116 protein-coding genes and 1 riboswitch (2 of these 117 running past the window's edge) are annotated in these 108,417 nt (G+C 63.8%); of the genes, 64 read left to right on the forward strand and 52 right to left on the reverse strand.

The annotated features are described in order from the left end of the window. Positions 1–498: the 3' end of a FecR domain-containing protein gene (locus tag YUU_RS0110785; RefSeq protein ID WP_027522373.1), read on the forward strand. It extends 903 nt beyond the left edge of the window; only the last 498 of its 1,401 coding nucleotides appear in the window; its start codon lies beyond the left edge, outside the window; the stop codon is at positions 496–498. A 45-nt stretch (positions 499–543) separates the two neighbouring features. Here the strand turns inward: YUU_RS0110785 and YUU_RS0110790 are convergent, their stop codons facing one another. Continuing rightward, entirely contained in the window at positions 544–1,107 is a 564-nt protein-coding gene (locus YUU_RS0110790) for an NUDIX hydrolase (protein WP_027522374.1), read from the reverse strand. A 72-nt stretch (positions 1,108–1,179) separates the two neighbouring features. Then, complete coding sequence (asd, locus tag YUU_RS0110795; RefSeq protein ID WP_027522375.1) at positions 1,180–2,043, reverse strand: archaetidylserine decarboxylase; 864 nt, start codon at positions 2,041–2,043, stop codon at positions 1,180–1,182. A 35-nt stretch (positions 2,044–2,078) separates the two neighbouring features. On the opposite strand from asd, the gene YUU_RS0110800 reads away from it, so the two are divergent. Then, positions 2,079–3,743, forward strand: coding sequence for an aminotransferase class III-fold pyridoxal phosphate-dependent enzyme (locus tag YUU_RS0110800; protein WP_027522376.1), 1,665 nt, complete (start codon positions 2,079–2,081; stop codon positions 3,741–3,743). A 221-nt stretch (positions 3,744–3,964) separates the two neighbouring features. On the opposite strand, the gene YUU_RS0110805 is transcribed toward YUU_RS0110800, so the two are convergent. From YUU_RS0110805 to YUU_RS0110815, 3 genes are all read right to left on the reverse strand, one after another. Next, complete coding sequence (locus YUU_RS0110805; RefSeq protein ID WP_027522377.1) at positions 3,965–4,624, reverse strand: hypothetical protein; 660 nt, start codon at positions 4,622–4,624, stop codon at positions 3,965–3,967. Between the two features lie 125 nt (positions 4,625–4,749). Continuing rightward, positions 4,750–5,439, reverse strand: a complete 690-nt coding sequence (locus YUU_RS0110810; protein ID WP_027522378.1) for a methyltransferase domain-containing protein — start codon at positions 5,437–5,439, stop codon at positions 4,750–4,752. Positions 5,440–5,472: 33 nt separating this feature from the next. Continuing rightward, on the reverse strand, positions 5,473–6,525 hold the full coding sequence (locus tag YUU_RS0110815; RefSeq protein ID WP_027522379.1) for a glycosyltransferase family 1 protein: 1,053 nt from the start codon (positions 6,523–6,525) through the stop codon (positions 5,473–5,475). Positions 6,526–6,799: 274 nt separating this feature from the next. On the opposite strand from YUU_RS0110815, the gene YUU_RS0110820 reads away from it, so the two are divergent. Continuing rightward, positions 6,800–7,519, forward strand: coding sequence for a L,D-transpeptidase (locus YUU_RS0110820; protein WP_027522380.1), 720 nt, complete (start codon positions 6,800–6,802; stop codon positions 7,517–7,519). A gap of 166 nt (positions 7,520–7,685) precedes the next feature. Here the strand turns inward: YUU_RS0110820 and pcaB are convergent, their stop codons facing one another. Beyond that, positions 7,686–9,026, reverse strand: coding sequence for a 3-carboxy-cis,cis-muconate cycloisomerase (pcaB, locus tag YUU_RS0110825; RefSeq protein ID WP_027522381.1), 1,341 nt, complete (start codon positions 9,024–9,026; stop codon positions 7,686–7,688). A gap of 129 nt (positions 9,027–9,155) precedes the next feature. Between pcaB and YUU_RS0110830 the strand changes: the two genes are divergently transcribed. The 3 genes from YUU_RS0110830 to YUU_RS0110840 are packed head-to-tail and all read left to right on the forward strand — an operon-like array spanning position 9,156 to position 11,276. Beyond that, positions 9,156–9,884, forward strand: a complete 729-nt coding sequence (locus tag YUU_RS0110830; protein WP_035661964.1) for a dienelactone hydrolase family protein — start codon at positions 9,156–9,158, stop codon at positions 9,882–9,884. 1 nt (position 9,885) lies between these two features. After that, the gene (locus YUU_RS0110835) at positions 9,886–10,428 is read left to right on the forward strand and encodes a GNAT family N-acetyltransferase (RefSeq protein WP_245287990.1); all 543 of its coding nucleotides are present in this window, start codon (positions 9,886–9,888) and stop codon (positions 10,426–10,428) included. Continuing rightward, on the forward strand, positions 10,425–11,276 hold the full coding sequence (locus tag YUU_RS0110840; RefSeq protein ID WP_035661967.1) for an SMP-30/gluconolactonase/LRE family protein: 852 nt from the start codon (positions 10,425–10,427) through the stop codon (positions 11,274–11,276). Before YUU_RS0110835 ends, YUU_RS0110840 begins: the two co-directional genes overlap by 4 nt. Before the next feature lie 78 nt (positions 11,277–11,354). On the opposite strand, the gene YUU_RS0110845 is transcribed toward YUU_RS0110840, so the two are convergent. Further along, positions 11,355–11,750, reverse strand: a complete 396-nt coding sequence (locus YUU_RS0110845) for an MAPEG family protein (protein WP_027522385.1) — start codon at positions 11,748–11,750, stop codon at positions 11,355–11,357. Between the two features lie 233 nt (positions 11,751–11,983). Between YUU_RS0110845 and YUU_RS0110850 the strand changes: the two genes are divergently transcribed. Together YUU_RS0110850 and YUU_RS0110855 are read left to right on the forward strand one after the other, a co-directional pair. Further along, positions 11,984–13,552, forward strand: coding sequence for a DUF4403 family protein (locus YUU_RS0110850; RefSeq protein WP_027522386.1), 1,569 nt, complete (start codon positions 11,984–11,986; stop codon positions 13,550–13,552). A gap of 284 nt (positions 13,553–13,836) precedes the next feature. Beyond that, positions 13,837–15,048: an ABC transporter substrate-binding protein gene (locus YUU_RS0110855; RefSeq protein WP_027522387.1), complete on the forward strand. Its 1,212-nt coding sequence runs from the start codon at positions 13,837–13,839 to the stop codon at positions 15,046–15,048. A 221-nt stretch (positions 15,049–15,269) separates the two neighbouring features. Here the strand turns inward: YUU_RS0110855 and YUU_RS0110860 are convergent, their stop codons facing one another. Both YUU_RS0110860 and YUU_RS0110865 read right to left on the reverse strand, forming a co-directional pair. Next, complete coding sequence (locus YUU_RS0110860) at positions 15,270–15,812, reverse strand: PRC-barrel domain-containing protein (RefSeq protein WP_027522388.1); 543 nt, start codon at positions 15,810–15,812, stop codon at positions 15,270–15,272. Positions 15,813–16,046: 234 nt separating this feature from the next. Continuing rightward, positions 16,047–16,640: a hypothetical protein gene (locus tag YUU_RS0110865; RefSeq protein ID WP_027522389.1), complete on the reverse strand. Its 594-nt coding sequence runs from the start codon at positions 16,638–16,640 to the stop codon at positions 16,047–16,049. A gap of 181 nt (positions 16,641–16,821) precedes the next feature. Here YUU_RS0110865 and YUU_RS0110870 point away from each other — a divergent pair, with 181 nt between their 5' ends. Both YUU_RS0110870 and YUU_RS0110875 read left to right on the forward strand, forming a co-directional pair. Further along, positions 16,822–17,562: a response regulator gene (locus tag YUU_RS0110870; protein ID WP_027522390.1), complete on the forward strand. Its 741-nt coding sequence runs from the start codon at positions 16,822–16,824 to the stop codon at positions 17,560–17,562. Positions 17,563–17,578: 16 nt separating this feature from the next. Then, the gene (locus YUU_RS0110875) at positions 17,579–18,907 is read left to right on the forward strand and encodes an ATP-binding protein (RefSeq protein ID WP_027522391.1); all 1,329 of its coding nucleotides are present in this window, start codon (positions 17,579–17,581) and stop codon (positions 18,905–18,907) included. A gap of 55 nt (positions 18,908–18,962) precedes the next feature. Here the strand turns inward: YUU_RS0110875 and YUU_RS0110880 are convergent, their stop codons facing one another. Continuing rightward, a complete protein-coding gene (locus YUU_RS0110880) occupies positions 18,963–19,181 on the reverse strand; it encodes a hypothetical protein (protein ID WP_156944220.1) in 219 nt (72 codons plus the stop codon). A gap of 240 nt (positions 19,182–19,421) precedes the next feature. Here YUU_RS0110880 and YUU_RS0110885 point away from each other — a divergent pair, with 240 nt between their 5' ends. From YUU_RS0110885 to thiC, 6 genes are all read left to right on the forward strand, one after another. Then, positions 19,422–19,952: a transglycosylase SLT domain-containing protein gene (locus tag YUU_RS0110885; protein ID WP_027522393.1), complete on the forward strand. Its 531-nt coding sequence runs from the start codon at positions 19,422–19,424 to the stop codon at positions 19,950–19,952. A gap of 134 nt (positions 19,953–20,086) precedes the next feature. Continuing rightward, positions 20,087–20,215, forward strand: a riboswitch (TPP riboswitch). Next, positions 20,203–21,213, forward strand: a complete 1,011-nt coding sequence (locus YUU_RS0110890) for an FAD-dependent oxidoreductase (protein WP_027522394.1) — start codon at positions 20,203–20,205, stop codon at positions 21,211–21,213. Its footprint overlaps the riboswitch before it by 13 nt. Next, a complete protein-coding gene (gene thiS / locus YUU_RS0110895; protein ID WP_027522395.1) occupies positions 21,204–21,401 on the forward strand; it encodes a sulfur carrier protein ThiS in 198 nt (65 codons plus the stop codon). Before YUU_RS0110890 ends, thiS begins: the two co-directional genes overlap by 10 nt. Positions 21,402–21,542: 141 nt before the next feature. Next, positions 21,543–22,325 (forward strand): thiazole synthase, encoded by a 783-nt coding sequence (locus YUU_RS0110900; RefSeq protein WP_027522396.1) that lies wholly within the window; start codon positions 21,543–21,545, stop codon positions 22,323–22,325. Continuing rightward, entirely contained in the window at positions 22,312–22,923 is a 612-nt protein-coding gene (locus YUU_RS0110905; RefSeq protein ID WP_027522397.1) for a thiamine phosphate synthase, read from the forward strand. The genes YUU_RS0110900 and YUU_RS0110905 overlap by 14 nt, the downstream gene beginning before the upstream one ends. 134 nt (positions 22,924–23,057) lie before the next feature. Beyond that, positions 23,058–24,956 (forward strand): phosphomethylpyrimidine synthase ThiC, encoded by a 1,899-nt coding sequence (gene thiC, locus YUU_RS0110910; RefSeq protein WP_027522398.1) that lies wholly within the window; start codon positions 23,058–23,060, stop codon positions 24,954–24,956. Positions 24,957–25,192: 236 nt separating this feature from the next. Here the strand turns inward: thiC and YUU_RS0110915 are convergent, their stop codons facing one another. Continuing rightward, positions 25,193–25,738, reverse strand: a complete 546-nt coding sequence (locus YUU_RS0110915) for a phosphohydrolase (protein WP_027522399.1) — start codon at positions 25,736–25,738, stop codon at positions 25,193–25,195. Positions 25,739–25,837: 99 nt separating this feature from the next. Here YUU_RS0110915 and YUU_RS50620 point away from each other — a divergent pair, with 99 nt between their 5' ends. Next, complete coding sequence (locus tag YUU_RS50620) at positions 25,838–26,380, forward strand: mismatch-specific DNA-glycosylase (protein ID WP_035661970.1); 543 nt, start codon at positions 25,838–25,840, stop codon at positions 26,378–26,380. Positions 26,381–26,545: 165 nt separating this feature from the next. On the opposite strand, the gene YUU_RS0110925 is transcribed toward YUU_RS50620, so the two are convergent. Next, a complete protein-coding gene (locus YUU_RS0110925; RefSeq protein ID WP_027522400.1) occupies positions 26,546–26,983 on the reverse strand; it encodes a VOC family protein in 438 nt (145 codons plus the stop codon). A 152-nt stretch (positions 26,984–27,135) separates the two neighbouring features. Between YUU_RS0110925 and YUU_RS0110930 the strand changes: the two genes are divergently transcribed. Then, the gene (locus YUU_RS0110930) at positions 27,136–27,828 is read left to right on the forward strand and encodes a glutathione S-transferase family protein (RefSeq protein WP_027522401.1); all 693 of its coding nucleotides are present in this window, start codon (positions 27,136–27,138) and stop codon (positions 27,826–27,828) included. 140 nt (positions 27,829–27,968) lie between these two features. On the opposite strand, the gene YUU_RS0110935 is transcribed toward YUU_RS0110930, so the two are convergent. Next, positions 27,969–28,403: a hypothetical protein gene (locus tag YUU_RS0110935; protein WP_027522402.1), complete on the reverse strand. Its 435-nt coding sequence runs from the start codon at positions 28,401–28,403 to the stop codon at positions 27,969–27,971. Positions 28,404–28,792: 389 nt separating this feature from the next. Between YUU_RS0110935 and YUU_RS0110940 the strand changes: the two genes are divergently transcribed. From YUU_RS0110940 to YUU_RS0110960, 4 genes are all read left to right on the forward strand, one after another. After that, positions 28,793–29,176: a RidA family protein gene (locus YUU_RS0110940; protein WP_027522403.1), complete on the forward strand. Its 384-nt coding sequence runs from the start codon at positions 28,793–28,795 to the stop codon at positions 29,174–29,176. A 291-nt stretch (positions 29,177–29,467) separates the two neighbouring features. Further along, positions 29,468–29,725, forward strand: coding sequence for a hypothetical protein (locus YUU_RS0110950; protein WP_027522404.1), 258 nt, complete (start codon positions 29,468–29,470; stop codon positions 29,723–29,725). Positions 29,726–29,974: 249 nt separating this feature from the next. Next, a complete protein-coding gene (locus YUU_RS0110955) occupies positions 29,975–30,229 on the forward strand; it encodes a hypothetical protein (RefSeq protein WP_027522405.1) in 255 nt (84 codons plus the stop codon). Positions 30,230–30,320: 91 nt separating this feature from the next. Next, positions 30,321–30,962, forward strand: coding sequence for a hypothetical protein (locus YUU_RS0110960; RefSeq protein WP_027522406.1), 642 nt, complete (start codon positions 30,321–30,323; stop codon positions 30,960–30,962). Between the two features lie 4 nt (positions 30,963–30,966). On the opposite strand, the gene YUU_RS0110965 is transcribed toward YUU_RS0110960, so the two are convergent. Then, entirely contained in the window at positions 30,967–31,455 is a 489-nt protein-coding gene (locus YUU_RS0110965) for a J domain-containing protein (RefSeq protein WP_027522407.1), read from the reverse strand. Between the two features lie 297 nt (positions 31,456–31,752). Between YUU_RS0110965 and YUU_RS0110970 the strand changes: the two genes are divergently transcribed. From YUU_RS0110970 to YUU_RS0110980, 3 genes are all read left to right on the forward strand, one after another. Then, positions 31,753–32,520 (forward strand): SDR family NAD(P)-dependent oxidoreductase, encoded by a 768-nt coding sequence (locus YUU_RS0110970; protein WP_027522408.1) that lies wholly within the window; start codon positions 31,753–31,755, stop codon positions 32,518–32,520. A gap of 183 nt (positions 32,521–32,703) precedes the next feature. Continuing rightward, the gene (locus YUU_RS0110975) at positions 32,704–32,952 is read left to right on the forward strand and encodes a helix-turn-helix domain-containing protein (protein WP_027522409.1); all 249 of its coding nucleotides are present in this window, start codon (positions 32,704–32,706) and stop codon (positions 32,950–32,952) included. A gap of 121 nt (positions 32,953–33,073) precedes the next feature. Then, complete coding sequence (locus YUU_RS0110980; protein WP_027522410.1) at positions 33,074–33,598, forward strand: collagen-like protein; 525 nt, start codon at positions 33,074–33,076, stop codon at positions 33,596–33,598. Positions 33,599–33,611: 13 nt separating this feature from the next. Here the strand turns inward: YUU_RS0110980 and YUU_RS0110985 are convergent, their stop codons facing one another. From YUU_RS0110985 to YUU_RS0110995, 3 genes are all read right to left on the reverse strand, one after another. Next, on the reverse strand, positions 33,612–33,842 hold the full coding sequence (locus tag YUU_RS0110985; RefSeq protein WP_245287991.1) for a hypothetical protein: 231 nt from the start codon (positions 33,840–33,842) through the stop codon (positions 33,612–33,614). Positions 33,843–33,917: 75 nt separating this feature from the next. Beyond that, a complete protein-coding gene (locus YUU_RS0110990; RefSeq protein ID WP_027522412.1) occupies positions 33,918–34,184 on the reverse strand; it encodes a DUF2277 domain-containing protein in 267 nt (88 codons plus the stop codon). Between the two features lie 94 nt (positions 34,185–34,278). Continuing rightward, on the reverse strand, positions 34,279–34,971 hold the full coding sequence (locus YUU_RS0110995) for a helix-turn-helix transcriptional regulator (RefSeq protein WP_084801403.1): 693 nt from the start codon (positions 34,969–34,971) through the stop codon (positions 34,279–34,281). Between the two features lie 143 nt (positions 34,972–35,114). Between YUU_RS0110995 and YUU_RS50625 the strand changes: the two genes are divergently transcribed. From YUU_RS50625 to YUU_RS0111010, 3 genes are all read left to right on the forward strand, one after another. After that, positions 35,115–35,447, forward strand: a complete 333-nt coding sequence (locus YUU_RS50625; protein WP_156944222.1) for a nuclear transport factor 2 family protein — start codon at positions 35,115–35,117, stop codon at positions 35,445–35,447. 237 nt (positions 35,448–35,684) lie between these two features. Beyond that, positions 35,685–36,746 (forward strand): alpha/beta fold hydrolase, encoded by a 1,062-nt coding sequence (locus YUU_RS0111005; RefSeq protein ID WP_027522414.1) that lies wholly within the window; start codon positions 35,685–35,687, stop codon positions 36,744–36,746. Between the two features lie 235 nt (positions 36,747–36,981). Beyond that, positions 36,982–37,587: a pyridoxamine 5'-phosphate oxidase family protein gene (locus YUU_RS0111010; RefSeq protein WP_027522415.1), complete on the forward strand. Its 606-nt coding sequence runs from the start codon at positions 36,982–36,984 to the stop codon at positions 37,585–37,587. Positions 37,588–37,826: 239 nt separating this feature from the next. Here the strand turns inward: YUU_RS0111010 and bfr are convergent, their stop codons facing one another. The 3 genes from bfr to YUU_RS50630 form a co-directional block, all read right to left on the reverse strand. Beyond that, entirely contained in the window at positions 37,827–38,315 is a 489-nt protein-coding gene (bfr, locus tag YUU_RS0111015; RefSeq protein WP_027522416.1) for a bacterioferritin, read from the reverse strand. 133 nt (positions 38,316–38,448) lie between these two features. Next, positions 38,449–38,721, reverse strand: a complete 273-nt coding sequence (locus YUU_RS0111020) for a bacterioferritin-associated ferredoxin (protein ID WP_027522417.1) — start codon at positions 38,719–38,721, stop codon at positions 38,449–38,451. A 170-nt stretch (positions 38,722–38,891) separates the two neighbouring features. After that, positions 38,892–39,221, reverse strand: coding sequence for a hypothetical protein (locus tag YUU_RS50630; protein WP_035661974.1), 330 nt, complete (start codon positions 39,219–39,221; stop codon positions 38,892–38,894). A gap of 150 nt (positions 39,222–39,371) precedes the next feature. Between YUU_RS50630 and YUU_RS0111025 the strand changes: the two genes are divergently transcribed. Then, positions 39,372–39,704: a hypothetical protein gene (locus YUU_RS0111025; RefSeq protein ID WP_027522418.1), complete on the forward strand. Its 333-nt coding sequence runs from the start codon at positions 39,372–39,374 to the stop codon at positions 39,702–39,704. 211 nt (positions 39,705–39,915) lie between these two features. Beyond that, the gene (locus YUU_RS0111030) at positions 39,916–40,197 is read left to right on the forward strand and encodes a hypothetical protein (RefSeq protein WP_027522419.1); all 282 of its coding nucleotides are present in this window, start codon (positions 39,916–39,918) and stop codon (positions 40,195–40,197) included. 78 nt (positions 40,198–40,275) lie between these two features. Here YUU_RS0111030 and YUU_RS0111035 read toward each other — a convergent pair whose 3' ends face one another. After that, positions 40,276–41,502: a lytic murein transglycosylase gene (locus tag YUU_RS0111035; protein WP_027522420.1), complete on the reverse strand. Its 1,227-nt coding sequence runs from the start codon at positions 41,500–41,502 to the stop codon at positions 40,276–40,278. Positions 41,503–41,509: 7 nt separating this feature from the next. Then, positions 41,510–43,159, reverse strand: a complete 1,650-nt coding sequence (gene ettA, locus YUU_RS0111040; RefSeq protein WP_027522421.1) for an energy-dependent translational throttle protein EttA — start codon at positions 43,157–43,159, stop codon at positions 41,510–41,512. 237 nt (positions 43,160–43,396) lie between these two features. Between ettA and YUU_RS0111045 the strand changes: the two genes are divergently transcribed. Further along, positions 43,397–43,609: a hypothetical protein gene (locus YUU_RS0111045; RefSeq protein WP_027522422.1), complete on the forward strand. Its 213-nt coding sequence runs from the start codon at positions 43,397–43,399 to the stop codon at positions 43,607–43,609. Positions 43,610–43,747: 138 nt separating this feature from the next. Further along, positions 43,748–44,710, forward strand: a complete 963-nt coding sequence (locus YUU_RS0111050) for a D-2-hydroxyacid dehydrogenase family protein (RefSeq protein ID WP_027522423.1) — start codon at positions 43,748–43,750, stop codon at positions 44,708–44,710. A 93-nt stretch (positions 44,711–44,803) separates the two neighbouring features. On the opposite strand, the gene YUU_RS0111055 is transcribed toward YUU_RS0111050, so the two are convergent. The 3 genes from YUU_RS0111055 to YUU_RS0111065 form a co-directional block, all read right to left on the reverse strand. Next, positions 44,804–45,133, reverse strand: coding sequence for a hypothetical protein (locus YUU_RS0111055; protein WP_156944223.1), 330 nt, complete (start codon positions 45,131–45,133; stop codon positions 44,804–44,806). 43 nt (positions 45,134–45,176) lie between these two features. Further along, on the reverse strand, positions 45,177–45,518 hold the full coding sequence (locus tag YUU_RS50635; protein ID WP_035661978.1) for a hypothetical protein: 342 nt from the start codon (positions 45,516–45,518) through the stop codon (positions 45,177–45,179). A gap of 163 nt (positions 45,519–45,681) precedes the next feature. Continuing rightward, positions 45,682–46,908: a L,D-transpeptidase gene (locus YUU_RS0111065; protein ID WP_027522425.1), complete on the reverse strand. Its 1,227-nt coding sequence runs from the start codon at positions 46,906–46,908 to the stop codon at positions 45,682–45,684. A gap of 362 nt (positions 46,909–47,270) precedes the next feature. Between YUU_RS0111065 and YUU_RS50640 the strand changes: the two genes are divergently transcribed. Beyond that, a complete protein-coding gene (locus tag YUU_RS50640; protein WP_063621694.1) occupies positions 47,271–48,038 on the forward strand; it encodes a hypothetical protein in 768 nt (255 codons plus the stop codon). Between the two features lie 7 nt (positions 48,039–48,045). On the opposite strand, the gene sseA is transcribed toward YUU_RS50640, so the two are convergent. The 3 genes from sseA to YUU_RS0111085 all read right to left on the reverse strand — a co-directional run bounded on the left by sseA (position 48,046) and on the right by YUU_RS0111085 (position 50,832). Continuing rightward, positions 48,046–48,900 (reverse strand): 3-mercaptopyruvate sulfurtransferase, encoded by an 855-nt coding sequence (gene sseA, locus YUU_RS0111075; protein ID WP_027522426.1) that lies wholly within the window; start codon positions 48,898–48,900, stop codon positions 48,046–48,048. Between the two features lie 206 nt (positions 48,901–49,106). Further along, positions 49,107–49,517 (reverse strand): rhodanese-like domain-containing protein, encoded by a 411-nt coding sequence (locus YUU_RS0111080; protein ID WP_027522427.1) that lies wholly within the window; start codon positions 49,515–49,517, stop codon positions 49,107–49,109. 139 nt (positions 49,518–49,656) lie between these two features. Next, entirely contained in the window at positions 49,657–50,832 is a 1,176-nt protein-coding gene (locus YUU_RS0111085) for a VWA domain-containing protein (protein ID WP_027522428.1), read from the reverse strand. A 123-nt stretch (positions 50,833–50,955) separates the two neighbouring features. Between YUU_RS0111085 and YUU_RS0111090 the strand changes: the two genes are divergently transcribed. Together YUU_RS0111090 and YUU_RS0111095 are read left to right on the forward strand one after the other, a co-directional pair. Next, positions 50,956–51,201, forward strand: coding sequence for a GlsB/YeaQ/YmgE family stress response membrane protein (locus tag YUU_RS0111090; protein WP_027522429.1), 246 nt, complete (start codon positions 50,956–50,958; stop codon positions 51,199–51,201). A gap of 93 nt (positions 51,202–51,294) precedes the next feature. Continuing rightward, positions 51,295–52,137: a MoxR family ATPase gene (locus tag YUU_RS0111095; protein ID WP_027522430.1), complete on the forward strand. Its 843-nt coding sequence runs from the start codon at positions 51,295–51,297 to the stop codon at positions 52,135–52,137. A gap of 275 nt (positions 52,138–52,412) precedes the next feature. Here YUU_RS0111095 and YUU_RS58555 read toward each other — a convergent pair whose 3' ends face one another. The 7 genes from YUU_RS58555 to YUU_RS0111130 form a co-directional block, all read right to left on the reverse strand. Next, positions 52,413–52,802, reverse strand: coding sequence for a hypothetical protein (locus YUU_RS58555; RefSeq protein WP_156944225.1), 390 nt, complete (start codon positions 52,800–52,802; stop codon positions 52,413–52,415). A gap of 230 nt (positions 52,803–53,032) precedes the next feature. Continuing rightward, on the reverse strand, positions 53,033–53,806 hold the full coding sequence (locus tag YUU_RS0111105) for an outer membrane protein (protein WP_027522432.1): 774 nt from the start codon (positions 53,804–53,806) through the stop codon (positions 53,033–53,035). A gap of 276 nt (positions 53,807–54,082) precedes the next feature. Next, positions 54,083–55,729, reverse strand: coding sequence for a GMC family oxidoreductase (locus YUU_RS0111110; RefSeq protein WP_027522433.1), 1,647 nt, complete (start codon positions 55,727–55,729; stop codon positions 54,083–54,085). Between the two features lie 16 nt (positions 55,730–55,745). Next, entirely contained in the window at positions 55,746–56,339 is a 594-nt protein-coding gene (locus YUU_RS0111115; protein WP_027522434.1) for a GNAT family N-acetyltransferase, read from the reverse strand. Between the two features lie 109 nt (positions 56,340–56,448). Next, positions 56,449–57,375 carry an SMP-30/gluconolactonase/LRE family protein gene (locus tag YUU_RS0111120; RefSeq protein ID WP_027522435.1) on the reverse strand — a complete coding sequence of 309 codons (927 nt, stop codon included), beginning with the start codon at positions 57,373–57,375 and terminating at the stop codon, positions 56,449–56,451. 215 nt (positions 57,376–57,590) lie between these two features. After that, complete coding sequence (locus YUU_RS0111125) at positions 57,591–58,424, reverse strand: AraC family transcriptional regulator (RefSeq protein ID WP_027522436.1); 834 nt, start codon at positions 58,422–58,424, stop codon at positions 57,591–57,593. A gap of 214 nt (positions 58,425–58,638) precedes the next feature. Continuing rightward, entirely contained in the window at positions 58,639–58,959 is a 321-nt protein-coding gene (locus YUU_RS0111130) for a hypothetical protein (RefSeq protein WP_245287992.1), read from the reverse strand. Positions 58,960–59,201: 242 nt separating this feature from the next. On the opposite strand from YUU_RS0111130, the gene YUU_RS0111135 reads away from it, so the two are divergent. Beyond that, complete coding sequence (locus YUU_RS0111135; RefSeq protein WP_027522438.1) at positions 59,202–59,426, forward strand: hypothetical protein; 225 nt, start codon at positions 59,202–59,204, stop codon at positions 59,424–59,426. A gap of 244 nt (positions 59,427–59,670) precedes the next feature. On the opposite strand, the gene YUU_RS0111140 is transcribed toward YUU_RS0111135, so the two are convergent. Then, positions 59,671–60,327 (reverse strand): glutathione S-transferase family protein, encoded by a 657-nt coding sequence (locus tag YUU_RS0111140; RefSeq protein ID WP_027522439.1) that lies wholly within the window; start codon positions 60,325–60,327, stop codon positions 59,671–59,673. A gap of 181 nt (positions 60,328–60,508) precedes the next feature. Here YUU_RS0111140 and YUU_RS0111145 point away from each other — a divergent pair, with 181 nt between their 5' ends. The 3 genes from YUU_RS0111145 (at position 60,509) to YUU_RS58560 (ending at position 64,040) form a co-directional block, all read left to right on the forward strand. Next, entirely contained in the window at positions 60,509–61,732 is a 1,224-nt protein-coding gene (locus YUU_RS0111145) for a polyhydroxyalkanoate depolymerase (protein ID WP_027522440.1), read from the forward strand. Positions 61,733–62,001: 269 nt separating this feature from the next. Then, on the forward strand, positions 62,002–63,876 hold the full coding sequence (locus YUU_RS0111150; RefSeq protein ID WP_027522441.1) for a PAS domain-containing sensor histidine kinase: 1,875 nt from the start codon (positions 62,002–62,004) through the stop codon (positions 63,874–63,876). Between the two features lie 2 nt (positions 63,877–63,878). Next, positions 63,879–64,040, forward strand: a complete 162-nt coding sequence (locus YUU_RS58560) for a hypothetical protein (protein ID WP_156944226.1) — start codon at positions 63,879–63,881, stop codon at positions 64,038–64,040. Between the two features lie 24 nt (positions 64,041–64,064). Here the strand turns inward: YUU_RS58560 and YUU_RS0111160 are convergent, their stop codons facing one another. Next, positions 64,065–65,576 (reverse strand): ATP-binding protein, encoded by a 1,512-nt coding sequence (locus YUU_RS0111160; protein ID WP_027522442.1) that lies wholly within the window; start codon positions 65,574–65,576, stop codon positions 64,065–64,067. A gap of 246 nt (positions 65,577–65,822) precedes the next feature. Between YUU_RS0111160 and YUU_RS0111165 the strand changes: the two genes are divergently transcribed. Beyond that, complete coding sequence (locus YUU_RS0111165) at positions 65,823–66,500, forward strand: GNAT family N-acetyltransferase (RefSeq protein WP_035661985.1); 678 nt, start codon at positions 65,823–65,825, stop codon at positions 66,498–66,500. 17 nt (positions 66,501–66,517) lie between these two features. Here the strand turns inward: YUU_RS0111165 and YUU_RS0111170 are convergent, their stop codons facing one another. Beyond that, entirely contained in the window at positions 66,518–67,117 is a 600-nt protein-coding gene (locus YUU_RS0111170) for a TetR/AcrR family transcriptional regulator (protein WP_027522444.1), read from the reverse strand. A 124-nt stretch (positions 67,118–67,241) separates the two neighbouring features. On the opposite strand from YUU_RS0111170, the gene YUU_RS0111175 reads away from it, so the two are divergent. Beyond that, the gene (locus YUU_RS0111175) at positions 67,242–67,622 is read left to right on the forward strand and encodes a tautomerase family protein (protein ID WP_027522445.1); all 381 of its coding nucleotides are present in this window, start codon (positions 67,242–67,244) and stop codon (positions 67,620–67,622) included. A 17-nt stretch (positions 67,623–67,639) separates the two neighbouring features. Here YUU_RS0111175 and YUU_RS0111180 read toward each other — a convergent pair whose 3' ends face one another. Beyond that, positions 67,640–68,665 carry an AraC family transcriptional regulator gene (locus tag YUU_RS0111180; RefSeq protein WP_027522446.1) on the reverse strand — a complete coding sequence of 342 codons (1,026 nt, stop codon included), beginning with the start codon at positions 68,663–68,665 and terminating at the stop codon, positions 67,640–67,642. Positions 68,666–68,839: 174 nt separating this feature from the next. Between YUU_RS0111180 and YUU_RS0111185 the strand changes: the two genes are divergently transcribed. Next, positions 68,840–69,289, forward strand: a complete 450-nt coding sequence (locus YUU_RS0111185) for a cupin domain-containing protein (RefSeq protein ID WP_027522447.1) — start codon at positions 68,840–68,842, stop codon at positions 69,287–69,289. 108 nt (positions 69,290–69,397) lie between these two features. Continuing rightward, positions 69,398–70,894 (forward strand): NAD(P)/FAD-dependent oxidoreductase, encoded by a 1,497-nt coding sequence (locus YUU_RS0111190; RefSeq protein WP_027522448.1) that lies wholly within the window; start codon positions 69,398–69,400, stop codon positions 70,892–70,894. A 25-nt stretch (positions 70,895–70,919) separates the two neighbouring features. Here YUU_RS0111190 and YUU_RS0111195 read toward each other — a convergent pair whose 3' ends face one another. Both YUU_RS0111195 and YUU_RS0111200 read right to left on the reverse strand, forming a co-directional pair. Next, positions 70,920–71,426: a GNAT family N-acetyltransferase gene (locus tag YUU_RS0111195; RefSeq protein WP_035661990.1), complete on the reverse strand. Its 507-nt coding sequence runs from the start codon at positions 71,424–71,426 to the stop codon at positions 70,920–70,922. Positions 71,427–71,446: 20 nt separating this feature from the next. Next, the gene (locus YUU_RS0111200) at positions 71,447–72,145 is read right to left on the reverse strand and encodes a GntR family transcriptional regulator (protein WP_027522450.1); all 699 of its coding nucleotides are present in this window, start codon (positions 72,143–72,145) and stop codon (positions 71,447–71,449) included. 174 nt (positions 72,146–72,319) lie between these two features. Between YUU_RS0111200 and YUU_RS0111205 the strand changes: the two genes are divergently transcribed. The 5 genes from YUU_RS0111205 (at position 72,320) to YUU_RS61125 (ending at position 77,553) form a co-directional block, all read left to right on the forward strand. Then, positions 72,320–73,222 carry a VOC family protein gene (locus YUU_RS0111205; RefSeq protein ID WP_027522451.1) on the forward strand — a complete coding sequence of 301 codons (903 nt, stop codon included), beginning with the start codon at positions 72,320–72,322 and terminating at the stop codon, positions 73,220–73,222. Further along, positions 73,219–74,823, forward strand: a complete 1,605-nt coding sequence (locus YUU_RS0111210; protein WP_027522452.1) for a bifunctional 3-(3-hydroxy-phenyl)propionate/3-hydroxycinnamic acid hydroxylase — start codon at positions 73,219–73,221, stop codon at positions 74,821–74,823. Before YUU_RS0111205 ends, YUU_RS0111210 begins: the two co-directional genes overlap by 4 nt. Continuing rightward, a complete protein-coding gene (locus YUU_RS0111215) occupies positions 74,820–75,668 on the forward strand; it encodes a fumarylacetoacetate hydrolase family protein (RefSeq protein ID WP_027522453.1) in 849 nt (282 codons plus the stop codon). The genes YUU_RS0111210 and YUU_RS0111215 overlap by 4 nt, the downstream gene beginning before the upstream one ends. Before the next feature lie 115 nt (positions 75,669–75,783). Further along, positions 75,784–77,109 carry an MFS transporter gene (locus YUU_RS0111220; protein ID WP_027522454.1) on the forward strand — a complete coding sequence of 442 codons (1,326 nt, stop codon included), beginning with the start codon at positions 75,784–75,786 and terminating at the stop codon, positions 77,107–77,109. 114 nt (positions 77,110–77,223) lie between these two features. After that, on the forward strand, positions 77,224–77,553 hold the full coding sequence (locus YUU_RS61125) for a hypothetical protein (protein WP_245287993.1): 330 nt from the start codon (positions 77,224–77,226) through the stop codon (positions 77,551–77,553). On the opposite strand, the gene YUU_RS0111230 is transcribed toward YUU_RS61125, so the two are convergent. After that, positions 77,508–78,299, reverse strand: coding sequence for a transporter substrate-binding domain-containing protein (locus tag YUU_RS0111230; protein WP_027522456.1), 792 nt, complete (start codon positions 78,297–78,299; stop codon positions 77,508–77,510). The genes YUU_RS61125 and YUU_RS0111230 overlap by 46 nt on opposite strands. A gap of 238 nt (positions 78,300–78,537) precedes the next feature. Here YUU_RS0111230 and YUU_RS0111235 point away from each other — a divergent pair, with 238 nt between their 5' ends. Continuing rightward, positions 78,538–79,731 (forward strand): efflux RND transporter periplasmic adaptor subunit, encoded by a 1,194-nt coding sequence (locus tag YUU_RS0111235; protein WP_027522457.1) that lies wholly within the window; start codon positions 78,538–78,540, stop codon positions 79,729–79,731. Positions 79,732–79,743: 12 nt separating this feature from the next. Beyond that, positions 79,744–82,905, forward strand: a complete 3,162-nt coding sequence (locus YUU_RS0111240) for an efflux RND transporter permease subunit (RefSeq protein ID WP_027522458.1) — start codon at positions 79,744–79,746, stop codon at positions 82,903–82,905. A gap of 337 nt (positions 82,906–83,242) precedes the next feature. Here the strand turns inward: YUU_RS0111240 and YUU_RS0111245 are convergent, their stop codons facing one another. From YUU_RS0111245 to YUU_RS0111265, 3 genes are all read right to left on the reverse strand, one after another. Next, positions 83,243–84,193, reverse strand: a complete 951-nt coding sequence (locus YUU_RS0111245; protein ID WP_051389693.1) for a c-type cytochrome — start codon at positions 84,191–84,193, stop codon at positions 83,243–83,245. A 651-nt stretch (positions 84,194–84,844) separates the two neighbouring features. After that, positions 84,845–85,102 (reverse strand): ABC transporter substrate binding protein, encoded by a 258-nt coding sequence (locus tag YUU_RS0111250; protein ID WP_027522460.1) that lies wholly within the window; start codon positions 85,100–85,102, stop codon positions 84,845–84,847. Between the two features lie 673 nt (positions 85,103–85,775). After that, a complete protein-coding gene (locus YUU_RS0111265) occupies positions 85,776–86,570 on the reverse strand; it encodes a lipopolysaccharide assembly protein LapB (protein ID WP_156944227.1) in 795 nt (264 codons plus the stop codon). 280 nt (positions 86,571–86,850) lie between these two features. Here YUU_RS0111265 and YUU_RS50645 point away from each other — a divergent pair, with 280 nt between their 5' ends. Both YUU_RS50645 and YUU_RS0111275 read left to right on the forward strand, forming a co-directional pair. Continuing rightward, positions 86,851–87,330 (forward strand): GNAT family N-acetyltransferase, encoded by a 480-nt coding sequence (locus YUU_RS50645; protein ID WP_051389692.1) that lies wholly within the window; start codon positions 86,851–86,853, stop codon positions 87,328–87,330. 240 nt (positions 87,331–87,570) lie between these two features. Then, positions 87,571–89,346, forward strand: a complete 1,776-nt coding sequence (locus tag YUU_RS0111275; RefSeq protein WP_245287994.1) for an adenylate/guanylate cyclase domain-containing protein — start codon at positions 87,571–87,573, stop codon at positions 89,344–89,346. A gap of 142 nt (positions 89,347–89,488) precedes the next feature. Here YUU_RS0111275 and YUU_RS0111280 read toward each other — a convergent pair whose 3' ends face one another. After that, positions 89,489–90,667 (reverse strand): MFS transporter, encoded by a 1,179-nt coding sequence (locus YUU_RS0111280; protein WP_027522463.1) that lies wholly within the window; start codon positions 90,665–90,667, stop codon positions 89,489–89,491. Between the two features lie 64 nt (positions 90,668–90,731). On the opposite strand from YUU_RS0111280, the gene YUU_RS0111285 reads away from it, so the two are divergent. Further along, the gene (locus YUU_RS0111285) at positions 90,732–91,529 is read left to right on the forward strand and encodes a helix-turn-helix transcriptional regulator (RefSeq protein ID WP_035661996.1); all 798 of its coding nucleotides are present in this window, start codon (positions 90,732–90,734) and stop codon (positions 91,527–91,529) included. A 237-nt stretch (positions 91,530–91,766) separates the two neighbouring features. Next, positions 91,767–93,116 (forward strand): malonyl-CoA decarboxylase, encoded by a 1,350-nt coding sequence (locus YUU_RS0111290; protein ID WP_027522465.1) that lies wholly within the window; start codon positions 91,767–91,769, stop codon positions 93,114–93,116. A 128-nt stretch (positions 93,117–93,244) separates the two neighbouring features. Here YUU_RS0111290 and tarD read toward each other — a convergent pair whose 3' ends face one another. From tarD to YUU_RS0111315, 5 genes are all read right to left on the reverse strand, one after another. After that, on the reverse strand, positions 93,245–94,411 hold the full coding sequence (gene tarD / locus YUU_RS0111295; protein ID WP_035661998.1) for a D(-)-tartrate dehydratase: 1,167 nt from the start codon (positions 94,409–94,411) through the stop codon (positions 93,245–93,247). A gap of 139 nt (positions 94,412–94,550) precedes the next feature. Continuing rightward, on the reverse strand, positions 94,551–94,793 hold the full coding sequence (locus tag YUU_RS0111300) for a DUF3297 family protein (RefSeq protein WP_029674077.1): 243 nt from the start codon (positions 94,791–94,793) through the stop codon (positions 94,551–94,553). Positions 94,794–94,804: 11 nt separating this feature from the next. Further along, complete coding sequence (locus tag YUU_RS0111305; RefSeq protein WP_027522467.1) at positions 94,805–95,281, reverse strand: glutathione peroxidase; 477 nt, start codon at positions 95,279–95,281, stop codon at positions 94,805–94,807. A gap of 9 nt (positions 95,282–95,290) precedes the next feature. Next, a complete protein-coding gene (locus YUU_RS0111310) occupies positions 95,291–96,691 on the reverse strand; it encodes an amidase family protein (RefSeq protein ID WP_027522468.1) in 1,401 nt (466 codons plus the stop codon). Positions 96,692–96,773: 82 nt separating this feature from the next. Beyond that, positions 96,774–97,031 carry a hypothetical protein gene (locus YUU_RS0111315; RefSeq protein WP_027522469.1) on the reverse strand — a complete coding sequence of 86 codons (258 nt, stop codon included), beginning with the start codon at positions 97,029–97,031 and terminating at the stop codon, positions 96,774–96,776. A gap of 299 nt (positions 97,032–97,330) precedes the next feature. On the opposite strand from YUU_RS0111315, the gene pqqA reads away from it, so the two are divergent. The 10 genes from pqqA to YUU_RS0111365 all read left to right on the forward strand — a co-directional run bounded on the left by pqqA (position 97,331) and on the right by YUU_RS0111365 (position 107,480). Next, positions 97,331–97,411: a pyrroloquinoline quinone precursor peptide PqqA gene (gene pqqA / locus YUU_RS50650; RefSeq protein ID WP_007595659.1), complete on the forward strand. Its 81-nt coding sequence runs from the start codon at positions 97,331–97,333 to the stop codon at positions 97,409–97,411. Between the two features lie 116 nt (positions 97,412–97,527). Beyond that, complete coding sequence (gene pqqB / locus YUU_RS0111325) at positions 97,528–98,457, forward strand: pyrroloquinoline quinone biosynthesis protein PqqB (protein ID WP_027522470.1); 930 nt, start codon at positions 97,528–97,530, stop codon at positions 98,455–98,457. A 20-nt stretch (positions 98,458–98,477) separates the two neighbouring features. Further along, a complete protein-coding gene (gene pqqC / locus YUU_RS0111330; RefSeq protein WP_371260481.1) occupies positions 98,478–99,233 on the forward strand; it encodes a pyrroloquinoline-quinone synthase PqqC in 756 nt (251 codons plus the stop codon). Positions 99,234–99,245: 12 nt separating this feature from the next. After that, on the forward strand, positions 99,246–99,557 hold the full coding sequence (gene pqqD / locus YUU_RS0111335) for a pyrroloquinoline quinone biosynthesis peptide chaperone PqqD (RefSeq protein ID WP_027522472.1): 312 nt from the start codon (positions 99,246–99,248) through the stop codon (positions 99,555–99,557). After that, positions 99,554–100,756 (forward strand): pyrroloquinoline quinone biosynthesis protein PqqE, encoded by a 1,203-nt coding sequence (pqqE, locus tag YUU_RS0111340; RefSeq protein WP_027522473.1) that lies wholly within the window; start codon positions 99,554–99,556, stop codon positions 100,754–100,756. The genes pqqD and pqqE overlap by 4 nt, the downstream gene beginning before the upstream one ends. After that, positions 100,746–101,732, forward strand: coding sequence for a prolyl aminopeptidase (pip, locus tag YUU_RS0111345; protein ID WP_027522474.1), 987 nt, complete (start codon positions 100,746–100,748; stop codon positions 101,730–101,732). The genes pqqE and pip overlap by 11 nt, the downstream gene beginning before the upstream one ends. Before the next feature lie 139 nt (positions 101,733–101,871). After that, the gene (locus YUU_RS0111350; protein WP_027522475.1) at positions 101,872–102,573 is read left to right on the forward strand and encodes a DUF4286 family protein; all 702 of its coding nucleotides are present in this window, start codon (positions 101,872–101,874) and stop codon (positions 102,571–102,573) included. A 238-nt stretch (positions 102,574–102,811) separates the two neighbouring features. Beyond that, positions 102,812–104,611, forward strand: coding sequence for an FAD-dependent oxidoreductase (locus YUU_RS0111355; RefSeq protein ID WP_027522476.1), 1,800 nt, complete (start codon positions 102,812–102,814; stop codon positions 104,609–104,611). Further along, entirely contained in the window at positions 104,581–106,428 is a 1,848-nt protein-coding gene (locus YUU_RS0111360; protein ID WP_027522477.1) for a 2-oxoacid:acceptor oxidoreductase subunit alpha, read from the forward strand. Before YUU_RS0111355 ends, YUU_RS0111360 begins: the two co-directional genes overlap by 31 nt. Beyond that, positions 106,425–107,480 (forward strand): 2-oxoacid:ferredoxin oxidoreductase subunit beta, encoded by a 1,056-nt coding sequence (locus tag YUU_RS0111365; RefSeq protein WP_027522478.1) that lies wholly within the window; start codon positions 106,425–106,427, stop codon positions 107,478–107,480. Before YUU_RS0111360 ends, YUU_RS0111365 begins: the two co-directional genes overlap by 4 nt. Before the next feature lie 93 nt (positions 107,481–107,573). Here the strand turns inward: YUU_RS0111365 and YUU_RS0111370 are convergent, their stop codons facing one another. Next, a protein-coding gene (locus YUU_RS0111370) for an ABC transporter substrate-binding protein (RefSeq protein ID WP_027522479.1) crosses the window boundary here: on the reverse strand, positions 107,574–108,417 show its 3' portion. Its footprint extends 191 nt past the window's final position; the window shows 844 of its 1,035 coding nt (coding positions 192–1,035); its start codon lies off the right edge, out of view; it ends in the stop codon at positions 107,574–107,576.

Here is a 108,417-nt window from a genome sequence, read left to right on the forward strand (position 1 = left end):
GCGGCGCCGCAGCAGCAACAGCCGCGGCCGAATGGTCAGCCGGGCCAACAGCCGCAGCGGCCCAATGGCCAGCCCGGACAGAACAACCGTCCGGGTCAGCAGCAGCAACCGGGTGCGCCGAACCGTCAGGGCACGCAGCAGCCGCAGCGGCAAGGACAAGGCGGCGCGGGTCAGCCGGGCACGCCGCGCACCGGGCAAGGCCAGCAGCAGGGCGCACCGCGCGCCGGACAGGCGCCGGGCGGTGTGACCAATCCACAAGCGCCGCGCAGCGGACAGGCTCCGTTGTCGCAGCCGGGCACGACGCCACAGCAAGGCGCAACGCCCGCGCCGCAGTCACCACGCAGCGGCCAGCAGGGTCAGCCCGTGCCCAACGCCGTCCAGCCGCAGCAAGGCGGCATGCAGCGGCAAGGCGGATTGCAGCAGCGCCTGCCGGGCCTGCAACGCCCGGCACCGCGCAAGCCCGCGCCGCCGCCGAAGGAGAATAAAGAGCGGAGGTAGGTCGGAGTGTTTCCGCAAGCGGCGGTGCACTCCCTCTCCCCGTTCTTACGCCTCGCCGCGGAGCCAGGCCTTCACCTTCTGCAGCAAGCCATGGCGCAGCTCCTCGACTGACGCCGCCTCCGCGGGCGTCAGCGTCTGCATCGCGGCATCGACGTCGTCCATGGCAAGTGGCGGCGTAGTTTCAGCATCGGCCGGCGCGAGACCGGCGGCGGCGAGCGCGATCGGGCCGACATGAATGAGGAACGCGCGCTCATATTCGCGCGACAGCCGCGCGACCGCATCCTCGAGCGGCAACCAGTCGACCGCCTTGATGTCGTTCATCAGCTTGCGGACCGGGCCGCCGTCCGCTTCCATGCGCCAGAAATGCACGATCTTGGAACGGCCGCCGGATGGATAGGCGAGCGTGCCCAGAAATTCGTGGATGGCGACCTCGTGGCCGGTCTCTTCCAGCACCTCGCGGTGCGCGGCTTCTTTCGGCGTCTCCTCATCGTCGAGCTTGCCCTTGGGCAAAACCCATTCGTTGCGTTTGCGCTGGCGCACCACCGCGATCAGCGGCGCGTCACGCCGCAGCACAATTCCTCCTGCCGCCAGAACCGGCGCCCGCGCCATCCCTCAATACCCGTCGTGTCGATCGAATCGTCCCCGCGGACGACATAGGTCGCCGACACGGCGGATTGAAGGCTACTTCCGGCGCAATAGCCCCTGCCCCGCACGGATGCGCGTGCCCTCGGCAATCCCGTCGCAGAACGTGAAATCGCCGGGAGCAAGGATGATGATGGTCGAGCCGTGCTCGAACCAGCCGAGCTCCTCGCCTTTCTTCACCTTGACGTCGCACGGGAAATTGACCGGGCCGCGGCTCTGCGCATTGAGCACCATGTCGAGGAAGTGCAGCCGGATGCTCGCGACGAGAATAGCCGCCACCGGCACCAGCGTCACCGCCTCGCCGCTCGACAAATGCGTGCGGATCACCGCGCGCTCGTTCTTGCAGAACAGACGCTCGACCCGCTTCAGCGCGATCGGGTTGACGTTCCAGACATCGCCATGGATCAGCGTGACGCGCTCGATATGCGCGTCGTAAGGCGCATGGAAGCGGTGGTACATGCTCGAGGTCAGCCGCAGCGTGACGAACGAGCCGTTGCGATGCTGCTCGACCAAAGCGGGATCGCCGAGGAGGTCGAGCAGCGAATAGGGCGCGCCCTTGACCTGGAACAGCTCGGTATCGGCAATCCTGCCGTGGGCGCCGACGATACCGTCGGAGGGACTGGCGACGATCGCGGGGTCCGGTTCGTAAGGCCGCAGCCCCGGCTTCAGCTCCCGCGTGAAGCAGTCGTGCAGACTCTTGAATTGGGTCTTGCGCGCTTCCGACAGATCGAGGTCGGAGAACAGCTTCCACAGCGCGATCGAGCCGTCCCGCACCAGGGGATTCTCGATCTTGGAGAACCAGCCCATGAAACGGGTCAGCGCGGCGCGCGGAATGCGGTTGGTCAGCAGGAAATTGAGGTCTTCCTGCTGGGTGAAAGAGGCGATGAGGGCTTTGACTGTCATGAATCTGTCAGCAGGTAGGGTTAGCGCTTGTTGTCATGGAAACGACACTCCCGATTCTCTCATTGTCCGTGGCCGCCGCAGCGTCCGCTGCCGCCGCCTTCCCGAAGATCAAGGCGCGCATCGAACTCTCCCGCGCCAAGCACCGCTCGCTCTCCGGGCATTCCAAGATGTCGCGCCGAGTGGCGCGGCTGATCCCGTTCTACGAGTTCGAGGGCGACGACTATTTCGCCTGTGACGGCGCGCCGGCGAATGTCGCAGCGCAGCGCCACGACGGCTTCTTTCGCCTCGCCGGTCTCTACGCCGCGCGCTATGCCAAGGGCCGTGCGCTGACGAAGGAGGCGGCGGAACGAATCTCCGACCTGCAATTCACCGAAAGCTACCGCGTGCCGTTCCAGTTCTCCCGCCTCGTGCGTGAGAACCTGGGTACATCGAGCTTCATGCAGTCGTCCGACGGCGTCACCGTCACCGATCTCGACGGCAACGTCTCCTACGACCTCACCGGCTCCTACGGAGTCAACATCTTCGGCAACGACTTCTACAAGGAATGCATCGGGGAAGGCGAGAAGCGCGCCCATGCGCTCGGGCCCGTGCTCGGCCCCTACCATCCCGTGATCGCCGAGAACGTGACGCGGCTCTGCCAGATCTCGGGCCTCGACGAAGTCTCGTTCCACATGTCCGGCACCGAAGCCGTCATGCAGGCCGTGCGCCTTGCGCGCTACCACACCAAGCGCACGCACCTCGTGCGCTTCGCCGGCGCCTATCACGGCTGGTGGGGCGACGTGCAGCCCGGCGTCGGCAACCCCATTGCCGCGCACGAGACCTACACGCTCGCCGAAATGTCGGAGAAAACGCTGCACGTGCTGCGCACGCGGCGCGACATCGCCTGCGTCTTGGTCAATCCGCTCCAGGCGCTGCATCCGAATGCGAGCGCGCCCGGCGATTCCTCGCTGGTCGACAGCTCGCGCGGCGGCAACTTCGACCGTGACGCCTATGGCGCCTGGTTGAAGAAGCTGCGTGAGGTCTGCACCGAACGCGGCATCGTGCTGATCTTCGACGAGGTCTTCGTCGGCTTCCGTCTCGCTCCCGGTGGCGCCCAGGAATATTTTGGCGTGCGCGCCGACATGGTGACCTACGGCAAGAGCCTCGCCGGCGGCCTGCCGGTCGGCGTGGTCTGCGGTCGCAAGGACCTGATGCGCCGCTTCCGCGACGATCGTCCCGCCGACGTCTGCTTTGCCCGCGGCACCTTCAACTCGCATCCCTACGTGATGACGGCGATGGACGAGTTCTTGAGCCGGCTCGCCAGCCCGAACTTCCGCGCGATCTATGACGGGCTGGATGCGACCTGGAACGGCCGCGCGCAAAAGCTCAACCAGATGCTGACCGACGCGGACCTGCCCGTGCGCGTCGCCAACCTGTCCTCGATCTGGACGGTGAAATACACCGAACCGTCCCGCTACAACTGGATGCTGCAGTACTATCTGCGCGCCGAGGGCCTCGCCTTGAGCTGGGTCGGCACGGGACGCCTGATTTTCAGCCTCAATTACACCGACGCCGACTTCACCGAGGTCGCCGAACGCTTCGTCCGCGCCGCGGAGAAGATGAAAGCGGACGGCTTCTGGTGGCACGATGCTGGCCTCACTAACAAGCGCATCAAGCGGCAGATCCTGAAAGAGATGCTGGCCAAGCGCTTCCGGCGCTGAGGCTTTCGCTTCCACACCAATCACCATCATTCCGGGGCGGTCCGCAGGACCGAACCCGGAATCTCGAGATTCTCTGGTGCGCAACGGCGCACCAGAGTTCGGCTCTTCGAGCCGCCCCGAAATGACGGTACTCGAGGCAGCCCCCAAGACGTGGATGCCCGGGACGAGCCCGGGCATGACGCAACCTTTGGACATCGGAGTGGTTGGTGAGAGCCGCGCGCTCAGGCGTGCTGCTCGCTGAGCTCAGGCTCGGCGATGAAGCCCAGCGTGTGCTCGGGGACGAGATGCAGGCCCGGGTCCATCAGCTCGCCGCGCATGAGCGCGAGCGGCGCCTTGCGGTAGAGCATGAGGTCGTGGAACGGGTCGGTCAGGATCTTGGTCATCCAGACGAGGCCGGTCTCGACGTCGCGGATGAAGAACAGATGCACGGTGCGGAACAAGAGACCGCCGCCACCGACCACGAGCCAGATCTTGGCGACCTGCCGCACAAAGTCGCTCGCGCTGGCCCAGGGCGTGAACAGGCCGAACAGCGTCGGATCGGCGAACAGCACCAGCGGCGACAGGGCCCAAATCGCCATCAGCACCACCTTGCGCTGAAGGTTGTAGCCGACCTTGATCTCTTCCTTGTACTCGTGCGTCGCCTGGTTGATGTGGTCGTAATCGTGCGGCTCGAAGAAGAAGTGACCGGCCTGGCGCGAGGTCATCGAGACCAGCCAGCCGACCAGCGCCGAGATCATGGGATCGACGAACAGCCAGACATAAGCAAAGAGGAAGCTCAGCGCACTGACGAAGTGCAGGCTCTGATTGATGCGGCTGTGGTGATAGTAGCGGTGATCGTCCCAGCGCTGGATGCGCAGCTGCTCAAGGAATTCTTTGATCATTCTTTCCCCCAAAAGGCTTCGGGTCAGGAAATACAGGGATTCGATGTAGGGCGTGTGACATCATCATTTTGTCATGTGACGATGTGCGCGACGCGGTGACGCATGAACGCGTGGAGCCGTTTGGCTCAGGCCGCTTTGGCGACCTGAACTTTACGGAAGCGGACCAGCGAGAAATGGCCGAGCGGTGGAATCAGGCGGCGCTCGGCGAGCTCCATGCCATGCGCACTCGCGAGCCACTTCGCGTAGCGCGACCAGGCGAACTCGGCGGTGCGGAAGCCGAGGTGACGCACCACCGGCTGGAGTTTCTGCTCGATGAAGCGGCGCATGCCGGCGTCAGCGCTGACGCGGGTCAGGATGATCAATTCGCCGCCGGGACGCAGCACGCGGGCGAACTCGTCCAGCGCGACTTCCGGATTGGGCACGGCGGTGACGACATATTGCGCCATCACGACGTCGAAAGAATTGTCGGGAAATTCGAGCTTTTCGGCGTCCATCACCGCGAGGCCCTCGACGTTTTTCAGCTTCAGCTCCGAGACGCGGCGGCGCGCCTTGTCGAGCATGGCCTCCGAGATATCGGTGCCGAAGATGCGGACGTTCGGCGCATACAGCGGCAGCGAGATGCCGGTGCCGACGCCGACCTCGAGCACGCGGCCGCCGAGCTTGTTGGTCGCCGATATCGCGGCCTGCCGGCCCTTGGCGAACACCCCGCCGAACACGAGGTCGTAGACCGGCGCCCACCGGTCATAAGCCTGCTCGACCGTGCCGCGGTCGAGGTCGAGCTGCTGCGACTCTTCAAACTTCATGATCTTGGCCATTAGCAAAGTCCCGTTTGGTTCAGATGTTCATGGTCAGCCGCGTACCGGCCGCCGCGCCATGACGGGCGTCGGACGCAGCGAGCGGCTGGGCTGGAGTGAGGTGAGATTGCCGACGAACTGACGCGCACTGTTTTCCCAGGAGCGCGCCAGCGCGAAGTTGCGACAGGTCTCGCGCGACATGGTGAGCGCGCGCAGGCACGCGGCGCGCAGGTCATCGTCGATCGCGCCAATCGGATGATCGGCGATGACGTCCTTCGGACCGGTCACCGGAAACGCCGCAACCGGCGTGCCGCAGGCGAGCGCCTCGAGCTGCACCACGCCGAAGGTGTCGGTGAGGCTCGGGAATACGAAGACGTCGGCGGCTGCGAGATGCGCGGTGAGATCGGCGCCCTTCTTCTCGCCGAGGAAGACAGCGCCGGGATACTTCTTCTCGAGCTGCGCCTTCTGCGGGCCATCGCCGACGACGACCTTGGTGCCGGGCAGATCGAGCGAGAGGAACGCGTCGAGATTCTTCTCCACTGCGACCCGCCCCATCGCCATGAAGATCGGTCGCGGCAGGTCGATCGTGGCCGGACTATCGGGATGAAACAGCGTGGTGTCGACGCCGCGGGTCCAGAAGCCGAGCCGCTTGAAGCCGCGCTCGGAGAGCTCCTGCCGTAGCGACGGCGTCGCCACCATGGTCATGGCAGCGGCATCATGGAAGTGCCGCAGCACGGCGTAGCCGACGCTCACCGGAATGCCTGATCGCACCGAGACATATTCCGGGAAGCGCGTGGTGTAGGAGGTGGTGAAGGCAAGCCCGCGGCGGCGACAATAGGCGCGCGCCGCCCAGCCGATCGGGCCTTCGGTTGCGATGTGCAGCGCTTCCGGAGCCGTCGCCTCGATCCGCCGCGCGATCTCGCGGCCGCTCGGCAGCGCGATGCGCAGGCCCGGATAGGTCGGCAGCGGCAGCGACGGGAAGCCGTCCGGCGTCAGGAACTCGATCTCGACGTCGAGCGCCTTGGCGGCGGCGGCCAGCGAGGTCAGCGTCCGCACCACACCGTTAACCTGCGGATGCCAGGCGTCGGTCGCGATTAATACCCGCATGGGAAAATCCCGAGAGTTTGATGATTCTCGGCTTAGGACCATCAACGAAGGATATTTCAGGCGTGTGACGTCACAGAAGTGTCGGCCCACTGTTTTGTTCGTTAACGGGTCCGCATGGCCACGAAACTGTCATGAAACAATCCTTTCCGCGACGAAACCGTTTTCGGTTTTCCGCGCAAACGTCCCGAAACTTTTCGCCGCTACGAGTTTAGGCAACGGAGCACCGGTAGCGGTGCCGCGGTGGTCAAAAACACCGACCAAACAGGGGCGATCAATGTTCAATCTGGACACGTTCAAGACGTATTCGCGCGCCGTTGCCTTCGGTGCAGTTGCGATCTCCGCGATCGCGTTTGCCGGCCCGGCGCATGCCGCGCCCGTGCAGCTCTTCCCCTTCTTCGCGCCGCCGCCCGGCTTCGCCACGCCGCAGCCGCTGCAACCCTATCAGCCCTATCAGCCGGCGCCGTCCTATCAGACTGCACCGTCGGAAGATCAGGACAGCGTCGAGACGCCCGCCCGCTTTCGGCGCCAGGTCGTGAGCTATGCGACGCGCGAGGCGCCCGGCACCATCATCATCGATACGCCGAACACGTATCTCTACTACGTGCTCGGCAACGGCCAGGCCATGCGCTACGGCATCGGCGTCGGCCGTGACGGTTTCACCTGGTCCGGCGTCCAGTCGGTGACCAAGAAGGCCGAGTGGCCGGACTGGACCCCGCCGCCGGAAATGATTGCCCGCCAGCCTTATTTGCCGCGCCACATGGCCGGCGGTCCCGGCAACCCGCTGGGAGCCCGCGCCATGTATCTCGGCGGCACGGTCTACCGCATCCACGGCACCAACGCCCCCGAGACGATCGGCAAGCACGTCTCCTCCGGCTGCATCCGCCTGACCAATCAAGACGTCACCGACCTCTACTCCCGCGTCAACGTCGGCACCAAGGTCGTCGTGCTTCCGATGACCGACCGTCGCGCGGACCTCGGCAGCGCAACGCGCTAAGCGGCGAGACAAAAACGGCAATGCAAGCGGCTCCGGCAACCTCGGGGCCGCTTTCGTTTGCGCCGAAGATCGCGGCTTCCAAGCGTGCGCCGTCGTAGCCCGCATCGGCGGAGCGATATGCGGAGAGGCTCCCCGGGGTGTCGCTCCGCTCACCCGGGCGACAAGGTCAGCCGCCGAGCACGCGGTCGACCATCTGGCCGGAAAGGCCGAGATAGTTCGCGGGATCGCAGTGGCGGCGGATGGCATCGGCGCCGCCGAGCGCGGCCACGATCTCGGGAACGCCGGACAGGATGTCGGCGAGATCACCGCCGCCTTCGATCGCCTTGCGGCAGGCATCGTAGACGACGTCATGCGCATGCTGCCGGCCGAGCTTCGGCGCTGCGGCCATCATCACGGCTTCGGCGACGATGAGGCCGTGCGTCAGGCCGAGATTGGCGCGCATGCGATCCTCATGCACGACGAGGCCGGCCAGCATGAACTTCGCATTGGCAAGCGAGGACGCCGTGAGCAAAAAGCTCTCCGGCAGCGAGACCCATTCGAGATGCCAGGGACCGGTCGCGCGCTCGAAATCGTGGATCATGCCGTCGAGCATGGTCGCGACGTGCTGGCGCACGGCCTTGGCGGCGGCGAGCATCAGCTCGCTGGAGATCGGGTTGCGCTTCTGTGGCATGGTGGAAGACGCGCCGCGCCCATGCACGAAAGGCTCGGAGAGCTCGCCGAATTCGGTCGCGCACATCAGCATGACGTCGGTGGCGATCTTGCCGAGTGTGCCGGTGATGAGGCCGAGCAGCGTCACCGCTTCCGCAATGCCATCGCGCGCCACGTGCCAGGTGATCGGCGGCTGGTTGAGGCCGAGCTCCTCGCAGAACAGGCGTTGCATCTCGAGGCCGCCATCGCCAACCGAGGCGAGCGTGCCGGCCGCGCCGGAGAACTCACCAAGCAGGATGCGCGGCCGCGCCTGGTCGACACGCTCGATATGGCGGTCGATCGAGGACAGCCAGATCGCAACCTTGTAGCCGAACGTCACCGGCAGAGCCTGCTGCAGGTGCGTGCGACCGGCCATCGGCGTGTCGCGATGCCTGCGCGCGAGGTTGGCGAGAATCGCGCGCAGTTCCCTCAGGTCGCGCGCGACGATGTCGAGCGCGGCGCGGATCTGGAGCACGTTGGCGGTGTCCATGATGTCCTGGGTGGTCGCGCCCCAATGGACGTAACGGCCGGCCTCGCCGGCGGCCTCGGAGAGCTGATGCACCAGCGGCAGGATTGGATAGCCGACGATCTCGGTCTCGTGGCGGAGCTTGTCGAAGTCGAGCTTGATGCTGCGGGAGGCAGCATCGATCGCGGCCGCGGCATCCTTCGGCACGACGCCGGCACGGGCCTGGGCACGGGCGAGCGCAGCCTCGGCTTCCAGATAGCGGCCGACCAGCGCTTCATCCGAAAACACCGCGCGCATCTCGGCGGTGCCAAACATGTCGCGGAACAGCGTGGAATCGAAGACGGTGCTCGCCATGGGTTTCCTTCATTATGTTCGTGCATGAACGTATGCATCAACATAGTGGCATCAAGCGAAACGAGCGACAATCAGAGGTTGCCTAGATGCAATCCGTATGGTCAGGTTTGTTCTACGAGGAGCATCAGGATGAAAAAGACCGTTCTTGGCTATCGCGATCGCGCATCCGAGCTTCAGGGCATTCTCGTTACCGATGAGTCCGCCGCCAGCCGTCGTCCTGGCGTGGTACTGTTCCCCGACGCGCGCGGCATCGGCACGCATGCGATCGCGCGCGCCGAGCAACTGACCGCGCTTGGCTTTGTCGTGCTGGTGGGCGATCTCTATGGTGGCGGCAGGACGGCGCCGGACGTGCCGCAGGCGATCGAGCTGATGAACGGCCTGCGCGCCGATACCGCGCGCTGGCGCGAGCGGGCAGAGGCGGCACGGCTGGCGCTCGCCGGGCACAACACTGTCGACGCCACAAGGCTCGCGGCGATCGGTTATTGCTTCGGCGGCGGCACAGCACTGGAGCTGGCGCGGACCGGCGCCGATCTTGCGGCCGTCGTCAGCTTTCATGGCGGTTTCCCCAGCGAGCGGCCGGAGGATGCCGCGAACATCAAGGCGAGAGTCCTGGTGTGTCACGGGGCCGCGGACGCGCTGGTCTCGCTGACGCAGCTTGCGAATTTTGCGCGCGAAATGCGCACGACCAACGTCGACTGGCAGGCTCATGTCTATGGCGGCGCGGCCCATGGCTTCACCAATCCCGAGCTCATTGGTGAAAGCGTGCCGAACCACGCCTATCATGCCGACGCGGATCGCCGCTCCTGGGCCGCGATGCTCGACCTGTTCGAAGACGCCTTTGCAACGGCGATGCGTTGAATTGGAGGCGAAGCAGGACATGCCTTCAGCTGACCACAACACTGCCGCCGTCAGACTGCTCACGCCGGCGGACGCGGCGAGTTATCGACAGATCAGGCTGGAGGCGCTCGAAGCGCATCCAGGGGCCTACTCCAGCGTGTTTGTGCGCGAGAGAGACATGGCGCTTTCCTGGTTCGAGGAGCGCCTCGAAGCCTCTGACGTTTTTGGCGCCTTCATCGAACAGGAGTTGTGCGGCGTCGCCGGCTTTCGCCGGCAAGACGGGACGAAGACCGTGCACAAGGCGATGCTCTGGGGCATGTATGTGCGGCCAGCGGCGCGCCGCTTCGGTGTGGGACGTCGCCTCGTCGACGCCGTCGTGGCGCATGCGGCGCAACGGGTCGAACAGCTTCAATTGTCCGTCGTCAGCGACAACGAACCCGCCTTGCGTCTTTATGCCAGTGCCGGGTTCGTCGAATACGGCCGCGAACCGAAGGCGCTCAAGCAGGACGGCCGATATTTCGATGAGATCTTGATGAAGCTGTTTCTGGACGGGAGCAGCGGATGAATGAACCGCAACCAAGAACCCTGCTCGACGGCGGCAAGTATTTCGAGGCCCCGCGCTGGCATGCGGGGCGGCTCTGGTTCGTCGACTGCATGGCGCGCACCTTGCTCAGCATCGGCCCATCGGGCGACCGCACGGAACATGCCACCTTCGCCGACGACGTGCCTTGCGGCACGGGAGTTCTGCCTGATGGCAGGCTGGTGGTGCTGACCATGTTCCGCAAGCGCCTCCTGACATATGCAGACGGCGAGCTTTCGCTCTATGCCGATCTATCAGGCATCGCCACCGGCACGATCGACGACATGATCGTCGACGGACTCGGACGCGCCTATGTCGGTGATCTCGGCTTCAATCTTCCGCCGCCGCCCGGCCGCGGCGCCGATGGGCGCATCATCTTGGTGACGCCGGATGGCCAGGGGCGCGTCGTCGCCGAAGGGTTGCGCTTTCCCAACGGCATCGCGATCTCGGCCGGTCATGACAGGCTCGTCGTCGCCGAGATGGACGGCGAATGTCTCGCCGACTACGAGATCGCACGCGATGGCAGCCTGCTTCTCCGCCGCCACCTGGCTTGCGGGAAGGAACCGGACGGCATCTGCCTCGATCGCGACGGCGCCGTCTGGGTCGCGTCTTATGGCGAAGACGCCTTCATCCGGATCGATCGCGATGGACGCGAGCGGCAGCGCATCAACGTCCCCGGACGCCGCGGCATTGCATGCGCGCTCGGCGGCGCCGATCGCAGAACGCTGTTCTGCATCAGTGCGGAGACATCGCCGGAGGAGCTGAGGCAAGGGAAGTCGTCCGCGCGGATCGACGCTGTCGAGGTAGAGACACCCGGCTCGGGTTATCCCTGAGCCGCCACATTCATCGGCGCCGCCAACAGGCCGCGTCCAAGCCACACTCGAGCTCCATGCCCAGCTGCACCAAACAGGCTACCTGATCACCTCCCAGAAGATCACGACCTCCGCCACGAAGGCGAGCGTGAACAGGATGGTTCGCACATAGGGAACGCCGGCCAAGTAGACGACGGCGTGGGCAAGCCGCAGATAGAAGAAGCTTGCGGCGCAGAACGCGGTCGTCGCATTGGCCTGGCCCGCAAGTTGCGCGACGATGACCAATGCTGCAAACGGCGCGAACACCTCGATCGCGTTCAGGTGGGCGCGGTTGGCGCGCTGGCCCCATGCGGGCACCGGCCGCGGCAGAGCGGGATCGGCATAGTTCTTCGGCTCGAGCGGGCCGTTGGTCCTGACCTGGCAGACGATATAGGGAATCCACAAAGCGGCGGTCAGCATCGCCGTCACGGCCAGATATTTGAGGTCGGTCGTCATCTGCGCCTCCCGGAATGGATGCCTCCGGTCGCTGGATGCGGCCGGTCGGCCCTATCCAGACGTACGGGGCGGCGCCGGATCGACACCGCGGGCGGCTTTTCTTGATCACTGGATCGTGCGCAAAGGTGAGGTCGATCCGGCCGCCACGGTGCATCTCCGCCCGGTTTCGGCCACTCTGGCGCCGCGTTCCCCCGCCCTGTAGACTCGCAAGCCGGGGCCGGTTCGGGGGATTAATGCGTCTGACGTTGAACTTGAAGACTATTCTGATCGCGATCGCGGTGATCGCGGTGTCGTTTTTCGTGAGCCTGAAGGCCATGGACTGGTTGTCGCCGCGCGGCGCAGGGACAGCGCCCGCCGTCACTCCATTGCCGCCACTGCCGCCGGTCTCGAAAAGCTCGATCGTGGTGGCGCCCGTTGCAATCGCGCTGTCGGCGATCCGCGAAGCCGCCGACAAGAGCGCGGCCCGTAATTTCACTGGCAAGGCCGACAATCCGATCTCGCAGATCCTGCAGAACGCCGATATCGGCTGGACCGCCTCGCGGGGGCCGATTGCCGCGAGCGGCGACAAGGACGCGCTGACGCTGTCGACGCCCCTGACCGGAAAGCTCAACGTCACGGGATCGCTGTCCTCGAAAGCGACCGGCGCGCTCGGCGAGGCGCTCGGCAGCGTGCTCGGCAACAACGCCGCCAAGCAGATCGGCGCTGTCAACATCAAGAACCTGAATGCCAGTGCCGAGATCAAGGGCAACGTGGTCATCACCTCACGCCCGAAACTCGCTGCCAACTGGCACCTCGAGCCAAATCTCGGCGCGCAGGTCAATCTCGGCGACACCAACCTCTCGGTCGCCGGCGCGAAGGTCAACGTGCCGGCGCAGATCAAGCCGCTGATCGACAAGACCGTCAACGATCAGCTCAACGTGGTCGCTGAACGCATCCGCAACGATTCGAGCCTGCGCGACAATGCGAAAGCGCAATGGATCAAGGCCTGCCGCTCGATGCCGCTGCAAGGCTCGGGATCCTCAGCCGCATTGCCGCCGCTCTGGCTGGAGATGAAGCCGATCCGCGCGATCGCAGCGCAGCCGCGCGTCGATGCGCAGGCCGTGACGCTGCTGCTCGGCATCGAAGCCGAAACCCGCGTCACCACGAGCCAGACCAAGCCCGAGTGCCCGTTCCCCGAAAAGATCTCGATTGTGCCGCCGACCGGCACCGGCGTGAACATCGGCGTGCCGATCGATGTGCCCTTCACCGAGATCAACAAGCTCATCGCAGCTCAGATGGTCGGCCATATCTATCCGGAAGACGGATCGGGTCCGGCCGACGTTACCGTGAAGAGCGTCAACGTTATCCCCTCGGGCGACCGGCTCCTGATTTCGCTTCTGGTGCGCGCCAAGGAGAAGAAGAGCTGGTTCGGGCTGGGCGCCGAGGCAACCGTGCACATCTGGGGGCGACCGATGCTCGACCAGGCGCAGCAGACGCTGCGGCTCGCCGACATCCAGCTCGCGGTGGAGTCCGAGGCTGCATTCGGGCTTCTTGGTGCCGCGGCGCGCGCCGTGGTGCCGCATTTGCAGCAGGCGCTGGTGCAGAAGGCGACGCTCGACCTGAAGCCGATCGCCGCCAATGCGCGCGACAAGATAGCGGCCGCGATCGCCGACTACCAGAAGACCGAGGACGGCCTGCGCGTCGAGGCCAATATCGACAGCCTGACGCTCGCCGACATCGCCTTCGATTCCAAGACACTCCGCATCATCGCGGAGGCCGGCGGCTCGCTGAACGTGTACGTGACGAAGCTGCAGGGAATGTAGGTCTCTCCTACTCCCTCTCCCCGTTCTTACGGGGAGAGGGTTGGGGTGAGGGGCCGCTTCCACGCAAACGGAGGCAGATGGACTCGCGGAGAGTCCCCCTCACCCGCATCGCATCTTCGATGCGATGCGGCCTCGCCCCGCAAGCGGGGAGAGGCGAAGGAACAGCGCCAGCCCCTTCCCTTTTTGCATTCCGCTATGACGGGGAGCGCTTAGCTGCGGCCGCTGATTGCCGCTAGAACGGCTCCTGTAACCAAACCCAAAGAAACAACACAGGGAGAACAACCATGCACAAACTGTTTGCCGCCGTCGCGGCGTCCTTCGCCCTTGCGGCCAGCGGCGGCGCAGCGCAGGCGCAGATTTCCGACGACGTCATCAAGATCGGCGTGCTCACGGACATGTCGAGCCTCTATGCGGATGCCACCGGCAAGGGCTCGCTCGCCGCGGTGCAGATGGCGGTCGCCGATTATGGCGGCAAGGTCGCCGGCAAGCCGGTCGAGGTCGTCGCCGCCGACCACCAGAACAAGCCCGACGTCGGCGTCAACATCGCGCGCAACTGGTACGACAACGAGAAGGTCGACGCGATCTTCGACGTACCCACCTCCTCGGTGGCGCTGCCGATCTCGGCGCTGACGCGCGAGAAGAACAAGATCAACATCAATTCCGGCGGCGGCTCCTCCGACATCACCGGCGCCCAATGCTCGCCCAACACCGTGCACTGGACCTACGACACCTATGCGCTGTCGAACGTCGCGGGCAAGGCGATGGTGAAGCGCGGCGAGGACACCTGGTTCTTCGTCACCGCCGACTACGCCTTCGGCCAGGCGCTGGAGCGCGACGCCGCCAACGTCGTCAAGGAAAGCGGCGGCAAGGTGCTCGGCGACGTCCGCCATCCGCTCAACTCCTCCGACTTCTCCTCCTTCCTGCTCCAGGCCCAGGCCTCCAAGGCCAAGGTTGTGGCGCTGGCCAATGCCGGCGGCGACACCACCAATGCGCTGAAGCAGGCCTCCGAGTTCGGCCTCACGCAAGGCGGGCAGAAGATGATCGCGCTGTTGCAGGAGATCACCGACACGCGCTCGCTCGGCATCAAGGCCACGCAGGGCCTGATCGTCACCGATGCTTTCTATTGGGACATGAACGATGAGACACGCGCCTTCTCAAAACGCTTCAACGACAAGGTCGGGCACATGCCGACCATGATCCAGGCCGGGCTCTATTCGGCGACCATGCACTATCTGAAGGCGATCGAGGCCATCAAGACCGACGAGGCACCGAAGGTGATGGAGCAGATGCGCGCCACCCCGGTCAACGACTTCTTCGCCAAGGGCGGCAAGATCCGCATCGACGGCCGCATGGTGCACGACATGTATCTGTTCGAGGTCAAGAAGCCCGAGGAGTCCAAGGGCGAGTGGGACCTCTACAAGCTGATCGCCACCGTGCCGGGCGACGAAGCATTCCGTCCGCTCGAGAAGGGCGGCTGCCCGCTCGTGGGGCATTGAGTTGCCTTCTCCCTCTCCCCGTTCTTACGGGGAGAGGGCTGGGGTGAGGGGCTCTATCCACGAGCACGGTGAGGGCTGGACTCCTGGGGAATCCCCCTCACCCGGATCGCATCTTGCGATGCGATCCGACCTCTCCCCGCAAGCGGGGCGAGGTAAAGAAAAACACGACAACGCGCCCGGACAAACCGGGCGCGTTGCGTTTGAAAGTCAGCTGAGCCGCATTACTCGGAGTACTTGAACTCCGGCATCTTCTTCAGCTCGTCCTTGGTCGCGTTGAACATGGCGTGGTCCGGGTACCACTTCGACCCCAATGACGTCGGGGCAGCTGGCGCGGTGCTTGGCGCAGCGCCTGTGGTCGTGGTCGAACCGGGGCGTCCGGCCGGGTTTGCGCCAGGCGGGCTCGTGTTGCTTGCGGTGCCATAGGACACCGGCTCGGTCGAGAACTTCACCTTGTCGAACGGCACCGCGACGAGGTGCTCGCCCATGCCGAGAAAGCCGCCGACGCCGAGCACGACGAGCTTGATGTTGCCGCTCTTGTCCATCAACAGATCGCTGATCGAGCCGACGCTCTCATTGGCGTCGTTGTAGACCTTCAAGCCCACCACTTTCGACGCGCGCCAGTCACCCGAGGCCGACGTCGTTGCCGTCGACGTGGCGGCCGCGTTCGGTGCCTTGTCGGTCGTGGTCGTCGGATTCTGAGCGAACGCGACAGTTACAAGCAACGCGGAACCGGCAAGGCCGGCCGCGATCGATTTCATCAACATGATGTCCTCTCCTTCATCGAAAACTTGTGTGGAGAAAACCGCGCACGTCGTCCGACAGTTCCAAACCTGCGGCAATTTCGTCGCGCGTTTCGCGCGCGTTGCATCGCGAAGCGAGTTCCGCAGCGAAGAGATTTTGAATCGAACGCGAAGGCCACGCACAGTTCCCCGCCGACTCGTCACGCGCCCTGGGAGACGCGTGAGAGACGACGGGGACTGCGCCGACCTGCGTCGCGGTCAGGTCTTGTAGTCGATGAGCAGCGCGGAGATCTGCGAGCTGCTCGACGAACTGTTTGCATTTCCGGAAGCGCCGTAGGACGACGTCGACGACGACATCGATTGCTGGAGCGCCTGCAGGAATTGCTGGAGGATCTCTGCAGTGGTCGTGCTGTCGCTCGAGGTGCTGCTGGTCGAATCCGTCGAGGAGCTGGACGAGGTGGAGGAGCTGTCGTCCGGCGGCGGCGGGCCGGGCGGCGGTCCGCCCGCGCCTCCCGGACCACCAGCGCCGCCCGGGCCGTTGGCGAAGGCGGACTGGAACACGCCCTTCAGCTCGGTGGCCTGGTCGGAGGTCAGCGTGCCGTTCGAGACTTCATTGGCTATGAGGTCGTCGATCTTCGACTTCATGTCCTCTGGCGAGGATGAGGTGCCGCTGGACGCATCGCTCGAGCGGCTCTGCTGGATCGCCGAATCGATATCGGTGAGCGCGGTCGAGAGCGCGGATTGATCCGACGAGGAGATCGTGCCGGCCGAGACCTCCGACTGCAATTCCTGCTGCAAGCGCTGCAGCGGCGACTGATAGGTGCCGGCGGAGGCCGCCGAGATCGAAGTCATGATGGCTCCGTGGGTTTTGCGGGGTTCCTTAACTGACGGCGTCACGGTATGGTTAACGGACTTAACGAGACCTTGCCGTCACCCCTTCAGGACGTTACCGGACGTTGCGGAAAGCGCCTTCAGAAACATCCGGAAACAAAAAACTTCGCCCTTCAAACCGAATCTCCGACAAACAGAGCACATGGCCATTCCTTCGCCCAACATCCTGGTCGTCGAGGACGACCGCGAAACCCGGACGTTGATTGCGAAATACCTGCGCAACAACGCCTGCAACGTCACTGCCGTCAGCGACGGCCGCGAGATGACGCGCGCGATGGCCGACCATCGCGTCGACCTGATCATCCTCGACGTCATGCTGCCCGGCGAGGACGGCTTAAGCCTCTGCCGCAAGGTGCGCTCGGAGGCGCAGACGCCGATCATCATGCTGACCGCGCGCGGCGAGGACGTCGACCGCATCGTCGGGCTCGAGATGGGCGCGGACGACTACCTGCCGAAACCGTTCAATCCGCGCGAGCTCCTGGCGCGCATCAACGCGGTGCTGCGCCGGCAGGCCGCGGCGCAGGCCGCCAGCTCCATCGAAGGGGCGAGCACGCTGGCCTTCGAGGGCTGGCGCATCGACCTGCGGCTGCGCGAGCTGCGCAACCCCGACGGCGCGCGCGTCGCGATGACGAGCGCGGAGTTCGACCTGCTGCGCACCTTCTGCGAGCGGCCCGGCCGCGTGCTGTCGCGCGACAGCCTGCTGGACCTCACGCAGGGCCGCGCCACCGGCTCGTTCGAGCGCTCCATCGACGTGCTGGTCAGCCGCATCCGCCGCAAGATCGAACCCAACCCGCAGGATCCCACCATCATCAAGACGGTGCGCTCGGGCGGCTATCTGTTCACGCCGAGGACGGAAGCGGTTGCGGCGCCCCTGAACAGCTGAGCTAAAGCGGCCCGCCATGAGTTTGTTCGGGTTCTTCCATCTCAGGAGCATCGGCGGACAGATCGCCGCCCTCGTCGTTGCGTCGATCATCGCGCTTCATCTGATCCTCACCGGCAGTTTCCTGATCAGCCGGCCGGACCGCGCCGAGATGCCGCCGGACAGCTCGCATCAACTGGCCAATGCCGCCCTGCTGCTCGGCAGCGCAGGCGCGAGCGAGCGGCCGCGGCTGATCGCCGATATCGCCCGCGCGTTTCCCACGCTCGACATCGTCGAGCTCGCGCCAGGAGCGGCCGCTGCAATCGAGGACACCGAAGGCCAGCACCTGCACGGGATGCGCCGGCATCTCGGTCACGGCTACAAGGTGATGGCGCTATCGCCCGAGGGCGGCGAGCACCGGGTCGGCGTCCAGTTGCCCGACGGCACGATGATTGCCGGTCGTGTCGAGCCGGGGCCGCGGCCGCCGCGCTTCTGGGGCGGGCCGTGGATGATAACGCTGCTGTTCGTGCTGATCAGCGTCACCATGCTGGGCTTGTGGGCCGCGCATGCGCTCGCTCGCCCGCTGTCATCCTTTGCGCGCGCCGCCGAAGGTTTCAGCCTCGACGGCACCGCCGAGCCGCTGCCCGAGCGCGGGCCCGAGGAGATCCGTTCCGTCGCGCGCGCGCTCAATCGCATGCAGGAGCGGATCGCGGGACTGATGGCCGACCGCACAAAAATGCTGGCGGCGATCAGCCACGATCTGCGCACGCCGATCACGCGGCTGCGCCTGCGCGCTGAATTCATCGAGGACGAAGGCAACCGCAAGCGCATGCTGATCGATCTCGACCAGATGCGCACGATGCTGGAATCGGTGCTGTCGCTGCTGCGCAACGACCGCAGGCTCGAGGCGGTGACGCTGGTCGACATCGCAAGCACGCTGCAGCTGATCGCCGATCAGTTCGCCGACATGGGCCACACCGTGCATTACGACGGCCCCGCCTCGGCGACCGCCGCGGCGCGGCCCGATGACCTGCATCGCGGCGTCACCAACCTCGTCGAGAACGCGGTGCGCTACGGCGCCGAGGTCACGATCCGCCTCGACGTCGCCGGCACCAAGCTGACCATCGACGTCGAGGACGACGGTCCCGGCATTTCCGACGAGCGCAAGCAGGCGATGCTGGAGCCGTTCGTGCGCGGCGACGACGCGCGCAACATGGACGACACCACCGGCTTCGGGCTCGGCCTCTCCATCGCACGTGCGATCGCGATCGCCCATGGCGGCGAGCTGTCGCTGCATGACCGCCAGCCGAATGGCCTGATCGTGCGCATGCAGCTGCCGGTCTGGCAGCCGAACTGCCTGGCAGCGTAGGCGCCTGCTTCACCTCTCCCCATGGGAGAGGTGTAAGGAGATTATGCGCGCCGCTTCAGGCGGCGAGCGCATGCTCGTGCGCCGGCTCGTCGTAGATCGCGATCGCCTCGAAGCGATAGCCGCAGGCGCGGCATTTCCAGAGATAGGAGACCCGGCCATTGCCCGGCTCGATCCAGTCGGGGTGCGCGATCGGTGTGCCGCATTGCGCACAGGGATTCTGCCTCGGGATGTCGCCGATGTCCGCTTGAATCAGGTCAGAGTGCGTCAGGGTCATGGCACGTCTCCCGATACGTGTGTTTCTTATCTGTTGTTGGGCAGGTGCGCGAATGGACAGGCCCGCTGTCGCGTGCGGCCTCAGCCTGCTGCACCTCACCTGCGGAAAACTTAACGCATGTTTAAGTCGTAAAGACGACGTCGCGACCGAAATATTTTACGGCGACGTTTCGCCACATCATCGCCGTGTTCCACAGGCCTAACGCGCACAGTGCAGGTCACTTAGACCGAGAGATATTCGATGAAAACTTTAATCGTTGCCGCCGCAATTGCGGCCGGACTGTCATTGCCGCACGCGGCAGTCGCGGGCGAAGCAGAGTACGCCGAGATGGTTGCGGCGCATGCGCGCGCGAATGGCGTGCCGGAAGCGCTGGTGCATCGCGTCATCATGCGTGAAAGCCGCTATCAGCCGCATCTGATCGGCCATGGCGGCACGATCGGGCTGATGCAGATCAAGCTCGCGACCGCCCGCGGGGTTGGCTACACCGGCGACGCCGCCGGCCTGCGCGATCCCGAGACCAATCTCACCTATGCCGTGAAATATCTCGCCGGCGCCTATCGCGCCGCCAATGGCGATTACGGCCGAGCCATTCATTATTATGCAGGCGGCTATTACTACGCCGCAAAGCAGCAGCGGCTTCAGGTGGCGCAGCAGGCGGACGCGTTCGGCAACGCCTGGCTCGAGCCGAACGGCAATCCGCAGCCGATGTTCGCCCCGCGCAAGCGGATTGCGCGAAACGTCGCCAGCGCCCGTGCGCAGGTTCCCCACTAGTCACCGTCATTCCGGGGCGGTCCGCAGGACCGAGCCCGGAATCTCGAGATTCCGGGTCTGGCGCTTGCGCGCCATCCCGGAATGACGGTGATTTGACGACCACGTTGACACACAGCGTCGCTGGCATACATTAGCGCCGTTCCGAGGGGAGCTCCGAGGAGGAGCTGAGATACCGCTAAATGGGTGGGAACGCCCAGGACCGCGGTGACCCTTTGAACCTGATCCGGGTCATGCCGGCGAAGGGACAGGGATGTACCAGACGACCAAACGACCGGATTCACCGGTTTCCATCATCGGCGCAGGCATCGCAGGAGCCTGGCAGGCCCTGTTGTTCGCGCAGGCCGGCCATTCCGTCACTCTGCACGAGCGCAGTGACGCGGCCATGACGGACGCCACCAGCCACTGGGCCGGCGGCATGCTCGCGCCCTATTGCGAGGCCGAGGTCGCCGAGCCCATCATCAGCCGGCTGGGCCTGCGCTCCCTCGACATCTGGCGGCGCGAATTGCCGGATACGCCGTTCAACGGCTCGCTGGTCGTGGCGCTCCCGCGCGAGCGCAACGACTTCGAGCGCTTTGCGAGGATGACGGAGGGCCATCAGCGGCTCGATGCCGCCGGCCTTGCCGCGCTCGAGCCGTCGCTCGAAGGGCGCTTCCGCGAGGCGCTGTTCTTCCCGACCGAGGGCCATGTCGAGCCGCGCCGCGTGCTGCCGAAGCTGCACGAGCGCATCCGCGCCGCCGGCGGCACCATCAAGTTTTCCAGCGACGTCAGCGCCAAGGATCTCGACGGCATCGTGATCGACTGCCGCGGCCTCGTAGCCCGCGACGAGGCGCCCGAGCTTCGCGGCGTCAAGGGCGAGATGATCCTGATCGAGACCGACGAGGTCCAGCTTGCCCGTCCGGTGCGGCTGATCCATCCGCGCTGGCCGCTCTACGTGATCCCGCGCGAGGCGGGCCTGTTCATGCTGGGCGCGACCTCCATCGAGGCGGAGGACACCGGCGTCAGCGTCCGCTCGGCGCTGGAGCTTCTGGGCGCGGCCTATGCGGTGCATCCGGCCTTTGGCGAAGCCCGCATCGTCGAATTCGGCTCGGGTCTTCGCCCCGCCTTCCCCGACAATCTGCCGCGCATCGGCGTTCGCGGCGACAGGATCGCGGTCAACGGGCTCTTTCGCCACGGCTTCCTGATCGCGCCGGCGCTCGCCGAGCTGACGCTCGCCTACGTCGAGCGCGGCCAGATCGACAATGAGGTGATGCAATGCGCGTGATCATCAACGGCGAGCAACGCGAGGTGATTTCGGCAAGCGTCGGCGCGCTGCTCACCGAGCTCGACTACGAAGGCACGCATTTCGCCATCGCGCTCAACTACGACGTGGTGCCGAAAAGCCGCTGGGCCGAGACGAGCCTCAAGGCCGGCGACGAGATCGAGATCATCACGCCGCGGCAGGGAGGGTAAGGATGCAGGTGCACTCTTTCCATCCGTTTGGCCCGTCATTCCGGGGCACGCGAAGCGTGAACCCGGAATCTCGCGCAACAACTTCGAGATTCCGGATCGGTCCGCGTTCCGCGGACCGTCCGGAATGACGGGAGAGCCCACATGGTGACCTTCTACGGCAAGTCCTTCGCCTCCCGCCTCCTGATCGGCAGCGCGCTCTATCCCTCGCCTGCGATCATGCAAGGAGCGATCCGCGCCTCGGGCTCGAACATCGTCACCGTGTCGCTGCGGCGCGAGGCCGCCGGCGGCAAGACCGGGGACGCCTTCTGGAACCTGATCCGCGAGCTCGACGTCACGGTGCTGCCGAACACCGCCGGCTGCCGCAGCGTGCGCGAAGCCGTGACCACCGCAAAGCTCGCGCGCGAATTGTTCGGAACGTCCTGGATCAAGCTCGAAGTGATCGCCGACAACGACACGCTCCAGCCCGACGTCGTCGGCCTGGTTGAAGCCGCCGCCATCCTGATCAAGGACGGCTTCGAGGTCTTCCCCTACTGCACCGAGGATCTCTCCGTCGCGAACCGCCTGGTCGACGCCGGGTGCAAGGTGGTGATGCCGTGGGCCGCGCCGATCGGCAGCGCCAAGGGCATCACCAATCGCGACGCGCTGAAACTGCTGCGCGAGCGGCTGCCGGACATCACGCTGGTTGTCGACGCCGGCATCGGCGCACCGAGCCACGCGGCGCACGCGCTCGAGCTCGGCTATGACGCCGTGCTGCTCAACACCGCGATCGCGAAAGCCGCCGATCCCGTCGCGATGGCGAACGCCTTCCGCCTCGGCGTCGAGGCTGGTCGCACCGCTTATGAAGCCGGGCTGATGGACGCCCGCGACTTCGCCTCCCCGTCAACCCCCGTCGTTGGGACCCCGTTCTGGCATGCCGTATCCTGATCCCTTCTACGCGGTCGTCGACAGCCTCGCCTGGGTCGAGCGCCTGGCCAAGCTCGGCGTCGGCACGATCCAGCTCCGCGCGAAAAATCTGAACGACGCGGAGGCGCTCCAGATCGTCACCGACGCGCTCGCGCTGACTGAGGGCACGCCAGCCAAGCTCGTCGTGAACGACTATTGGCGCGCGGCGATCGTCGCCGGCGCAAAACATCTGCATCTCGGCCAGGAGGATCTGGTCGACGCCGACCTCAAGGCCATCCGCGATGCCGGCCTGACGCTTGGCATCTCCACTCATGACGACGCGGAGCTCGCGACCGCGCTCGCGGCCGAGCCCGACTATGTCGCGCTGGGACCGATCTTCTTCACCACGCTGAAATCGATGCGCTTCGAACCGCAGGGCATTCCAAAAATCACCGAATGGAAGAAGCGCATCGGCAGCATCCCACTGGTCGCGATCGGCGGCATCAAGTTCGAGCACGCCGCGGAGATTTTTGCGGCAGGCGCGGATTCCATCGCCGTCGTCAGCGACGTTACGCAAAACGCCGACCCCGATGCGCGGGTGCGGCAATGGCTCGGGCTTAGTAGCAAGGAGGCTGCGTGAAGAATTTTCCACCAGCGTCATTCCGGGGCACGCGAAGCGTGAACCCGGAATCTCGCGCCACAACGTCGAGATTCCGGATCGGACCGCGTATCGCGGTCCGTCCGGAATGACATCAAAGGAATAAGGAGGATCCCATGAACATCCGCTCCAACCCCGACAAGACCGTTCCAGCCGTCACCACCGGCCCGCTGCCCTCCTCGCGAAAAATCTTTGCTTCGCCCGAAGCGGCGCCCGATCTGCGCGTGCCGCTGCGCGAGATCATCCTCTCGGAAGGCGCAGGCGAGCCGAACCTGCCGGTCTATGACACGTCCGGCCCCTACACCGATCCCTCCGTCACGATCGACGTCAACGCGGGCCTGTCCCGCAACCGCAAGGCCTGGGTGCTCGAGCGCGGCGGCGTCGAGGAATATGAAGGCCGCACGATCAAGCCGGAGGACAATGGCGGCGTCTCCACCGAGAAGGCGGCGCGCGCGTTCAGCGCTTACCACAAGCCGCTGCGCGGCCTCGACGGCCACAAGATCACGCAGCTCGAATTCGCCCGCGCCGGCATCGTCACCAAGGAGATGATCTACGTCGCCGCGCGTGAAAACCTCGGCCGCAAGCAGCAGCTCGAGCGCGCGGAGCAGGCGCTGGCCGACGGCGAGAGCTTCGGCGCCGCGGTGCCGGCCTTCATCACGCCGGAGTTCGTTCGCTCCGAGATCGCGCGCGGCCGCGCCATCATTCCGAGCAACATCAACCACAGCGAGCTCGAGCCGATGATCATCGGCCGCAACTTCCTCACCAAGATCAACGCCAATATCGGCAACTCGGCGGTCACCTCGTCGGTCGAGGAAGAGGTCGAGAAGATGGTGTGGGCGATCCGCTGGGGCGCCGACACCGTGATGGACCTCTCGACGGGCCGCAACATTCACACCACGCGCGAGTGGATCCTGCGCAACTCGCCGGTGCCGATCGGCACCGTGCCGATCTACCAGGCCCTCGAAAAGTGCAACGGCGATCCGGTCAAGCTCACCTGGGAGCTCTACAAGGACACGCTGATCGAGCAGTGCGAGCAGGGCGTCGACTATTTTACGATCCACGCCGGCGTGCGCCTGCAATACATCCATCTCACCGCCAACCGCGTCACCGGCATCGTGTCGCGCGGCGGCTCGATCATGGCGAAGTGGTGCCTGGCGCATCACAAGGAGAGCTTCCTCTACACGCATTTCGACGAGATCTGCGATCTCATGCGCAAGTACGACGTCTCGTTCTCGCTCGGCGACGGCCTGCGTCCGGGCTCGATCGCCGATGCCAACGACCGCGCGCAGTTCGCCGAACTCGAGACGCTTGGCGAGCTCACCAAGATCGCGTGGGACAAGGGCTGCCAGGTCATGATCGAGGGCCCCGGCCATGTGCCGATGCACAAGATCAAGATCAACATGGACAAGCAGCTCAAGGAGTGCGGCGAGGCACCGTTCTACACCCTGGGGCCGCTGACGACAGACATCGCGCCGGGCTATGACCACATCACGTCAGGCATTGGCGCTGCCATGATCGGCTGGTTCGGCTGCGCCATGCTCTGCTACGTCACGCCGAAGGAGCATCTCGGCCTGCCTGATCGCAACGACGTCAAGACCGGCGTCATCACCTACAAGATCGCCGCCCACGCCTCCGATCTCGCCAAGGGCCACCCGGCCGCCCAGCTCCGCGACGACGCGCTCTCCCGCGCCCGTTTCGAATTCCGCTGGACCGACCAGTTCAACCTCGGCCTCGATCCGGACACCGCAAAGAGCTTCCACGACGAGACCCTGCCGAAGGAAGCCCACAAGGTCGCCCACTTCTGCTCGATGTGCGGCCCGAAGTTCTGCTCGATGAAGATCACGCAGGACGTGCGCGACTATGCGGCCACGCTGAACGATCCGAACAATGTCGGCATGTCGATGGCCGGCACCATCGAGGACGGCATGGCCAAGATGAGCGAGAAGTTCAAGGAGATGGGCTCAAGCGTGTATCTGGATGCAGAGAAGGTGAAGGAGAGCAACAGGGCGTTGTGAGGCTCTCCGCTCGTCGTGTCCGAGCTTGACCCGAACATCCATCGAAAGTGAAGAAGCCGGGCGAAAGCCCGGCTTTCTGTTTAACGCCTGCGGAGAAGCCAGCTCGTAGGGTGGGTTAGCGTAGCGTAACCCACCACTTTGGCATCCGAAATCTCACCAGAAGTGGCGGGTTACGCCTTGTGCCGTCGCGTGTTGAAAGACCGCGCTTGTGAGCGGCTAACCCACCCTACGCAGCCTCAGCTCAACGACGCCAATTCACGCGCGAGATTGTCGCGGGCGCGCCGATCATAGATCGCGGCGAAGCCGGCATCGGGATAGATCACCGGGCGGACGGCGAACTGGCGAAGCACCCTGGCGCGGCCGGCGCGATAGTCGGCATCGCTGACATGGATGAACTCCTGACGGATGTCGGCGGCATAGGCATCGTAGCGCGCTGGCTCTGCGCCGAGAATGCTGAGGTCGATCGAGATCAGGATCGCCCCAAGTCGATCATCCGCCTTAACTTCGTGCGTTTTCGTCAGACGGATCAAGCGGCCGACTTCGTAGCTGATATCGGCGCCGACGTGCCGTTCGGCCAGTTGGGCGCTGAGCTCTTCATTGTCCGATCGGGTTGGATCGTAGACAACGTCGTGCCACCAGATCGCTTCCGACAAGACCTCGCGCTCGCGCACTGAGAGCCCTTCCACCTGCGCCAGCGCAGCAAGACAGTCCTCGATATGCGCGAGGTTGTGATAGTGGCGGCCAGGTGCCGCATAGGCGGCAGCCAATTCTTCGCGATTCATCACCAAGGTATAGGACGCGAAGGGTAGAAATGGTAGCCGTCGGTCCGAGCCGCCGGACGAACGTTTCGCCCATCGCATGCAAGTTCATTGGCTCCTTCGATGTCCGACAGCGAACTGCACCGCCTCCCCGACCAGCTTCGCCCCAACCTCCGCCTCGTCTTCGTCGGCACCGCGGCCAGCACGCGCTCGGCCGCCCTCGGCCACTACTACGCCCATCCCGGCAACCGCTTCTGGCGTGCGCCCCATGAGGTCGGCATCACGCCGCGCCGCTATCAGCCGAGCGAGTTTGCCGCGTTGCTCGAGCTCGGGATCGGCTTCACCGATCTCTCCAAGTCGGGCGCCGGGATGGACCACCAGATTCCGGCGCAGTCGATCGATGTGGCGAGGTTTCGGATCAAGATGGAGAGGTTTCGTCCGAAGACGATTGCGTTCACGAGCAAGAAGGCTGCGAGCCTGTTCTACGGCAAGCCGTCCGCGATAATCCCGCTGGGCAGGCAGCAGAGCGACTGGCACTTTCCCAACGTGTTCGTGCTCGCCTCGCCGTCCGGCGCTGCGTCCGGCCATTGGACGTTGCAGCCCTGGCGTGAGCTTGCGGCGTGGATCGCTTCGTTGGACGTTCAACGGGCACAGACCTCATCCTGAGGAGACCGCCACCGGGTCCGCGCAAAGCGCGGCCCGATGACAGGCTCCGCGGTCGTCTCGAAGGATGGCCGCGGGCGATGTGCGAGCCTTCATGGTTCGAGACGGCGCTTCGCGCCTCCTCACCATGAGGGTTTGGCTTCCTCAGTGCCGCCACGCGCTCACCCCTCATCCCGCATACGCGCGGTCCAGATCCGCGATCACGATCTTCTTCATCTGCATCATGGCCTGCATGACGCGACCCGCCTTGGTGCGATCGGGGTCGCCGAGGTAGCGGCCGAGCGCGGTCGGGATTACCTGCCAGGACAGGCCGAACTTGTCCTTGAGCCAGCCGCAATTGGATTCCGCGCCGCCGTCGGCGGTGAGCTTCGCCCAGAAATAGTCCACCTGCTCCTGGGTCTCGACGCTGATGAAGAACGACACCGCCTCGTTGAAGCGGTATTGCGGCCCGCCATTGAGGGCGTTGAAGCGCTGCCCTTCGAGCTCGAACACCGCCATGAAATCGCTGACGGTCTCGACCTTAGCGTTGGGAAACACCGATTTGTAGAAGGCAACGGCTTCGGGGACGTTGTTGTCGAACCAGAGAAACGGCGTGATGGAGGTCATGTTTCGGGCATCCTTGATGCTGGGATGGGACGTGCAGGCGCGGGCCTGCCCCGAGGACGAACGGGAGGTCCGACATCCGACGGGCACGGGATCATTTTTTTCGGCCATCCTGTATGATGGGCCCGGAGTTGTCCGTCGAGGAGCCGCCACCCATGCTGACCCTCTATTCCTACCCCCAACTTTTCGGCGTCGCCGACAACAACGGCTACGGCCTCAAGGTCTACGCCTTCCTAAAACTCGCCGGCGTGCCGTTCGTGCATGAGCACGTGTTCGATGCCTCCGCCGCGCCGCGGGGGCAGCTGCCTTATGTCATCGACGACGGTAAGACGATCGGCGACAGCGAGACCATCATCGCGCACGCAATCGCGAAATATCGCCTGACGATCGATGCCGCCCTTTCGCAGGCCGCGCGCCGGACCAACCTCCTCGTCACGCGCATGTTAGATGATCTCTACTGGGTGATGTCCTATTCGCGCTGGAAGGACGAGCGCTACGTCCAGGCGTTTTGCGACGCGTTCATGGCGCAGCATCCGAAAGTGGATGCGGCGGGGCTGGAGAAAGCAAAGGCCTATAACGCGCAGCGCTATTATTTCCAGGGCATCGGCCGCTACACGCCCGAGCAGGCCTATGCGCGTGGGCTCGCCGATCTCGAGGTGCTGGCCGAGATCGTGCCTGCGGGGAGCTTCGTCCATGGGCCGGCGCCGACCAGCGTCGATGCCGGCATCTACGGCTTCCTCGCCAACATCCACTTCTTTCCGATCCCGACGCCGCTGAAGGCTTTCGTCGATGCGCACGAAAATCTCGTCGCGCATTGCGAAAGGATTCATGCGGCGGTCGGTTCGTAGTTCGTAGAGTGGGCAATGCGACTTGTCCGCCGTAGCTCGAAGAGCGAAGGCGGAAGCGTGCCCACCACTTCTGTCTCAGTCAAGGAAAGATGGTGGGCACGGCGCTGACGCGCCTTTGCCACCCTACAACCCAGCCTCGCTTACCGCATCGTGATCGCGAGACCGCTGAGGTCCGCGTTCGCCATCAGGCCCACCTGCGTCCCGGAGAGCTCCAGCACGGCGCCCTTCTGGTTGGTGAGCACGATGGCGCGGGCACCGGCACCCACTGCGAGACCGGCACCGGCGGCGCCGTAGACGCCGGCGACGTCCGAGGGGCGATTGATGTTGCTGACACGGCCGCGCAGCACGGTCTTGGAGCCGCCGAACACGAGGCCGTAGTCGAGGCCGCCGGTCGAGAGCGAATAGGCGCGGCCGCGGAAGTTGAGCACGCCCGAGCCACCCGAGCCGCCGATGATCCAGCCCGCCTTGTAGATCGTGAGCGTCACGAAGCCGCTGTCGGCCTGCGCGGCCGTGGAGAGGCCGGCGAAAGCGGCGATGGCGACAAGCGCGGCGCGAAAGCTGGATGCGAACTTCATGAGGTGGCTCCGGAAATGTTTGGCGGGGGAAAGCGAATCAGGACGCGCGAATCTACCCGATGGATCGCGGCGGCAAAATGTTCGGATGCGACAGCAGTACGCACAATGCGTCCCCTCTCCCCGTTCTTGCGGGAGAGGCGAAGGAAAGAGTGCCAGGATAGAATTCTGCCGGTGATTTGCCCGACGTGTCAACCGCCTTTTCGGTCTTCCCGAATGTCACCTTTCCGCCCATTTCTACTTTGCATGGGGTTGTTTTCGTCATTTTCGTCGGAGCGGGGCCGCGGCGGTCTTTCCGGCCGTGGAGAGGCGCCAGAAGCGCGGATGTCGTTGCAAGTCCCTCACATGCAGCTAGGCTACCGCAATCCGCAATTCGGGCTCGGAGGCCTCCCATGCCGATCCAGCATTTCCCGCCCCCGCCGCACGTCAAGGCGCCGCCGCTCTCCTTTGCCACCCGCGTCGCTGACCTCCTGTTCATCTCGGGCATCCCCGGCTTCGACGCCCATGGCGCGCTGCCGGAAGGCTTCGAGGCCCAGTTCGCCAATGTCGTCATCAACATCAAGCGGGTGCTGACGGAAGCTGGCGTGACGGTGCATGATCTCGCCAAGGTCAACGTGCTGCTGACGCGCGCCTCCGACGTCGCGGCGATGAATGCGCTCTATGCCGGTGCGTTCGGCCCGCCGCCCTATCCAGCGCGAACCACCTGCGTGGTCCACGCGCTGCCGGACCCGAGGATGCTGATCGAGATCGAGGCGGTGGCGTCGCTGGCGAAGTGACGAGCCGATGCCGGCGCAAGCAGCAGCGCACCAGCGCCTCCCCATGGTCATTGCGAGGAGCTCTTGCGACGAAGCGATCCAGGCTGTCGCCGCGGAGAGATTCTGGATTGCTTCGCTGCGCTCGCAATGACGAGATTGTTGCAGCGATATGTTTCCACGTCACGACCTGAAGGCTCTGCGCATCCGGTCCCCTGACATATGCGTGAATGACAGCGGCATCGGCTTGCATCGCACCGGCTTTTGCCGCACGAGTTTTGCGGACTTCACGCGTCAACAAGGGGATATATTTCAATGCGTCGCGTTCTTGCTGTTTGTGCCGTTGCCGGCATCGCCTCGTCGGTCTTTGCCGTGCCGGCGTCCGCCAAGGTCGGCTATTACGTGATCCGCTGGGACAACACCGGCATCTGCCAGATCTGGAACGAGGACCTGCGCTACAAGCCGACGGAGTGGCCCTCGACCTACAAGGTGGTCAGCAAGTCGTTCCCGACCTTCACGGCCGCCAATGACGTGCAGCTCAAGCTGCGGGGCGAGCGCCGCTGCACGCTGTAAGCGGAAAGCGATAGATCATCGATTTTGCGAGGCGGATGCGCTGATAGCGTCATCCGCCTTTTCGTTGGCGGTCTCGTTAACCCTCATTTTCAGCCAAATTCCTGCAATTTCCAGCCGACCGGCTTTGAACCTGTTGCGCCCAGGGAACTACTCACCTGTTGTCCGGGCCGCACCCTCTAAACGGCCCGCGCCACGCCTCCCCAGACATTGTCGGGAGGAGCATCACATCGTTCATTTGAGGAGCTATCCATGCGTCGTTTTTCCATGCTGTGTGCCGCTGTCGGCGTTGCTGCTGCTGCCTTCGTCGCCACCAGCCCTGCTGAAGCCGCCGGCTATCACCTGATCCGCTGGCAGAACACCGGCATCTGCCAGATCTGGGACGAGAGCATTCCGACCACGCCGTGGCCGTCCGACTTTCATCGCGTCAGCCACTCCGTGCCGACCTTCGTCGACGCGCTCGCTTTGAAGGAGCATGCGCTGAAGAAGGGTCACTGCACCCTCTAAGCTTTCGTTGATCGGCGGATCTTTGAGAAGCGGGCAAGGGCGCGAGCCGCGTCCTTGCCCGTTCGCATGTTTGACAAAGGGGGACGGCTTGATGCGCACCGCAATGACGAAGGCCGCAGTTTTCGGACTGTCGCTTCTGGGGCTGGCGATGCCGGCGCGAGCACAGGCCCCGCAATCCTTCCGCGTGATCTCGCCGATCTTCAGCCAGCTCGTCAGCTTCGCGATGCCGTCGAATTTTGCCGCGGTGTTCGAGAACACCAAGGGCGGCCACTATATCCGCGAGGCCGTGCTGAAGGGCGAGAGCGCGCAGGCCTGGACGCAGATGATCACGGTGACCGGCGAGAAAGGCGTCTCCGGTAATCCCGGTCTTATCCCGGAAAGGTTCGCCGGCAGTATCGCGGACGGCTTCAAGTCCGCTTGCCCCGAGAGTTTTGGCGCGAGGGGACTTGGCAAAACGAAATTCGGCGGCTTCGATGCATTCATCGCCCTGATCGGCTGCGGCAGTGTCGACACCGGCCCGGCCCGGCACAGCGAAACTGCGCTCTTGATCACCATGAAGGGCGACGCCGACTACTACACCATCCAATGGGCCGAGCGGGGACCCGCCGCCGACAAGCCGCCGCTCGATGACGAGAAATGGTCGGCGCGCCTGCGCGAGCTGCGCCCGATCGACCTCTGCCCGATCGTCGCAGGCGAGAAGGCGCCCTATCCGAGCTGCGTGAACAGAAGCTGACGCCTCACGCGTCCTTGTGCGCGCCGGGATGAATCAAAATATCCCGCGCGGCGGCGAGGTCGAGGAAGGCCTGCTCGCTGCCGCCGCGGTCGGGATGCATGGTCTTGGCGAGACGGCGATAGGCCTGGTGGATGTCATCGCAGGTAAGCTGCACCGCGAGCGGCAGGCCGAGCGTGCGGCGCGCGCGTTCTTCGTTGGTGAGCTTTTTCGGCAGCGCGTTGCGGCGGCCGAAGCGCGGGGCGGTCAGGCCGTGGATCACCTCGAGCACGACACCGAGGCGGCGCTGCGCCGCGACCGTGACGTCGTGGGCTTGCCCGTCATGGGCGGCCTGGCGCAGGATCGGAATCGCCTGCTCGGCCGCCTGGCGCAGCGTCGTGTCGGTGCTCGCACGGGCGATCTCGGCCGCAAGCCGGCCCGCCTCGTCCCAATCGACGGTGTGGGCGGTCCGCAGGCGTTCGAGGGCCAGCTTCCAGGATTCAATCCGATCCATCATGCGCGCAACACTTAGCAACGAAAGCCAGTATGCCAAGCGCGGCGTTTCCGACGTCTTAATTTCGGGTTAGCCTTTCGCGAAACTTCGACATGAATCCGGCACGAATTTCCGCGCATCCTGCCGGCACCGGTTCCTCAATGAGGCCTGATCGGCGTGTGGCGGCCGCGCGCTTCGTCCAAATCACGCGGCATCCAAAACGGGATGACAGCAACGCGCAAAGGTGGCTTGGCGTTTCGATTGGTTCGGTTTTGAATCAGCTTGTCGGCAACACCAGAAAAAAACCGTCGAGGAAGCGCCATGTCCCTGCTCGCCAACCACATCGCAGTCATCACCGGCGCAGGCTCCGGCATAGGCCGCGCGATCGCATCAGGCTATGCGCGCGAAGGGGCGCGCGTGGTGCTGTTCGACATCAACGCGGGCGCGGCAGCGGAGACTGCGGACGCGATCCGCAGTGCCGGCGGAACTGCCGACAGTTTTGCCCTCGACGTCACCAGCCGCGAGGCCTGCTTTGCGCTGGCAAAGGAGGTTGCGGAAAAGATCGGGCAGGTCTCGATCCTCGTCAACAATGCCGGCATCACACGCCGCAACGCATTCACGGCGGACGCCGAGACGGTTGCGAAGGACTGGCAGGACATCATCTCGCTCAATCTCAACGGTGTCTTCAACATGACGCAGGCCTATCTCGCGCCGCTACGGGCAACGAAGGGCCGCATCGTCAATATCGGATCGATCCAGTCCTTCGTGCATCTGCGCACGCCGAGCTCGGCCGCCTACACCACCTCCAAGCACGGCGTGCTCGGCTTCACCAAGGCGCTCGCCGCCGAGCTCGGCAAGGAAGGCGTCCGCGTGAACGCGATCGGACCGGGCTTCATCGAAACGCCGCTGAATGCCCAGGTGCGCGCCACCAATGCGGCGCTCGTGCAGGCTTTCGTCGATCACACGCCGCTCGGCCGCACCGGCAAGCCAGAGGATATCGTCGGACCTGCGATTTTCCTGGCATCGGATCTGTCGGCCTTCGTCACCGGCTCGATCGTCATGGTGGATGGCGGCTACAGGACGGTGTGATCGGGCTACGCAGCTTGTGCCAATGGCGGCGGCTTTGCGGTTATCCCAAGGTGAATTCAAGCATTTCGCCGTTGTTAACCATCCGTTAACCAAACCCGCCCACCGTAGAACTACGGCTTGGGGGTCGTTTGTTCTCGATCCGCTTCCATCGATGGAAGCGGGCGTTGGTCGGGAGGTGTGTTAATGACCATTGTTCACTCGGCTGCGTCTTCGTCGGCTGCGCAGTCTCTTGCCCCCAATGAAATCGTACCGCTCCTGATTGGATCGACCGTCGGCGAGATCGAGCGCGAGCTCGTGCTCCAGACGCTCGCGCGCTGCGACGGCAACCGCACGCGCGCCGCGCGCGTGCTCGGCCTCTCCGTGCGCACGCTGCGCAACAAGATCCGGATCTACGCAGCCGAAGGCATCGACGTCCCCGCCTATCACGATTAGAGCGTGAGGCCACCGCTCCATCCGCCTTTGATGTTGACCGAGGCCACCGGAGCGACCCCGCGCAATTGCTGCTGTCGTGAAACGCCGCTAATTAACGGGCTTCTAAATCAGGAGCAGTGGCGTGGCAGACGATCAGGGGCGACAGGGTCCGCGTGGGCGGCAGGGCGAGCCGGGGCGGCCGGGCCCGCAGGGACATCCCGGGCGGCGTGGCCCGGACGGTACCCGCGGCAAGCCGGGGCCGCAGGGCAAGCCGGGCCCGGTCGGAAAGGCCGGACCGCAGGGCAAGCCGGGCGCGCAAGGCAAGCCGGGAGAGGCCGGTCCGCGTGGCCCCATCGGAGCGCAGGGGCCTGCCGGACCGCAGGGACCCGTTGGCCCGCAAGGCCCGCGCGGCGAGGCTGGTCCGCCCGGTCAGTTGCCCCAAATCGAGCAGGTGCTGCCATGGCTGGAGCAGCTTTTTGATGCCTGGGACGAGCGGCGCCGGCAGCGCGAACGCGAAGCCGCCGAGCGCGAGGCGCTGGAAGCCGCCGTCCAGGACGATGGCGAGACCGACGTCTTCGCCGATGACGACGGCGACGCGCCGGATGGCGACGACGATCACGGGAAAAAGAAGAAAAAAAAGAAGAAGCACGGCAACAAGGACAAATAGGCGCTGACCGCGCCTACTGCGCGGACCGATCATCCTTTTGCGGCAGCATGCCCATGCGCTCGAACTGCCAGCGCATGGCGCGGTACCAGACATAGCCGACCGCCGCGCCGCAGGCCGCCAGGATGACGAGATTGGCGCTGCTGTAGGAACCGCTCCACCACATCATCCACGCGGTCCACAGCGCCATGAAGATGACGGCACCGGCTTTCAGAGAGATCAGGGGGCGGCTCATGGTGATGCTCACGGTTTGCTCAAAAACTTCGGCGAACATCCTCGCGCGTCGCGAGGTCCTCGACCGTGAGAGAGGTCACGTAGGCCGCTAGCTGAAGCGCAGCCGCGAGCGCTCCTTCGCCTTCTCGGCCTCCACTGCGCGATCCCGCGCCGGCGCGTGGGTGTGCAGTGAGGTCAGAAGCCGCCGCGCCGCCTCCGACACCTCCGTCACCGCACGATCGAATGCCGCCTCATTGGCCTGCGATGGCTTGTTGAAGCCGGACAGCTTGCGCACGAATTGCAGCGCGCTGGCGTAAATCTCGTCCTCCGTCGCCGGCGGCTCGAAGTTGAACAGCGTCTTGATGTTGCGGCACATAAGTTCCTCCTGAAAGGCGCTTCGGTTCGAGGACGATCGGCGTCAGCCCAATGCTACATGCCGGGTCCGCCGATGTCATCGGCACCACGGTGGGTCAGAACGGAACGGGGACGCGAAGCCGCTCGAAGAAGGCGCGCCCCTTCGGCGTGAGACGAAGAGCACGTGGAATGCAATGCGGCACGAGCGCGTGCGTCTCGACCAGCCGCTTCAGGAGCGCATTGGCAAACGGGCCCGCTAGATGCGGAACACGCTCGGTCCAATCGTTGCAGAGGCGCATGTGAGGATCACGGCCCGGCTTGAAGTCGATCTCCTCGGTGCAACACCAGGCCAGGCCCTGCTCGGTGAGGGAGCCCTCTGTGCCACGCATCGCAATCAGTTCGCGGCACATCAGACCGTCCCGCAGCGCGACGCCGAGCTGACCCGCGAGATGGCAATAGCAGGCCCGCGACTGCCGGAGTGGCGTCGGCACGCTTCGCATGCGTTCGGCATGATCGGCCCTGATGGCGACATTGACGAGGTTCTCGATCAGGCCCGCGACCTCGTCGTCGGCAATCCGATAATACCGGAACCGACCTTGCCGCCACACCGAAAGCAGCCGCGACTCCGTCAGCTTCTGGAGATGCGCGCTGGCGCTTTGCGGCGACACGCCGCCTAGCGATGCGAGTTCCCCCGCGGGCAGCGCCTTGCCGCCGAACAGCGCACTCACCATGGCTTCGCGCGCGGGATCGCTCAAAGCCTCTGTGAGCCGCGAAAACCCTGATTGAACCGATCGTCGTGCGACCATCATCAGATACTCCCGACCCTGATCTGGGCCCCCCGCCGCGTCATCGCAATCATACCAAAGGCGGTCATTTCAGGATTCGGTGAAACTTTGGCGGCGCGTCCTCTGCGATCCTTGGGACATGTCCCTCGAATCCAGAGGATTACACCATGATCAACGAAGCCCACCAAAGGGATGCAGAACGCATATGCAAGCTGTGGGACGAAGCCCTCGGCGCCAAGGATCTTGAGGCATCGCTTGCGCTCTATGCCGATGACGCATCCATCGAAAGCCCGCTGGTCCGACATCTCATGAAGACCCCGATCGGCATCGTCAAAGGCAAGGACAATTTGCGCAGCTTCATTGCGCGCGTTTTCCAGACCAATCCGCCTCAGCGAAAGCGCTTCAAGCAAGGCTTTTGCCGTATCGTCACCTGGGAATATCCACGCGTCTCTCCCGACGGCGACCAGATGGAGCTGGTCGAGATCATGGAGATCGACTAGGGCCTGATACAGCGCCACAGGGTTTATTGGGGCTGGTACGCGCTCGGTTTTCTCAAGCACGAATGAGTCGGCGGGCTCGTTCGCCGGCTGCCTAAATATTTCCGTTTTGGCGATGCATCGCTGCGAAAAACGTTTTGACGGCCGGCCTTGTATCCGCTCTCGACCCTCGGGGCGATGCTGTTAGGATCGCCCTCGAAGCGGCCCGAATGAAGCGAGCTGCACAGGAGAGAGAGAACCATGAAAGCTTCGTGCGCGGCGCTGTCGGCCGGCCTGCTGTCCATTTCGATGTCGGCGATGGCCGCCGACTATCCAGCCCCGAAGCAGGGCGACTGGGTCGCCAGGGATTTCAAGTTCCACACCGGCGAGACCATGGCGGAGCTGAAGCTGCACTACACCACGATCGGCGAGCCGACCGGGCAGCCCGTGCTGGTGCTGCACGGCACCGGCCAATCGGCCGCGGGCATGCTGACGCCGGCCTTCGCGGGCGAATTGTTCGGCGCCGGGCAGCCGCTCGATGCGTCGAAATATTACATCATCATTCCCGATGCGGTCGGCCATGGTAAATCGTCAAAACCGTCGGACGGGATGAAGACGAGCTTTCCAAAATATGATTACGACGACATGGTCGCGGCGCAGTACCGCCTCGTGACGGAAGGACTCGGCATCAAGCACTTGCGCCTCGTGATCGGCAATTCCATGGGCGGCATGCAGACCTGGCTATGGGGCGAGAAATATCCGCAAAGCATGGATGCATTGGTGCCGATGGCCTCGCAGCCGACCGAGATGGCATCGCGCAACTGGATGATGCGGCGGATCATGCTCGACACCATCCGCAGCGATCCCGACTACAACGGCGGCAAGTACACGAGCCAGCCGCGGATGATGAAATACGCCATCGTCGCCTATGGCATCGCCAGCATCGGCGGGACGCTCGCCTATCAGGCCCAGGCGCCGACGGCGGCGAAGGCCGACAAGATGGTCGACGAACGGCTCGCTGCACCAATCACCGCGGATGCCAATGATTTCGTCTGGCAGTGGGAATCCTCGCACGACTACAATGCCTCGGAGCCGCTGGAGCGGATCGAGGCGCCGCTGCTGCTGATCAACGCTGCTGACGACGAGCGCAATCCGCCGGAGACGGGCGTCACTGAAGCGGCGATGAAGCGGGTCAAGAACGGCCGCCTGTACCTAATCCCTGCGAGCACGGAGACGCGCGGCCACGGCACCACCGGCAACGCAAAGTTCTACGCCGAGCAACTCCGGCAATTGCTCCAGACCGCCCCGCAGCGGGCGATGTGAAAGCGGTGCGCGGCCGCTGATTTCGCATCGCATCAACGCCGCGCATGCGCGCCGCCGCGATCGTGGCCATCCCGTCGGTCAGGCCGTGGTGTGGTACGTACACCATCGGGCCGCATCATCATCAGCTGCTTTGTGCCGGCAGATGCTGTCTAGCGCATCATGACATGCCGGATTTCGTTAGCTGAGAGCAACCCGATCAGGTAGTTTGAGGCGCAGCTCAAACGGAGGCACGCCGTTGACCGATCTTTGCGCCGAAGACCTCGCCACCAACTATCCGAAACCGAGCCCGCGCGTGATCGCGAAAGCGCGGCCCGCGATCGACGTGCATGCCAGGAAGTTCATCGAGATGTCGCCGTTCTGCGTGCTGGCGACGTCAGGCGCTGATGGCAGCGTCGATGCCTCGCCGCGCGGCGGCGGTCCCGGCTTCGTCCATGTCGCGGGCCCCAACCAGTTGCTGATGCCCGATCGTTCCGGCAACAACCGGATCGACAGTCTCAGGAATGTCGTCGAAGGCTCGAGCTTCGTGCACCTGCTGTTCTTCGTGCCAGGCATCGACGAGACGCTGCGCGTCGGCGGACGCGGCACGCTGTCCGCCGATCCGGAGCTGCTCGGCTCGATGGTCGAGTTCGGCAAACCGCCGCGCGCGGTGCTCAGCGTCACGGTGAGCGAGGTCTACTTCCACTGTGGCAAAGCCTTGATGCGCTCAAAGCTGTGGTCGCCGGAGGTGAAGGTGCAGCGCGCGGTGATGCCGAGCATCGTCGAGGTCATTCACGACCAGACGGGCTTGGGCGAGCCGGAGAGCCAGGACATAGTGGAAGCGCGCTACAAGACGCAGCTGTAGCTGCCGTAACGATTACGGTGTCGTCCCGGACAAGCGAGCTCCTGGAAAACGCGGAGCGTTTGTCCAGAGCGAGCGCAGATCCGGGCCCCCCGCGCGAGCGCTTGCGCTCGTCGCGATAAGCACAAGCAGCACTTTGATGAAGACTGGCAAAATTGCCAGTTCGCGCAACAACACCGGCCTGCGGTTATGGGTCCCCGCCTTCGCGGGGACGACATTGGCGCATGTTGCGAGCGCGGACCTTAATGCCCTTCGCCCTCGAGTCCGCCGACGTGCTTCTGGGTGTAGAGCTCGAGGCCGATGCGGCCGATCAGGTCGAGCTGGGTCTCGAGGAAGTCGATGTGGTGCTCCTCGTCGCTCATCAGCTTCTCGAACAGGTCGCGCGTGACGTAGTCCTTCACGCTGTGGCAGTAGGTGGCCGCTTCCTGGTAGAGAGCGCGCGCGCTGATTTCGGCGGCGAGATCGCAATCGATGATCTCCTTGACGTTCTGGCCGATGCGCAGGGGATCGAGCACCTGCATGTTCGGGAAGCCGTCGAAGAACAGGATGCGCTCGGTGAGCTTGTCGGCGTGCTCCATCTCCTCGATGGATTCCTTGCGCCAGACCTTGGCCATGTCGCGCAGGCCCCAATTGTCGAGGAAGCGGTAGTGCAGCCAGTATTGATTGATCGCGGTGAGCTCGTGACGCAGTGCCTTGTTGAGATATTCGATTACTTTCGCGTCGCCCTGCATGATTCACTCCAGCTCTTGCGGCCTCATCGGTAATAAACCGAATTTAGAACGCTTCTAAAACAAGTTTGGAACGAGAGCAACCCATCGCAGGGTCGCACCCGGGGATAAGCTCAGCCGATTGAAGAAAAAGAAGTCAGCAGGCAGCGAGTGCGAAGTCGGCGGGCTCGACGATTTCGTCGTTGGCGGCGACCTGGTGGCTATGCGGGCAGCCGGCACAGCAGGACTTGGCGCACGGGCCGAGAGCTTCATCGATGATGGTCTTGATGGTGCGCGCGCAGCGTCCGCATTCGGCGCTACAACCGAGGCAGCCATAGACCTGCTTGGCATGACGCACAGCGTCGTCGGAATCGGCGACGGCGGCGCGGATGTCGTCATCGCTCAACACGTTACAGGAACAGACGATCATGGAAAGCGGCAGGCCCTTCGGTGATGCGCCAACATCGATATTTAAGGGCTCGGCCGGATGCAAAAGGAAAAACCGGTATTTGAAGCTATTCCAAACTGAGCCGCGATTCAGCCTAGAACGGGTCTAAAAAGACAACTTGCTCTGGATCAAGGTTGCAACCGAAAGCAGGCCTAATCGCCGCCTCCGCCACCACCGCTGTCCCCGCCTCCGCCGCAATCGCCACCACTGCCGCCGCTGTCACTACTGCCGCTGTCACTGCTGACGCTACAGGAGCCGCTGTCGCTCGGACTACCGGAACTATCGACCGACGAAGTATCGCTGGAGAACCAGCTCCCCAGCGCAAAGCCGTCAGTGCTTCCAGAATAGCTGTCGCCGCTATCGGCTCCGGCACCCGCGCGCGAGCGCCACCGGCTGCGGTTCTGCACATGGGTCATCAAGACGAAGCAGATGACCGAGGTGGCCCCGACGGCGATCAGGGCGCTCATCATCAGACTGTTCATGGCTTGTTGCTCGGATTTCGTGCCTCGCGGGAGCCGCCTCCCGCACGCATTCGTCGTCTTCCGCACGCATTCCGTTCATTGATCATTCAAGCAGGATATGGAACCTTGGGTGCGGAACCACGTCCGCGTCCGCTGTGAAAGGTGAAATCCATGAAGAAATCGCTCCTGGCACTCGCTGCCGCCGCCACCCTGGCCGCATCGGCGCTTGCGCCTGCGCCAGCCCATGCGCAGCGCGGTGTCGCCGCGGGCGTGGCCGCCGGCATCGTCGGCGGTGCCATCGTCGGGGGCGCGCTGGCATCCCCGTATTACTACGGACCCGGCCCCGGTTACTATTATGGTCCCGGCTATCCGCCCCCGCCCCGCTACTACGGCCCGGGCCCGGGCTATGCCGCCGACGACTATTATGGCGGCTGCGTCTGGCAGCGGCAGCGCTTCTGGGACGGTTATGCCTGGCGTGTGCGCCGCGTCCGGGTCTGTGGCTAAGACGCAAAAAGCCGGTTCATTACGGACACCCCGTTCATCTCGGGGCCCGAAAAAGACCGCTTTTTCTCGTCACAGCTCCGCGTGCGTTTACCGTGGATTGACCATTTGCGCGCTTCCTAGCCCAGAGGCCAATTTCATCAGAGTGTGCGTGAACCTTTGAACCCCTGACGTTCCTAACAAGGAGCGTCCATCTCCCAGGAGAGCCAAGAGCATGAAGAAGACTTTTGTTGCCGCCCTCACGGTTGCGACGATCGCCGGTTCGCTGGTGACCGCCACTCCGCCCGCCAAAGCCAATGACGGCGTCGGCGCCGGCATCGCAGCCGGCCTGATCGGCGGCGCCATCGTCGGCGGCGCCATCGCGTCGAGCCGTCCGGCCTATGGCGGACCGGTCTACGTGGCCGAGCCCCCGCCGCCTGCGCCCTGCTACTGGCAGCGCCAGCGTTACTGGGACGGTTACGGCTGGGTCGTCCGCCCGGTTCGCGTCTGCTACTGATCTGATCGCACGGCGCAAACGCGTCACGATCGAAGCCCGGCCGAGACCATCGGCCGGGCTTTTTTCTTTTCGGTCGCCTTATCGCGCCGCCTGGATCGAGCGCAGCACCTCTTCGCTCGGCCAGCAATCGACCTTCAACCCCGCCGACTTCTGATAGGCGCCAAGCGCCGCGCGCGTCAGCATGCCCGCCTTGCCATCGAGCTTGTCCTTGTAGAGCCCGATGCGCGTCAACCCGCGCTGCATCGCTTCGACATCCTTCGTTCGCAGTTGCTTCGAGGCCGACCAGGGCGTCGCAAACGGCAGCGCGCTCGTCATGCGATCGCTGAGATGGCCGACGAACAGCACGTAGAGATCGGAGAAATTGTATTCCTTGATGACGAAGTAGTTTTTCGTGGTCAGGAACGAGGGGCCGTAGATGCCTTCGGGCTGGAGCAGCGACGCCGGCTGCGCCAGTTCAGCCGCACTCAGCTTTTGCCCGCGCACCGGCACAAAGCCCTCGCGCAGCCACTGGCCGATCGGTTTCGTCACCTCCGGCACGCCGCTGGTGCAATCGACCTTCGCCGGCGCCTGCACCTCATAGGCCCAGCGCACACCGCTCTGCCAGCCCTTGTTGACGAGCTGCTGCGCGGCAGAGGCCAGCGCGTCCGGCACCGAATGCCAGATGTCGATGCGGCCATCGCCGTCGAAATCGACGCCGTGCTTGTAGTATTCGGAGGGCAGGAACTGCGTGAGGCCGGTGGCGCCGGCCCAGGACGCGCGCATGTCCTTACGCGTCACCACGCCCTCGCCAAGGATTTTCAGCGCCAGGATGAACTCGTTGCGGTACGTATCCTTGCGCCGGCCGACATAGGCCTGGGTCGCAAGCACGCGCACGAGATCATAAGGCAGCGTGTAGCGGCCATAGTCGGTCTCACGACCCCAGATCGCGAGCATGACGGTGGCAGGCACGCCAGAGCTCTTCTCGATTTGGGTGAGCGCGTCGCGATATTTTTGCAGCAGCCGCTGTCCCTCGCCGGCCAGCCGCGCGATCGAGGCTTCCTTGATGTAATCCGCCGGCACCTGCACGAACTCGGCCTGCGACGGCGCGCCGGTCGCGGGTCGTCCCGGCAGGATCAGATCGGGCAGCTTGTAATCAGGCTCGAGCCCGCGCGTCTGCTCATCGAACGTCGCACGCGACACGCCCTCAGCCTGCGCCTCCGGCCACAGCGATGCGATGAACTGGGTGAAGGCGGCGTCGGCGGCGTGGGCGGACGACCAGCCGCAGGTGACCACGATCACTGCAGCAATGAGCGCCCGCCGCATCATGCTGAAATCACCGCGTCAGCTTCTTGTACTTCACGCGATGCGGAATGATGCTGTCCTGGCCGAGGCGACGCATCTTGTCTTTCTCGTAGTCCTGGAAGTTGCCCTCGAACCATTCGACATGGCTGTCGCCTTCGAAGGCCAGGATGTGGGTCGCGATGCGGTCGAGGAACCAGCGATCGTGGCTGATGATGACGGCGCAGCCGGCAAAATCCTCCAGCGCCTCTTCGAGCGCGCGCAGCGTATCGACGTCGAGGTCGTTGGTCGGTTCGTCGAGCAGCAGGACGTTGGCGCCGGACTTGAGCATCTTGGCAAGATGCACGCGGTTGCGTTCACCGCCCGACAGCGCGCCAACCTTCTTCTGCTGGTCGGCTCCCTTGAAGTTGAACGACGAGCAGTAGCCGCGCGAATTCACTTCCTTCTTGCCGAGCAGGATCAGCTCGTTGCCGCCGGAGATTTCCTCCCACACGGTCTTCTTGCCGTCGAGCGCATCGCGCGACTGGTCGACATAGCCGAGATGCACGGTCTCGCCGACCGTGATGGTGCCGTTGTCCGGGGTTTCCTGCTTGGTGATCATCTTGAACAGCGTGGTTTTGCCGGCGCCGTTCGCGCCGATCACGCCGACGATGCCGCCGGGCGGCAGCTTGAAGGTGAGATCGTCGATCAAGAGGCGGTCACCATAGCCTTTGCTGAGGCCTTCGAAGTCGACGACATTGGCGCCGAGCCGCTCGGCGACGGGAATGATGATCTGTGCGGTCTGGCTCTGCTTCTCGCTCGCCTGCTTCAACAGCTCTTCATAACGCTGATAGCGCGCCTTGGATTTTGCCTGACGCGCCTTCGGCGAGGACGCGACCCACTCCTGCTCGCGGGCCAGCGTCTTCTGGTGCGCGGCTTCCTCACGGCCTTCCTGCTCGAGCCGCTTCTGCTTCTGCACCAGCCAGGACGAGTAGTTGCCCTCGTAGGGAATGCCACGGCCGCGATCGAGCTCGAGGATCCAGCCCGTGACGTTGTCGAGGAAGTAGCGGTCGTGGGTGACGATCAGGATCGCGCCGGGATAGTTGCGCAAGTGCCCTTCAAGCCACGACACGGATTCCGCGTCGAGATGGTTGGTCGGTTCGTCCAGCAACAGCAGCTCGGGCTGGTCGAGCAGCAGCCGGCACAGCGCGACGCGGCGGCGCTCACCGCCGGACAGTTTCGTGACGTCGGCATCGTCGGGCGGGCAGCGCAGCGCGTCCATGGCCTGGTCGACCTTGCTGTCGAGATCCCAGAGGCCCTGGGCCTCGATCTCATCCTGGAGCTTGGTCATTTCGTCGGCAGTCTCGTCCGAGTAGTTGACGGCGAGCTCGTTGTAGCGGTCGAGGATCGCCTTCTGCTTGGCGACGCCCTGCATGACGTTCTCGCGCACCGAAAGCTTCGGATCGAGCTGCGGCTCCTGCTCGAGATAGCCGACGCGGGCGCCGTCGGCGACCCACGCCTCGCCGGTATACTCCTTGTCGAGGCCCGCCATGATCTTGAGGAGGGTCGACTTACCGGAGCCGTTGACGCCGAGCACGCCGATCTTGGCGTCCGGGTAGAAGCTCAGGCGGATGTTGTCGAGCACCTTGCGGGTCGGGTAGCTCTTGGTCAGACCTTCCATGAAATAGACGAACTGGCGCGCCATCGGTCCCGTAAAACCTTCGATTTGAGGAAATTTGCTTGCCGCCGATGTAGCGATCCCGCCCCCAAAGGGCAACGTTTTCCCTCTGTTCACCACGGTTGAATACGGGATGGACACCATCCGGACGGCCGATCCGGACAATTGAAACCATTTTTTAATAAAGCAGGCCAAAGCTGGTCGTGGCGCCAGAAAAAGCGCCACCCGCGGCAGAAGCGGCGGGGAGAACAGCGAGGCCGTATCATGGCAATGATCGAGACAACCTCTCATCCCGTCCCGGCAGGAGCCGGAGGCTCTAACCTCTTTGCCGAGTTCCGCGCGTTCTGGGTCCGGTTCTTCGCCACGGCTTTCAATCCCTACCGCCCGGAACTGCACTACATGCGCGGCCCCGGCCCCGCCTGGCGCGCCAAGCACGGCATGGATGCGCCGTTCCGCCTGAAGCCGCGCGACCTCTGACGCCTCGCCTGCTGCCGGATTTTTGAAGCTTCCCGCCGCTTGCGCCGGCTGCCGATTGCGCGCAAGCATGGCGAGGTTCGATCGATGGCGTCTCCTGCCCGCGCTATCGCCCCTCGCCATGGATGGACGGTTTCCCCGATGACACGGCTGCGCTGTGCAATTCTCGACGACTATTTCAACATCGCCCAAGACGTCGCCGACTGGTCGAAGATCTCCGACCGTGTCGACGTCACGGTGTTCAACCATCCCTTCGCCTCCGAGCAGGCTGCGGCCGGCGCGCTCGGAGATTTCGAGATCATCTGCGCGATGCGCGAGCGCACGGCGTTTCCCAAGAGCCTGTTCGAGGCGCTCCCCAAGCTGAAGCTGCTGCTGACCTCCGGCATGCGCAACGCCGCGATCGACATGGCGGCGGCGAAGGCGCGCGACGTCGTGGTCTGCGGCACGCAATATTCCCGCGATCCGACCGCCGGGCTGACCATGGGCCTGATCCTGGAATTGACCCGCGGCATCGGCCGCGAGAACGCGCGCATGCATGCGGGCGAGCCCTGGCAGACTTTTGCCGGCATCGAAATCGAGGGCCGGACGCTTGGCGTTGTCGGGCTCGGCAAGCTCGGCAGCAAGGTCGCGGGCATCGCGAAGTCGTTCGGCATGAACGTCATCGCATGGAGCCCCAACCTGACGGCCGAGAAATGCGGAGAACTCGGCGTCGGCTACGCCAGCAAGGAAGAGCTGTTTGCGAAGGCCGATATCATCACCATCCACGTGGTGCTGAGCGAGCGCTCGCGGGGACTGGTCGGCGCCGCCGATCTCGCGCGGATGAAGCCGACCGCCTATCTCGTCAACACCGCGCGTGGGCCGATCGTCGACGAGGCGGCGCTGCTCGAGGCGCTGCAACAGAAGAAGATCGCGGGTGCCGGCATCGACGTGTTCTCGATCGAGCCGCTGCCGACCGATCATCCAATCCGCAAGCTCGACAATGTCGTGCTGACGCCGCACCTCGGCTACGCCACCGCGGACGGGCTACGCATCCATTACGGCCAGATGGTCGAGGCGATCGACGCCTGGACGAAGGGCAGCGAGCCACAGCGAAGGCTCACCTGATCAAAACTCCGCAACCGTCATTGCGAGCGTCTGGTGACACCGAGCCGCGCGGAGATGGGGAGGTGCTCGTCTCATCACAGGCGCCCTTCGCGTTCAACCGCCCGATCCGTCAAACAGCTGCAGATAATCCTTGAGATAGAAATGTATCGCCTGGTCGGCCAAGAACAGTAACAAAACACTCGACAGCAGGATCGCCCCCATCCTGACGATGTCTCTCCGGCTATTTATGCGATACGCGCGGTAAATGAGATAGGCGGCTACAGCGCCCCATGCCCACATCAAGATCTCGTCCGGAAAGTCACGCGCCGCACCATATGCGGTCTCGCTTGGGTATCCGTGTGAGCGGACCGCGAGAGAAAGGACCGACATTGCGGGCATCAGCGAGAACGAAATCGCCAACATAGAGCGATATGCCCACGTCATGAGCAAGCACCTGCGGGTTCACGGAGCCAGATATTCTATTCCGTCATCCGCCCTGCCCGAAATCGAGTTGCAGATAGTCCTTGAGATAGAAATCGACAGCGTGTTTGGCAGACAAGAACAACAAAACGTACGACAGCAGAATCACCCCGAGATGGACAACGCCTCTCCGATTATTTACGCGGAATGCGCGGTAGATGAGATAGAGCGCTAACGCGAAGCTTACCCAGATCAAAACCTGTCGAGGAAGTTCAACCGCCCTATCATACTCGGTAATATGGCTATCGGGAAAACCTGCAAACATCAAAGAGAATACAAGATCCTGGGCAAAGGCTAACGGCGTCAGCGAAAACAAAACTGCCAATAGCGCGCGAGATGTCCGTTTCATGCACCGAACCACGCGATCATTTCAGCCCGCCAATATTCTCGCGGCGTGGTTCGAAGGTGAGCCGTCCAGGTTGTCTTGACCTTGCGGCGTGGCGCGTGATCCCATTTGCAGCCGCCCAGGTCTTGCCCTATCGGAGCAGGTCAGGACACTCCAGACAGGAGACCTAGCGCACCGTGACGGGCGCCGGCAGCGGCGGCACCACGGTCGGCTGCGCGCCCGGGGCCGGGCCGGCTTGAGCGGCCATCGGGGCAGGCGCAGCAATGCCGGGCGCCGGCGCAGCAGATGCGGTCGCTGTACCCGGCGGCGGGCCGCCCGGCATCACGACGACGCGGGTGCCAACCTTGACGCGATCGAACAGGTCGGAGACGTCCTCGTTCAGCATGCCGATGCAGCCCGAGGAGACGAACTTGCCGATCGTCGAGGGCTGGTTGGTGCCGTGGATGCGGTAGACGGTCGAGCCGAGATACATTGCGCGCGCGCCGAGCGGATTGCCGGGACCGCCGGCCATGAAGCGCGGCAGATAGGGCTGGCGTTCGATCATTTCCGTCGGCGGATGCCAATCCGGCCACTCAGCCTTGCGGGTGATCTTTTGCACGCCGGTCCAGGTGAAACCGTCGCGACCGACGCGCACGCCGTAGCGGATCGCACGGCCACTGCCGAGCACATAGTAAAGGTAGGTGTTCGGGGTATCGACGACGAGCGTGCCGGCCGGCTCCTTGGTCTGGAACGCGACTTCCTGGCGGCGCAGGTTCGGCGACAACTGCGTGGGCGCAGCGTCAGGCTGCTCCTCGGGGGGAAGCGCCGCAACCGTCATCGGTTGGCCATTCGGACCGGCAGGCCGGACGGCGCCGGTCGCGGCGGGTCCACCGACGCCTTCCGGCGGACGCAGACCGTCATCGGCGCCCTGCGGCGCGGCCGGACGGTCGGCATAGATCACTGCGGGCGGGCCCGCGGGGCGGCCATAGCGGGGATCATCCGGCGACATCACCGGGCCCTGCGGCGCATTGTTGGAATAGACCGGCGCACCGGCCGGACGGCCGTAACGCGGATCGTCCGGCGACATCACCGGGCCCTGGGGCGCGTTGTTGGAGTAGACCGGGGCACCCGCGGGGCGGCCATAGCGCGGATCATCCGGCGACATCACCGGACCGGACGGGCCGGGCGGCGGCAGCGCGGCAGAATTCCGCGGCTGCTGCGGCGGCATCGCGTCGTCGTCATCATCGAGCGCGTCGAAATTCGGCACGCGGTCGCCGGGACGATATTCGGACGGGTAGCCCTGCTGGTAGACCGGGGCCTGCTGGACCGGATAGCTCTGCTGAGCCTGCGCGAGCGAGGTTCCCGCCGCAGCGGCTGTCGCGGCAGCGCAAATCGTCAGAAAATGTTTGATCATCATCGCCCTAGTTTAGACCCCCGGCCCAACCGGACCGTTAACGGCACATGGACGAAGATCGCGGCACATTCAAGACAAAACAGGCCGATTTGGGCCTGATTTGGTGATTTGTGATCGGCAGCGCGACCGTTGCTTCGGTGCATCACGGACCGGAAATCGCGCGGGCGCGCAGGTCGCCGGACTCTCCGCCCCCGATTTTTGCGGAACGGCTCAGGAGTGTTCGGGTATTCTCGAATCAGCCTGATTCGCCCTCCGCTTTGACCAGCTTCCCGCGCGGCGAACGCGGCAACTCAGTACCGTAACCGCGTTCAGATGGCTCAAGGGCCTTGGCACCAACCTGCCAAGGCGGAAATTGCGCTTCGATGCTTCCCGGCTTTCGCTTCCTGTTTGCCGCGATCCTGTTGTCTACCTCCATCCTGGTGTTCGGCTTAGGGGCCGCCGCGCTGCTGCGGGCGACGCATGAGCAGTTCGTCAGCAATCCGTCCTGGCGAAACGGCCCGCAGGAGCAGGTGTTTGCGCAAGCGACCGAGCCGGTGCTCGCGGCGCTCCGCGCCGAGCCGCTGCCGCCCTCGACGTCGGTGCGAGACGAGGTCCCGACCGTCGGCCTTCCCGAAAGCGGACCTGAACAGGTTGCCGCACTGACACCGGAGATGGGCAGCGAGCCGGTGGCATCGGCTGCCGGCGAACCGGCCGCTGCTGAAGCGCCCCCTCCGCCGGCCGAGATACCGGCGCCGCAATCCGCATCGGCCGAAACCACAGCTTCGACCAGCGAGACCATGCCCGCTACCGGCGAGGCGGTGCCGACGCCGGTCGCCTCACCCGAGCCGCAACAGGCTGACGCCGCCAGCCCCGCGCCATCGGAAACAATTACAGAGGTCGCAGCGCTCGCTGCTGCCACGACGGTCGTCGCGCAGGATCCGCCGGCGAAAGCGAAGGCCGCGAGCGACACGGCCGACAAGCAGGCCACCAAGCAGCGCGCGCATAAGAAACGCCACCCGATCGTGCGGCGCCCGCCACCACCGCCAATGCCAGGGCAGCAGATCTTCAATCCCTTCGCCACGCAGCCGCTACAGCAGTATCAGCAGCAATATCAGCAGCCGGCCTACGCGGCGACCACCCGCACACGCTGAGCGGACCTCACGCCGGCCCCGTCGCAATGGCCGGGCCGCCTTCCTGGCCCCATTCCGACCATGATCCGTCATAAAGCGCGGTGTTGGTGACGCCTAACCGATAGAGCGCGAGCGTCAGCACGCCGGCGGAAACGCCGGAGCCGCAGCTCGTCACGATCGGTGCGTCGAGCTTGACCCCCGCGCCGGTAAACGCCTTCCGCAGATCATCGAGCGGCTTCATTTCGCCGGTCGCGGCATCGAACAATTGGGCGTAGGGCACGTTGCGGGCGCCCGGGATGTGGCCGGAGCGGATGCCCGGCCGCGGCTCCGCGGCGCGGCCCTCGAAGCGCTCTGCCGGACGCGCATCGATCACCTGCTCGGCACGGCTTTCGACGTTGGCGATCAACTGCTGCATGCTGCGCACGCGCTTCGGATCGTAGCTTGCCTTGAACGTCGCGGGCTTCGGCTTCACCTCGCCGCCCTCCACGGGACGCCCCTCTGCGCGCCACTTCTTCAGCCCGCCATTGAGGATGCGCACGTTGCTGTGGCCGTAGGACAAAAACATCCACCACGCCCGCGGTGCGGCGACCCAGCCGCCGGCATCGTAGATTACGACGGTATCGGCATTGCCGATGCCGAGAATGCCAACGTCACGGCCGAATTGCTCGGCGCTCGGGAACATGTGCGGCAACGGGTTGGAATGGTCGGACACCGCGTCGACATCGAAGAACACCGCTCCCGGCAGATGCGCGGCGAGATAGTCGTCCTTCGGCAGCGGCAGCACGCCCGGCAGCTTGAAGGTGGCGTCGAGCACCTTCACGTTGGCATCGTTGATGTGGGCGGCGAGCCATTCGGTGGAGACGAGGGGATCGGTGGTGGTCATTGCATGCATTTCCTTGTCGTCATTCCGGGGCGCGCGTGAGCGAGGTTGAAGCAGTGCGCGTCAAAACGCCGCTGTCATCGCCCGGCTTGAACCGGGCGATCCAGTATTCCAGAGGCGGTCGCGATTGAGCCGAGAGGCCGCGGCGTACTGGATTCCCCGCTTTCGCGGGGAATGACGCCGGAGCTGGGAGTGACAGCGAAGCACCCTCACCCCTTCTTCGGCTCCCACTTTTCCACCGGCCCGCCGGCATCGCGCCAGGCGGCATAACCGCCGGCGATGTGGGCGACGGGTTTGAGACCCATGTCCTGCGCGGTCTTGGCGGCGAGCGCGGAGCGCAGGCCGCCGGCGCAATGGAAGACGAACTTCTTGTCCTCCTGGAAGATCGGCTTCGCATAGGGGCTCTGCGGATCGATCCAGAATTCGAGCATGCCGCGGGTACAGGCAAACGCGCCGGGAATGCGGCCGTCGCGCTCGATCTCGCGGGGGTCGCGGATGTCGACGATCACGACGTCGCCGCTCTTGGAGATTTCGATGGCGTCCTTGGCGGTGAGCGTTTCGATCTCGGCATTGGCCTCGTCGACCAGCGCCTTGATGCCGCGGGTGATGTTTTGGGGCATGTGCTTCTCCCTCGTTTCTCTCTCGTCATTCCGGGGCGCGCGCAGTGCGAGCCCGGAATCCATTCTTCCACTGACACCGCGGCCCGATGGGATTCCGGGCTCGATGCTTCGCATCGCCCCGGAATGACAGCGTGTGTGGTCAGTGCGTCAGCTCCTTCATCGCGCCCTCGAGCCCCTCGATGGTGATCGGGAACATGCGGTTGGCGAAGATGCGGCGGATGATGGTGGTCGATTCCGAATAGTCCCAGTGCTTCTGCTGCACCGGGTTCAGCCACACCGCATGCGGATAGGTGCGGATGATGCGATCGAGCCAGACCGAGCCCGGCTCCTCGTTGACGTGCTCGACCGAGCCGCCCGGCACCATGATCTCGTAAGGCGACATCGAGGCGTCGCCGACGAACACGACCTTGTAGTCGTGCGGATATTTGTGCAGCACGTCCCAGGTCGGCGTGCGGTCGGTGAAACGCCGCTTGTTCTGCTTCCACACGCCCTCATAGAGGCAGTTGTGGAAGTAGAAATACTCCATGTGCTTGAACTCGCTCTTCGCCGCCGAGAACAGCTCCTCGACCTGCTCGATATGCGAATCCATCGAGCCGCCGATGTCGAAGAACACCAGCAGCTTGACCGCGTTGCGCCGCTCGGGGCGCATGACGACGTCGAGATAGCCGTGGTTGGCGGTTTGCTTGATCGTATTGTCGAGATCGAGTTCGTCCGGCGCACCGGTGCGGGCGAATTTGCGCAGGCGGCGCAGCGCGACCTTGATGTTGCGGATGCCAAGCTCGACATTGCCGTCGAGATCCTTGAACTCGCGCTTGTCCCACACTTTCACGGCACGGTTGTTGCGGTTCTTCTCCTGCCCGATGCGCACGCCCTCGGGATTGTAGCCATAGGCGCCGAACGGCGAGGTGCCGGCGGTGCCGATCCATTTGCTGCCGCCCTGATGGCGGCCCTTCTGCTCCTCGAGCCGCTTCTTCAGAGTCTCCATGAGCTTGTCCCAGCCCATGGCCTCGATCTGCTTCTTCTCTTCTTCCGTGAGGTACTTTTCGGCGAGCTTCTTCAGCCACTCCTCGGGGATCTCCGCCTTGTCCATGGCGTCGAGCAGGCTTTCCAGCCCCTTGAACACGGTGCCGAAGACGCGGTCGAACTTGTCGAGGTTGCGCTCGTCCTTCACCAGCGAGGCGCGCGACAGATAGTAGAAATTCTCGACCTTGTAGTCCGCGAGGTCGGCGTCGAGCGCCTCCATCAGCGTGAGGTATTCGCGCAGCGTCACAGGGACCTGCGCGTCGCGCAATGAGGTGAAGAATTGCAGGAACATGGGTGACAGATTGCCCGTCGGATGGCTCCCGTCAAGAGGCGCGGCTTTCGGCCGAGGTCTGGACCGGGAGGCTTTTTGCTCTAGAATTGCCGCGCTTCAGGCTTGGTTTTGGGGATCTTTGCCATGGGAATTATCGCAGCGCTGATCATTGGCGCGATTGCTGGCTGGCTCGCCGGGAAAATAGTCCACGGGGCGGGATTTGGCCTCATCGGCAACATCGTGGTCGGCATCATCGGCGCGCTGGTCGCGGGCTGGATCCTGCCGCAGCTCGGCGTCGGACTCGCCACCGGCACGTTCGGCTCGATCCTGGACGCCACGATCGGCGCGGTGATTGTGCTCGTCATCCTTTCGCTGATAAAACGGGCTTGAAAAGCTTGACCTAACCCGGAACGGCCGCTCGGAGCGGCCGTTCCCATGTTGTGGCGGAGGTGCACCTCGCCCGATGACCAACAAGGACGCGCGATGAAGTTTACCGGCACCAAGGACTATGTTGCGACCGACGATCTCAAGGTCGCCGTCAACGCCTCGATCGTGCTGGAGCGCCCGCTGCTGGTGAAGGGCGAGCCCGGCACCGGCAAGACGGTGCTGGCCGAGGAAGTTGCGAAAGCGCTGAATGCGCCACTCCTCACCTGGCACATCAAGTCCACCACCAAGGCGCAGCAGGGCCTCTACGAATACGACGCGGTCTCGCGCCTGCGCGATAGCCAGCTTGGCGATGCCCGCGTGTCCGACATCAAGAACTACATCAAGCGCGGCAAGCTGTGGGACGCCTTCACCGCCGAGCAGCGCCCGGTGCTGCTGATCGACGAGATCGACAAGGCCGACATCGAGTTTCCGAACGACCTACTGCTCGAGCTCGACCGCATGGAATTCCATGTCTACGAGACCGGTGAGACGATCAAGGCGAAGCAGCGCCCGATCATGATGATCACCTCCAACAACGAGAAGGAGCTGCCGGACGCCTTCCTGCGCCGCTGCTTCTTCCACTACATCAAATTCCCCGACGCCGAGACCATGGGCCGCATCGTCGACGTCCACTTCCCCGGCATCAAGAAGCGCCTGGTCGAAGAAGCCTTACGCATCTTCTTCGAGGTGCGCGAGGTGCCCGGCCTGAAGAAGAAGCCCTCGACCTCCGAGCTGCTCGACTGGCTCAAGCTGCTCCTCAACGAGGAGATGACGCCGGAACAGCTCCGCGAACGCGACCCGCGCAAACTGATCCCACCGCTGCACGGCGCGCTGCTGAAGAACGAACAGGACGTGCACCTATTCGAGCGGCTGGCGTTCTTGAGCCGGCGGGAAGTGTAAGCCCTCCCTCTGTCGCAACGGCGCGGCGCCGTTGCTCCAACCACCGCTGTCATTCCCCGCGAAAGCGGGGAATCCAGTACGCCGCGGCCTCTCCGTATACTTGCACTTTTTCTGGAATAAGGATCGCCTGCCCCAGTGCGCAATTGCGCACAAGGCGGGCGATGACAGCGAGAGCGCAGGCAGAGCAGACTCCAACCTCGTCATTTCGAGCGCGGCGAAGCAATCCAGAATCCCTTCGCCGGCAAGATTGCTTCGCGGAGCCTGCTATCGGTGCACTATGGGCTGTCGACTTCAAAAACAGACAAAATTTCAGGACGAGGCAGTAGCGGCGGCGCATCGCCCGTCAAGCCATAGACCTCAATGCCCCTTAGCAAACCACAGCTCGAATAGATAAACACTCCGCTTTTGTGGTCGCTTTCATTCACCAGGAATTCACCGAGAATGTGGGCACCGGGCGGCGCTTCAGCATGTCCCTTGATTTGGAAGTTGATGCTGGCACACCCACATCGACATCGCCAAGGCGTGACTTCGGCCAACTCAAGCTGATCCATATACTGCTTTGCTTCTTCCGTGCCGTGCTGAAGCATCCAGCGAGCAAGATCGCGCTCGGCATCTGTGAGAGGACGATTTTGCTCTGTGCTCAAAATAACGTCTTCGGCTGACATTGACCCACGCTACCGTAGCCCGCAGGATGGGACAACGCCAGCGAGAGTGTAGGGTGGGTTCGCGTCAGCGTAACCCACCACTTCTTCAACAAGCGGACTGCAAAGAGGTGGGTGCAGCTAACCCACCCTTGTAAGATGCCCTCTCGCCACCGTTGTTTCCGGGACGTTCGCCGCTTCCAGCGACTGCTTGCGGCGGATCAGATCCGAGGCGCGGTCGGTTCGCGCGAGGATCAGTACTTCGCGACGAGCGGACCACCCCAGCGGTAGTTCACGCGAACCAGGCCGATGTCGATGTCCTGGCCGATACGGGCGGTTCCTGCAAAAGCGCCCGGCGGAAGACCAAAGACTCCGGTGAAGTAGAAGTTCACGTCGCGATGACCCATGAACAGGTGATCGTATTCAACACCGACCGACCAGTTCGGAGCGAAGCCAAATTCGAGGCCAGCCCCCACCGTTCCACCCCAGCGGGTCTCGCTCGCAGTGTCGATCGCCAGCCCGGTCGGAATATCGGAAGCGCGATATTTGTCACGGACGACCGCGGCACCACCCTTCACATAGAGCAGCACGTTGTTCCAGGCATAGCCGACCTGGCCTGTGAACAGGCCGAACGCATCGATCCTTGATTCATCCTCGACGGTCGCGAAGACGAGGTTGGCATTGGCCCCCTTGAAATCAGCCCAGTTGCCCTGTGCTTCCACGCCGAACACCCAGCTCGCCGTCTGCCAGCGGTAGCCGATCTGACCGCCGACCGTGCCTCCCGTGGCATTGTGGCACCCCATGGAAGCGGGCGGAACGACGACCACTCCACCCATATTGATCAGGTCCCAGCACTTATGGGCAGAGCCTCCACCGCCATTGATGCCGATGTAGAAGCCGCTCCAGTCATAGATCGGAGCAACCACTGGAGGGGGCGCTTTGGTGTACGGCCGAGCCGCCAGATCAGCGGCCGAGGCAGGAGCGGCAAGTGCGACGAGGGCAAACGCGCCCAGCAAGATCTTCTTCATGGTGTCGACCCCGAAATCGAATCTACTGCGGAGCCCCCACGCACAACCTATCATTGTCCTCCAAAATTCACGTCACCCGAACGCCACACCGCAGAGAAAGGTGAGAGTTCCTCAACCGGACGTTGATACCGCAGCCATCGCGGGTTACGCGCAGCTCAAAGCGTAGATGGTAGATCGATCGGGTGGGTTAGCCGAAGGCGTAACCCGCCTCTTTGTCTACGCGTCGCCAGACGTGGTGGATTACGCTTCGCTAACCCGCCCTACGAAGTGGCGCCTTCACGCCACCGCCGTCTCGGGCACGTTAGCCGCTTCCATCGGCTGCTTGCCGCGGATCAGGTCCGACGCGCGGTCGGCGATCATCATCGTTGAGGCGTTGAGGTTCGCCGAGATCATGCGCGGCATCACCGAGGCGTCGACGACGCGCAGGCCCTGCAGGCCGTGGACGCGGAGCTGGTCGTCGACCACGGCCCAGGTGGACTCGGCCGGGCCCATGCGGCAGCTGCAGCCGGGGTGGAAGGTGGTGGTGCCGCGCTCGGCGGCGGCGTGCAAGAATTCGTCGTCGGTGTTGACGTTGGGTCCGGGGAAATCCTCGTAGGCGTAATAGCGCGACAGCGGCGCCGACTTCAAAAGCCTCCGCGCGAGCTTCATGCCGCCGACGATGACGCGGCGATCGAGCTCGGCGTCGAGATAGTTGGTCTGGATGATCGGTGGTGCAAACGGATCATTGGAGCGGATGCGCACATAGCCGCGGCTTTCGGGACGCTGCTGCCACGAGGCGACCGTCATGCCGGGCTCGTCCTCGAGCTGGCCCTGCACGCCCTCCTTGTAGCTGGCCGGCGTGAAGGTGAGCTGGAGGTCCGAGCGATCCGGGCTCTCGCCCGAATACCAGAAGCAATAGACCATGGTCGGCGACAGCGACAGCAGGCCGCGTCGCGCAGTCGCCCATTTCAGCGCCTCGACCCAGAGATGCCAGCCGCGGCGAAGCTCGTTGATGGTCTTGATGTCCTTGACCCGCGCCACCGTGCGCGGCGCGTAATGGTCCTGCAAGCCTTCGCCGACAGGGAGCGCGTGGCGCACCGCGATGCCGTGCGATTGCAACAGATCGGGCGAGCCGACGCCGGAGAGCTGGAGCAGCTGAGGCGAATTATAGGCGCCGCCGGCGAGGATCACTTCCTTGTTGGCGCGCACCTCGACCGGCGAGCCGCCGCGGCCGCCCTTCATGTAGCGCACACCGACCGCGCGCTTGCCCTCGAAGACGATCTCGGTGGCGTGCGCATGGGTATGCACATGCAAGTTTGGCCGTTTCATCGCGGGCCTGAGGAAAGCGGTCGAGCCGGAGACGCGCAGGCCGTTGTCGATGGTGCGCTGGCAATATGACACACCCTCCTGGGTCTTGCCGTTGTAGTCCGGGTTGCGCGGAATGCCGAGCGAGACTGCGCCTTCCATGAAGGCCTCGCAAAGCGGATCGCGCCACTCCATCGTGGTGACGGTGAGGCTGCCATCGCGCCCGCGATAGAGCGCCTCGCCCTCGCCGACCCGCTTCTCCAGCCGCTTGAAATACGGCAGCACGTCGGCATAGCTCCAGCCGCGATTGCCCATCTGCGCCCAGGTGTCGAAGTCGAGGTTCTGGCCGCGGTTATAGATGTGGCCGTTGATCGAGGACGAGCCGCCAAGCGTCTTGCCGCGCGGCGCGTAGATGCTGCGCCCGCCGGTCCAGGGCCCTACCTCCTGCTGGTACGCCCAGTTGATGCTCTTCATGTGGAAGGTCTTGATGAAGCCCGCCGGCAGATGGATGTAGGGATGCCAGTCGCTCGGGCCCGCCTCGAGCACGCACACGGTCGTGCTCGGATCCTCGCTGAGCCGGTTGGCGAGCACGCAGCCCGCGGAGCCTGCGCCCACGATCACATAATCAAATCTATCCATCTTGCCTCGAACCGCCTCAGCGCGGCCTGTCGTTGAGTTGATATGTCAAATGCGCCTTCACTGTCGGCCATTCGGCGGCGGTGATGCTGTAGACCACGGTATCGCGCAGCGTGCCGTTCGGCGCCACCTGGTGGCTGCGCAAGATGCCGTCCTGCTTGGCGCCGAGCCGCTCGATGGCACGCCGGCTCTGGTGATTGAAGAAATGGGTGCGGAATTCCACCGCAATGCAGTTCAGCTGCTCGAAGGCATGGGTCAGGAGCAGCAGCTTGCACTGCGTGTTGAGAGGGCCGCGCTGCGCGCTCTTGGCGTACCAGGTCGAACCGATCTCGACTCGGCGGTTGGTCGCATCGATGTTCATGTAAGTGGTCTGGCCAACGATCCTGCCATCGGCATCGAATACCGTGAACGGCACCATGGAGCCAGCGGCCTGCAAGCCGAGGCGGCGGTCGATCTCCTTGGCCATGTTCTCGGGCGCGGGGATCGCGGTGTACCAGAGCTTGTCGAGCTGGCCGTCCTTGACGGCCTCCACCAGGGCGTCGCGATGCTGATGCGACAGCGGCTCCAGCCGCGCATGCTCGCCACGGAGGGTGATGGGATCAGGCCAGGGCATTGATAATTTCTCCTTCGTCATTGCGAGGAGCGAAGCGACGAAGCAATCCAGACTGTCTCCGCGGATGGATTTCTGGATTGCTTCGCTTCGCTCGCAATGACGACTTGTCTCACTTATTCAAAAAATTCAACGGCAGTCCGCCGCGCGGCCAGTCCATGGCGATCAGCTCGCCCTTGCCCGACAGCGTGACATAGGCGGTCTTGAGCTCAGGGCCGCCGAAAGCGATGTTTGTTGTGACGCGGTCGCCGGTCGGGACCTGCTCGACCAGCTTGCCATCCGGTGCGATCACCGAGATGCAGCCGGAGACGAGGGTCGCGACACAGACATTACCGTTCGCCTCGACCGCGAGCGAGTCGAACATCTGGTAGCCGCCAAGCCCCGCGATCGGCTTGCCGCGCTCGCCGCGATAGATCACCTCGCGCGGCTTCAGCGTGCCGGGCGCGGACAACTCGTAGGCCCAGAGCCGCGCGGTTGGCGTTTCCGCGATATAGACGGTGTTTTCGTCCGGAGACAGCCCGATGCCGTTCGCCGGCAGCACGCCATGCACGACCTCGACGATCTCGCTCATGCCAGGCTTGAGATAGTACATCCCGCCGACATCCATGTCGCGCGCTCGACGCTTTCCGAGGTCGGAGAACCACAGGCCGCCATGCCGGTCGAAGACGAGATCGTTGGGACCGCGCAAGTCATGCTCGCCGCACTTGGTCACGACCGTCTCGACCTTGCCCGATTGCAGGTCGACGCGCTGGATCGAGCCACCCAGATAATCATCGGGCTGCGCCCCCGGCATGATCATCTTGCCAGTCGGGATCCAGGAGAAGCCGCCATTGTTGCAGATGTAGATCTTGCCGTCAGGGCCGAGCGCCGCGCCGTTCGGCCCGCCGGGAATTTTCGCGACGATCTCTTTCCGTCCGTCGGGATAAACACGCGTGAACCGTGCCCCACGGATCTCCACCAGCACGACCGAGCCGTCCGGCATCACCACCGGCCCTTCCGGAAACTCGAGGTCGGTGGCGAGAACGCGGACGTCGGACATTTTGGCCTCCCTGCGGCTTGTTATGGCTTGCACGGGAGATGTCGGCCCGCACGCAAGATTTGCACGCGGTTATGGCAAAGTCGCTCCCGCTTGCCAAGCAAGCGGCCGGGTATGCCAGCGTTGCGCGCTAAGGCGCGACAAGTGGTCATCGCGCCTTAGATTGTTGTTTGAGCATGATCTTTTCGGAAAACCGCTGCGCACTTTTCCGGATCATGCTACTCCTTCACCGGCACCCAGATCTCGAAGCCGCCATGGCCGGTCTTGGGATCGAACTTTTCGTCATAACGTTCGAAGTTCGGCGCGTCCGCCGCCTTCAGTCCCGAGGCCGGCAGCCACTGATTCCAGATCGTGTTGACGGTGCGGCGGATCGAGGCGACGTGATCGGTGTGAGTGAACACCGCATAGCGTTGCTCGGGAATGCGGATGCGACCGAAGCGCCGCGGCAGGTCGGAGAAATCGGCGACCTCGACGCCGGCGATATAGTCGAAATTGCCGGCATCGTCGCCGTTGCAGCAGACACCGTACGCCACGTCGCCAATGCGCGCGGGAATGTCCGCCACCTCCTGGTGGAAGCGATGCCACAGGCCCGGAATGGCGGCGCTATTGTCGCAGGAGATGCGCTCAGCAGGGCCTGCGACGAGAAACGCCTTTGCGGTTTCGAAACGGGGCGGTGCGAGATTGTCGAGCATGGTGGAGTCCATGAGGATCGGCTCCTGAAGCTTGAGGTGTTTGACGCACGTCGCCGCCCTGACCGCTTCGGGTGTCACGCCGAAATGGTCGCGGAACGCGCGGGTGAAGGCTTCGTGGGAGCCGTAGTCCGCTTCCAGCGCCAACGACAAAATGTCCGGCGCGCCGCGCGCCAGCGCGCGAGCGGCTTCCGTAAGCCGCCGCGCCCGCACGTAGCGCATCACCGGAAAGCCGGTCGCTGCCGCAAACGCGCGCACCATGTGGAAGCGCGACACGCCGCCGATCTCCGCGATCTCGTCGAGCGTGAGCGGCTCGGCGAGATGGCTTTCGATGAACCAGAGTGCGCGCTGGGCTGGGTTCATGAACTTACGGCCCTCATTCGAAGCGACACCGTTTTACGCAATCGGTCGAGACTTCACTTGATCGACGTTGCTCTCGTGCCCCGGGCGCAGCGCAGCACGTCAGTGATGCGCTGCTGAACCGGGGTCCATCTCTCCGCCAGCGTTACCGCGGCACTGGATCCCGGCTCTGCGTCGCATCACTGCGTGCCGCGCCGCGTCCGGGACACGAGCGTGTTCATTTCGACGGGTCCTTCGCTGCCGGCATAGCGTCCTTCGCTGCTGGCGCGTCCTGCTTTTTCTTCAGATCCTCCGCCGTCTTCGACTGCGCGGCCTGGAGATCGCCGAGCGTCTTCTGCAAACCTGCCACCGTCGCTTTCAACGCGTCGATCTGGCGATTGGCGGCATCGATCTTCTGCTGATGATCGAGGGTGAGCTTGGTCATCGTCTTCTGAAGAAAGTCGACGTTGCTTTGCAGGCAGCTCGTCCGCCGCTCCCAGGTCTTCTCGACCGTGCATATCTCGATGCCGGGAACATCCTGCGCGCGAGTGTGTTCCATCGACATCGTCGCGAGCAGCAAAATCGTGACACATAGCGAAGCATTCCGGCCCGGCATGCAGGTTCCTCATGAAACGTCGATCACGGCAAATTGCGCAGACGTTGCGCACGCCCGTGACGATACCATACTGGCACCGCATTCTCGCGTTGAGCTTGGGAGTTCCTCGATATGGAGGACTAACGACGGACGCGGAGAGTGGGGCGGCTTTGCTCGCGTTCTTTTTTGAGGGGAGATTATTTAGGATGGCAACGCGCGAAAGACGTCTGGCCGAATTCAATGGCGAGGGAGAACCACCGTCGGGGATGCCGGTCGAAGTGCTTTGCGAAGACCATAGTGGAACCTACACGCTGCCCTTTGCCTGCCGCTACGTCGGCGGGCGCTGGCAAAACCATGAAGCAGGCATCGCCGTCGAGGCGACCGTGATCGGTTGGCGCCTGCCGCGACTGAAACAGACGGGTGCCGTGTAAGAAACAGGCCGACCTGTCCCAAAATGCGACGGAGCCTGGCCGGATTTTAAGGTACGGAACGCTGACCGAACGAATCGCGTCCGAATCAGCCGCCGGGCTCCGTTGTCGACCTGTTCACCGCTAGATGTCGGCGCGACATGGCGTCGACGTACCAGATCAAGAAAAGGCGCGCGCGGGCAAAGCCCTGCGACCGGCGGTAAAGGTTAATGCGCCGTGCAAACGGGCAACCTCACCGCAAGGCTGCCTAATATTCGACCTCGAGCTCCTCGATCTCCGCCGGCTCCGCCCTGGCGGCCGCGATCCATTCCTTCATCTCGTCCATGCCCATGATGGTATCGGCATACGCCTTGAGCTGCGGCTCGAGCTTGACGTCATAAGTCACAAAACGAGTCACGACGGGCGCGTACATCGCATCCGCCATGGTGCGCTTCTCGCCGAACAGGAACGGACCACCGGACTTTTCCAGGCAGTCGCGCCAGATCGCCCAGACGCGATCGATGTCGGCCTGCGCCCGCGACCAGATCTTGAAGCCGGGGAAATGGCCCTTCAGGTTCACGGGCAGCGAGGCGCGCAGCGTCGTGAAGCCGGAATGGATTTCACCACAGATCGAGCGGCAATGGGCACGCTGGATGCGGTCGGCCGGCAACAGCCCGGCGTCCGGCATGATCTCGTTGAGATACTCGCCGATCGACAGCGTATCCCAGATGGTGGCGCCCTCGTGCCGCAGGCACGGCACCAGGATCGAGGAGGACAAAAGCAGGATCTCGGCGCGCGCGGACGGGTCGTCCGGCGCGGTGACGATCTCCTCGAAATCGAGCTTTGAGAATTTCGTCAAAAGCCAGCCACGCAGCGACCAGGACGAGTAGTTCTTGCTGCTGATGGTCAGTGTCGCCTTCGCCATATGGCCCTTCCTTCGCGCCTGAATTCCTGACGCCGCCGTCCCGTTTTGCGCGGTGCAGGTGCCCACCGTTTGTGCTTCCCCGTATTCCACAGCAAGCGACATGCCAGTTTTCAGGGCGAATTGACTCGAATCTGGCGTCGATATTGCATAGTGGCCTGGGGTCAGGGTGGGCGTTTCAGTAATGATGTCGATGTATTATCAGGCCTTTCAGAACCACATGGATCTGACCGAGCCATGGCGGGCCGGGGCTTCGTCTGCCCTGAAATATCTCAACCTGGTGCCGCAGGGGATGTCGGGTGCCGTGGTCGGCCGCCTCTCGGCCGCGCTCGAGCTGATCTCGCGCTCCACCATCACCTATGACCGCCCGGCCTATGGCATCGACAGCGTGATGGTGGGAAATCGCGAGGTCGGCGTCCGGGAGGAGATCGCCTACGCCACGCCTTTCGGCTCGCTGCTTCATTTCAAAAAGGACGATGGCCCCGAGCAGCCGCGCATGCTGCTGGTGGCGCCGATGTCCGGCCATTTCGCCACGCTCCTGCGCGGCACCGTGAAGACGCTGCTCCAGGACCACGACGTCTACATCACAGACTGGCACAATCCGCGCGACATCCCGCGCAGCGAAGGCCGCTTTGGCCTCGACGACTACACCGAGCACCTCATCGACTTCCTCGCTCAGCTCGGCCCGCGCCCGCATATGGTCGCGATCTGCCAGCCGTCGGTTTCCGCCCTCGCGGCCGCCGCGATCATGTGCGAAGACAACCACCCTTCCCGCCCGGCGACGCTGACGCTGATGGCCGGCCCGATCGACACGCGTGTAGCGCCGACCAAGGTCAACGAGTTCGCCAAGAGCAAGCCGATCACCTGGTTCGAGCGCAATCTGATCAACTACGTGCCAGTGCAGTGCCGCGGCGCGTTGCGCAAAGTCTATCCGGGCTTCGTGCAGCTAACCGCCTTCGTCTCGATGAATCTCGAGCGCCACATCAAGCAGCATCTCGACCTCGCCAATCACATCGCCAAGGGCGAGAAGGAGAAGGCGGCGACCATCAAGACATTCTACGACGAATATTTCGCGGTGATGGACCTGCCCGCAGAGTTCTACATCGAGACCGTCCGCGACGTCTTCCAGGAGCATCTGCTGCCGCTCGGCAAGCTGACTTATCGCGGGCGGATGGTGAACCCGAAGGCGGTCAGCCGCATGGGCCTGATGACGGTCGAGGGCGAGAAGGACGACATCTGCTCGATCGGCCAGACGCTCGCAGCACAAGATCTCTGCACCGGTGTGCGCGCCTACCGCCGCGTCCATCACATGCAGGCCGGCGTCGGCCATTACGGCGTGTTCTCGGGCAAGCGCTGGAATAGCGAGATCTATCCGCTCTTGCGGGATTTCGTGCACGTGAACTCCTGAACCGGTTGCGCTCCTCCTGACCCCGACGGCGCGAAACGCAGTCCGGGACATCGGCGTCGGCCGTGCGTCCCTGGATTACGTTGCGCTGCATCTGCGCTACAATCCCGACGGGAATGTTCCTTTCTGGGGAAAGTCCACCACTTGGCCCGCTCGAAAATTGACCGGCAATGGCCGGAAGCGGAGTCTGTCGCTCAATTTGGCCCGCGAGCACGTCAGGAGAGCGGCCGGCGTCCGTCCGCTTTTGCGGCAGAAGTCTTGGGTATGAGAGCATGAGACTCAGGGGGCTTCTGATCCTCGCGATGGTCGCGCAGGCCGCGGTGACAGCGGTTGCCCTGCTTGCGTCCGGCGTCATGACCGGTACCGCGAGCGCGCATGCGTTCAGCACGGCTCAACTCCTCGCCCTGTTGGCAAGCAGCCTCGTTGCCCCGCTGCTCGCGCTGGGCTGCGCACGCGTGATCGAGAGATCGCAGACCAAGCGCACCGCGGCGCTGGACGCGGATCAGGCGGAGGCACGACGGGCGCTTGCGGACAGCGCGCGGCAAACGCAGGCGGTGATCCGGACCGCGCTCGACGCCTTCGTGCAGACCGATGAAGACGGTGTTGTCGTCACCTGGAGCCCTCAGGCCGAGGCGCTGTCGGGATGGACGCGAACCGAGGCGGTCGGCGCCGACATCGTCGAGCTGGTGGTGCCAGGGCCGCTCCGCGCCGCCTTCCGGCAGCGCATGAAGCGACGCCTGAGCGAATTGTCGGAAACCCCGATCGGTATGCGCTTCGAAGCGGTCATGGTCCACAAGGGCGGCGACGAGATCCTGATCGAGGCGTCGAGCACGGGCTTGCGTCTCGGCGACCGCACCATCGTCAACACCTTTGCAAGGGACGTCACCCAGCAGCGCGTTGCCGAGGAGCAGCTCATCCAGGCCCAGAAGATTGAGGCGGTCGGCCAGCTCACCGGCGGCATCGCGCACGAGTTCAACAACATGCTCACCGTCATCACGGGGACGATCGAGATCCTCGCCGATGCCGTGAAGGACAGCCCGCACCTTTCGACCATCACCAAGCTGATCAGCGAGGCGGCCGACCGCGGCGCAGCGCTGACCTCGAGCCTGCTCTCCTTCGCAAGGAAGCAGGCGCTGCAGCCGACCGAGATCGATGTCAATGACCTGCTCGAAGAGGCCACCCGACTCCTGCGGGCGACGTTCGACAAGCAGATCGAGATCATTACCAGTCTCGATCGTGCGATCTGGCCTGCGCTCGTCGACCGCGGACAGCTCAGCTCGGCGCTGCTCAACCCCGCGATCAATGCTCGCGACGCGATGCCCGCGGGGGGCAAGCTCACGCTGAGAACGCGCAACGTCGTGCTCGGCGTTCGCGAAGCCGTAACGATCGGCGTCGGCTATGCCGGCGACTATGTCGAGATCGAGGTCACCGATACCGGCACCGGCATTCCGCAGTCCATCCTCGACCGGATCTTCGATCCGTTCTTCTCGACCAAGGAGGTTGGCAAGGGAACGGGGCTCGGGCTCAGCATGGTGTTCGGCTTTGCCAAACAGTCCGGCGGCAGTATCAAGGTCGCTTCCGAGGAAGGCCGCGGCACCACGTTCAAAATCTACCTGCCCAAGGCCGACACGCGCGCGCGGCGCCCGGCGGGCGAGGACGCGCGCAAGGTGCCGGGCGGTCACGAGACCATCCTCTGCGTCGAGGACGACCGCGACGTCCGCAACTACGTCACGGTCCAGCTCGAGAACCTGGGCTACAAGGTCATTGCCGCCGCCAATGCTGCCGAGGCGCTCGCGATCGCAGCCGGAGGTGCGCAATTCGACCTGCTGTTCACCGACATCGTGATGGCCGGCAACATGAACGGATGGCAGCTCGCCGAACAGATGGTGGCCTCGCGGCCGTCCTTGCGGGTGCTATTCACCTCAGGCCATGCCTACGATCCGCTCTACGCGCAAGGGCGCGCGGGGCAAGGCACGCCCCTTCTGACAAAACCCTACCGCAAGGCTGAGCTCGCGCGCATGCTGCGCCGCTGCCTCGACACGGCCGTGGATTCCGTCGGCGATCCTATCCCCACGCCCTATTCCGTCGAGGCGGAGCGCGATCGCTTCCTGCGCAAGCAGGCGTCCGATGACAGAACACGGGACTGAGCATGGATCGACAGACCAAGGCCACGCTGTGGGTCGCCTTCATCGTGATCGTGTCGTATTTCGTGTGGTTCTATGTCGGCTGCGCGATGGATGAGGCCTGCCGTGTCGTCTGCGAAGGCCGGATCTGCCACGCGCAATGGACGTCGGATACGGTCAAGCCCTAGCAACGTGCCGGCCTGATCATCGCATCACAGCGATGCGCTGCTGCAATCCTGCTCCGCGGGCAACTCGTCGGCATTGGGATCGCCCGGCGCCGTCGCCCAGGCGAGCTCGACCAGCGTTACGATTCTCCGCCCCGCACCGTCGAGCTGGCAGACGATCAGGCCCTGCTCCTCGATATAGGTGAGAAGACGCTGCGCGCGGCGCAGCGAGTGCGAGCCGTAGGCGCGTGCGATCGCGGCATCGCCCGGGCATGGCCAACCTTGCTTCGCCGCGCGGGCGATCATCATGAAGACGCCCTGCATGTCCTCCGGCAGGATCGAGGCACGCAGCGTAACGTCCTGCCAGCCGTCGTCCTCCGCGATATCGGTCCCAAGGCCGGCGCGGGCGCGCGTCAGCATGCGGCGGAATTCGCTCAAGTCAGGCGCGGCCGAACCGAGGCCTTCGATGCGGCAGCGGACCACGAACTCCTGATAGAGCACGCCGATGGCGCGGAAGCCGGCATCGGGTTCGGCCAGAATGGCGCGCAGGATGCGGTCCAGGCGCTCGCGCCGTTCCGCCAGCTCCTCGGCGCTCGGCTGCTGCTCCAGCGTTTCAGGGCGGATCTCCGGCGCCGCCGACTTTGCCGCCATGAGCTGGCCGAGCAGGTCCGGCGCCGGCCGGCGCTGCGGCCTGTTCGCCTCGGGCGGCGGGGCGGCGAGGATGATGGCGCGGGCGTCCTCGAGCGTCGCTTCCGGCAGCGGCAGGAGCCGCGGGGTCGCGTTGCGCGGCTTCGTCTCGGTCGCGCCAATGCGCAGGCCGAGCGGACGGCGCGAGAGCGCCGGGCCGAGCGCCATGAACTGTCCACGCTCCAGGTCCCGGAACGCATCGGCCTGTCGCCGCTCCATCCCCAACAGATCGGCGGCGCGCGCCATGTCGATGTCGAGGAAGGTGCGGCCCATGAGGAAATTGGAGGCTTCGGCCGCGACATTCTTGGCGAGCTTTGCCAGCCGCTGCGTTGCGATCACCCCGGCGAGCCCGCGCTTGCGGCCACGACACATCAGGTTGGTCATGGCGCCGAGCGAGAGCTTTCGCGCCTCGTCCGACACTTCGCCAGCAACCGCCGGCGCGAACAGCTGCGCCTCATCCACCACCACAAGCATCGGGTACCAGTGGTCCCGCTCGACGTCGAACATACCGCCGAGGAAGGCGGCGGCGCGCCGCATCTGGTTCTCGGCATCCAGTCCTTCGAGATTGAGCACGGTGGAAACGCGATGGATGCGCGCCCGCTCGCCGGCGACCTGGAGGCCCCGCTCGGTGTGATCCTCCGCCTGGATCACGAGGTGGCCGAACTGCTCCGCCAGCGTGACGAAGTCGCCTTCGGGATCGAGAATCGCCTGCTGCACCCAGGGCGCGCTCTGCTCCAGGAGCCGGCGCAAGAGATGCGACTTGCCCGAGCCGGAATTGCCCTGCACCAGAAGGCGAGTCGCCAGCAGTTCCTCGAGGTCCAGAGTCGCCGGGGCGCCAGCCGTCGTGTGCCCCATCTCGATCGCAACGGTCATGTCCCGACTCAAACCCTTCCTTCGCGGAGGAGGGGCTTATCAAGCTGATGGCGAGACGTCGAGCGGCGCATGGGCGATCACTCCGTATTCCACATGGCCTTGCGAGCGCAATCAGCGCAGATGCACCATCTGTGATGTCGTGGTAGATGCGATCGGCTCGCCCCCACGCAGCTTCACCCCCCGAAGATGCGTCATCCCAGTGCTCGGCAAAACGGAATCCGCGGACAGCTATGACAGGTGCGCTGAATGGCAATTGAACGAGACCTGGGTAAGCCAATCAATAAGACCCGCTGGCCCCTGCCGATAAAGCAATCCCGTTCCGGTCGCTACGTGGATTTGGAACTATTGCTGGAGGAACATTCAACCGAGCTCTGGCCTTTCGTTAGCGCCGCGCCGGAGAGTTTCACTTACCTGCGCTACGGTCCCTTTTCTCATATCGAAGAGCTTCAACGCATTCTCGCCGATCTCGCCAACCGTCCGGACCAACCATTCTGGGTTGTCATTCCGAAAGGGCAGAAGCCACAGGGCTGGCTTTCGTTGTGTGACGTTTACCATGAGGACGGCGGTATCGAGATTGGGAGTGTTTGGTTTGCGCCACCGCTCCAGGGCACGCGAGCAGCACGAGAAGCAGTTTTCCTGCTGATGTGCCATGCGATGGATGATCTTGGTTATGAGCGCTTGGTTTGGCGCTGTCAGGCACAGAACGCAAAGTCCTTCAAGGCCGCCAACAATTTTGGGTTTACCTATGAGGGAACATGGCGACGAGCGGCAGTTGTGGATGGCTGGCAGCGTGACGTGGCATGGTTCTCGATGCTGAAGGACGAATGGCCTCAACGTAAAGCGGCGTTGCAGCGATGGCTTTCCCATGAAAATTTTGACGACGCCGGTCGCCAGATCAAAACATTGGGAATGCAGGCCGGATAGTCCAAACGTGGCCTCGTTTACCGGCCCTCCTTTCCGAGCACGAGATTGATCGTGTGGGCGGCAATCTTGCGAAGCTGGGCTTCGTCGTCGAAGGCGCGTTCGAGCACGGCCAGTCCACGCGTCACGGTGACGATGTGGAGGGCGGCGATCTCCGGCGCGCCGTCGAACTCGCCTCGCGCAGCGCCCTCCGACAAGGCGCCCTGAACGAGATCGGTGATGCGGGACACCAGATCCGCAAAGGCCTGTCGCGCATTCTCGTCCAGCCCTTCGCCTTCAGCCGAGCCGAGCTCCATCAGTCCACGCGTGGTCGGACATCCCCGGGGCGGTGAGCCGGACCGGAAGTTTTTGATCGTCAGATCGAAAAACGCTGTGAGGCGCTTTCGCAAGCTGCCCGAGCCGAGCACCTTTTGAATGGCGCCGAGATACTCGCCCGCATAGCGCTCATAGGCTGCAAGAAATAGCGCCTCCTTGCTGCCGAAGGCATTGTAGAGGCTGCCGCGCTGGACACCCGCCTCGCGCGCGATGTCCGAGAGCGACGTTCCACGCACCCCTTTGCACCAAAACTGCTCAAACGCGACGCGCAGCACCTCGTCATGGTCGAACTCGCGCGGCCTCATGTGTTCATCCCTACCTTTGGGCAGAAAGTATTTGACACGATGTCAAGAACATGGCCTTAATTTTGGACACCACGTCAAAAACCTAATGGGATCGATCGCCGATTCCGTCAAGGAGGATCGCACCATGCCGCTCGTTCACATCTCGCTGCGTAAGGGAAAGCCGGACGCCTACCGGCAGGCGATCTTCGGCAGCCTTTACCGAGCGATGCGCGAAGCGCTCGGCGTGCCCGAGGACGACCAGTTCATGACCATCACGGAGCATGAGCCCGCGAATTTCCGCTACGGCGCGTCCTGCTTCGGCATCTCGCGGAGCGACGACGTCGTCTACATCCAGGTGACCGTGTTCGATACGCGCACGGCGGAGCAGAAGAAGGCGCTGTTCAAGCGGACTGCCGAGCTGCTCGGCGAAAGTCCCGGCATCGGTGCGGAGAACGTGTTCATCAACGTGCTCGAGGCAGCGAAAGAAAATTGGTCCGTCGGCCACGGTCTCGCGCAATTCGCGTGAGGTGATGAACTGCCGCGTCAGCTCAGCTGGCGCCTGAGCGTCGCCGAGGGCGTCTCGCCGAATTTTTCTCGATACGCGCCAGCCATGCGGCTCAAATGCGTGAAGCCGAGATCGAAGGCGATATCGGTGATCGAGCAGTCCAGCGCGCCCTGCGACAGACGCGCGTGGAGCGCGGCAAGGCGCATGTCGAGCAGCATCTCGGAAATCGACAGGCCGAAATGCCGGCGGAAGCCAAGCTGAAGCGCGCGGATGCCGATGCCGGAGGCACAAGCGAGCTCCGAAAGGTCGAGCGGCTCGGTCGCCCTCGCCGCGAGGCAGTCGCGTGCTGCGCGAAGCGCGCGCGGCAGCCGTTCGGCCTGCCCTGAGAAGGTGCGGATGGCGTCGGACAGGCCGTGTTGCTGGCCATTGAGGAGACAATCGAGCAGCGTCTCGCGCCAGTCGGCGATGGCGATCGCGGACAGCCGGCCGGCCGGCCCCAAGCGCTCGGCGAGCGTCATCAACTCGTCGAGCCTGGACCAGAGGCTACGCGCTGCCTCGGCATTGAGATCGATCGCCGGATCGAACTCCACCGTGCCGGCAGCACGCCCCGACAACGCGGCGGCACGCTGCTCAACCAGGCGGCGGTCGAGCAACAGGATGAGTTGCGCGCAGTTGTCCCAAACCATGCGGGTCGGCACCGTAGGCGACAAGAGCGAGGCGGTCGATGCGGGTGCGGTGTCCAGATCGCGCGCGCCGGCGCGGATCCGCGACGATCCGTGAAGCGGAATCTGCACCAGGAAGAAGCGCTCGAGGCAGCCGGGATCGATCGTGACCGAGCCGCCATAGGCGACATAGTTGATGGAAAAGCCGTCAAAGGCCGCGCAATTGTGCCGGGCGTAGAAGCCGGGCGCCCTTGCCTGAAGCGGTTGCAGCTGATGCGGGCAGAAGATGCGTCCGATCTGGTCGGCCGCTTCGTCGACCTCGGTGGTCGCGACGCGGGCGAAGGCCGCGAGCCTTTCGGCCCGGGACCCGGACGCGCCCATTTCCAGCTCGGCTGCGGACATCGTCGACCACGCTTGGCGTTGCAAATTGTTTTAAGCCTATAATAGTTCCACGACCCCGAAAAGAGCCGCGTCGCAAAAACGTCGTGCTGCACAGCAGCAGATTCGTTTAGCGGATAGACAGCCTTATCCCCCGGGCGGATGCTCCCTCCCGCCGGTCTCTTGATGGAGGGAGCCATGACTGCACTCGAAAAAGGCATTACTGCAAGCGGCACGGGTTTTGGCGGCAAAAGCTGGAACATCCTGGGGCAGCTCTATTTCCCCAAGGCCATCTGCGACTCCACGTTCGCGTTCGAGACCAACAGCGAGCCCGGCCAGTTCGTGCCGGTCCACATCCACCCCACCCAGGACGAGTTCATCCTGGTGCAGGAAGGCGTACTCGACCTCAAGCTTGACGGGGTGTGGACGAAGGCAAAGGCCGGCGACCTCGTGCGCATGCCGCGCGGCATCCCGCACGGTTATTTCAACAAGTCCGACAAGCCGGCGCGCGCGATGTTCTGGGTCTCGCCGATGCAGAAGCTGGAAGCGCTGTTCAACATGCTACACAACCTCACCGACCCCGCGGAGGTCGTGCGCATCTCGGCGCAGCACGAGGTGGACTTTCTGCCGCCCGAGGCCAACGACTAGGCGGCACGCCTCCTCGTCCAATTCACGCCCGTCGCAAGTCCAGCGGCCGCGCTTCGCGGCCGAACGGGACCTGCTGCGCCCAAAACATCACCAAATGCGAGCAAACCCATGGTCAGCCCCAAGCATGTCTGCGTGATCGGCGCCGGCGTCTCCGGCCTCGCCGCCGCAAAAGCGTTCTCCACCCGCGGCCACAAGGTCACCATCGTCGAGCGCAGCGCCGATCTCGGCGGCGTCTGGGAGCCGGCGCGCTCCTATCCGGAGGTGCAGACGCAGAGCCCGAAGGATCTCTATCGCTACACGGACCGCGCCATGCCGGAGGCCTATCCGGAATGGCCGACGGGACCGCAGGTGCACGCCTATCTCAACGACTACGCCAAGAGCTTCGGCCTTGAGCGCATGCTGCGCCTCAACACCAAGGTCGCCGGCATGGAGCGGCGCGCCGACGGCAAGCCCGGCTGGACGCTGGCGCTGTCGGACAAGGCCGGCGCGACGACGAAGGAGGATTTCGATTTCGTTGCGATCTGCACCGGTCAGTTCAACGAGCCGCGCGAGCTGAGCTGTCCCGGTGAAGATGGCTTCAAGGCGAAAGGCGGGCAGATCCTGCATTCCTCAAAATACAATGATCCCTCGATCGCCAATGGCCGCCGCGTCGTCGTGCTCGGCGGCTCGAAATCGGCGACCGACATCGCGGTGAACGCGGTGAAAGCCGGCGCGCGCGAGGTCACGATCGTGTTCCGCGAGCCGGTATGGCGCATCCCCTACTTCATCGGCGGGCTCGTCAACTTCAAGCGCATCCTCTACATCCGCGCCCAGGAACAGATGTTTCAAGGCTGGGACGCGAGCGCGCTGGCGCGCCTCGCGCATCGCGTCACGGCGCCCTTGGTGTGGGCGAACTGGCGTGGGCTGGAGAGTCTGCTCAAGGCGCAGCTCAAGCTGAAGCAATGCAGGATGGTGCCGAAGGAGCGGATCGAGGACGGAGTCAACTGCTCGGTGCCGATCGCAACGCCGGGCTTTTACCCGATGGTCGCCGACGACCGCATCAAGGCCGTGTTCGGCACCTTCGATCACTACGAGGGCAACACCATCGTGATGAGCGGCGGCGAGCGCGTCCAGGCCGACGTCGCCGTGCTCGCGATCGGCTACAAGCTCGGCGTGCCGTTCCTGCCTGCGGCCTATCAGTCAAAACTGGTCGACGCCGACGGCCAGTACCGGCTCTATCGCCTGATCGCCAACCCTGATCTGCCCGACATGGGTTTTGTCGGCTTCAACTCGTCGTTCTGCACCGTGCTCTGCGCCGACCTCGCCGCCAACTGGCTGGTGCGCTACGCCGACGGCCAGCTCGCGAACCAGCCGACCGCGCAAGCGATGCGCGACAACATCGAGATGATGCTGCACTTCAAGCGCGCCGAGCGCCCGGCAGCCGGCGTCTATGGCGGCCTGTGCGTGGCGCCCTACCACTATCGGCATTTCGACGAGCTGATAGCCGATATCGGCGCAAAGGAGCAGAAGCGAGGTGGCCTCGCCGAGCGCTTCCTGCCACCGGACGCGGACGCCTATGCGCGGTATCTCGCGTCGGCGCCGGATTATCGAGCAGCGGCGGCTTAACCGCCGCCTCCTCCCGCCCGGCCGATCAGAGAGCCTTGGTGAAGTGATAGCGCCGAATGCCGCCGCCAAGCGTCCTGTTGCTTGTGGCCTCGGCAATCTCTTCGCGCACGCGCGTGTATCCGGCGTTTTCGTAGAGCGCCAGAGCTTCGCGCTGAAGCGCTGACGTGCTCAAATCCAGTCTCGACCGCTTGCGCCTCCGGCATTCCAGCTCGGCGAAGTCGAGCATTCGTCGTGCGATCCCGCGGCGTCGGACGGCAGGGTCGACATACATGCGGCGCAACTCCATTGCGCCATCACCCGCGGGCTCAAGGCCGAACATGCCGACAATTGTCCGGTCCTCGACTGCGACCCAGAAGCCGCCATTCCGCTCTGAGTAATAGTCGGCGATGCGATCAACCTCCTCGGCCAGCGAACGGGCGATGTAGGCTTCGAACGCCTCCTTCATCTCAGCGGGCGCCAACAGCCGATTCACCCGAACGAACAACTCTCGCACAGCGACCGCATCGCCAGCCAGGAATTCGCGAATGTCCATCCGATCCCCTCGTCCAGAGATCACTTCAGCACGGTCTCCAGATCCGAATAGATGACATCGGCCGTGCGCTGATAGTGCCGCTGGAGCAGCTTGACGGCCTCCTCCGTCTTCCGGTCGAGCACCGCCTGAAGGATCTGCGCGTGCTCGGCGCCGACTTTGCGGACCGGATAGGCCTTTGCGATCGACATCATGCGGTAGCGATAGAGCCGGTCGGCGAGCTGCTCGCAGAAGCCGAGCAGCGGGCGCGAGCCGCAGAGCCCGATCAACGTCGCGTGGAAGGCGCGGTGCGCCTTCTCCCAGTCCGGATTGTCCTCGAATTTTTCCGGATCGAGCGAGCGCGGCGTGCGGTCGAGCCGGTGATGCGTGACAAGGAGGGACTCCTCCCAGGCCTGGGTCGCGTTCTGCATGGACTCGCGCAACGCCAGGCCCTCGACCCAGCACCGCGTCTTGGTCAGCTCCTGGAGCTCGTCCTTGCTGACCGGCTTCACGTAGAAGCCGCGCTGCTCCATGCCGACGACGAATTCCTCCGAGGTCAGGCGGTTGAGCGCCTCGCGGAGCGGAGTCTGCCCGACATTGTAGTGCTCCATCAGGAAGCGCGACTGGAGCTTGCGTCCCGGCGCGAGGCGGGTGGTCAGGATGTCGGCCTTGAGGCGAGCATAGATGCTCGTCGCCAGCGTCGCCGGCTGCTCCATCTTCTGGCTCGACAGGTCAGAGCTCATGAGCGTCCCACTGATTCATCGGCGTTTTTTGTACATCAGCACGCACAAAGGCGATAATTTATAAATTTATGCTTTACGGTCTATTTTATATAGATTACCAGTTCGTCAAGAACAACAGGTTCGGTGGGCGATCCGCGATCCCGGATTGCCCGAGCCTCTTGACGAGGAAGCCCGATGTCCGATTTTCCGGTTGTCGCCTTGCGCAGCGTCGAGATTACGACGCCGCGCTTAAGCGCCTCGGCCGATTTCTACACAAAGGTGTGGGGGCTCGATTTCGCCGCGGAAGCTCACGGCACGATGTATCTCGCCGCTACCGGTGCGGACTTCCACGTTCTCGAACTGACGCAAGGCGAGCAGGCCGCGCTGCGCAAGGTCAGCTTTCGCGTGCAATCGCGCGAGGATCTCGATCGCCTGTTCGTCCGCGCGCGCGAGGCAAAATGCGAGATCATCACTCCGCCAGGCCCATCGCAGGCGCCGTCGGGCGGCGAGCATTTCGTGATCCGCGAGGGACAAGGCTGCTGCATGGAGTTCATCCATGGCGATCGCACCAAGACGGCGCGCGTCATCGCGGACCGGCCCGAGCGCCTCGCGCATGTCAACATCAACAGCGCCGATATTGAAGGGCTCTCGAGCTTCTATCAGCAAGTTCTCTGCTTTCGCCTGACGGACCGCTCGAGGCTGATGGCGTTCCTGTGCTGCAACAGCGATCACCACGCCGTCGTCCTTGCAGAAGCAAAGGTCAACGGTCTCAACCACGTCGCCTTCCTCATGCCGGACCTGGAGTCGGTGATGCGCGGCTCCGGCCGAATGGTCGATCACGGCTTTCCGATCGGCTGGGGCGTCGGCCGGCACGGCCCCGGCGACAACGTGTTCGCCTATTTCGTCGATCCGACGGGCGTCGTCATCGAGTACACCTCCGAAGTTTTGCAGGTCGACGACAGCTACCGTGCCAAGGGACCCGCCGAATGGGTCTGGCCGCCGGGGCGCACGGACCAATGGGGCATCGCGCCGCCCAAGAGCGAGGCCTGCAAGACGGCGCAGCTCTCCGTGCTCTTCGACGCGGGCCGGCGCGCATGACGACAGCTTCGACCACCCCCGACTATGACGTGCTCGTCGTCGGCTTCGGACCCACCGGCGCGGTTGCGGCCGGCCTGCTCGGCCGGCTCGGCCACCGCACGCTCGTCATCGACCGGCTCACCGATATCTACGACAAGCCGCGCGCGATCGCGCTCGATCACGAGATTTTTCGTCACTTCGACAATATGGGCGTTGCGGACGCCATCGCGCCTTACGTCGAGCCCTTCACCGCGTCCGAGCATTTTGGCGCCGACGGCCAGTTGATCCGCCGGATCGACATGGTCGCAAAGCCCTACCCGCTCGGCTATACGCCGAGCATGGTGTTCAGCCAGCCGCCGGTCGAGGCGGAGCTGCGCCGTCACGCTTTGAGCTTTGCTTGCGTCCGCGCCGAACTCGGCGTCGAGCTGGTCGATCTCGTGCAGCGCGACCGCGTCGAGGCCAAGCTGAAAGACGCCGACGGACAGCTGCGAACGGTGACTGCACGCTATGTGCTGGGCTGCGATGGCGCCTCCAGCACGGTACGGCAAATCGCAGGGCTTGCGCTCGAAGACCTGATCTTCGACGAGCCTTGGCTCGTGGTCGACGTGCGCGTCAATCAAGACCCTCTCGCAAAGCTGCCGCAAAACTCCGCGCAGTTCTGCAATCCGGCGCGGCCCGTGAGCTTTTTGATCGGCCCAAAAAACCATCGCCGCTGGGAGATCATGCTGCTGCCGGGCGAGGATCCGGGGCAGATGGAGCGGCCGGAGAACGTCTGGTCACTGCTGTCGCCCTGGCTCACGCCTGGAGATGGCGAGCTGTGGCGCGCGGCGTCCTACCGCTTCCACGCGCTGGTTGCCGCCAACTGGCGCAACGGGCGTATCATCATCGCGGGCGACGCCGCGCATCAGCAGCCGCCTTTCATCGGTCAGGGCATGTGCCAGGGCCTGCGCGATGCGACCAACGTCGTCTGGAAGCTCGATCGCGTGCTCAAAGGCATTTCGCCCGACGCAATGCTCGACAGCTACTCTGCAGAGCGCAAGCAGCACGTCATCGAGCTGACCGGCAAGATCAAGGCGATCGGCCAATCGATCTGCGAGCGCGATCCAGCCGCCGCGCGCCGTCGCGACGCGCAAATTTTGGCCGATGGCGGCGGCAAGCCGCTCGCGCTGACGCGACAGGAGATCATCCCGCCGTTGCGCGCGGGCTTTCTGTCGGAGCAGGACGGCGCCGCGCGCGGCAGCCTGTTTCCGCAGCCGCGCATCATGAGCGAGGGCGCTTCCCGCCTGCTCGATAAGGTCACCGGTCCTGGCTTGCGCGTGTTCATCGATGGCCGCCGCGGCGATGCGTCCTCGCTCGCCGCACTCTGCGCCGCATATCCCGATCTGCCGGCGACGGCCATCACGCCGGCCGGCATCGGCAAACCGGACACGCTCGAAGAGATCGACGGCGTGCTCGCCGGCTGGTTCGACCGTCACGGCATCGTCGCTGCGATCGTGCGGCCCGACCACTACGTGTTCGGCACCGCGCGCAACGCGTCCGAGCTCGACCACCTCCTGCGCGACATCAGCTCACGCCTGCACGGCAATCACAATCCGGATTTGAGAATGGAGAAGACAGCATGAAACTCGCAACCGTTGCGATCGACGGACGCACGACCTGGGGAGTCGTTGAGGGCGACAACTTTTTCGATGTCGGGACCGCACTCGCGTCACGCTATGCCGATCTGAAGGCAGCGCTCGCCGCCACCCTCGCCGGCGTAGCCGAAGCCAAGTCCAAGGCGGCCGCCACGCCGCTTGCGAAGCTCACCTGGCTGCCCGTTATTCCCAACCCGGACAAGATCCTCTGTGTCGGCCTGAACTACGAGACGCATCGGAAGGAAACCGGCCGCGCCGAGGTCGAGAACCCAACGATCTTCTCGCGCTACGCCAACAGCCAGACCGGGCACCTCAAGCCGATCATCCGGCCCCGCGTCTCGACCGACCTCGACTTCGAAGGCGAGCTTGCGGTCATCATCGGCAAGGCCGGACGCTACATCTCCCGCAGCGAGGCGATGGGCCATGTCGCCGGCTATGCCTGCTACAACGACGGCAGCGTCCGCGACTTCCAGCGCCACACCCACCAGTTCACGCCGGGCAAGAATTTTCCGGACACCGGTGCGTTCGGCCCGTGGATGATGACGCCGGACGAACTCGGCGAGCTCGCCGAGCTGAAGCTCACCACACGCCTCAACGGGCAGGTGGTGCAGGAAGCGCAGATCAAGCACATGATCTTCGATATCCCGCGCCAGATCGAATATTGCTCGACCTTCACGCGGCTCGAGCCCGGCGACGTCATCGTCAGCGGCACACCCGGCGGCGTCGGCGCCAAACGCACCCCGCCGCTCTGGATGAAGCCCGGCGACATCGTCGAAGTCGAGGTCGAGAAGCTTGCGATCCTGCGCAATCCGATCATCGACGAGGCGCGGTGAGCGATCCGTCCGACAAGAGCTTCCTGCAACGGCCGCGGCGAAGCCAATATTGCTTCGCCGTCAGGCCGGCAGCGTTCTGAATCACGACAATACAAAGCAAGAGAGGGGGAGACACATGAGCAACACTGCAGAGGTCATTTCTGGGGCGACCGGCCGGGCTGACTCGGCGCCGATCACGTCCGCGTACCGCAAGCTTGTCGTCGCATCCTCGCTCGGATCGGTGATCGAGCACTACGACTTCTTCATCTACGCCTTCACCGCGCCCGTGGTGTTCGACCGCTTCTTCTTCCCCAAGATGGATTCCACCGCGAGCATGCTGGCGGTCTACGCGACATTCGCGGTCGGCTTCGTCGCACGCCCGCTCGGCGGCATGGTGTTCGGCCATTACGGCGACCGGCTCGGCCGCAAGGCGATGCTGACGATCACCTTCGTGCTGATGGGGGTTGCGAGCTTTCTGATCGGCTGCCTGCCGAGCTATGACGCGATCGGGCTGCTGGCGCCGATCGCGCTCGTCGCCTTGCGCTTCGTCCAGGGCTTTGCCTTCGGCGGTGAGTACATGAATGCGGTGTCGCTGACGCTGGAGAATGCGCCCTCGGCAAGACGCGGCTTCTTCGCCTCCTTTGTCAATGCTTCGGGTCCGATCGGCGTGATCCTGGCGTCCGGCTTCATCGCGCTGCTCGGCTTCGCCTCGACCCCGCAGGACTTTGCGCAATGGGTCTGGCGCGTACCCTTCGTGCTGAGCCTCGTGCTGGTGGTGCTCGGCACTTACATCCGCCTCCAGGTCGACGAGTCCACGTTATTCAAGGCGGTCGAGGCGTCGGCCGCGCGGCCGAAGACGCCGCTGCTCGACGTGCTGCGGTCGTGGAAAAAATCGGTGCTGTTCGGCTGCCTCGCCAACATGGTGCACAGCACGTTCCAGTACATGAGCACGGTGTTCGTGCTCGGCTATGCCGTGAAGACGCTCGGCATGGCACAGTCCAACGTCACCTTCGGCACCATGGTCGCCAACGTGCTGGAGATGTGCATGGTGCCGCTGATCGCCAGCTTTTCGGACCGGTTCGGCCGGCGCCCGTTCATGGCGCTTGGCATCCTGCTCGCCGCAGCGTGGTACCCGATCTACTTCCAGCTGGTCGCGACCAAGGATCCGACGCTGCTCATCATGGGCCTCGTCGTCTCCATCGGCATCATCCACGCGCTGATGTTCGCGCCTGAAGCTGCCTTCACCGCCGAGCTGTTTCCGACCGAGGTCCGCGTCAGCGGCTCCTCGCTCGGCAAGCAGCTCGGCATCATCCTCGGCGGCGGCATTGCGCCGCTGGTCGGCACGGCGCTGATGGGATCTAGCGGCAGCTTCACCCCCGTCATCCTCTATTTCGAAGCGATCGCGGTCTGCGCCTTCATCGGCATCCTGCTGGCGCCGGAGAGTTCAAAACGCGCACTGTAGCCTAAGATGCAGGGCTTTCTTGGCGGCCGGGAAAGCCCGGCCGCCGCCTGCAATTTTGGATTGTCCCGGCGCAAGGTGGATGCGAGATTGCGAGCCGAGCGGGTAATCTGAATTGTGACGACGATGGGGCTCACGGCGCTTGATCTCGGGCTTCGCGGCGCGGCAAGCGGCGTGTTCCTCCTGATGGTGCTCGTGCTGCTGCAGCTTCGGCCCTACAACAAGCATGTGCTGCTAGGTATCGCGATGTCGGCCGGCGGCGCGGCCTTCGCGATCGCGACCGCGCCGTTCATCCCGAAATCCTCGTTGTGGTGGACGCTGTGGCCTCGCGAGGCTGAGTCTTTTTTGGGGCGGCGTGTTTGGCCGAGATCTGGGCGCGCTCGTTTCGACGAAAGGACGTCCTACTCCGTCCGGATCGGCGCATCCTTGAGGCCGTTGGCGTCATAGGCCTTGCGCAAGGTGCCATTGGCGAGCGCATCGGTCATGAACCTGGTGACGAATGCCAGCGCCTGGGTGTGACCGAGCGGCACGGCGACCGCCGTGACCGTCTTCTTGAAGGTCTCGTCCAGCACGCGCGTGCCGGGAATCTTTTGCGCCATCTTGTTGAGCTGGTCGCGCGATAGCGCGAAGGCGTCGATGTCGCCGTTCTTCAGGAGCTCGAAGATCTCGTCATACGTCTGATAGCCCGTCACCTTCGCATTCTTCAGATGCGCGAGCGCGCCGCGCATCGTGGTCGTGGCGTTGACGGCGGCGACTTCGATGCCGGGCTGGTCGAGCGTCGCAAAACTGGTCACGCCCGATCCTGCCTTGACGATATAGGTCGCATCCGCGACCTCGTAGATCGGGCCGAACGCCATCCTGGTCTCGCGCTCGGGATCCTTTGGCAGGAACGTGACGTCCCAGGTCCCCTTCGCGGCCGTGTCGGTGATCTGCCCGGAATTGTTGTGCACCACATATTCGACCGATACGCCGAGCGCGGCCGCCATCGCCTTGCCGAGGTCGACGGGCACGCCGGCGAAGCCTGCTTCGGTCCTGGTCGACCAGAACGCGCCGCCGGCCGGGCTGATCGCGATGGCGACGCGCAATTTGCCGGTCGGCGCAATTTCAGCCCTGAGATCCTCAGCCATCGCCGGCATCGCCATCATCGCGGCGAGCGCGAGGCCAGCGCAGGCCGGCCAGATCGTGATCGGCATGGCATCAGTCTCCCCGTCCACTCGTCCATCATTCGCGATCCCTAAATTGTGGTCGATCATGCGACCCGTGAAAAGTGGATTTGTCAGAATCACGGACAAAACTGTCACATGCCGCGCCGCTCTTCGCAGTGCAAGACCATCACGCCGCCATGGCTATGGTGTTCCACGGCTCCCCGTTTGTTGCTATCAAATTGCGAGGCGACCTGCCGCAGGCATACAACAGACGGGGACCACCGCAATGACGCGCGCGAATCTCGCTTGTCCGGCACGGCACGATCAACGGTCAGGACAGATCGGGCGACTCCTCGCTGCGATGACGGCCGTCGTCGCGCTTGGGGGCTGCGAGCAGAAGAACGTCTACGCGCCGCCGCCGCCGCCCAAGGTGGACGTGGCAGTGCCGGTGCAGCGCGCGGTGACGCGCTATGTCGAGGCCACCGGCAACACTGCGCCGATCAAGAGCGTCGACCTCGTCGCACGCGTGCAGGGCTTCTTGCAGACGATCGACTACCAGGACGGCAGCTTCGTGAAACAGGGCACCCAGCTCTTCACGATCGAGCCGGAAACCTACAAGCTGAAGGTCGAGCAGGCGCAGGCCGCCGAGGTCGGGGCGCAGGCCACGCTCAAGCAGGCCGAAGCCGATTTCAAGCGGCAGACCGAGCTCGTGCAGCGCCAGGCAGTCTCGCAATCGATTCTCGACACTTCGACATCCACCCGTGACAACGCGCAGGCCGGTCTCCAGCAGGCCCAGGTCAATACGAGGCTCGCCGAGGTCAATTACGGCTACACCAAGGTCAGCGCACCGTTCGACGGCATCGTCAGTGCGCACCTGGTCTCGATCGGCGAGCTCGTCGGCGTCTCCTCCCCGACCCAGCTCGCGACCATCGTCGCGCTGGACCCGATCTGGGTGAACTTCACGGTCAACGAGCAGGATGTCCTGCGCATCCGCGCCGAAGCGGCCCGCCGCGGGCTGACCGTCGCCGACCTCAAGCAATTTCCGGTCGAGGTCGGCCTGCAGACCGAGACGGGTTATCCCCATGAGGGCCGACTCGACTATGTCTCGCCAACCCTCAATTCGTCGACGGGCACGCTCGCGGTGCGTGGCATCATTCCCAATGACAAACGGGTGCTGCTGCCCGGCTACTTCGTTCGAGTCCGGGTGCCGTTCGACCAGGACAAGAATGCCCTGCTCGTCCCCGACACCGCGCTCGGCAGCGACCAGAGTGGCCGCTATCTCCTGGTGGTCAACAACGAGAACACGGTCGAGCAGCGCAAGGTGCAGATCGGCCAGGTGGACAACGGCCTGCGCGTGATCGAAAGCGGCCTGAAGCCGGACGACCGCGTGGTGATCGCCGGGCTCCTGCGGGTGATTCCGGGCCAGAAGATCGACCCGCAAGTGACGAAGATCGAGCAGCCACAGGCGTCTGCCAAGTAGGAGCTGCCGGCCATGATCTCAAAATTCTTCATCGAGCGGCCGGTCCTCTCGAACGTCATCGCGCTCCTGATGATCCTGATCGGCGGCGTCGCGCTGTTCAATCTGGCGATCGCGCAATATCCCGACGTGGTGCCTCCCACGGTGCAGGTCACCACGCGCTATCCCGGCGCCAGCGCCAAGACGGTGATCGACACCGTGGCGCTGCCGATCGAGCAACAGGTCAACGGCGTCGAGGACATGCTCTACATGCAGTCCTACAGCGGCTCCGACGGCACCTACACGCTGACCGTGACCTTCAAGATCGGCACCGACCTCAACTTCGCGCAGGTGCTGGTGCAGAACCGCGTCTCCAGTGCTCTGTCGCAATTGCCGCAGGCCGTGCAGAACCAGGGCGTCACCGTGCAGAAGCGGTCGACCTCGATCCTCCTGTTCGTGACGCTGACCTCGCCGGACTCCAGGTTCGACAGCCTTTTTTTGAGCAACTACGCCACCATCAACATCCGCGACGAGCTCTCGCGCCTGCCCGGCGTCGGCAACGTCACGGTGTTCGGCGCCGGCCAGTATTCGATGCGGGTCTGGCTCGATCCCAACAAGCTGCTGGCCCGCGATCTGGTGCCGCAGGATGTCATCAACGCGATCCAGCAGCAGAGCCAGCAGGTGTCGGCCGGCCAGGTCGGCGCGCCGCCGACGCCGCCGGGTCAGGCGTTCCAGTACACCCTCAACGTCAACGGACGGCTCGACGACCCCACCCAGTTCGAGAACATCATCGTCAAGACCGGCACCAGCGGCGACGTCACGCGCGTGCGCGACGTCGGCTGGGTGGAGCTGGGTGCGCAGACCTACAGCCAGATCTTCTCGCTCAACAAGCAGCCCGCCACCGGCATCGGCGTATTCCAGTCGCCCGGCGCCAACGCGCTGCAGGTCGAGCAGGCCGTTGAAAGGAAGATGGCGGAGCTCGCCAAGCGATTCCCGGAAGGCATCAAATACGACACGCCGTTCGACACCACCAAATTCGTGCAGGCCTCCGTGCACGAGGTCTACATGACATTGATCGAGGCCGGCCTCTTGGTGCTGGTCGTGATCCTGGTGTTCCTGCAGGATTGGCGCGCGATGCTGGTGCCGGCGACGACCGTGCCGGTGACCATCATCGGTGCCTTCGCCGCGATGGCCGCGCTCGGCTTCACCATCAACATGTCGACACTGTTTGCGATCGTGCTCGCGATCGGCATCGTGGTCGACGACGCGATCGTCGTGGTCGAAGGCGCCGCCCACAATATCGAGCAGGGAATGAACGGCCACGACGCCGCGATCCGGGCGATGGACCAGCTGTTCGCGCCGATCGTCGGCATTACTCTCGTGCTGATCTCGGTGTTCCTGCCGGCGTCGTTCCTCGCAGGCCTCACCGGCCGCATCTATTCGCAATTCGCGCTGGTGATTGCCGCGACTGCGCTGCTCAGCGCCATCAACGCGGCGACGCTGAAACCGACGCAGTGCGCGCTCTGGCTGCGGCCGACGGTGCCACAGGAGCAGCGCAACTTCTTCTATCGCGGCTTCAACGCCGTCTATAACCGCGTCGAACGCGGCTATACCCGGCTGATCGGAACCCTCGTCAGGAACGCCACGGTCTCGGTCGCGATTGCATTGGTCCTGATCGGGATCGGCGGCTACGGCCTGTCACGGGTGCCGACCGGTTTCCTGCCGATCGAGGACCAGGGCTATCTGATCGCCGCCGTGCAACTGCCCGACGGCGCCTCGCTCGAGCGAACCCAGAGTGTGCTCGACAAGGCCAGCGAGCTCATCAAGGACACGCCGGGCGTCCAGCAGGTCATCACCATCGCAGGTATCTCAGCGCTCGACAACAGCGCGAGCCTTGCAAATGCCGGCGTCGCCTACATCATCCTGAAGGACTGGGCCGCGCGCGGCAAAGACGAGGATCTCCGCTCGCTGGTATATGGCCTGAACGACAGGGTCGCGACCATCATGGAGGCGCGCACGCTGGTGCTGCCGCCGCCGCCGATCCAGGGCATCGGCAACGCGGCCGGCTTCTCGATGCAGATCGAGCTGCGCGACGGCAACAGCGACTTTGCAAAACTCCAGGCGATCACCAGCGCGATGGTCTCTAACGCCCAGAGCCAGAGCGCGCTGCAGCGTGTCTCCTCGTCGTTCCGCTCGTCGGTGCCGCAATTCAACGTCGAGATCGACCGCATCAAGACCCAGACCCTGCACGTGACGACGGACCAGGTGTTCTCGGCGCTGTCGACCTATCTCGGCTCGTCCTACGTCAACCAGTTCAACAAGTTCGGCCGCGTGTTCCAGGTCTATACGCAGGCCGACCCGGCGTTCCGCGTCACTGAGCGCGACATTGCCAACATGCAGGTGCGCAACTCGAACGGCGACATGATCCCGATCGGCACCGTCGCCACGATCACGCCGGCCACGGGGCCGTCGCTGATCAGCCTCTACAATCTCTATCCCTCCTCGACCATCGTCGGCCTGCCCGCGCAGGGCTACTCCTCCGGCGAATCCCTGCGATTGATGGAGGAGATCGCAGACAAGACGCTGCCGCCCGGCACCGGCTTCGAATGGACCGCGATGTCCTATCAGGAGAAGGCGGTCTCGAACCAGATCTACTGGGTGTTCGGCCTCGCCATGCTGCTGGTCTATCTCGTGCTCTGCGGCCAGTATGAGAGCTGGTACGCGCCGATCTCGGTGATCCTCGCGGTGCCGCTGTCGCTGATCGGGCCGATGCTGGTGCTCAACGGCCTCAAGATCGACAACAACCTGTATTGCCAGATCGGCCTGATCCTGCTGATCGCGCTGTCGGCCAAGAACGCCATCCTGATCGTCGAGGTCGGCCTCGAGTTGCACGTCCGCGACGGCAAGCCGCTGCTGGAGTCCGCGATCGAAGCGGCACGCGCCCGCTTCCGGCCGATCCTGATGACGTCGTTCGCCTTCATCCTCGGCGTCGTGCCGCTGGTGCTCGCAACCGGCGCCGGCGCCAGCGCCCGCAAGTCGATCGGCATCACCGTGTTCTCGGGCATGCTCGCCTCGACCTGCCTCGCGGTGCTGTTCGTGCCGGCCTTCTTCGTGGTGGTGCAGCGTTTTGAGAACTGGCGTGCATCGCGCAAGAAGCGGACACCCCATGGGCAGCCGGCCACGGAAGTAAAGTCTTAGGCGTTCGCCCTCTCCACGGGCAAAAATGTCGAAAACAACCCCATGCAAAGTAGCCCATGATGCCGGCATGAGGCACTTCGTATTTTACGAAATCATTTGACACGTCGGGCAAATCAGGGGCATAATGGCATCATCGTAGCAAGTACCGGACGATCAAGCCCGATCTGATCCCATCAGGCCCTAAAGCGCGGCTTTAGGTTGAATTGTCATCGCGCCGTGCCCGAAAAAGGGCCAACATGCGACATCGCGGCTGTTCATGACGTTGCGGGATTGGATGCCCGCGACACGGCGGATACTTCGCCGACGATACTGAGCGACGTTTGATTGCTAGGCCGCGCTAGGGTTTCAGCGACGCCAGATAGGCGCTGATCGAAATCAGATCATCCTCGGTCAAGTTAGTGACGACATTGGACATCAATGGGCTCCATGCTCCGGTCCGCTGTCCGTGCTGAAACTCGTACAGCTGACGGGTGACATAACTCGGCGAACGGCCCGCCAGGGGCGGGATCGGGCCGAGCCCGTGCAGCGCTGGCCCATGGCAAACGCCGCACGACACCGTCTTGCCGCCGCCGCTCGCGACCAGCGCTTCTCCTTTTTTAACCGCGCCGGGCGGTACATAGGCAATGAACCTGGCGCGGCTATCACGATTCTCGAACTGCGCGAGATCTTCGGGCACCTCGATAATACGGCTTCCGATCGGCTCCTTCTCACCATTACCAAGATCGGCGAGGAACCATCCGGCGACGAAAGTCTTCGGCACGACATCCGTTTCCACGACGCGGATGCGGTCGCGCGGGCTTAGTGAGGAAAAATACGCCGCCGCTGACGCGATTTCGGAATCAGTTGCGCTTTTCGCGAGCGAGATCATCAGCGTTTGCGGAACGCGATTTTGCACCGCCGTTGTTCTCATTCCGCTTTTGTAGTCCACCAGCTGTTGAACGATGTAGGTAGCTGGCAGTCCGGCGAGGTCAGCATTTTCCGGACCACCTTGACCATTCGCCCTATGACAAAAACCGCAAGCGAACACGTCGGGCTTCCTACCGTGCGCAACGATATCGGGAAGCGCAGCGTGGTCTTCGGGATGCCAGACCGGCGCCAGAAATAGATCTCGGGTTTGCGGAACCGTATAGGACGCGCGGCTGTCCGGTACCGATCGTGGCTTGCCGTCGTCGGGCACCGGTTTGAAGTCGGGCGGATTGACCGGATAGGCCCACGCGGGCGGACCTTCGCTTCGTGCCGGTTGAACGGCGAGCGCGGCAATGGGCAACAGTAAGATAGCAGCGAGCATGCGCATCTTATCCCTCACCTTTCTGACGCCTGATCCAAAAAAGCATTGCATGATGTCGGCTAGAACAACTTCGAATCCTGAGCCCGTAGGAGGAAACTGCCTACGTCCGCCGTGGGTCGAACCCCGATCAGCCACCTCGCAGCCAAGCTGGACTTCGCCGAAGGTCCTACAAGCGACATTAGAAAGAGGCCGCCCACTGAGGCGGGCACACAAAAAGGTGCCAAGCAGTGGCACCACCACTAGGTGAGATTAGAGATCACGCCTTATCGTGCGCGTACTTCTCCAAAACCAGCCGATTATATTCATCTCTCACAGCTTTCCGTGAGACATGCCCTTTTCGGTCTTTTGCAATCTTCAGAAGATCAGGATCAGTCGGTGCCCGTGATTTCCGTCTAAATCTAGCAAAAAGTTGGCTAGTGGGCCCCGGGGTCCTTCCAAACAGCCGGTCAAACCATCCCATTGTGTCCTCCCGGACAGACGGCGCATTAAGACAATATCATGAATTTAGGACACTAGGGGCTAAATACGGACAGTGCCCACCAGCCCTATGGGAACAGATTAGCAGCCGAGAACGATCCAGGTGATCTCAATGAGAACGGGACTTACTCTCGGCCCACTCTTGGCCACACGACTTATCGTGAAGTGCTTCATTCAATCACCTCGTCGGCGCGAGCGAGCTCCGATTGCGGCACATAGGCCGAGCGCCTTCGCTGTCCTCACATTGATTGCGAGCTGGAACTTCGTCGGCTGCTGCACGGACAGGTTGGCGGCCTTGGCACCTTTCAGGATCTCATCGACGTAGGTTGCGGCCTTCCGGTACGCATCGGCCTCGTCGGACCCATAGCTCAGCAGGCCGCCCTGATCTGCGAAATCGCGAACGAAAGACACCGCCGGCAGTTGGTAGCGCACTGCGAGCTCGGCAACCCACGGCGCCCGAGATAGCGGCCTGCGTATCGATGGCGCTTAGGTCATGTTGCCGCGCGGTCAAAACCCGCGCGACGATAGGTGGCATTGTTTTTTGTCGCAAAGGCTCGTCCTTTTGAGAGCGGATCTTACCGATCGTGGGTGCGCTCTCGATAAAGGCCAGCGCATGCTTGAGCTTTGGAACAAATGGTACGAGACCTTGGCCTCGATCGAGGCCCTCGCCACTGTCGTCGTTATTGCAGTGGTGGCTGCTGGCACAATTACGCTGGTGGAAGGTTGGCGGCGTCCGACAAAACACTGATTTGGGACGACGTCGCGAGAGAAAACCGCTGCGCACCTTCCCGGACCACGCCTACGGCGTAGGGCGCGACCCCATAAATTTGAAGGGCGCGGCTAGACGTCTGCTTTCGTGCGCATATCGGATTCAAGTCGGACATGGCACCATGCCCGAAAAGGGCCGAAAGCAGACATCAAGTGCGGATGATGCGCGTGCACTTTGGATGCGGAGCCGACGTTCGCTTTGGCGGTACTTCCAAAGCGACGCACAACCCGCCAGCCGGTATCGAGGACGTCGTTCTCAAACGCGTCGGCAAGCCCGTCGGCTAAGCGGGCCGCGACGGCAGCGAGGTCATCGCTTCCAGTTGCGCTGTTCGCGTTGCTAACACAGCAGCAAGCTCTTGTGCAGCCGATCCTCGGGTTCGAAATTTTGCGCGAGCCTTCGGACAGTCTCGACAAATCGCAAGCGATACGTGGCCGCCCTGTCGACGTCTCCGTACTTCGCGAAGATCTCGGCGGCAGTGCGGTACACCCGCCAGGAAGCAATCGGGAAGTCGGCCCTGTCGACGATCTCCAGCGCGCGGGACAGGTGCAACCGAGCCTCCGCTGAATCACCCAAGGCAAGCGCAGTACGCGCGAGCAGTCCGTGGGCCTGGGCCAGGTGATTGAGATCTGGAGCCGTTGCCACATAGTCGTGGAGCTGACGTGCACAGCTCTGAGCCTGCGTATAGTCGTCAACCTGCAAGTAATATTCGCCAAGGCAAGGATACACCTGCGTCGCGGCGGTAAATTCGATGTCGATGCCTTCTTCATGCCTGCGGCGCTCAATATCGTCAAATTGCCTGCGAGCTCCCGACGGATCGTTCAGGCCGACATAGGCCTTCGCAAGGACGGCCCGCTTGTGGAAGTATGTCGATTGATCGCCGACCAGCAGACCATCGTCGACGCTTTCGCAGATCTCCCGGGCTCCATCAAACTCCATCGCTTCGACGTGCAACCACGCAAGCGTCAGCCGGCACAATGCGCTGCTGGGGCCGTTCGCGTTCCTGATGGCCAGTTCGAGGCCGGCCGTGATTTCACGTCGCAATTCGCGCCATTCACCCAGATGAATGAGCGCGATTGATTCAAGAACGTTGAACAGAACAAAGGTGTAAACGTCGCCAGCTAAACGCGCCAACCGCTTTCCTTCCGTGCCGGCGCGGCGGCACTCCTGGTACCGCGACCTCCAGCAGTCGACGATACCGGATATTCCATTGCGCCTGATCAAGATGCCATAATTCGTGGCACTCGCACTCAGCTCGATCGCCCTGTCACAGAGCGTGGCGTCCTGTTTGCGCCAGCCGTTGAGGAACAGGTTGACGCTCGCGCTGCTGCCCTGGACCAGAGCCTTGAATGTGTCGTCCGCAAGCGATGCTCAATTCAATTAAGCTTACGGCTGGGAAACGGAAGGTTGTGCGGTGGACATCTTTACGGTGCGCGGGGCCAAGCCCGACGAACAACGTGAGCTAACGCGCCTCTGTGTGCGCGCCACGATGCATGCGGGCTACGACGAAGCGTTCATCGACCGATCGATACCCGCGCTTACGATCACTCTACCATTGATTAGTGGGGATTTTGTTCGGGTGGCACGAGATAGCTCCAGCGAAGTCGTCGGCGTTGTCTCGGTGACGCCGACCGCGCTGCAAGGAATTGCGCAGCTTCACCACCTTTTTGTTGACCCGGCGCATTGGAAACGCGGGATTGGTCGAGTTCTTTTCCGGGCGGCTGTAGCTCGCGCAAAAGAGATAAAAGCCGGCGCCCTCATGATCTCTGCCGAACCCTCAGCGGAAGGGTTTTATGAGCGGATGGGAGCCATCAGGATCGGCGAAGTACCATTTTTCTTCTCGCCGGAAATCATACTGCCTCATCTATTGTACGTGATCCCTCGCGAGACATGATGCGCAGCGCCGGCCGGCCCCGTTGCGCCTCTGGCTCTCGCGACCAGCAGACGGCTCTCGGACGAATGTGGTGATGTCCGGTGCTGTGCGTGGCGGACGAGAGAGCGGGGGGCGTGGCCATATCGACGCGATTGCCCCGTTTCGGACATGTGCCTAGCCTGATCGGACATGGGTCTAGCCAGACATCGGCCTACAATTTCTGCTATGTAGTCATCATTCCCCCGGAATATGGGGTTGATATTGAGCAGCGAGCGTGTGGAAAGGCGACTGGCGGCGGTGCTGGCGGCAGACGTGGCCGGTTATAGCCGTCTGATGGGCCTCGATGAGGAACGCACGCTCGCCAACCTGAAATCGCTCCGAAAGACGCTACTCGATCCCTCCATCGCCGCGCATCGAGGCCGCATCGTCAAGACGACGGGCGACGGCATGCTGGTCGAATTTGCCAGCGCGGTCGACGCAGCCCGGTGCGCCGCCGAAGTCCAACGCGGTATGGCTGCTCAAAATATCGACGTAGCACGGCACAAGAGGATTGAATTTCGGATCGGTGTTCACGTCGGCGACATTATCGTCGATGAAAACGACATATTTGGCGACAGCGTCAACATCGCGGCGCGTCTGGAAGGACTAGCAGAGCCCGGCGGCATCTGCATTTCCGATGATGCCCACCGGCAGATCCGCGGCAAGGTCGATCTTGCTCTCGAGGATATGGGACCGCAAACGCTGAAGAATATTGCTGAACCCATGCGTGCCTGGCGTTGTCGGATTGATGCCGACTCTTCTTTGGTACCGCCGACGAAACCATCGGCCGAGACTAGTCAAACTCTCGTTCTTCCCGACAAGCCCTCTATCGCGGTTCTGCCGTTCCAGAACATGAGCGGCGATCCGGAGCAGGAGTATTTTGCTGACGGAATGGTCGAAGAGATCACGACAGCGCTCTCGCGGTTCAAGGCGCTGTTCGTCATCGCGCGTAATTCGAGTTTTGCGTACAAGGGCAGAGCCGTCGATATCAAACAGGTCGGGCGCGAGCTTGGCGTCCGCTACGTTCTTGAAGGTAGTGTCCGTAAAGCTGCCGGAAAAATCCGCATTACCGGCCAATTGATCGATGCGGCGATCGGGTCCCACCTTTGGGCGGATCGCTTTGAAGGCGACCTAAGCGATATCTTTGCTCTTCAAGACCAGATGACGGAGAGGGTTGTCTCCGCAATCGCGCCGAGATTGTTGCAGGCTGAAATCGAACTGGCGACGCGACGGCGGCCAGACAACCTCAGCGCTTATGACCTCTATCTCCGAGCCGCACCACGGCTTTATTCTGGTACCCGCGAGGGCTCAGCAGAGGCCCTCCAGCTGTTGTATCGTGCCTTGGAGATCGACTCTCGGTATGGTGCTGCGGCGTCGTTTGCAGCAAGCTGCCATCTTCACAATATCAGTCATGGATGGGCCATCGATCCGAAGTCAACGATTGAAGAAGCGGCGCGGCTTTCGCGACTGGCACTCAGTGTTGACGAGAATGACCCGGAGGCGCTGGCCATCGCTGGTCGCGTAACGGCTTTCTCTGGCGATATCGACGCTGCTATCGAACTGGTGGACCGGGCCGTCGCTCTCAATCCAAATTCAGCGAATGCATGGCACAGGAGAGGCTTGACTTATCGGCATATTGGGCAGCCTGACGAAGCACTCCGGAGTATCGAGCGCGCCATCCGCCTGAGCCCCGTCGACCCCTGGATTTTCCTGATGTTCACGGGAATGGGCATTGCCTGCATTGACCTTCGGCGCTTCGACGAGGCGGTCGAGTTTGCAAGGAAAGCCCTTCGCAGGAACCACGTTTCTTCGATGGTCTATCGCTGCCTCGCGGTGGCCTTGGCGCATCTCGGACGCGAAGCAGAAGCGAAAGAGGCAGTTGCCCGCATGCTTGAGCTCGAACCCGGTTTTCGCATCGCTGAATGGGTGGCCCGCACCAGTTCGTCGAAGCTCCAGATATTTATCGAGGGTCTGCGTAAAGCAGGGCTTCCCGAATGAGTGACACAGAGGTTGTCAAATGTCGAACCGCCGAGTGGCTACTTCCGGTTTTGGCTCGTCACGTCGATTCCCGAAGTGCTCGGTATGGCCGCCATTGAGGGGTAACCGGATCAGCCAGCGAGCGTCGCCGGCGTGGCACGCCTCAGGTGGCCTGCGAGAACGGGGTGCGGATCTCGCGCGGCAGGATGATCGCAGCGGCGATGGCGAGCAGGCAGAGCGCGGCGAAGGCGCGCAGCATGGTGACGAAACCGCCCTGCTCGTAGAGCCAGGCGACCAGGCCAACGGACGCGCCGGCCGCGGTGAAGCCGACGAAATAGCGCACCGCATAGGCGCGCGAGCGCCATTCCTCGGTGGTGTACTTGCCGACCATGGCGTCGTTCACCGTGACCTGCCCGAACGCGCCCATGACGATGCCGATCGAGACCACGATCAGCGGCAGGTTGGACAGGCTCGCCGCGAGATACAGGAACGGCGCCAGCATGAAGGACAGCGGCAACGCCACCGTCTTCAGCGAATAATGATCGAGCAGCCGGCCGATCGTGTACTGCGTCATCGCGCCGAACACGTAGACACAGGCTGCGATGCCCCCTAACAGCGCCGGGCTCCTGGTGAGATCGGCGAGCCGCTCCGCAAACAACTTTGGCAGCGCCACCGTGACCGCATTGAATGTCGTCGAGATCGCGATCACGACGATCAGCAGCGCAAGGACCACGCGCCACATGTCCTGCTTGGCGACGCGCGCCTGCGCGGCCGCCTGCCTGCTGCCCTTGCGATCCTCATGCACGACGGTCATCGCGAAGGCGATGCCGATCAGCACCGTGACGAGCCCCGGAACAATGAAGGCAAAGCGCCAGCCGAGATATTGCCCGATCACGCCGGTGACCAGTGCGGACGACGCAACGCCGAGATTGCCCCAGACGCCGTTCAGTCCCATCTCGCGGCCGAGCCTGTCGGCATAGGACACGATCATCGCGGTGCCGACGGGATGGTAAATCGAGGCGAAGATGCCGATCGCGAGCAGCGCCGCGCCGAGCTCGACCTGCGTCTGCACGAAGCCGACCGAGATCATCGAGGCGCCGATGCCGATGAAGAAGATCACCATCATGTGGCGGCGACTCCAGCGGTCGCCGAGCCAACCGGTGAGCAGCGATCCCGCGCCGAAGGCGATGAAACCCGGCGTCGCGTAAGGCAGCAGCTCGGAATAGGCCATGCCGAGCGCCGGCCCCATGATGATCACGGCGGCGGCGAAGATCAGCATCGCATAGTGATCGATAAAATGGGCGGCGTTAACGAAACCGATCACCCGGCCAGGACTATTCATGACGTGCGAATCCTCTCCTATCCCGAAATCGGTTATATGTCGGAGCCATGACGGGATGCCGCCAATGACTGTCGTCGAAACGCCAATTCGGGAAGTGCGCGGAAGCCACCGCTCGACCGCGGGCGTGCATCTCGTCGCGCGCGACTACCCCAAGGGCCTGCGGCTCGACCCGCACATGCACCGCGAGGCGCAGCTCGTCTATGCCGCAAAAGGCACGATGCAGGTGACCACGCCAAAGGGACGCTGGCTGGTGCCGCCGGATCGCGCGGTCTGGGTCCCGGCCCACCTCGAACACGCCATCGACGTGCTCGCAGACATCGAGATGCGCACCCTCTATTTCGACCTGCCCTGGCTGAAGCGCGAGCAGCGCGCCAAGGGGCTCACCAAGGAGTTCGTGGTGCGGGTGTCGCCGCTGCTGCACCAGGCGATCCTGGCGCTCTTCGATTCTCGCAATACGTCGGAGCGCACCGAGCTGCTGGTTCGCCTGGTGATGCTGGAACTGCACCAGGCCGAAGATTCCGCGACCTTCGTGCCGCTGCCGCGGGAGCCACGCTGCAGGCGCGCCGCCCTGATCGTGCTGGACGATCCGACCGGGAACCATGAGATCGAGGCGCTCGCGCACGAGGTCGGAACCTCCGCGCGCACGCTGTCACGGCTGTTTTCCTCCGAGACGCAGCTCAGCTTCAAGAGCTGGTGCCAGCGTGCCCGCATCGCGGCCGCGATCGAAAGACTGTCGACAGATGCCGAAGTCTCGGTCAAGCAGCTCGCCGCCCAGCTCGGCTATGCCAGCGTCCCCGCCTTCTCCGCCGCCTTCCGCCAGGTCACGGGACGGACGCCGACGGAGTTTGCGCGGAAGGATTGACCACGAGCACGCTGTCATTGCCCGCGAAAGCGGGCAATCCAGTATTCCAGAGACGGCAGTGATTGAACCGATAGGCCGCGGCGTACTGGATGCCCCGCCTTCGCGGGGCATGACAGTTTCCCCTTGGCGGCATAGCATCGCTTCACTTGGCGCATTGCCAGCGCTTGATTGTGATCGGCTTCCGCCTAAATCCCGTGTAAGCTTCTGCACTGCACAAACCGGATTCGAAAAGCCCAGATGGCCAACGCCTTTTTCTCCGACCTGCTCACCACCATCTCCGAGCGCGGCCGCACGCTGCTTCGCCGCGGTGACGCCTCGGACACAAGACAGGACGCCGACGGCCTGATCGAGCTCTGCGAGGCGCTGCTGTCGGGCCGAGGCGAGGCCTCGGGCACCGCGATGGCGCGCGAGGTGCTCGACCACTATCAGGACCTCGATGCGACCGGACGCCGCGCCTTCTTCGCGGCGCTGGTGCGCGATTTCGGCCCGGACCGCGAGAAGCTTGCCCAGACGGTCGAGAAATGGCGCACCCAGCCGAGCGACGAGGACGCCAGCGACCTGCATTTCGCTTCGGAGCCGCGGCGGCAGGAACTGATCCGCCGCCTCAATCGTGCGCCCGGCGGCACCGGCGATCTCGTGGCCATGCGCGCCGACCTGCTCGGCATGATGAACGGGCACACTGATCTCGCCGCGCTCGATCGCGACGTCGTGCATCTCTTGAGTTCGTGGTTCAACAGGGGGTTTCTCGTGCTGCGCAGGATCGACTGGTCGACACCGGCCAACATCCTCGAAAAGATCATCCGCTACGAAGCCGTGCACGAGATCAGCGACTGGGACGATTTGCGCCGCCGTATCGATCCGGTCGACCGCCGCTGCTACGCCTTCTTCCATCCGGCGTTGGTCGACGAACCCCTGATCTTCGTCGAGGTGGCGCTGACAGAGACGATCCCCGGCGCCATCGCGCCGCTGCTCGCGGTCGACCGCGAGCCGGTGCCGATCGAACGCGCGCGCACCGCCGTGTTCTACTCGATCTCGAACACCCAGCGGGGCTTAGGGGGCATTTCCTTCGGCAGCTTCCTCATCAAGCAGGTCGTCGAGGAGCTGCGCCGCGAGCTGCCCAAGCTCGACACCTTCGTGACGCTGTCGCCGGTGCCGGGCTTCATGCCATGGCTGAAGCAGGACAAGGACCTGCCGTTGTCGGACGAAGATCGCGAAATGCTGAAGCATCTCGACGAGCCGAAATGGTTCGATAATGCGGAGCTGACCGCGCAGCTGCGCGCCGTGATCGAGCCGCTCGCCGCCTATTATTTCCTGAAGGCGCGCACGTCGAAGGGCCGGCTGATCGACTCGGTCGCCCGCTTCCATCTCGGCAACGGCGCCCGGCTCGAGCGCATCAACTGGCTGGGAGACCTCTCGCCCAAGGGCCTGCGCGAATCCGCCGGCGTCATGGTCAACTATCTCTACCGCCTCGACGACATCGAGAAGAACCACGAGGCCTATGCCAACGACGGCACGGTCGTGGCATCGAGCGCGGTGAAGAAGCTGCTCAAGGGCGAACGGCGGCTGCTGGATATGCGGCTGTCGTAGGACGCACCTTCTCCCCACGCCGTCATTGCGAGGAGCCCTTGCGACGAAGCAATCCAGACCGCATCAGCGGAGAGATCCTGGATTGCTTCGCTGCGCTCGCAATGACGGAATGTGTTGCCACAGCCGGGCTACTCCGCCAGCGCCTTCATCTCCTGATAGAGATCCGACTTGCCCTCGAATCCGATGCCCGGGAGGTCCGGCATGGTGATGTGGCCGTTCTCGACGCGCACGCCGTCGGGGAAGCCGCCATAGGGCTGGAACAGATCGGGGTAGCTTTCATTGCCGCCAAGGCCGAGGCCGGCTGCGATGTTGAGTGACATCTGGTGGCCACCATGCGGGATGCAGCGGCTGGGCGACCAGCCATGGGTCTTCAGAACTTGCAGCGTGCGCTGGTATTCGCAGAGGCCGTAGGAGAGCGCGCAGTCGAATTGCAGCCAGTCGCGATCGGGCCGCATGCCGCCATGGCGGATCAGGTTGCGAGCGTCCTGGTGGCTAAACAGGTTTTCGCCGGTCGCCATCGCTGCCGGATAAAATTCTGCGAGTGCAGCCTGCAGCGAATAGTCGAGGGGATCGCCCGCCTCCTCGTACCAGAACAGCGGATAGTCCCGCAGCATTTTGGCGTAGGCGATCGCGGTCTCCAGATCGAAGCGGCCGTTGGCATCGACCGCGAGCTGCGCGTCCTTGCCGATCTCCTTCAGCACCGCTTCGATGCGCGTGCGATCCTCCTCGATTGGCGCGCCGCCGATCTTCATCTTGACGACGTTGTAGCCGCGATCGAGATAGCCGCGCATCTCGCCGCGTAGCATCGAGAGGTCCTTGCCGGGATAGTAGTAGCCGCCGGCAGCGTAGACGAACACGCGCGGATTGGCCTTGACGCCGTGACGCTCGGCGAGCAGGCGAAACAGCGGCTTACCAGCGATCTTCGCCACCGCATCCCACACTGCCATGTCGATGGTGCCGACCGCGACAGAGCGCTCGCCATGGCCGCCGGGCTTCTCGTTGGTCATCATCGCGGTCCAGACCTTGTCCGGGTCGAGATTGTCGCCGGCTGCATCAAGCAGCGACTTCGGATCGGCCTCGAGGATACGCGAGGCGAAGCGCTCGCGGATCAGCCCGCCCTGCCCGTAACGGCCGTTGGAGTTGAAGCCGTAGCCGACGACACGCTTGCCGTCACGCACGACGTCGGTGACGACGGCGACCAGGCTCGTCGTCATCTTGGTGAAATCGATATAGGCGTTACGGATCGGCGAGGAGATCGGCTTGGTGATCTCGCGGACGTCGACGATGCGGACCATGGGTCTCAGCCTTCATTGCTTGATAGGAACCTCGTCATTGCGAGCGAAGCGAAGCAATCCAGACTGTCTCCGCGGAAGGATTCTGGATTGCTTCGTCGCTTCGCTCCTCGCAATGACGAGCGGATAGAACGCGCCGAGCTTATTTCTTATCCCTGAAATACGGCTCAACGGGACCGTGCACCTTGATGGTCAGCGGGTTGCCGTGGCGGTCCTTGGCGTTGCCGGCGGTGACGCGGACCCAGCCCTCGCTGATGCAATATTCCTCGACATTGGTCTTCTCGATGCCCTTGAAGCGGATACCGACGTCGCGCGCCAGGATATCGGCGTTGTAATACGGGCTGTTCGGATCGACCGACAGGCGGTCCGGGAATTCGTCGCTCATGATTGTCTCGCTCACAACAGTGTCTCGATTTGTTGGCGCAGCCCCTCGGGCCGCGCGGTCGGCGCATAACGCGCCACCACCTTGCCTGCACGGTCCACCAGGAATTTCGTGAAATTCCATTTGATGGAGGCACCTAACAGGCCGGATTGCTGACGTTTCAGGTACTCATAGAGGGGATGCGCATTGGCGCCGTTGACGTCGATCTTGGCGAATAGCGGAAAGGTGACGTCGTAATTGGTCGAGCAGAACTCCTGGATCTCGCTTGCCTTGCCCGGCTCCTGGCCGCCAAACTGGTTGCAGGGAAAGCCGAGCACCGTGAAGCCACGCGGACTGAGGTCGCGGTGCAAGTCCTCGAGCCCGCGATATTGCGGGGTGAAGCCGCATTTGCTCGCCGTGTTGACGATCAGCAGCACCTGTCCCTCGAAGCGTCGCAGCGGCACTTCCTCGCCGAGAAGCGAGTTGGCCGAGAAATCGTAGATCGCCGACATCGTTGTCCTTTAGCCCACGGGATCGATCGGTGACGGCGGCACGCCGCCCGCCTCGATCGCCTCGCCGGCGAGCAGGCAGAGGTCCTCCCGATAACGGCCGGAGACGACATGCACACCGACCGGCGCCTTGCCGACGAGACCGGTGGAGACCACGAGGCCCGGCAGTCCCATGAAGGGAATCGCGATCTGCGGCAATTGCGCATCCCAGACCCGCTTGAAGGACGCCTCGTCCTTGCGATCGAGATGGTCAGGAAACGGCAATTCGCCGGAGACCGGCGTCAGCACCACCGCGTATTTTTCGAAGAACAGCATCCATTCGCGCGTCAGCGTCGCCCGGCGCATCAGCGCCTTGGCATAGGCCGCCTGGTCGAACGGGGTGACCTTGGCGCGGTTGCCGCGCAGGCAGGCGAGCGCGCCGGGATCGCCCTCGCGCTCGGCGGCTTCCACCGCCGCCTCATAACCGTCGCCAAGCCACAGCTTCGTCTGCCATTCAGCAGCTTCCCGCATCGGCGGGGTGTTCTCGATCACCTCCACCGTCCAGCCTGCCCGCTCCAGCCGCTTGCCGGCGTCTCTGAGCGCGGCCGTCACTTCCGGTGCGGTCGCGAGCCCATCCGGATTGAGGCACAGCGCCGCGCGCTTGGGCATCGCCGGTCCTTCGAGCGGCGCAGGCACCCACCAGGGGTCGCGCACGTCACGGGCCGCCATCGCGGCAAGCGAAATCCGCAGGTCATTGACGGTGCGCGCCAGCGGCCCGGAGACCGCGCTGATCTGCGGCCCGATCGGGCGCTCCGGCAGGGCCGCGTTGAAGGCGGGAATCCGGCCCATGGTCGGCCGCAAGCCGTGCACGCCGCAGGCATAGGCGGGGTAGCGGATCGAGCCCGCGATATCAGTGCCGTGGGCAATGTGGCCGATGCCGGCCGCTACCGCCGATCCGGCCCCGCCCGAGGAGCCGCCCGGGGTCAGCGAGGCATCGCGCGGATTCTTGGTGTCACCGTGGATCAGGTTTGTGGTGAACCAGCGATAGGAAAAGGCCGGGCAGTTGGTGCGGCCGAGAATGACGGCGCCCGCCTTGCGCAAATTGGCGACCACGGGGTTGTCGGCCTTCGCGATGACGTCGCGCTGGATCTTCAGCCCGTTCGTGGTGGCAAAACCCTCCTGGTCGACATTGACCTTCACCGTGACGGGTACGCCGGCCAAGAGGCCCGGATCCTCGCCCCGGGCGATCGCGCCATCGACCGCTGCCGCCTGCTTGAGCACGTCCTCCGGCCGGTGGTCGATCACCGCATTCAGCTTGGGATTGACGGCATCGAGCCGGGCAAGTCCCGACTTTGCGGCTTCGGTGGCGGAAACCTTCCTGGACCGGATGAGAGTGGCGAGGTCGGCGGCCGACAGGCGCCAGAGGTCTTGCATGGCATGCTCCGTGTGACCGGGTCTTTTAGCGCCGGTCAGGCGGCAAAGCCATGCGCATTGCGCAGGGGCGGAATCCGGATCGTCAGTGCCGGGTGGCGGATTGATCCGGCAGGTCCAGAAGCGCTTCCGTGAAAGGAAATTCCAACACGATCTCACCGTCGTCGTCGGTGACCTCGATGACCGCCTCGAGCAACGCCGGCTGGGTGCCTTCCGACTTCAGCACTTCCAAAATCATTTGGCGCGCCACTTCCCAGGCACGATCGGGATTGCGCAGGTCCTCGCCGTCAGGATCCACGATCAATTCGTCGCCGATGCGGGTGTTGAAGAAATATCTGGGCATGCCTGATCCAATGGGGTCGCCTGTAGCCGATTGAAAGCCGTTTCGTACTCACAACCGCTTTATCCGGACAGGGCTCACACCCTATCGTCGTTCTCTACATATCGTTGTACTTTGCGTGGGGTTGTTTTGCTGTTTTTGCGTCATCTCCGCGGCGCGGTCGGGCTTTTCCGTGTTTGCAGCGCAGCATTGCAGCTGTCTACTACCTAGGTCCCGGAAGATTTAACTGGCGAACTTTTCCGCCCGCAGTAGTTTAACGGGGGGACGGATACGTCCGATTTTCTCAAAAAAGGAGGCGCTCAATGGCCTGGAAAGCACCGAAGATCGTCGAAGTGCCGTGCGGCATGGAAATCAACATGTATGTGAGCGCCACCCGCAAGTAAGGGCGGCAGTTTCACGTTGAGCGCAGGTGGATCCTTCGGGTGCGCCACGTCCCCGGATGAGGGGAATTGTGTCAGCCTGAGATCCACCTCGACACGTGTCTCCAGGAGACGGAATTATGCTTCGCGTCGTCGTCCTGGGCGCCGCGGCTGGCGGCGGGGTCCCGCAGTGGAACTGCGGGTGCACAGGCTGCCGGGCAGCGCGCGCTGACTCCCGACAATTGCAGAGAACCCAGGCTTCGGTCGCCTTTAGCGCCGACGGCGACAACTGGTTCCTGATCAACGCCTCGCCCGACCTCCGGCAGCAATTCAATGCCACGCCGCAGCTTCACCCCAAACCGGGCGCGCTGCGCCACACGCCGATCGCCGGCGTGATCCTGACCAATGGCGAGGTGGACGCGGTGGCGGGACTCTTGTCGATGCGCGAGGGCTCGCCGTTCACGATCTACGCCCATGACAAGGTGCTGGCGATCCTGAAGGCCAACAGCATCTTCAACGTGCTGAACGAGAAGAACGTCAAGCGCCAGCCGATAGGGGTCGATGAGCCGTTCGAGCCGCGCCTTCCCGACGGCGCACGCTCCGGCATCGAGGTGGTTGCGTTCGAGGTAGCAGGCAAATCGGCCTGGTACCTGGAAGGCAAGGCGCATCCCGGCGGGAGCAGTGGCGCCGGCGACACGCTGGGCCTGAAGATCACGGACAAGTCGACCGGCAAGAATTTCTACTTCCTCGCTGCCTGCGCCGAGGTCACCGACGCGTTGAGAGCGCAGATTGCCGGCGCATCGCTGGTGTTCTTCGACGGCACGGTGTGGCGCGACGACGAGATGATCCAGGCCGGGCTCGGCCAGAAGACCGGCAAGAGCATGGGGCATGTCGCGATGTCCGGCGAGGACGGCGCGATCGCGCGGCTCGCCGGCCTCGATATCGACAGGAAGATATTTCTGCATATCAATAACTCGAACCCGGCGCTGCTGCCCTCCTCGCCCGAGCGCAAGGCGGCCGAACATGCGGGCTGGCAGATACCCGCCGATGGAACGGAGATCGTGCTGTGAACGCCATGACGCTGCCCGGAATGACCGCACTCTCGATCGGCAAGGACATCAGGCTCAACTCGGCCGAGGAACTCGAGGCGACGCTGCGCCACATCGGCGCGACCCGCTATCACAGCCTGCATCCGTTCCATAAGCTCCTGCACGGCGGCAAGCTGAACAAGGGCCAGGTGCAGGCCTGGGCGCTCAACCGCTACTATTACCAGAGCACGATCCCGCTCAAGGACGCGGTGGTGATCTCGCGCTTTCGCGACCGCGCCACGCGGCTGGAATGGCGCCACCGCATCGAGGATCATGACGGCGATGTCGGCAGCGAGGGCGGCATCGAGCGCTGGCTGAAGCTGACCGAAGGCCTGGGCCTCGACACGGCCTATGTGGAATCGACCGAAGGCATTCTTCCCGCAACGCGCTTTGCGGTCGAGGCCTACGTGCATTTCTGCCGCGAGAAGAGCCCGCTGGAGGCGATCGCCTCCTCCCTGACGGAGCTGTTCGCGCCGAGCATTCACGAAGAGCGCATCAGCGGCATGCTGGAGCACTATGATTTCGTCAATCCTGATATCATGAGCTACTTCAAGCGCCGCCTGACCCAGGCGCCGCGCGACGCCAATTTCGCGCTCGACTATGTCAGGAAGCACGCCAGGACTCCCGAGGAACGCGCGGCCGTCTGCAACGCGCTGATCTTCAAGACCAACGTGCTGTGGGTGCAGCTCGACGCGCTCTATCATGCCTATGTCGACGGGCACATTCCGCCGGGCGCCTTCGTGCCCAAAGCAAGCTGAAGAGGATAAGCAATGGCCGGGCCGCGTCACATCAGCGTCAGCGAAGCGAGCCGGCCCGTGCTGCCGCGGCATGCCAAGCTGAAATACGACGAGACGCGGAAGGTCTGGGTGATCCTGGCGCCGGAACGGGTGCTGGCGCCGGACGAGATCGCGGTCGAGGTCCTGCAGCTCTGCGACGGCATCCGCAATGTCGGCGATATGGCCGACCAGCTCGCCGCGAAGTATGCTGCACCACGCGATGCGATCCTGAGCGACGTGATCGCCATGTTGCAGGACCTTGCAGACAAGGGCTTTCTGACCGAAGCCCGGGAGAAGACGTCATGAGCGACGTACTTGGCGACCCCGGCGTTCCCCACGATGTCAGCGATAGCCTGGCGGTGCTCGAAAAGCAGCGCTCGACGGCGGAGACGTTCGGCATTCCGCTCGCCGTCCTGCTGGAGGTCACACATCGCTGCCCGCTGCAATGCCCCTATTGCTCCAACCCGGTCGAGCTCGATCGCGCCGGAAAGGAACTTACGACCGAGGAGTGGAAGAGGGTCTTGACCGAGCTCGCCGAGATCGGCGTGCTCCAGGTCCATTTCTCCGGCGGCGAGCCGACCGCGCGGAAAGACCTCGTCGAGCTCATCAAGCATGCGAGCGACACCGGCCTCTATACCAATTTGATCACTTCGGCCGTATTGCTGACGCGCGACAAGCTGGGCGAGTTCGCGGATGCAGGCCTCTGCCATGTGCAGATCAGCTTTCAGGGCACCGAGGATATCGCCGCCGACCGCGTCGCCGGCTACAAGGGCGCGCATCACAAGAAGCTCGAAGTCGCTAAGTGGACACGCGAGCTTGATCTGCCGCTCACCGTGAACGCGGTGATGCACCGCCAGAACCTGCACCAACTCCCCGACATCATCCAGATGGCGGTCGATCTCGATGCCGACCGGCTCGAGGTCGCCAACGTCCAGTACTACGGCTGGGCGCTGAAGAACCGCGCCGCGCTGATGCCGACGGTTGCGCAGCTCGACGAGACGACCCGTATCGTCGAGGAGGCGCGCGAGCGCCTCAAGGGCACGCTCGCGATCGACTATGTCGTGCCGGACTACTATGCGCTGCGGCCGAAGAAGTGCATGGGCGGCTGGGGCCGGCAGTTCTTCAACATCTCGCCCGCCGGCAAGGTGCTGCCCTGCCATGCGGCCGAGAGCATCACCGGGCTCGACTTCGAGTCCGTGCGCTCCAATCATTCGATCGCCTGGATCTGGCAGAACTCGGACGCCTTCAACCGCTATCGTGGCACCGGCTGGATGAAGGAGCCGTGCAAGACCTGCGAGTTCCGCGAGATCGATTTCGGCGGCTGCCGCTGCCAGGCCTTTGCACTGACGGGCGATGCGGCCAACACCGATCCGGCCTGCGCGCTATCGCCGCTGCACGAGACCATCTTCAAGCAGGCCGAGCGCGAAGCCGAAGGCGAGACCAACCGCTTCCTCTACCGCAACTTTGCCGGTGGCACTTGGGAGTCTGGCGAGAATGGCGCCTGACGCCGAGGCGGCCAAATCGGCCAAACGCGCCGATCCCTTTGCGCCGCTGACTTCGGAAATGCTCGCCGTCTCCGACGGTCACGAGATCTATGTCGAGAGCGTCGGCCGCGCCGACGGCATCCCGGCCGTCTATCTGCATGGCGGCCCCGGCAGCGGCTGCCAGCCCGACCATCGCCGGCTTTTTGATCCTGAACGCTTCCATGCCGTGCTGTTCGACCAGCGCGGCGCCGGCCGCAGCCGGCCGAAGGGCTCGCGCGAGCACAACACCACGCAGCATCTCGTCGCTGACATGGAGGCGATCCGCCAAAGGTTCGGTTTCGAACGCTGGATGGTGATCGGCGGCTCCTGGGGTGCGACGCTGGCGCTCGCTTACGCGCAGGCCCATCCCGACCGCGTCTCGGGCATCGTGCTGCGCGCAACCTTTCTCGGCACGCGAGCCGAGGTCGAAACCGGCTTCACGTCGCGGCTGCCGCAATTCTATCCCGCGCTCAACGAGGACTTTTTGAGCCTGCTGTCAGCCGAAGAGCGAGAGCGGCCGATCGAAGCGCATTGGCGCCGCATTCTCGATCCCGATCCTGACATCCATGGCCCCGCCGCGCGGGCCTGGCACGACACCGAGCGCACCCTGTCCGAACACAAGCCGGCGCGCACGCGGCTCGATCTCGCAACCATCAACGTGTGGCGCACGCTGCCCGCGACGCCCTTCATGGAAGCACACTACTTCATCAATGACTGCTTCATGGCGCCGGATCAGCTGCTGCAAAATGCCGGCAGGCTCGCCGGCATTCACGGCATCATCATCCAGGGCCGCTATGATCTGTTGTGCCCGCCCGAGATATCTTGGGCGCTCGCGAAAGTGTGGCCGGGTTCCGAGATCCGCATCGTGGAAGAGGCCGGGCATTCGCTCTATGATCCCGGCGTGAGGGACGCCGTGATGAGAGCGATCGCGGACCTTGCTTCGAAGGCCGCGCGATAGAACTCTCATCCTGAGGAGCGCTCCGAAGGAGCGCGTCTCGAAGGATGAGGCCGAGATGCTACAGTGGCGCCTTCATGGTTCGAGACGCGCGAAGACGCGCTCCTCACCATGAGGGTCTGCAAGAAGGACAACAAGAAGAATGCCGCTCGCCGGGAAGGGCATGCTGCTGACGTCGATGAATATCGACGCGGAGCATGAGGCCGATTTCAACCGCTGGTATGATCGCGAACATCTCGCGGAGCGTGTTGCGATCGAGGGTTTTCTGGAGGCGCGGCGCTATGTCGCTCACGCTGCCAGCCCCAAATATCTCTGCCTCTATTCGACTGCGACGCTCGACGTGCTCGACAGTCCCGCTTATCGGGCGGGGCTTGCAAGCCCGACCGACTGGTCGCGTCAGACCATGGCACGGTTCGAGAACATGATCCGCGCGGTGGCGCGCATCACCATCAGCCGCGGCAGCGGACGCGGCGTCGCGCTCGGCGTGGTACGGCTGCGCCCGACGCCCGACAATGCCGGACGATTGCGCGATGCACTGCGGGAAAAGCTCGCGCCGGAAAAATACGACGGCATCATCTCCATGCATCTGCTGGAGAGTGATGCAGAGCTTTCCGGCCCGACGGCGGAGATCCCGTCGGTGCGCAGCCCGGGCGCCAACGACTGGTTCGTGCTGATCGACGGCACGCGCGTCAGCGCCGTCTCTGCCGTGATTGCCGAACGCTTCACCGGCCCAGCAGCATCGCCGTCCTCGCTTCCCGTTTCCGTCGGCACCTACTGCCTGATGTGGGATCTCGCCAAGAGCGACATCAAGAGCGACATCAAGAGCGATACCGCGCGCGGGTGATGTCTCATCACACGTATCGCGAGATGCTGCACCGCCGCATAATGTTTGCTTCTGTTGATGCTCTCTGTGCGTAGCTCCTATGAATGCGGAGCATTGCCCAAATTTGCCTTTGTGCGAGCCTCGGAATGGTTCTAATAAGGTAAGCCTATGATCCAATTTAAGAACCATATCGACGCGTAAGCGTTCGCCAAGCTCAAGAAGGCCGCAGGGCGCTTGAGCCTGTGCGGACAGGGTAGGAATGAAACCGACCGATATTTCGGCCCCAGACTACTTTCACAAAGTAGTCGATTGCCAGTGGGCCTGTCCCGCGCACACCCCGGTTCCCGAATACATCCGTCTGATCGCTCAAGGCCGCTACAGCGACGCCTATATGATCAATTGGAAATCGAACGTGTTTCCCGGAATTCTGGGACGCACCTGCGATCGTCCATGCGAGCCAGCGTGCCGTCGCGGACGCGTCGAGGAAACTCCGGTGGCGATCTGCCGCCTGAAGCGCGTCGCGGCCGACTTCAAGGATGACATCAAGCAGCGCCTGCCGCGTCCCTCGCCTAAGAACGGCAAGCGCATTGCGCTGGTTGGCGGTGGCCCGGCGTCGCTGACGGTGGCGCGCGATCTCGCGCCGCTCGGCTATCACTGCACCGTGTTCGATGCCGACCCCGAAGCCGGCGGCATGATGCGCACGCAGATCCCGAAATTCCGCCTGCCGAATTCCGTGATCGACGAGGAGACCGGCTACATCCTCGAGCTCGGCGTCGAGTTCAAGGGCGGCCACCGCATCGAGAGCATGAAGGCGCTGCTGGCCGACAAATACGATGCGATCTTCGTGGGTTCCGGCGCGCCGCGCGGCCGCGAGCTTGACATTCCCGGCCGCAAAGAGGCAGCCGCGAACATCCATATCGGCATCGACTGGCTGTCCTCCGTCTCCTTCGGTCACATCGACAAGATCGGCAAGCGCGTGATCGTGCTCGGCGGCGGCAACACCGCGATGGATTGCTGCCGCACGGCGCGCAGGCTCGGCGGCGAGGACGTCAAGGTCATCGTGCGCTCCGGCTTCGAGGAGATGAAGGCTTCGCCCTGGGAGAAGGAGGACGCGATCCACGAGGACATTCCGATCCTCAACTTCCTCGTCCCCGTCGCCTTCGTCCACGACAACGGCAAGCTCACCGGCGTCACCTTCCAGAAAGTGCGCGCCGAGTACGACGCCAAGGGACGCCGCAACCTCGTTCCGTCAGGCGAGCCCGACCAGACCCTCGAATGCGACGACGTGCTGGTCGCAGTCGGCCAGGAGAACGCGTTTCCCTGGATCGAGCGCGACTGCGGCATCGAGTTCGACAAGTGGAACATGCCGAAGGTCGATCCCAAGACCTTCGTCTCGACCAACCCAAAGGTCTTCTTCGGCGGCGACGCCGCCTTCGGGCCGAAGAACATCATCTGGGCGGTGGCGCACGGCCACGATGCCGCGCTGTCGATCCACAGGTTGCTCTCGGGCGAAGACATCAACGAGCGCCCGCTGCCGGAGGTGCACGTCACCTCGCAGAAGATGGGCATCCACGAATGGAGCTATGACAACGATATCTCGCCGGAGAAGCGCTTCAAGGTGCCGCACCGCGACAAGGTGGTGGCCCTGAAGGACATCCGTGCCGAGGTCGAGCTCGGCTACGACGTCAAGCTCGCGCTCGGTGAAGCGCATCGCTGCCTGAACTGCGACGTGCAGACCGTGTTCGCCACCTCGCTGTGCATCGAGTGCGATGCCTGTGTCGACATCTGCCCGATGGACTGCATCACCTTCACGGAGAATGGCGAGGAGGCCGATCTCCGGCAGAGGCTGAAGGCGCCCTCGCCGCACCTGAACCAGGACCTCTACGTCTCCGGCGACCTCAAGACCGGGCGCGTGATGGTGAAGGACGAGGACGTCTGCCTGCATTGCGGACTGTGCGCCGAACGTTGTCCCACCGGCGCCTGGGACATGCAGAAATATCTCATCGATATGACTTACGCAGGATCATCATGCCCGACAAAAAGCCGATCAGCAGCGTAAACGACTTCGTCGTCCGCTTCGCCAACGTCAACGGCTCGGGCTCGGCGTCGGCCAACGAGCTGTTTGCCCGCGCGATCCTGCGCCACGGCGTGCCGGTCTCCCCGCGCAACATCTTCCCCTCCAACATCCAGGGCCTGCCGACCTGGTATGAGGTGCGGGTGACGGAAGCCGGCCATCTCGGCGCCCGCGGCGGCGTCGACATGATGGTGGCGATGAACCCGCAGACCTGGGACAAGGACGTCGCCGGCATCGAGCCCGGCGGCTATTTGTTCTACGATTCCACCAAGCCGATGCCGTCGACCAAATTCCGCGACGACATTACCGTGATCGGCGTTCCCCTGACCGCGATCGCCAACTCGACCTATACCGATCCGCGCCAGCGCCAGCTGTTCAAGAACATCATCTATCTCGGCGCGCTCTGCGCGCTGCTCGACATGGATCCCAAGGTGATCGAGCAGCTGATCGGCGAGCAGTACAAGGGCAAGGAGAAGCTGCTCTCTTCCAACGTCCATGCGCTGCATCTGGGGCGTGACTGGGCGCTGCAGAACCTGAAATGTCCGATCGGGCTGCGGGTGAAGAAGGCCGACAAGGTCGGCGATCGCATCTTCATCGAGGGCAACAGCGCCGCGGCGCTCGGCGCTGTCTATGGCGGCGCGACGGTGTGCGCCTGGTATCCGATCACGCCGTCCTCGTCGGTTGCGGAAGCCTTCACCAGCCATTGCAAGAAGTACCGGCACGATCCTGAGACCGGCAAGGCGAAATACGCGATCGTGCAGGGCGAGGACGAGCTTGCCTCCATCGGCATCGTGATCGGCGCCTCCTGGAACGGCGCGCGGGCCTTCACCGCGACGTCGGGCCCCGGCATCTCGCTGATGACGGAATTCATCGGCCTCTCGTATTTCGCCGAGATCCCGGCGGTGATCATGAACATCCAGCGCGCCGGCCCCTCGACGGGCATGCCGACCCGCACGCAGCAATGCGACATCATCGCCTGCGCCTACGCCTCGCATGGCGATACCAAGCATGTGCTGCTGTTCCCGGAAGACCCGGCCGAGGCGTTCGAGTTCGCGGCAGCCGCGTTCGATCTGGCCGAGCGGCTTCAGACCACGATCTTCCTGATGCTCGATCTCGATATCGGCATGAACCACCGCCTCTGCCGTCCGCTGAAGTGGGACGACGCGCGGCAATATGACCGCGGCAAGGTGATGACCGCGGAGATGCTGGACGAGGGCCGCGACTTCGGCCGCTATCTCGACGTCGACGGTGACGGCATCCCCTACCGCACCTATCCCGGCACGCATCCGACCAAGGGCTCCTATTTCACCCGCGGCACCTCGCGCGACCGCTATGCGCGCTACTCCGAGGAAGGCACGGTCTATGCCGACAACATGCAGCGCCTCGTGCGCAAGTTCGAGACCGCGCAGGATCTCGTGCCGCGGCCGCTGCAAGCCAATGCGGAACGACCGACCAAATATGGCGTGATCTACTTCGGCTCCACGGCGCCGGCGATGGACGAGGCGATCGGCCTTCTGGAAGCGCGCGGGCATCAGCTCGACCGCTTGCGCATCCGCGCCTTCCCGTTCCATTCCAGCGTGGCGAGCTTCCTCGCCGAGCACGATTTCGTCTACGTCGTCGAGCAGAACCGCGACAGCCAGCTCCGTCAGCTCATCGTCAACGAGAACGGCATCGACCCGGTGCGCCTCGTACCGATCGTGCATTACGACGGCTCGCCGATCACCGCCCGCTTCATCGCAAAAGCCATTGGCGACCACCAGGATCAGCTCAAGGTGACCCCTCTCCGCAAGGCCGTGTCATGACCTACATTGCAAAGCCGAAATTTCATCACCCGGGCCTGAAGAAGAACGAGCTCGGCTACACGCATCGCGACTACGAGGGCAAGATCTCGACGCTGTGCGCCGGCTGCGGTCACGACTCGATCACGGCCTCGATCATCGAAGCCTGCTACGAACTCTCGATCGAGCCACACCGGGTGGCGAAGATTTCCGGCATCGGCTGCTCGTCGAAGACGCCGGACTATTTCCTCGGCAATTCACACGGCTTCAACTCCGTACACGGCCGCATGCCTTCGGTGCTCACGGGCGCCAACCTTGCCAATCGCGACCTGATCTATCTCGGCGTCTCCGGCGACGGCGATTCCGCCTCGATCGGCTTCGGCCAGTTCGCACACTCGATACGGCGCGCCGTCAACATGACCTATATCGTCGAGAACAACGGCGTTTATGGCCTCACCAAGGGCCAGTTCTCGGCCACAGCCGACCGCGGCTCGAAATCCAAGAAGGGCGTCACCAACACCGACAACGCCATCGACCTCGTCGCGATCGCGCTGCAGTTGGGGGCGACCTTCGTCGCGCGCAGCTTCTCCGGCGACAAGACCCAGCTCGTGCCGCTGATCGCCGCGGCGATCCGCCACAAAGGCGCGTCCTTCATCGACGTCATCAGCCCTTGCATCGCCTTCAACAATCACACCGGCTCGACCAAGAGCTTCGACTATGTCCGAGAGCACAACGATGCAGTGAACCGGCTCGATGTGCTGGTCGGCCGCGACCCGATCAGCGTCGATTACGCGCCTGGCTCCGTGCAGGTCGTCGAGCAGCATGACGGCAGCAAGATCGCGCTGCGCAAGATCGACGCCGACTACGATCCGCATGACCGGCTAGGGGCGATGACCTTCCTCCAGAAGCACGCCGCCAAGGGGCAGATCGTCACGGGACTGCTTTATGTCGATCCCGAGGCGGATGACCTGCACGAGCACCTCAACACCGTCGAGACGCCGCTCAACACGTTGGAGGCCGACGATCTCTGTCCGGGTTCGGCGGTGCTGGACAAGATCAACGCCAGCCTGCGGTAGTACGCTCCGCGTCACTTAGCGGCTTGTGATCGACTGCTGCAGCGCAGCTCTGTGATTTTGTCTACAGCTTCGTCGCGCCAAGCGAGAGTTCGCTCACTCGATGGCTTCATCGGCGCTCGCAAGCAGCGCCGGCGGCACCTCGATCCCCAAGAGCTTCGCCGTCCTCAAATTGAGGACGAGCTCGAATTTTGTCGGCGCCTGCACTGGAAGGTCGGCCGGCTTCGTTCCGCGCAGAATCCTGTCTGCATAGGAAGCGACCTCGCGAAACAACTCCGGGAAATCCAGCCCGTACGACATCAGTGCGCCGCTTGCCGGAAAGCTGCGGAACGGATGGATGCTGGGAATGCGCAGCTCGTTGGTCAAATTGACGATCAGATCCTGATGCAGGATCGGCAGAGAGTCGGGTAGCGTCATCAGGCCGGCCCTGGGCGAACCACCGGCGCCGCGAATGGCCCGCTCGATCTCGCCGGCATCGCGGACGTAGATCGTCTGCACGTTCACGCCGGTTTCGCGCCCGTCGCTCTCGATCTGGCGAACGAACGGCGCGCTGGTGTTGTTGTCGGGATTGGCGATCAGGACGATGCGCTCGATCGTCGTGTCGGCGGCCTTCAGCAGATCGACCCATTTGCCCCCGACCGCGAGTTCGAAATTCGTGAAGCCGGTGAGGCTTCCTCCGGGATGTGACAAGGACGTCACCACGCCGAGTTCGACGGGATCAGCCACCAGCAGGAATACGACGGGTATCGCGCCAGAGTACTTGCGCATTGCCTCGAGCGTGGGACTGCCCTGTGCGATCAGCAGGTCCGGCTTCCGCTGCACCAACGAAGCAGAAGCATCCGAAAGGGAGGATGCCATCGGTTTGGCCAGCCGCAGGTCGAACTCCAGATTGTCGCCGTCGCGCCAGCCGAGCTCGCCCAGCCGCTCCAGGAGCGCGGCG

It is taken from the genome of Bradyrhizobium sp. Ec3.3, from assembly GCF_000472925.1.
Classification (GTDB): Bacteria; Pseudomonadota; Alphaproteobacteria; order Rhizobiales; family Xanthobacteraceae; genus Bradyrhizobium.

Excerpts from the sequence above, each read along its gene's own strand:
- YUU_RS0111080 (WP_027522427.1), bottom strand. The coding sequence starts at position 49,517 with ATGCCCCAAAACATCACCCGCGGCATCAAGGCGCTGGTCGACGAGGCC.
- YUU_RS0111165 (WP_035661985.1), top strand. The coding sequence starts at position 65,823 with ATGGCAATTGAACGAGACCTGGGTAAGCCAATCAATAAGACCCGCTGG.
- YUU_RS0110960 (WP_027522406.1), top strand. The coding sequence starts at position 30,321 with ATGCGCACCGCAATGACGAAGGCCGCAGTTTTCGGACTGTCGCTTCTG.
- YUU_RS0110845 (WP_027522385.1), bottom strand. The coding sequence starts at position 11,750 with ATGACGACCGACCTCAAATATCTGGCCGTGACGGCGATGCTGACCGCC.
- YUU_RS0110855 (WP_027522387.1), top strand. The coding sequence starts at position 13,837 with ATGCACAAACTGTTTGCCGCCGTCGCGGCGTCCTTCGCCCTTGCGGCC.
- pqqE (WP_027522473.1), top strand. The coding sequence starts at position 99,554 with ATGAGCGACGTACTTGGCGACCCCGGCGTTCCCCACGATGTCAGCGAT.
- YUU_RS0110850 (WP_027522386.1), top strand. The coding sequence starts at position 11,984 with ATGCGTCTGACGTTGAACTTGAAGACTATTCTGATCGCGATCGCGGTG.
- YUU_RS0110970 (WP_027522408.1), top strand. The coding sequence starts at position 31,753 with ATGTCCCTGCTCGCCAACCACATCGCAGTCATCACCGGCGCAGGCTCC.
- YUU_RS0110965 (WP_027522407.1), bottom strand. The coding sequence starts at position 31,455 with ATGATGGATCGGATTGAATCCTGGAAGCTGGCCCTCGAACGCCTGCGG.
- YUU_RS0111245 (WP_051389693.1), bottom strand. The coding sequence starts at position 84,193 with ATGCTCGCTGCTATCTTACTGTTGCCCATTGCCGCGCTCGCCGTTCAA.
- YUU_RS0111105 (WP_027522432.1), bottom strand. The coding sequence starts at position 53,806 with ATGAAGAAGATCTTGCTGGGCGCGTTTGCCCTCGTCGCACTTGCCGCT.
- YUU_RS0111305 (WP_027522467.1), bottom strand. The coding sequence starts at position 95,281 with ATGTCGGCGATCTACGATTTCTCGGCCAACTCGCTTCTCGGCGAGGAA.
- YUU_RS0111150 (WP_027522441.1), top strand. The coding sequence starts at position 62,002 with ATGAGACTCAGGGGGCTTCTGATCCTCGCGATGGTCGCGCAGGCCGCG.
- YUU_RS0111005 (WP_027522414.1), top strand. The coding sequence starts at position 35,685 with ATGAAAGCTTCGTGCGCGGCGCTGTCGGCCGGCCTGCTGTCCATTTCG.
- YUU_RS0110915 (WP_027522399.1), bottom strand. The coding sequence starts at position 25,738 with ATGAATCGCGAAGAATTGGCTGCCGCCTATGCGGCACCTGGCCGCCAC.
- YUU_RS0111215 (WP_027522453.1), top strand. The coding sequence starts at position 74,820 with ATGAAACTCGCAACCGTTGCGATCGACGGACGCACGACCTGGGGAGTC.
- YUU_RS0110935 (WP_027522402.1), bottom strand. The coding sequence starts at position 28,403 with ATGAAGTTCGCATCCAGCTTTCGCGCCGCGCTTGTCGCCATCGCCGCT.
- YUU_RS0111315 (WP_027522469.1), bottom strand. The coding sequence starts at position 97,031 with ATGCCCAGATATTTCTTCAACACCCGCATCGGCGACGAATTGATCGTG.
- YUU_RS0111025 (WP_027522418.1), top strand. The coding sequence starts at position 39,372 with ATGAAGAAATCGCTCCTGGCACTCGCTGCCGCCGCCACCCTGGCCGCA.
- YUU_RS0111210 (WP_027522452.1), top strand. The coding sequence starts at position 73,219 with ATGACGACAGCTTCGACCACCCCCGACTATGACGTGCTCGTCGTCGGC.
- YUU_RS0111310 (WP_027522468.1), bottom strand. The coding sequence starts at position 96,691 with ATGCAAGACCTCTGGCGCCTGTCGGCCGCCGACCTCGCCACTCTCATC.
- YUU_RS0110815 (WP_027522379.1), bottom strand. The coding sequence starts at position 6,525 with ATGCGGGTATTAATCGCGACCGACGCCTGGCATCCGCAGGTTAACGGT.
- YUU_RS0110805 (WP_027522377.1), bottom strand. The coding sequence starts at position 4,624 with ATGATCAAAGAATTCCTTGAGCAGCTGCGCATCCAGCGCTGGGACGAT.
- YUU_RS0110995 (WP_084801403.1), bottom strand. The coding sequence starts at position 34,971 with ATGATGGTCGCACGACGATCGGTTCAATCAGGGTTTTCGCGGCTCACA.
- YUU_RS0111020 (WP_027522417.1), bottom strand. The coding sequence starts at position 38,721 with ATGATCGTCTGTTCCTGTAACGTGTTGAGCGATGACGACATCCGCGCC.
- YUU_RS0111200 (WP_027522450.1), bottom strand. The coding sequence starts at position 72,145 with ATGAGCTCTGACCTGTCGAGCCAGAAGATGGAGCAGCCGGCGACGCTG.
- YUU_RS50620 (WP_035661970.1), top strand. The coding sequence starts at position 25,838 with ATGTCCGACAGCGAACTGCACCGCCTCCCCGACCAGCTTCGCCCCAAC.
- YUU_RS0111145 (WP_027522440.1), top strand. The coding sequence starts at position 60,509 with ATGATGTCGATGTATTATCAGGCCTTTCAGAACCACATGGATCTGACC.
- YUU_RS0110870 (WP_027522390.1), top strand. The coding sequence starts at position 16,822 with ATGGCCATTCCTTCGCCCAACATCCTGGTCGTCGAGGACGACCGCGAA.
- YUU_RS0111160 (WP_027522442.1), bottom strand. The coding sequence starts at position 65,576 with ATGACCGTTGCGATCGAGATGGGGCACACGACGGCTGGCGCCCCGGCG.
- YUU_RS0111290 (WP_027522465.1), top strand. The coding sequence starts at position 91,767 with ATGGCCAACGCCTTTTTCTCCGACCTGCTCACCACCATCTCCGAGCGC.
- YUU_RS50625 (WP_156944222.1), top strand. The coding sequence starts at position 35,115 with ATGATCAACGAAGCCCACCAAAGGGATGCAGAACGCATATGCAAGCTG.
- YUU_RS0110840 (WP_035661967.1), top strand. The coding sequence starts at position 10,425 with ATGAATGAACCGCAACCAAGAACCCTGCTCGACGGCGGCAAGTATTTC.
- YUU_RS0111045 (WP_027522422.1), top strand. The coding sequence starts at position 43,397 with ATGGCAATGATCGAGACAACCTCTCATCCCGTCCCGGCAGGAGCCGGA.
- pqqA (WP_007595659.1), top strand. The coding sequence starts at position 97,331 with ATGGCCTGGAAAGCACCGAAGATCGTCGAAGTGCCGTGCGGCATGGAA.
- YUU_RS0110880 (WP_156944220.1), bottom strand. The coding sequence starts at position 19,181 with ATGACCCTGACGCACTCTGACCTGATTCAAGCGGACATCGGCGACATC.
- YUU_RS0111355 (WP_027522476.1), top strand. The coding sequence starts at position 102,812 with ATGAAACCGACCGATATTTCGGCCCCAGACTACTTTCACAAAGTAGTC.
- YUU_RS0110810 (WP_027522378.1), bottom strand. The coding sequence starts at position 5,439 with ATGGCCAAGATCATGAAGTTTGAAGAGTCGCAGCAGCTCGACCTCGAC.
- YUU_RS0111115 (WP_027522434.1), bottom strand. The coding sequence starts at position 56,339 with ATGCCCTGGCCTGATCCCATCACCCTCCGTGGCGAGCATGCGCGGCTG.
- YUU_RS0111175 (WP_027522445.1), top strand. The coding sequence starts at position 67,242 with ATGCCGCTCGTTCACATCTCGCTGCGTAAGGGAAAGCCGGACGCCTAC.
- YUU_RS0110790 (WP_027522374.1), bottom strand. The coding sequence starts at position 1,107 with ATGGCGCGGGCGCCGGTTCTGGCGGCAGGAGGAATTGTGCTGCGGCGT.
- YUU_RS0111285 (WP_035661996.1), top strand. The coding sequence starts at position 90,732 with ATGACTGTCGTCGAAACGCCAATTCGGGAAGTGCGCGGAAGCCACCGC.
- pcaB (WP_027522381.1), bottom strand. The coding sequence starts at position 9,026 with ATGGCGAGCACCGTCTTCGATTCCACGCTGTTCCGCGACATGTTTGGC.
- YUU_RS0110885 (WP_027522393.1), top strand. The coding sequence starts at position 19,422 with ATGAAAACTTTAATCGTTGCCGCCGCAATTGCGGCCGGACTGTCATTG.
- thiS (WP_027522395.1), top strand. The coding sequence starts at position 21,204 with ATGCGCGTGATCATCAACGGCGAGCAACGCGAGGTGATTTCGGCAAGC.
- YUU_RS0110900 (WP_027522396.1), top strand. The coding sequence starts at position 21,543 with ATGGTGACCTTCTACGGCAAGTCCTTCGCCTCCCGCCTCCTGATCGGC.
- YUU_RS0111035 (WP_027522420.1), bottom strand. The coding sequence starts at position 41,502 with ATGATGCGGCGGGCGCTCATTGCTGCAGTGATCGTGGTCACCTGCGGC.
- YUU_RS0111030 (WP_027522419.1), top strand. The coding sequence starts at position 39,916 with ATGAAGAAGACTTTTGTTGCCGCCCTCACGGTTGCGACGATCGCCGGT.
- YUU_RS58560 (WP_156944226.1), top strand. The coding sequence starts at position 63,879 with ATGGATCGACAGACCAAGGCCACGCTGTGGGTCGCCTTCATCGTGATC.
- YUU_RS0110925 (WP_027522400.1), bottom strand. The coding sequence starts at position 26,983 with ATGACCTCCATCACGCCGTTTCTCTGGTTCGACAACAACGTCCCCGAA.
- YUU_RS0111180 (WP_027522446.1), bottom strand. The coding sequence starts at position 68,665 with ATGTCCGCAGCCGAGCTGGAAATGGGCGCGTCCGGGTCCCGGGCCGAA.
- YUU_RS50640 (WP_063621694.1), top strand. The coding sequence starts at position 47,271 with ATGCTTCCCGGCTTTCGCTTCCTGTTTGCCGCGATCCTGTTGTCTACC.
- pqqC (WP_371260481.1), top strand. The coding sequence starts at position 98,478 with ATGACCGCACTCTCGATCGGCAAGGACATCAGGCTCAACTCGGCCGAG.
- pqqB (WP_027522470.1), top strand. The coding sequence starts at position 97,528 with ATGCTTCGCGTCGTCGTCCTGGGCGCCGCGGCTGGCGGCGGGGTCCCG.
- tarD (WP_035661998.1), bottom strand. The coding sequence starts at position 94,411 with ATGGTCCGCATCGTCGACGTCCGCGAGATCACCAAGCCGATCTCCTCG.
- YUU_RS0111365 (WP_027522478.1), top strand. The coding sequence starts at position 106,425 with ATGACCTACATTGCAAAGCCGAAATTTCATCACCCGGGCCTGAAGAAG.
- YUU_RS0110930 (WP_027522401.1), top strand. The coding sequence starts at position 27,136 with ATGCTGACCCTCTATTCCTACCCCCAACTTTTCGGCGTCGCCGACAAC.
- pqqD (WP_027522472.1), top strand. The coding sequence starts at position 99,246 with ATGGCCGGGCCGCGTCACATCAGCGTCAGCGAAGCGAGCCGGCCCGTG.
- pip (WP_027522474.1), top strand. The coding sequence starts at position 100,746 with ATGGCGCCTGACGCCGAGGCGGCCAAATCGGCCAAACGCGCCGATCCC.
- thiC (WP_027522398.1), top strand. The coding sequence starts at position 23,058 with ATGAACATCCGCTCCAACCCCGACAAGACCGTTCCAGCCGTCACCACC.
- YUU_RS0111095 (WP_027522430.1), top strand. The coding sequence starts at position 51,295 with ATGAAGTTTACCGGCACCAAGGACTATGTTGCGACCGACGATCTCAAG.
- YUU_RS0111230 (WP_027522456.1), bottom strand. The coding sequence starts at position 78,299 with ATGCCGATCACGATCTGGCCGGCCTGCGCTGGCCTCGCGCTCGCCGCG.
- YUU_RS0110830 (WP_035661964.1), top strand. The coding sequence starts at position 9,156 with ATGAAAAAGACCGTTCTTGGCTATCGCGATCGCGCATCCGAGCTTCAG.
- YUU_RS0111235 (WP_027522457.1), top strand. The coding sequence starts at position 78,538 with ATGACGCGCGCGAATCTCGCTTGTCCGGCACGGCACGATCAACGGTCA.
- YUU_RS0111125 (WP_027522436.1), bottom strand. The coding sequence starts at position 58,424 with ATGAACCCAGCCCAGCGCGCACTCTGGTTCATCGAAAGCCATCTCGCC.
- YUU_RS0110820 (WP_027522380.1), top strand. The coding sequence starts at position 6,800 with ATGTTCAATCTGGACACGTTCAAGACGTATTCGCGCGCCGTTGCCTTC.
- YUU_RS0110905 (WP_027522397.1), top strand. The coding sequence starts at position 22,312 with ATGCCGTATCCTGATCCCTTCTACGCGGTCGTCGACAGCCTCGCCTGG.
- YUU_RS0111195 (WP_035661990.1), bottom strand. The coding sequence starts at position 71,426 with ATGGACATTCGCGAATTCCTGGCTGGCGATGCGGTCGCTGTGCGAGAG.
- YUU_RS0110955 (WP_027522405.1), top strand. The coding sequence starts at position 29,975 with ATGCGTCGTTTTTCCATGCTGTGTGCCGCTGTCGGCGTTGCTGCTGCT.
- YUU_RS0110975 (WP_027522409.1), top strand. The coding sequence starts at position 32,704 with ATGACCATTGTTCACTCGGCTGCGTCTTCGTCGGCTGCGCAGTCTCTT.
- YUU_RS0111120 (WP_027522435.1), bottom strand. The coding sequence starts at position 57,375 with ATGTCCGACGTCCGCGTTCTCGCCACCGACCTCGAGTTTCCGGAAGGG.
- YUU_RS0111085 (WP_027522428.1), bottom strand. The coding sequence starts at position 50,832 with ATGTTCCTGCAATTCTTCACCTCATTGCGCGACGCGCAGGTCCCTGTG.
- YUU_RS0110875 (WP_027522391.1), top strand. The coding sequence starts at position 17,579 with ATGAGTTTGTTCGGGTTCTTCCATCTCAGGAGCATCGGCGGACAGATC.
- YUU_RS0111130 (WP_245287992.1), bottom strand. The coding sequence starts at position 58,959 with ATGGAACACACTCGCGCGCAGGATGTTCCCGGCATCGAGATATGCACG.
- YUU_RS0111185 (WP_027522447.1), top strand. The coding sequence starts at position 68,840 with ATGACTGCACTCGAAAAAGGCATTACTGCAAGCGGCACGGGTTTTGGC.
- YUU_RS0110940 (WP_027522403.1), top strand. The coding sequence starts at position 28,793 with ATGCCGATCCAGCATTTCCCGCCCCCGCCGCACGTCAAGGCGCCGCCG.
- YUU_RS0111050 (WP_027522423.1), top strand. The coding sequence starts at position 43,748 with ATGACACGGCTGCGCTGTGCAATTCTCGACGACTATTTCAACATCGCC.
- YUU_RS58555 (WP_156944225.1), bottom strand. The coding sequence starts at position 52,802 with ATGTCAGCCGAAGACGTTATTTTGAGCACAGAGCAAAATCGTCCTCTC.
- YUU_RS0111135 (WP_027522438.1), top strand. The coding sequence starts at position 59,202 with ATGGCAACGCGCGAAAGACGTCTGGCCGAATTCAATGGCGAGGGAGAA.
- asd (WP_027522375.1), bottom strand. The coding sequence starts at position 2,043 with ATGACAGTCAAAGCCCTCATCGCCTCTTTCACCCAGCAGGAAGACCTC.
- YUU_RS0110860 (WP_027522388.1), bottom strand. The coding sequence starts at position 15,812 with ATGTTGATGAAATCGATCGCGGCCGGCCTTGCCGGTTCCGCGTTGCTT.
- YUU_RS0111205 (WP_027522451.1), top strand. The coding sequence starts at position 72,320 with ATGTCCGATTTTCCGGTTGTCGCCTTGCGCAGCGTCGAGATTACGACG.
- YUU_RS0110890 (WP_027522394.1), top strand. The coding sequence starts at position 20,203 with ATGTACCAGACGACCAAACGACCGGATTCACCGGTTTCCATCATCGGC.
- YUU_RS0111350 (WP_027522475.1), top strand. The coding sequence starts at position 101,872 with ATGCCGCTCGCCGGGAAGGGCATGCTGCTGACGTCGATGAATATCGAC.
- YUU_RS0110950 (WP_027522404.1), top strand. The coding sequence starts at position 29,468 with ATGCGTCGCGTTCTTGCTGTTTGTGCCGTTGCCGGCATCGCCTCGTCG.
- sseA (WP_027522426.1), bottom strand. The coding sequence starts at position 48,900 with ATGACCACCACCGATCCCCTCGTCTCCACCGAATGGCTCGCCGCCCAC.
- bfr (WP_027522416.1), bottom strand. The coding sequence starts at position 38,315 with ATGCAGGGCGACGCGAAAGTAATCGAATATCTCAACAAGGCACTGCGT.
- YUU_RS0111055 (WP_156944223.1), bottom strand. The coding sequence starts at position 45,133 with ATGACGTGGGCATATCGCTCTATGTTGGCGATTTCGTTCTCGCTGATG.
- YUU_RS0111240 (WP_027522458.1), top strand. The coding sequence starts at position 79,744 with ATGATCTCAAAATTCTTCATCGAGCGGCCGGTCCTCTCGAACGTCATC.
- YUU_RS0110800 (WP_027522376.1), top strand. The coding sequence starts at position 2,079 with ATGGAAACGACACTCCCGATTCTCTCATTGTCCGTGGCCGCCGCAGCG.
- YUU_RS0110865 (WP_027522389.1), bottom strand. The coding sequence starts at position 16,640 with ATGACTTCGATCTCGGCGGCCTCCGCCGGCACCTATCAGTCGCCGCTG.
- YUU_RS0111190 (WP_027522448.1), top strand. The coding sequence starts at position 69,398 with ATGGTCAGCCCCAAGCATGTCTGCGTGATCGGCGCCGGCGTCTCCGGC.
- YUU_RS0111090 (WP_027522429.1), top strand. The coding sequence starts at position 50,956 with ATGGGAATTATCGCAGCGCTGATCATTGGCGCGATTGCTGGCTGGCTC.
- ettA (WP_027522421.1), bottom strand. The coding sequence starts at position 43,159 with ATGGCGCGCCAGTTCGTCTATTTCATGGAAGGTCTGACCAAGAGCTAC.
- YUU_RS0111280 (WP_027522463.1), bottom strand. The coding sequence starts at position 90,667 with ATGAATAGTCCTGGCCGGGTGATCGGTTTCGTTAACGCCGCCCATTTT.
- YUU_RS50635 (WP_035661978.1), bottom strand. The coding sequence starts at position 45,518 with ATGAAACGGACATCTCGCGCGCTATTGGCAGTTTTGTTTTCGCTGACG.
- YUU_RS0111110 (WP_027522433.1), bottom strand. The coding sequence starts at position 55,729 with ATGGATAGATTTGATTATGTGATCGTGGGCGCAGGCTCCGCGGGCTGC.
- YUU_RS0111360 (WP_027522477.1), top strand. The coding sequence starts at position 104,581 with ATGCCCGACAAAAAGCCGATCAGCAGCGTAAACGACTTCGTCGTCCGC.
- YUU_RS0111220 (WP_027522454.1), top strand. The coding sequence starts at position 75,784 with ATGAGCAACACTGCAGAGGTCATTTCTGGGGCGACCGGCCGGGCTGAC.
- YUU_RS0111065 (WP_027522425.1), bottom strand. The coding sequence starts at position 46,908 with ATGATCAAACATTTTCTGACGATTTGCGCTGCCGCGACAGCCGCTGCG.
- YUU_RS0111300 (WP_029674077.1), bottom strand. The coding sequence starts at position 94,793 with ATGAGCGACGAATTCCCGGACCGCCTGTCGGTCGATCCGAACAGCCCG.
- YUU_RS0111140 (WP_027522439.1), bottom strand. The coding sequence starts at position 60,327 with ATGGCGAAGGCGACACTGACCATCAGCAGCAAGAACTACTCGTCCTGG.
- YUU_RS0111170 (WP_027522444.1), bottom strand. The coding sequence starts at position 67,117 with ATGAGGCCGCGCGAGTTCGACCATGACGAGGTGCTGCGCGTCGCGTTT.
- YUU_RS50630 (WP_035661974.1), bottom strand. The coding sequence starts at position 39,221 with ATGAACAGTCTGATGATGAGCGCCCTGATCGCCGTCGGGGCCACCTCG.
- YUU_RS0110990 (WP_027522412.1), bottom strand. The coding sequence starts at position 34,184 with ATGTGCCGCAACATCAAGACGCTGTTCAACTTCGAGCCGCCGGCGACG.